Annotated in this window: 108 protein-coding genes, 4 tRNA genes, 1 pseudogene and 1 riboswitch (2 of these 114 cut by a window edge); of the genes and pseudogenes, 47 read left to right on the top strand and 66 right to left on the bottom strand. The window is 46.4% G+C overall.

From position 1 onward, the window contains the following. A protein-coding gene (locus tag OXI21_RS02270; RefSeq protein ID WP_279617936.1) for a hypothetical protein crosses the window boundary here: on the bottom strand, positions 1 to 1,029 show its 5' portion. 642 nt of this gene lie to the left of the window's left edge; 1,029 of the gene's 1,671 nt are visible here — the first part of the coding sequence; the start codon lies at positions 1,027 to 1,029; its stop codon lies beyond the left edge, outside the window. 272 nt (positions 1,030 to 1,301) lie between these two features. On the opposite strand from OXI21_RS02270, the gene OXI21_RS02265 reads away from it, so the two are divergent. After that, a complete protein-coding gene (locus tag OXI21_RS02265) occupies positions 1,302 to 1,919 on the top strand; it encodes a hypothetical protein (RefSeq protein ID WP_279617935.1) in 618 nt (205 codons plus the stop codon). Positions 1,920 to 2,143: 224 nt separating this feature from the next. Here OXI21_RS02265 and OXI21_RS02260 read toward each other — a convergent pair whose 3' ends face one another. The 6 genes from OXI21_RS02260 to OXI21_RS02235 all read right to left on the bottom strand — a co-directional run bounded on the left by OXI21_RS02260 (position 2,144) and on the right by OXI21_RS02235 (position 7,630). Next, positions 2,144 to 2,503: a glutaredoxin gene (locus OXI21_RS02260; protein WP_279617933.1), complete on the bottom strand. Its 360-nt coding sequence runs from the start codon at positions 2,501 to 2,503 to the stop codon at positions 2,144 to 2,146. Between the two features lie 37 nt (positions 2,504 to 2,540). Then, entirely contained in the window at positions 2,541 to 4,061 is a 1,521-nt protein-coding gene (locus OXI21_RS02255; RefSeq protein WP_279617932.1) for a tripartite tricarboxylate transporter permease, read from the bottom strand. Between the two features lie 24 nt (positions 4,062 to 4,085). Further along, positions 4,086 to 4,661, bottom strand: coding sequence for a tripartite tricarboxylate transporter TctB family protein (locus OXI21_RS02250; protein WP_279617931.1), 576 nt, complete (start codon positions 4,659 to 4,661; stop codon positions 4,086 to 4,088). 24 nt (positions 4,662 to 4,685) lie between these two features. Then, entirely contained in the window at positions 4,686 to 5,654 is a 969-nt protein-coding gene (locus OXI21_RS02245) for a tripartite tricarboxylate transporter substrate binding protein (RefSeq protein WP_279617930.1), read from the bottom strand. An 18-nt stretch (positions 5,655 to 5,672) separates the two neighbouring features. After that, positions 5,673 to 6,542, bottom strand: coding sequence for a carboxylating nicotinate-nucleotide diphosphorylase (gene nadC / locus OXI21_RS02240; protein ID WP_279617929.1), 870 nt, complete (start codon positions 6,540 to 6,542; stop codon positions 5,673 to 5,675). Positions 6,543 to 6,709: 167 nt separating this feature from the next. Then, positions 6,710 to 7,630, bottom strand: a complete 921-nt coding sequence (locus tag OXI21_RS02235; RefSeq protein WP_279617928.1) for a hypothetical protein — start codon at positions 7,628 to 7,630, stop codon at positions 6,710 to 6,712. A 170-nt stretch (positions 7,631 to 7,800) separates the two neighbouring features. Continuing rightward, a riboswitch (SAM riboswitch) is annotated at positions 7,801 to 7,915 on the top strand. Between the two features lie 105 nt (positions 7,916 to 8,020). Between OXI21_RS02235 and OXI21_RS02230 the strand changes: the two genes are divergently transcribed. Both OXI21_RS02230 and metH read left to right on the top strand, forming a co-directional pair. Then, positions 8,021 to 8,227 carry a hypothetical protein gene (locus OXI21_RS02230; RefSeq protein WP_279617927.1) on the top strand — a complete coding sequence of 69 codons (207 nt, stop codon included), beginning with the start codon at positions 8,021 to 8,023 and terminating at the stop codon, positions 8,225 to 8,227. Continuing rightward, positions 8,224 to 11,892 (top strand): methionine synthase, encoded by a 3,669-nt coding sequence (gene metH / locus OXI21_RS02225; RefSeq protein ID WP_279617926.1) that lies wholly within the window; start codon positions 8,224 to 8,226, stop codon positions 11,890 to 11,892. The genes OXI21_RS02230 and metH overlap by 4 nt, the downstream gene beginning before the upstream one ends. Positions 11,893 to 11,965: 73 nt before the next feature. On the opposite strand, the gene OXI21_RS02220 is transcribed toward metH, so the two are convergent. The 3 genes from OXI21_RS02220 to OXI21_RS02210 form a co-directional block, all read right to left on the bottom strand. Next, positions 11,966 to 12,421 carry a YaiI/YqxD family protein gene (locus tag OXI21_RS02220; RefSeq protein ID WP_279617925.1) on the bottom strand — a complete coding sequence of 152 codons (456 nt, stop codon included), beginning with the start codon at positions 12,419 to 12,421 and terminating at the stop codon, positions 11,966 to 11,968. Positions 12,422 to 12,481: 60 nt separating this feature from the next. Continuing rightward, on the bottom strand, positions 12,482 to 12,865 hold the full coding sequence (locus tag OXI21_RS02215; protein ID WP_279617923.1) for a DUF4186 domain-containing protein: 384 nt from the start codon (positions 12,863 to 12,865) through the stop codon (positions 12,482 to 12,484). Between the two features lie 162 nt (positions 12,866 to 13,027). Next, positions 13,028 to 13,462 (bottom strand): universal stress protein, encoded by a 435-nt coding sequence (locus OXI21_RS02210; protein WP_279617922.1) that lies wholly within the window; start codon positions 13,460 to 13,462, stop codon positions 13,028 to 13,030. Between the two features lie 1,038 nt (positions 13,463 to 14,500). Here OXI21_RS02210 and OXI21_RS02205 point away from each other — a divergent pair. The 3 genes from OXI21_RS02205 to OXI21_RS02195 all read left to right on the top strand — a co-directional run bounded on the left by OXI21_RS02205 (position 14,501) and on the right by OXI21_RS02195 (position 17,477). Next, positions 14,501 to 15,445, top strand: coding sequence for a LysR family transcriptional regulator (locus OXI21_RS02205; protein ID WP_279617921.1), 945 nt, complete (start codon positions 14,501 to 14,503; stop codon positions 15,443 to 15,445). 208 nt (positions 15,446 to 15,653) lie between these two features. Continuing rightward, on the top strand, positions 15,654 to 16,997 hold the full coding sequence (locus OXI21_RS02200) for a dicarboxylate/amino acid:cation symporter (RefSeq protein WP_279617920.1): 1,344 nt from the start codon (positions 15,654 to 15,656) through the stop codon (positions 16,995 to 16,997). A gap of 186 nt (positions 16,998 to 17,183) precedes the next feature. After that, entirely contained in the window at positions 17,184 to 17,477 is a 294-nt protein-coding gene (locus OXI21_RS02195; protein WP_279617919.1) for a hypothetical protein, read from the top strand. A gap of 5 nt (positions 17,478 to 17,482) precedes the next feature. Here OXI21_RS02195 and OXI21_RS02190 read toward each other — a convergent pair whose 3' ends face one another. Beyond that, positions 17,483 to 18,241: a helix-turn-helix transcriptional regulator gene (locus OXI21_RS02190; protein ID WP_279617918.1), complete on the bottom strand. Its 759-nt coding sequence runs from the start codon at positions 18,239 to 18,241 to the stop codon at positions 17,483 to 17,485. 100 nt (positions 18,242 to 18,341) lie between these two features. Between OXI21_RS02190 and OXI21_RS02185 the strand changes: the two genes are divergently transcribed. Then, positions 18,342 to 19,487 (top strand): MFS transporter, encoded by a 1,146-nt coding sequence (locus OXI21_RS02185; RefSeq protein ID WP_279617917.1) that lies wholly within the window; start codon positions 18,342 to 18,344, stop codon positions 19,485 to 19,487. 59 nt (positions 19,488 to 19,546) lie between these two features. Here OXI21_RS02185 and OXI21_RS02180 read toward each other — a convergent pair whose 3' ends face one another. From OXI21_RS02180 to OXI21_RS02165, 4 genes are read right to left on the bottom strand one after another with little or no spacing between them, the layout of a single operon-like run. Further along, entirely contained in the window at positions 19,547 to 20,419 is an 873-nt protein-coding gene (locus OXI21_RS02180) for a cysteine ABC transporter substrate-binding protein (RefSeq protein WP_279617916.1), read from the bottom strand. Positions 20,420 to 20,440: 21 nt separating this feature from the next. Beyond that, the gene (locus OXI21_RS02175; protein WP_279617914.1) at positions 20,441 to 21,214 is read right to left on the bottom strand and encodes an amino acid ABC transporter ATP-binding protein; all 774 of its coding nucleotides are present in this window, start codon (positions 21,212 to 21,214) and stop codon (positions 20,441 to 20,443) included. A 3-nt stretch (positions 21,215 to 21,217) separates the two neighbouring features. Then, positions 21,218 to 21,892, bottom strand: a complete 675-nt coding sequence (locus OXI21_RS02170) for an amino acid ABC transporter permease (RefSeq protein WP_279617913.1) — start codon at positions 21,890 to 21,892, stop codon at positions 21,218 to 21,220. Continuing rightward, positions 21,873 to 22,538, bottom strand: coding sequence for an amino acid ABC transporter permease (locus tag OXI21_RS02165; protein ID WP_279617912.1), 666 nt, complete (start codon positions 22,536 to 22,538; stop codon positions 21,873 to 21,875). Before OXI21_RS02165 ends, OXI21_RS02170 begins: the two co-directional genes overlap by 20 nt. Positions 22,539 to 22,774: 236 nt before the next feature. Between OXI21_RS02165 and OXI21_RS02160 the strand changes: the two genes are divergently transcribed. Next, positions 22,775 to 23,293, top strand: coding sequence for a methylated-DNA--[protein]-cysteine S-methyltransferase (locus OXI21_RS02160; protein ID WP_279617911.1), 519 nt, complete (start codon positions 22,775 to 22,777; stop codon positions 23,291 to 23,293). A 314-nt stretch (positions 23,294 to 23,607) separates the two neighbouring features. Continuing rightward, the gene (locus OXI21_RS02155) at positions 23,608 to 25,905 is read left to right on the top strand and encodes a TonB-dependent hemoglobin/transferrin/lactoferrin family receptor (RefSeq protein ID WP_279617910.1); all 2,298 of its coding nucleotides are present in this window, start codon (positions 23,608 to 23,610) and stop codon (positions 25,903 to 25,905) included. A gap of 130 nt (positions 25,906 to 26,035) precedes the next feature. Here OXI21_RS02155 and OXI21_RS02150 read toward each other — a convergent pair whose 3' ends face one another. From OXI21_RS02150 to OXI21_RS02135, 4 genes are all read right to left on the bottom strand, one after another. Further along, positions 26,036 to 27,523, bottom strand: a complete 1,488-nt coding sequence (locus OXI21_RS02150) for an aldehyde dehydrogenase family protein (protein ID WP_279617909.1) — start codon at positions 27,521 to 27,523, stop codon at positions 26,036 to 26,038. A gap of 320 nt (positions 27,524 to 27,843) precedes the next feature. Next, a complete protein-coding gene (locus OXI21_RS02145; RefSeq protein WP_279617907.1) occupies positions 27,844 to 29,937 on the bottom strand; it encodes a M48 family metalloprotease in 2,094 nt (697 codons plus the stop codon). 137 nt (positions 29,938 to 30,074) lie between these two features. Beyond that, positions 30,075 to 31,406, bottom strand: coding sequence for an MATE family efflux transporter (locus OXI21_RS02140; RefSeq protein ID WP_279617906.1), 1,332 nt, complete (start codon positions 31,404 to 31,406; stop codon positions 30,075 to 30,077). Beyond that, positions 31,403 to 31,531, bottom strand: a complete 129-nt coding sequence (locus OXI21_RS02135; RefSeq protein WP_279617905.1) for a hypothetical protein — start codon at positions 31,529 to 31,531, stop codon at positions 31,403 to 31,405. The genes OXI21_RS02140 and OXI21_RS02135 overlap by 4 nt, the downstream gene beginning before the upstream one ends. Positions 31,532 to 31,637: 106 nt before the next feature. Between OXI21_RS02135 and OXI21_RS02130 the strand changes: the two genes are divergently transcribed. The 3 genes from OXI21_RS02130 (at position 31,638) to OXI21_RS02120 (ending at position 33,775) form a co-directional block, all read left to right on the top strand. Next, positions 31,638 to 32,153, top strand: coding sequence for a ferritin (locus tag OXI21_RS02130; RefSeq protein WP_279617904.1), 516 nt, complete (start codon positions 31,638 to 31,640; stop codon positions 32,151 to 32,153). A gap of 29 nt (positions 32,154 to 32,182) precedes the next feature. Continuing rightward, positions 32,183 to 32,737, top strand: coding sequence for a hypothetical protein (locus OXI21_RS02125; protein WP_279617903.1), 555 nt, complete (start codon positions 32,183 to 32,185; stop codon positions 32,735 to 32,737). Positions 32,738 to 32,836: 99 nt separating this feature from the next. Next, entirely contained in the window at positions 32,837 to 33,775 is a 939-nt protein-coding gene (locus OXI21_RS02120; RefSeq protein ID WP_279617902.1) for an HAD hydrolase-like protein, read from the top strand. 72 nt (positions 33,776 to 33,847) lie between these two features. Here OXI21_RS02120 and OXI21_RS02115 read toward each other — a convergent pair whose 3' ends face one another. The 3 genes from OXI21_RS02115 to OXI21_RS02105 all read right to left on the bottom strand — a co-directional run bounded on the left by OXI21_RS02115 (position 33,848) and on the right by OXI21_RS02105 (position 37,205). Continuing rightward, on the bottom strand, positions 33,848 to 35,317 hold the full coding sequence (locus OXI21_RS02115) for a Ppx/GppA phosphatase family protein (RefSeq protein ID WP_279617901.1): 1,470 nt from the start codon (positions 35,315 to 35,317) through the stop codon (positions 33,848 to 33,850). A 57-nt stretch (positions 35,318 to 35,374) separates the two neighbouring features. Continuing rightward, the gene (gene rsmA / locus OXI21_RS02110; RefSeq protein WP_279617900.1) at positions 35,375 to 36,142 is read right to left on the bottom strand and encodes a 16S rRNA (adenine(1518)-N(6)/adenine(1519)-N(6))-dimethyltransferase RsmA; all 768 of its coding nucleotides are present in this window, start codon (positions 36,140 to 36,142) and stop codon (positions 35,375 to 35,377) included. A 100-nt stretch (positions 36,143 to 36,242) separates the two neighbouring features. Next, a complete protein-coding gene (locus OXI21_RS02105) occupies positions 36,243 to 37,205 on the bottom strand; it encodes a peptidylprolyl isomerase (protein WP_279617898.1) in 963 nt (320 codons plus the stop codon). A 168-nt stretch (positions 37,206 to 37,373) separates the two neighbouring features. Here OXI21_RS02105 and OXI21_RS02100 point away from each other — a divergent pair, with 168 nt between their 5' ends. From OXI21_RS02100 to OXI21_RS02075, 6 genes are all read left to right on the top strand, one after another. Continuing rightward, entirely contained in the window at positions 37,374 to 37,970 is a 597-nt protein-coding gene (locus tag OXI21_RS02100) for a ProQ/FinO family protein (protein ID WP_279617897.1), read from the top strand. 3 nt (positions 37,971 to 37,973) lie between these two features. Further along, positions 37,974 to 39,686 (top strand): arginine--tRNA ligase, encoded by a 1,713-nt coding sequence (gene argS, locus OXI21_RS02095; RefSeq protein ID WP_279617896.1) that lies wholly within the window; start codon positions 37,974 to 37,976, stop codon positions 39,684 to 39,686. 30 nt (positions 39,687 to 39,716) lie between these two features. After that, the gene (locus tag OXI21_RS02090) at positions 39,717 to 40,379 is read left to right on the top strand and encodes an SPOR domain-containing protein (protein WP_279617895.1); all 663 of its coding nucleotides are present in this window, start codon (positions 39,717 to 39,719) and stop codon (positions 40,377 to 40,379) included. 97 nt (positions 40,380 to 40,476) lie between these two features. Further along, the gene (gene ssb / locus OXI21_RS02085; RefSeq protein ID WP_347815481.1) at positions 40,477 to 41,049 is read left to right on the top strand and encodes a single-stranded DNA-binding protein; all 573 of its coding nucleotides are present in this window, start codon (positions 40,477 to 40,479) and stop codon (positions 41,047 to 41,049) included. 128 nt (positions 41,050 to 41,177) lie between these two features. Further along, positions 41,178 to 42,461 carry an arsenic transporter gene (locus OXI21_RS02080; RefSeq protein WP_279619388.1) on the top strand — a complete coding sequence of 428 codons (1,284 nt, stop codon included), beginning with the start codon at positions 41,178 to 41,180 and terminating at the stop codon, positions 42,459 to 42,461. A 105-nt stretch (positions 42,462 to 42,566) separates the two neighbouring features. Beyond that, positions 42,567 to 42,920, top strand: a complete 354-nt coding sequence (locus tag OXI21_RS02075; RefSeq protein ID WP_279617894.1) for a hypothetical protein — start codon at positions 42,567 to 42,569, stop codon at positions 42,918 to 42,920. 469 nt (positions 42,921 to 43,389) lie between these two features. Here OXI21_RS02075 and gyrA read toward each other — a convergent pair whose 3' ends face one another. Together gyrA and OXI21_RS02065 are read right to left on the bottom strand one after the other, a co-directional pair. Continuing rightward, a complete protein-coding gene (gene gyrA / locus OXI21_RS02070) occupies positions 43,390 to 46,059 on the bottom strand; it encodes a DNA gyrase subunit A (RefSeq protein WP_279617893.1) in 2,670 nt (889 codons plus the stop codon). A gap of 158 nt (positions 46,060 to 46,217) precedes the next feature. Further along, positions 46,218 to 46,718 carry a hypothetical protein gene (locus OXI21_RS02065; RefSeq protein WP_279617892.1) on the bottom strand — a complete coding sequence of 167 codons (501 nt, stop codon included), beginning with the start codon at positions 46,716 to 46,718 and terminating at the stop codon, positions 46,218 to 46,220. A 227-nt stretch (positions 46,719 to 46,945) separates the two neighbouring features. On the opposite strand from OXI21_RS02065, the gene OXI21_RS02060 reads away from it, so the two are divergent. The 5 genes from OXI21_RS02060 (at position 46,946) to OXI21_RS02040 (ending at position 51,667) form a co-directional block, all read left to right on the top strand. Then, positions 46,946 to 47,059 (top strand): lipoprotein, encoded by a 114-nt coding sequence (locus OXI21_RS02060; RefSeq protein WP_279617891.1) that lies wholly within the window; start codon positions 46,946 to 46,948, stop codon positions 47,057 to 47,059. After that, positions 47,056 to 48,276, top strand: a complete 1,221-nt coding sequence (gene lysA, locus OXI21_RS02055; protein WP_279617890.1) for a diaminopimelate decarboxylase — start codon at positions 47,056 to 47,058, stop codon at positions 48,274 to 48,276. The genes OXI21_RS02060 and lysA overlap by 4 nt, the downstream gene beginning before the upstream one ends. Positions 48,277 to 48,401: 125 nt before the next feature. Next, complete coding sequence (gene queA / locus OXI21_RS02050; RefSeq protein WP_279617889.1) at positions 48,402 to 49,427, top strand: tRNA preQ1(34) S-adenosylmethionine ribosyltransferase-isomerase QueA; 1,026 nt, start codon at positions 48,402 to 48,404, stop codon at positions 49,425 to 49,427. A gap of 77 nt (positions 49,428 to 49,504) precedes the next feature. Further along, positions 49,505 to 50,776: an MFS transporter gene (locus OXI21_RS02045; protein ID WP_279617888.1), complete on the top strand. Its 1,272-nt coding sequence runs from the start codon at positions 49,505 to 49,507 to the stop codon at positions 50,774 to 50,776. Positions 50,777 to 51,034: 258 nt separating this feature from the next. Then, positions 51,035 to 51,667, top strand: coding sequence for an RNA pyrophosphohydrolase (locus OXI21_RS02040; RefSeq protein ID WP_347815500.1), 633 nt, complete (start codon positions 51,035 to 51,037; stop codon positions 51,665 to 51,667). Between the two features lie 112 nt (positions 51,668 to 51,779). Here the strand turns inward: OXI21_RS02040 and OXI21_RS02035 are convergent, their stop codons facing one another. Then, positions 51,780 to 53,177 (bottom strand): MATE family efflux transporter, encoded by a 1,398-nt coding sequence (locus OXI21_RS02035; RefSeq protein WP_279617886.1) that lies wholly within the window; start codon positions 53,175 to 53,177, stop codon positions 51,780 to 51,782. Between the two features lie 293 nt (positions 53,178 to 53,470). Here OXI21_RS02035 and groES point away from each other — a divergent pair, with 293 nt between their 5' ends. Beyond that, positions 53,471 to 53,761, top strand: coding sequence for a co-chaperone GroES (groES, locus tag OXI21_RS02030; protein WP_279617885.1), 291 nt, complete (start codon positions 53,471 to 53,473; stop codon positions 53,759 to 53,761). Between the two features lie 75 nt (positions 53,762 to 53,836). Then, entirely contained in the window at positions 53,837 to 55,480 is a 1,644-nt protein-coding gene (gene groL, locus OXI21_RS02025; protein ID WP_279619387.1) for a chaperonin GroEL, read from the top strand. Positions 55,481 to 55,559: 79 nt separating this feature from the next. Here the strand turns inward: groL and OXI21_RS02020 are convergent, their stop codons facing one another. Then, entirely contained in the window at positions 55,560 to 55,739 is a 180-nt protein-coding gene (locus OXI21_RS02020; RefSeq protein ID WP_279617884.1) for a hypothetical protein, read from the bottom strand. A 160-nt stretch (positions 55,740 to 55,899) separates the two neighbouring features. Here OXI21_RS02020 and OXI21_RS02015 point away from each other — a divergent pair, with 160 nt between their 5' ends. Further along, positions 55,900 to 56,157, top strand: coding sequence for a hypothetical protein (locus OXI21_RS02015; RefSeq protein WP_279617883.1), 258 nt, complete (start codon positions 55,900 to 55,902; stop codon positions 56,155 to 56,157). Between the two features lie 78 nt (positions 56,158 to 56,235). On the opposite strand, the gene OXI21_RS02010 is transcribed toward OXI21_RS02015, so the two are convergent. The 5 genes from OXI21_RS02010 to OXI21_RS01990 form a co-directional block, all read right to left on the bottom strand. Next, entirely contained in the window at positions 56,236 to 56,994 is a 759-nt protein-coding gene (locus OXI21_RS02010) for a hypothetical protein (protein WP_279617882.1), read from the bottom strand. Between the two features lie 14 nt (positions 56,995 to 57,008). Next, entirely contained in the window at positions 57,009 to 57,455 is a 447-nt protein-coding gene (locus OXI21_RS02005; RefSeq protein WP_279617880.1) for a DUF4189 domain-containing protein, read from the bottom strand. Positions 57,456 to 57,589: 134 nt separating this feature from the next. Beyond that, entirely contained in the window at positions 57,590 to 59,755 is a 2,166-nt protein-coding gene (gene yccS / locus OXI21_RS02000; protein ID WP_279617878.1) for a YccS family putative transporter, read from the bottom strand. A 142-nt stretch (positions 59,756 to 59,897) separates the two neighbouring features. Next, complete coding sequence (locus tag OXI21_RS01995) at positions 59,898 to 60,329, bottom strand: hypothetical protein (protein WP_279617877.1); 432 nt, start codon at positions 60,327 to 60,329, stop codon at positions 59,898 to 59,900. Between the two features lie 103 nt (positions 60,330 to 60,432). Continuing rightward, complete coding sequence (locus OXI21_RS01990; RefSeq protein WP_279617876.1) at positions 60,433 to 61,017, bottom strand: 5-formyltetrahydrofolate cyclo-ligase; 585 nt, start codon at positions 61,015 to 61,017, stop codon at positions 60,433 to 60,435. 188 nt (positions 61,018 to 61,205) lie between these two features. Between OXI21_RS01990 and OXI21_RS01985 the strand changes: the two genes are divergently transcribed. After that, positions 61,206 to 61,523: an SMR family transporter gene (locus tag OXI21_RS01985; protein WP_279617875.1), complete on the top strand. Its 318-nt coding sequence runs from the start codon at positions 61,206 to 61,208 to the stop codon at positions 61,521 to 61,523. Positions 61,524 to 61,650: 127 nt separating this feature from the next. Beyond that, positions 61,651 to 62,595, top strand: a complete 945-nt coding sequence (locus OXI21_RS01980; RefSeq protein ID WP_279617874.1) for a hypothetical protein — start codon at positions 61,651 to 61,653, stop codon at positions 62,593 to 62,595. Between the two features lie 179 nt (positions 62,596 to 62,774). Here the strand turns inward: OXI21_RS01980 and OXI21_RS01975 are convergent, their stop codons facing one another. The 16 genes from OXI21_RS01975 to OXI21_RS01900 all read right to left on the bottom strand — a co-directional run bounded on the left by OXI21_RS01975 (position 62,775) and on the right by OXI21_RS01900 (position 80,780). Next, the gene (locus OXI21_RS01975; protein ID WP_279617872.1) at positions 62,775 to 63,989 is read right to left on the bottom strand and encodes a cysteine desulfurase; all 1,215 of its coding nucleotides are present in this window, start codon (positions 63,987 to 63,989) and stop codon (positions 62,775 to 62,777) included. A 29-nt stretch (positions 63,990 to 64,018) separates the two neighbouring features. Then, positions 64,019 to 65,098 carry a SufD family Fe-S cluster assembly protein gene (locus tag OXI21_RS01970; RefSeq protein ID WP_279617871.1) on the bottom strand — a complete coding sequence of 360 codons (1,080 nt, stop codon included), beginning with the start codon at positions 65,096 to 65,098 and terminating at the stop codon, positions 64,019 to 64,021. A 9-nt stretch (positions 65,099 to 65,107) separates the two neighbouring features. Further along, on the bottom strand, positions 65,108 to 65,878 hold the full coding sequence (gene sufC / locus OXI21_RS01965) for a Fe-S cluster assembly ATPase SufC (protein ID WP_279617870.1): 771 nt from the start codon (positions 65,876 to 65,878) through the stop codon (positions 65,108 to 65,110). Between the two features lie 115 nt (positions 65,879 to 65,993). Beyond that, the gene (gene sufB / locus OXI21_RS01960) at positions 65,994 to 67,442 is read right to left on the bottom strand and encodes a Fe-S cluster assembly protein SufB (protein WP_279617869.1); all 1,449 of its coding nucleotides are present in this window, start codon (positions 67,440 to 67,442) and stop codon (positions 65,994 to 65,996) included. A 31-nt stretch (positions 67,443 to 67,473) separates the two neighbouring features. Then, positions 67,474 to 67,917, bottom strand: coding sequence for an SUF system Fe-S cluster assembly regulator (locus OXI21_RS01955; protein ID WP_279617868.1), 444 nt, complete (start codon positions 67,915 to 67,917; stop codon positions 67,474 to 67,476). Positions 67,918 to 68,263: 346 nt separating this feature from the next. Beyond that, a complete protein-coding gene (gene eno / locus OXI21_RS01950) occupies positions 68,264 to 69,550 on the bottom strand; it encodes a phosphopyruvate hydratase (RefSeq protein ID WP_279617867.1) in 1,287 nt (428 codons plus the stop codon). Between the two features lie 85 nt (positions 69,551 to 69,635). After that, positions 69,636 to 70,910 (bottom strand): citrate synthase, encoded by a 1,275-nt coding sequence (locus OXI21_RS01945; protein ID WP_279617866.1) that lies wholly within the window; start codon positions 70,908 to 70,910, stop codon positions 69,636 to 69,638. Positions 70,911 to 71,094: 184 nt separating this feature from the next. Next, positions 71,095 to 72,117, bottom strand: a complete 1,023-nt coding sequence (locus OXI21_RS01940; protein WP_279617865.1) for a quinone-dependent dihydroorotate dehydrogenase — start codon at positions 72,115 to 72,117, stop codon at positions 71,095 to 71,097. Between the two features lie 159 nt (positions 72,118 to 72,276). Then, positions 72,277 to 72,516, bottom strand: a complete 240-nt coding sequence (locus OXI21_RS01935) for a type B 50S ribosomal protein L31 (protein WP_279617864.1) — start codon at positions 72,514 to 72,516, stop codon at positions 72,277 to 72,279. A gap of 132 nt (positions 72,517 to 72,648) precedes the next feature. Further along, a complete protein-coding gene (gene rho, locus OXI21_RS01930; RefSeq protein ID WP_279617863.1) occupies positions 72,649 to 73,905 on the bottom strand; it encodes a transcription termination factor Rho in 1,257 nt (418 codons plus the stop codon). A gap of 156 nt (positions 73,906 to 74,061) precedes the next feature. Next, a complete protein-coding gene (locus OXI21_RS01925; protein ID WP_279617862.1) occupies positions 74,062 to 74,745 on the bottom strand; it encodes a DedA family protein in 684 nt (227 codons plus the stop codon). Between the two features lie 36 nt (positions 74,746 to 74,781). Next, positions 74,782 to 75,468: a lipoprotein-releasing ABC transporter ATP-binding protein LolD gene (gene lolD, locus OXI21_RS01920; RefSeq protein ID WP_279617861.1), complete on the bottom strand. Its 687-nt coding sequence runs from the start codon at positions 75,466 to 75,468 to the stop codon at positions 74,782 to 74,784. Further along, positions 75,461 to 76,741: a lipoprotein-releasing ABC transporter permease subunit gene (locus OXI21_RS01915; protein WP_279617860.1), complete on the bottom strand. Its 1,281-nt coding sequence runs from the start codon at positions 76,739 to 76,741 to the stop codon at positions 75,461 to 75,463. Before OXI21_RS01915 ends, lolD begins: the two co-directional genes overlap by 8 nt. 71 nt (positions 76,742 to 76,812) lie before the next feature. After that, positions 76,813 to 77,433, bottom strand: a complete 621-nt coding sequence (scpB, locus tag OXI21_RS01910) for an SMC-Scp complex subunit ScpB (RefSeq protein ID WP_279617859.1) — start codon at positions 77,431 to 77,433, stop codon at positions 76,813 to 76,815. Positions 77,434 to 77,463: 30 nt separating this feature from the next. Beyond that, positions 77,464 to 78,498, bottom strand: coding sequence for a DNA polymerase III subunit delta (holA, locus tag OXI21_RS01905; protein ID WP_279617858.1), 1,035 nt, complete (start codon positions 78,496 to 78,498; stop codon positions 77,464 to 77,466). Between the two features lie 242 nt (positions 78,499 to 78,740). After that, positions 78,741 to 80,780: a TonB-dependent receptor gene (locus OXI21_RS01900; RefSeq protein WP_279617857.1), complete on the bottom strand. Its 2,040-nt coding sequence runs from the start codon at positions 80,778 to 80,780 to the stop codon at positions 78,741 to 78,743. A 442-nt stretch (positions 80,781 to 81,222) separates the two neighbouring features. Here OXI21_RS01900 and OXI21_RS01895 point away from each other — a divergent pair, with 442 nt between their 5' ends. Genes OXI21_RS01895 through OXI21_RS01885 form a run of 3 tightly spaced genes read left to right on the top strand, consistent with a single transcriptional unit; the run spans position 81,223 to position 84,650 of the window. Continuing rightward, complete coding sequence (locus OXI21_RS01895) at positions 81,223 to 82,173, top strand: TAXI family TRAP transporter solute-binding subunit (protein WP_279617856.1); 951 nt, start codon at positions 81,223 to 81,225, stop codon at positions 82,171 to 82,173. After that, on the top strand, positions 82,157 to 82,669 hold the full coding sequence (locus OXI21_RS01890; RefSeq protein WP_279617855.1) for a DUF1850 domain-containing protein: 513 nt from the start codon (positions 82,157 to 82,159) through the stop codon (positions 82,667 to 82,669). Before OXI21_RS01895 ends, OXI21_RS01890 begins: the two co-directional genes overlap by 17 nt. Continuing rightward, complete coding sequence (locus tag OXI21_RS01885; RefSeq protein ID WP_279617854.1) at positions 82,638 to 84,650, top strand: TRAP transporter permease; 2,013 nt, start codon at positions 82,638 to 82,640, stop codon at positions 84,648 to 84,650. Before OXI21_RS01890 ends, OXI21_RS01885 begins: the two co-directional genes overlap by 32 nt. 164 nt (positions 84,651 to 84,814) lie before the next feature. On the opposite strand, the gene secB is transcribed toward OXI21_RS01885, so the two are convergent. The 11 genes from secB to prmA form a co-directional block, all read right to left on the bottom strand. Then, positions 84,815 to 85,282, bottom strand: a complete 468-nt coding sequence (gene secB / locus OXI21_RS01880; RefSeq protein ID WP_279617853.1) for a protein-export chaperone SecB — start codon at positions 85,280 to 85,282, stop codon at positions 84,815 to 84,817. Positions 85,283 to 85,313: 31 nt separating this feature from the next. Then, positions 85,314 to 85,568, bottom strand: a complete 255-nt coding sequence (gene grxC, locus OXI21_RS01875) for a glutaredoxin 3 (RefSeq protein WP_279617852.1) — start codon at positions 85,566 to 85,568, stop codon at positions 85,314 to 85,316. A 29-nt stretch (positions 85,569 to 85,597) separates the two neighbouring features. Further along, positions 85,598 to 86,026 (bottom strand): rhodanese-like domain-containing protein, encoded by a 429-nt coding sequence (locus tag OXI21_RS01870; RefSeq protein WP_279617851.1) that lies wholly within the window; start codon positions 86,024 to 86,026, stop codon positions 85,598 to 85,600. A gap of 129 nt (positions 86,027 to 86,155) precedes the next feature. Next, positions 86,156 to 86,950: a UDP-2,3-diacylglucosamine diphosphatase gene (locus OXI21_RS01865; protein WP_279617850.1), complete on the bottom strand. Its 795-nt coding sequence runs from the start codon at positions 86,948 to 86,950 to the stop codon at positions 86,156 to 86,158. Between the two features lie 6 nt (positions 86,951 to 86,956). Further along, the gene (locus tag OXI21_RS01860) at positions 86,957 to 87,460 is read right to left on the bottom strand and encodes a peptidylprolyl isomerase (RefSeq protein ID WP_279617849.1); all 504 of its coding nucleotides are present in this window, start codon (positions 87,458 to 87,460) and stop codon (positions 86,957 to 86,959) included. Between the two features lie 116 nt (positions 87,461 to 87,576). Beyond that, the gene (locus OXI21_RS01855; protein ID WP_347815480.1) at positions 87,577 to 88,224 is read right to left on the bottom strand and encodes a peptidylprolyl isomerase; all 648 of its coding nucleotides are present in this window, start codon (positions 88,222 to 88,224) and stop codon (positions 87,577 to 87,579) included. Positions 88,225 to 88,273: 49 nt separating this feature from the next. Continuing rightward, positions 88,274 to 89,341, bottom strand: a complete 1,068-nt coding sequence (locus OXI21_RS01850; protein WP_279617848.1) for an ornithine carbamoyltransferase subunit F — start codon at positions 89,339 to 89,341, stop codon at positions 88,274 to 88,276. Positions 89,342 to 89,448: 107 nt separating this feature from the next. Continuing rightward, positions 89,449 to 90,012 carry an elongation factor P-like protein YeiP gene (yeiP, locus tag OXI21_RS01845; protein WP_279617847.1) on the bottom strand — a complete coding sequence of 188 codons (564 nt, stop codon included), beginning with the start codon at positions 90,010 to 90,012 and terminating at the stop codon, positions 89,449 to 89,451. A gap of 47 nt (positions 90,013 to 90,059) precedes the next feature. Beyond that, positions 90,060 to 90,332, bottom strand: a complete 273-nt coding sequence (locus OXI21_RS01840; protein WP_279617846.1) for a helix-turn-helix domain-containing protein — start codon at positions 90,330 to 90,332, stop codon at positions 90,060 to 90,062. A gap of 28 nt (positions 90,333 to 90,360) precedes the next feature. Beyond that, positions 90,361 to 91,320, bottom strand: coding sequence for a tRNA dihydrouridine synthase DusB (gene dusB / locus OXI21_RS01835; RefSeq protein WP_347815499.1), 960 nt, complete (start codon positions 91,318 to 91,320; stop codon positions 90,361 to 90,363). Beyond that, the gene (gene prmA, locus OXI21_RS01830; RefSeq protein WP_279617844.1) at positions 91,317 to 92,204 is read right to left on the bottom strand and encodes a 50S ribosomal protein L11 methyltransferase; all 888 of its coding nucleotides are present in this window, start codon (positions 92,202 to 92,204) and stop codon (positions 91,317 to 91,319) included. Before prmA ends, dusB begins: the two co-directional genes overlap by 4 nt. A gap of 396 nt (positions 92,205 to 92,600) precedes the next feature. Here prmA and OXI21_RS01825 point away from each other — a divergent pair, with 396 nt between their 5' ends. Next, positions 92,601 to 92,858 carry a succinate dehydrogenase assembly factor 2 gene (locus OXI21_RS01825; RefSeq protein ID WP_279617843.1) on the top strand — a complete coding sequence of 86 codons (258 nt, stop codon included), beginning with the start codon at positions 92,601 to 92,603 and terminating at the stop codon, positions 92,856 to 92,858. 204 nt (positions 92,859 to 93,062) lie between these two features. On the opposite strand, the gene OXI21_RS01820 is transcribed toward OXI21_RS01825, so the two are convergent. From OXI21_RS01820 to OXI21_RS01805, 4 genes are all read right to left on the bottom strand, one after another. Continuing rightward, a tRNA-Thr gene (locus tag OXI21_RS01820) sits at positions 93,063 to 93,138 on the bottom strand. A gap of 70 nt (positions 93,139 to 93,208) precedes the next feature. Next, positions 93,209 to 95,233, bottom strand: coding sequence for a GNAT family N-acetyltransferase (locus OXI21_RS01815; RefSeq protein ID WP_279617842.1), 2,025 nt, complete (start codon positions 95,231 to 95,233; stop codon positions 93,209 to 93,211). A gap of 99 nt (positions 95,234 to 95,332) precedes the next feature. Beyond that, positions 95,333 to 95,407: transfer RNA gene (locus OXI21_RS01810), tRNA-Lys, on the bottom strand. 104 nt (positions 95,408 to 95,511) lie between these two features. Continuing rightward, positions 95,512 to 95,586: transfer RNA gene (locus tag OXI21_RS01805), tRNA-Lys, on the bottom strand. A 194-nt stretch (positions 95,587 to 95,780) separates the two neighbouring features. On the opposite strand from OXI21_RS01805, the gene OXI21_RS01800 reads away from it, so the two are divergent. Next, a complete protein-coding gene (locus tag OXI21_RS01800) occupies positions 95,781 to 97,001 on the top strand; it encodes an aromatic amino acid transport family protein (protein ID WP_279617841.1) in 1,221 nt (406 codons plus the stop codon). Between the two features lie 301 nt (positions 97,002 to 97,302). Here the strand turns inward: OXI21_RS01800 and fnr are convergent, their stop codons facing one another. The 3 genes from fnr to OXI21_RS01785 all read right to left on the bottom strand — a co-directional run bounded on the left by fnr (position 97,303) and on the right by OXI21_RS01785 (position 98,827). Then, the gene (fnr, locus tag OXI21_RS01795) at positions 97,303 to 98,016 is read right to left on the bottom strand and encodes a fumarate/nitrate reduction transcriptional regulator Fnr (RefSeq protein ID WP_279617840.1); all 714 of its coding nucleotides are present in this window, start codon (positions 98,014 to 98,016) and stop codon (positions 97,303 to 97,305) included. Between the two features lie 125 nt (positions 98,017 to 98,141). Then, complete coding sequence (locus tag OXI21_RS01790; RefSeq protein WP_279617839.1) at positions 98,142 to 98,498, bottom strand: SMR family transporter; 357 nt, start codon at positions 98,496 to 98,498, stop codon at positions 98,142 to 98,144. Next, positions 98,498 to 98,827, bottom strand: coding sequence for a multidrug efflux SMR transporter (locus OXI21_RS01785; RefSeq protein WP_279617838.1), 330 nt, complete (start codon positions 98,825 to 98,827; stop codon positions 98,498 to 98,500). Before OXI21_RS01785 ends, OXI21_RS01790 begins: the two co-directional genes overlap by 1 nt. A 116-nt stretch (positions 98,828 to 98,943) precedes the next feature. Between OXI21_RS01785 and OXI21_RS01780 the strand changes: the two genes are divergently transcribed. The 8 genes from OXI21_RS01780 to icd all read left to right on the top strand — a co-directional run bounded on the left by OXI21_RS01780 (position 98,944) and on the right by icd (position 107,834). Beyond that, the gene (locus OXI21_RS01780) at positions 98,944 to 100,311 is read left to right on the top strand and encodes an extracellular solute-binding protein (RefSeq protein WP_279617837.1); all 1,368 of its coding nucleotides are present in this window, start codon (positions 98,944 to 98,946) and stop codon (positions 100,309 to 100,311) included. Between the two features lie 75 nt (positions 100,312 to 100,386). After that, a tRNA-Met gene (locus OXI21_RS01775) sits at positions 100,387 to 100,463 on the top strand. A 97-nt stretch (positions 100,464 to 100,560) separates the two neighbouring features. Next, complete coding sequence (gene rimP, locus OXI21_RS01770) at positions 100,561 to 101,037, top strand: ribosome maturation factor RimP (protein WP_279617836.1); 477 nt, start codon at positions 100,561 to 100,563, stop codon at positions 101,035 to 101,037. A 21-nt stretch (positions 101,038 to 101,058) separates the two neighbouring features. Beyond that, complete coding sequence (nusA, locus tag OXI21_RS01765) at positions 101,059 to 102,555, top strand: transcription termination factor NusA (RefSeq protein WP_279617835.1); 1,497 nt, start codon at positions 101,059 to 101,061, stop codon at positions 102,553 to 102,555. Between the two features lie 40 nt (positions 102,556 to 102,595). Further along, on the top strand, positions 102,596 to 105,229 hold the full coding sequence (gene infB, locus OXI21_RS01760) for a translation initiation factor IF-2 (protein WP_279617834.1): 2,634 nt from the start codon (positions 102,596 to 102,598) through the stop codon (positions 105,227 to 105,229). 2 nt (positions 105,230 to 105,231) lie between these two features. Continuing rightward, on the top strand, positions 105,232 to 105,633 hold the full coding sequence (gene rbfA / locus OXI21_RS01755; RefSeq protein ID WP_279617833.1) for a 30S ribosome-binding factor RbfA: 402 nt from the start codon (positions 105,232 to 105,234) through the stop codon (positions 105,631 to 105,633). Beyond that, positions 105,608 to 106,534: a tRNA pseudouridine(55) synthase TruB gene (gene truB, locus OXI21_RS01750; RefSeq protein ID WP_347815498.1), complete on the top strand. Its 927-nt coding sequence runs from the start codon at positions 105,608 to 105,610 to the stop codon at positions 106,532 to 106,534. The genes rbfA and truB overlap by 26 nt, the downstream gene beginning before the upstream one ends. Before the next feature lie 46 nt (positions 106,535 to 106,580). Then, a complete protein-coding gene (gene icd / locus OXI21_RS01745) occupies positions 106,581 to 107,834 on the top strand; it encodes an NADP-dependent isocitrate dehydrogenase (RefSeq protein WP_279617831.1) in 1,254 nt (417 codons plus the stop codon). Between the two features lie 273 nt (positions 107,835 to 108,107). Here icd and OXI21_RS01740 read toward each other — a convergent pair whose 3' ends face one another. Further along, a complete protein-coding gene (locus tag OXI21_RS01740; protein WP_279617830.1) occupies positions 108,108 to 108,311 on the bottom strand; it encodes a cold-shock protein in 204 nt (67 codons plus the stop codon). Between the two features lie 162 nt (positions 108,312 to 108,473). Here OXI21_RS01740 and folK point away from each other — a divergent pair. From folK to OXI21_RS01715, 6 genes and pseudogenes are all read left to right on the top strand, one after another. Next, a pseudogene (folK, locus tag OXI21_RS09780) lies at positions 108,474 to 108,872 on the top strand (2-amino-4-hydroxy-6-hydroxymethyldihydropteridine diphosphokinase); the annotation flags it as partial. Positions 108,873 to 108,977: 105 nt separating this feature from the next. Continuing rightward, positions 108,978 to 109,577, top strand: coding sequence for an XTP/dITP diphosphatase (locus OXI21_RS09775; RefSeq protein WP_347815497.1), 600 nt, complete (start codon positions 108,978 to 108,980; stop codon positions 109,575 to 109,577). A gap of 887 nt (positions 109,578 to 110,464) precedes the next feature. Continuing rightward, positions 110,465 to 111,799 carry a branched-chain amino acid transport system II carrier protein gene (gene brnQ, locus OXI21_RS01730; protein ID WP_279617828.1) on the top strand — a complete coding sequence of 445 codons (1,335 nt, stop codon included), beginning with the start codon at positions 110,465 to 110,467 and terminating at the stop codon, positions 111,797 to 111,799. Positions 111,800 to 112,178: 379 nt separating this feature from the next. Beyond that, a complete protein-coding gene (locus tag OXI21_RS01725) occupies positions 112,179 to 112,943 on the top strand; it encodes a transporter substrate-binding domain-containing protein (RefSeq protein WP_279617827.1) in 765 nt (254 codons plus the stop codon). A gap of 221 nt (positions 112,944 to 113,164) precedes the next feature. Then, positions 113,165 to 115,282, top strand: a complete 2,118-nt coding sequence (locus tag OXI21_RS01720; RefSeq protein ID WP_279617826.1) for an adenosylcobalamin-dependent ribonucleoside-diphosphate reductase — start codon at positions 113,165 to 113,167, stop codon at positions 115,280 to 115,282. Between the two features lie 12 nt (positions 115,283 to 115,294). Next, positions 115,295 to 115,343, top strand: partial view of a hypothetical protein gene (locus tag OXI21_RS01715; protein WP_279617825.1) — the beginning only. Its footprint extends 641 nt past the window's final position; 49 of the gene's 690 nt are visible here — the first part of the coding sequence; the start codon lies at positions 115,295 to 115,297; the stop codon falls past the right edge of the window.

Raw genomic sequence — 115,343 nt, 5'->3', positions numbered from 1 at the left:
TTCCCGTACTTGCCCGAGATTGAGAAAGAGGCGCAGTTTACGAATATACGCCGGAATGGTGTTGCGAAAGGTCACAAGGAGCGTAAAGAGAATCAGCACCGCAAAGCCAAACAGCACCATATCGCCCGAAGAGTGGAGAATCATCAAAAACGATACCAACGACACGAGAAATGTCACCAGTTGCGTCACCAGCAAAAATAGACGAAACGAGAAGCTCGTGGTGCGCCATTTTTTGCGCTCATAGCGGCGAATCATCGCGCCAAAGGTGTAAGAAACAAAATAGTACAGCCCCACCGAAACGCCGATCGCCGTCATAATGGTAAGGCCACGCCCCTTCATAAAGTCCCACGAATTTTGCGAGACTTTCACCATAAAATTGCGATCATCCACATATTCAGAGAGATGATGCTGCACGATATTGAGCTCGTGCTCTAAATTTTTCTTCTTATCTTTCCACTCTCGGTCAAACTCTTTAATCGACGCAAGCGCCTCTTTCGAGAGAAGTTCGGGGTTTAACGCCTCAAGATACTCAATCCCCGCGTCCAAAATCACCAGGCGCTCTTTAAGCTCTTTCTCTTCCTCTTTTAAAGTATCTTTGTGCCAAGTTTGCTCGGTAATACGGCGCAGTTCGGCAAAGACCGGTTGCAAGATTTTAAGCACCTCATTTTGCCAATTGTAGGTTTCAGTCAGCGGCGCTTCAGAGGTTTTTGGTTGATTAAATCGCGCGGTGTCGATATTGCCAAGGGACAATTGTTCAAAGAGTTTTTGATATTCACGTTTATTTTGCCGCGCCTGATTAAACGCCTGCTCAAGCTCCTCTTTGTCCTCATCAGAACTTTTCGCGAGCTCTTTTTTAAGTGCCTCTTGCTTGCCGATCATCTCATTGAGATCCGCTCGCACGCGATTCAATCGCTCATAATCGGCTTCCGTTGGCGGGGCGATCTCATAGGCATCGAGCGCTTCTTCCCCCCACGCCGGCATTAATCCTGCACTTAACACCATGATCGAGATGATAAAAAATAGGCGCATGATGCCCAATCTTTGCCCAGTTAAATCCCTCGTTTTTCTCATTTTTTCCTCACCCTGCCGCGCTGACGATTGTTAAAACACAATTAAATCAAAATTATTCGGCATTATTAGATAATCGTGCCACTTTCTTAAAAATTCGATAATTTAATTCATTAATTTAATATCACTTTGATTTAAATTGAACTAAAATAAACAATTCCACATGTTCTACTATAATAGTAAAAATATTTCTTTAATTCGTCTATTTATCAAAACTAAGAGAGAGAATCATTATGAAAAAATTAAACCAAGCATTACTTATCGCGGGAATCTCAGCATTAGGATTAACCGCATGCTCAGACGACGCAGCCACCGACGTAGCGCCTAAAAAAGAAGAGCAAACCTTAGGCGATAAAGCGAAAGAAGTCACTGATAAAGTGGTCGATGAATCAAAAGAGCTGAAAGACAAAGTCGTCGACGAAGCGAAAGAACTCAAAGATAAAGTATCGGAAGAAGCCAAAGAGCTTAAAGAGAAAGCAGCGGATAAAACCGATGAGTTAAAAGAAAAAGCCGCACAAGAGTATGACGAAGCGAAACAAAAAGTTGCTGAAAAAACTGAAGAGCTCAAAGAGGCAACCAATGAAAAAGTCAACGAACTGAAAGAGAAATTCTCAGGCGATGATGCTAAAGAAAAAGCAACTGAAACCGTTGATGCCGTAAAAGATGATGCAAAAGCGCTTGAAGAGAAAGCGAAAGCGGAGGCTGCTGAAAAGGTGGCTGAACCAAAAACAAAACTTGAAGAAGTTACTGACACCATCAAAGATGATGCAAACCGTGTAAAAGACGACACCAACGCGCTTATCGACAAAACGAAAGAAACCGTTAAAGACGGTCTTGATAAATTAAAATAATCCACACGGATTAAAACGACTCATCCTCGTTAAACGCCATTCAAACCTATTTCAAACTTGAACGGCACAACCCTCCATCGTAAGTCGGTCACTTTAAGATCGCTTGCATGCGAGGGTTTCTTTTTGCCCATCATATTTATATTCACAAGCAACAAAAAAGCTGACTCGATCAGTATCGACATCAGCTTTAATCTAAAACTCTTTCGCGCACATTATGCGGGAAGTTATAACGCCTCTAAGTAGGCTTTAATCGCATCCGATTCGTAGAGCCAGGTGACCTTGCCCTTTTCTTCAATGCGAAGGCACGGCACTTGACGTTTACCGCCATCTTCCACAAGTTCTTTGGCAAAGGTCTCATTCCCGAGCGCGTCGCGAATCTCAATCTTTAAATTTTGCCGACGAATCACACGACGAATCTTCACACAAAAAGGGCACATCTTAAATTGATAGAGCGCCATATTTTCGGTCTTCTCATCGAGTACTGCTTGCGCTTCGGCCGAGCGTTTTAGGCGGCGTGGCGGAAAGATCGCATCAAAAAAAAGAATTAGATTTCCAAGCACAGTACGCACAATTTTAAAAAACATATCCACTCCTTTTTACGGTTTGAAGCGATATCTTAGCCTATCTTGACGCGCCGCTCACCTTTTTTGCCGCTCGAAATGCTTGTACCCCCATCAGAATAATTAAAACAAGGATCATCAGCAGAAGCCCAAGCGAGATCGGGCGCTCAATAAAAATGGAAAATGAACCGCTCGACAAAAGGAGCGCTCGGCGCAGATGCTCTTCAAGGAGCGGGCCTAAAATAAACCCTAAAATAAAGGGCGCGGTACTGCAACCAAAGCGGCGCATGAAAAAGCCAAAGAGCCCAAAGAATAGGAGTAACACAATGTCGCTACTCGATCCATTTAGAAGGTAAATCCCCAGCGTTGATGCCACTAAAATCACCGGTAGTAAAATCGGTTTTGAGAGTTGCAATAACTTCACCCAAATGCCAATTAAAGGGAGATTGAGAACGAGTAAAATGAGATTGCCGATCCACATCGAAACAATCACCCCAAAAAAGAGCTCCGGGTGTTGCGTCACAAGGCTGGGCCCCGGCTGAATGTTATGAACGGTCATGGTGCCGATCATAAGGGCAACCACGGCGCTTCCGGGAATGCCAAGCGTTAAGAGCGGAATCAACGAGGTTTGCGCCGCAGCATTATTGGCGGATTCCGGGGCAGCAAGGCCTGCTGGATGACCGTGCCCCATCTGGTCGCGCTCACGATTGACCCGTTTTTCCACACTGTAGGCAGAAAATGAGGCGATCGTCGCACCAATGCCAGGGAAAACTCCTAAAATAATCCCTAAAATCGTCCCGCGAAAGGCTGGGAAAATCGACTGTTTAACCTCTTTTCTTGATGGATAGAGTGATTTAAACGGGATCGGCGTTACTTTAGGGGCTTTTCGTCCATCACGACGCATCTCATATTGTTCCACAAGCTGCTCGATAATCTCCGCAATCCCAAAAACGCCCATCGCCACCACCGCAATGGGAAAGCCATCGCTCAGCGCCATAATGCCATATTCAAAGCGTGGCGTACCGGTATAAAGATCGATCCCCACCGTGCTTAAAAAGAGCCCAATGCCGATCATGCCAAGCGTTTTAAGATAAGCCCCACTCGCAAAGCTCATACTTCCAAGAAGCCCAAGCACCATAAGAAGCGCATATTCAGAGGAGCCAAAAGAGAGAGCAATATCACCAAGTAACGGCGCGGAGAGAAACATCAATAGCGTTGCAATCGTGCCGGCAAAAAAGGAGCTTAACGCCGAGATCGCAAGGGCTGCGCCTGCCCGCCCTTTTTTTGCCATCGGATAGCCATCATAGACCGAAACCGCAGCGGAGCTCTCCCCGGGAATCCCGAGTAAAATAGCCGACGTATTCCCGCCATATTGCGCGCCATAATAGATGCCGGCAAGCATAATCAGCCCTGAAACTGGCGAGACCACATAGGTTAGCGGCAGCAACATCGCAATCACCGACATCGTCCCAATTCCGGGAATCACACCCACAACGGTGCCGAGCAGTGCGCCGATAAACGCATAAAAAAGATTTTGCGGCTCAAGAGCAATCCCAAGGCCGAGCATCAGAGTATCAAGCATAGCGCGCGGTGATCAAAGTTTTGGTTAAATCGAAATAAACGGGGGCCACATCGCAATGCCCGAAGGCGCGACAACCGCCACTAAAAGATAGGTAAATCCGCAACAGATACTCGCGGTCAGAGCCGTAATTTTCCATGAAGATTCCGGATAAAAAATTCGTGTACTCACCACAAGGAGCACTATGCCGAGCATTAAGCCCAGATAATAGATCGCCACCGCATAACCGAGTAAAATGAGCGAAAGCGAACTTAACACCACCAATCCCGCTTGATCGAGGCGACTTTTAATATTAATTTCGGGGAGCATCGCAAGACTTTTCGTCAATAGCGCACGCTCTTTCACAAGCATTAAAACGCCCACGAATGCTACAAGTGCCGAGCCCAACAGCGGGAAAAATCCCGGACCCATATGGGATAAGGTGCCGATCTCATAATGCATCACGCTTTGATAAGTGCCCAAAATACCCACAAGCGCATAGCAGAGCGCCACAATCAGATTACGCTCATCGCCACCACTCTTACGGATCGCTCGGTCGTTATGGTCATTGCGTTCATTCCGGTTAGTCAGGGATGACGCAGGATTTTGTTCAAATGTCATCATGGTGAGTTCTCCAACTTTTTAGGGTTATTTGGAATTATGTTTGGCAGATTCGATAAACGCGGCTTGCTCAGCCTTAAGTGCACCATCAAAATCGGTGCCATTATGTAAATAAGGCGTGAGCGATAAGGGCGCGAGTTCTGCTTCAAATTGCGGCGTATTAAAGACGTTCATTAAGGTATCGCTGATGGTTTCTTTAATGGCTTCCGGCGCCTTTTCATGAATAAAAACCGCATACCACTGGTCAAGATTTGGGCCATCATTCAGCCAAATATCGCTTGGCACAATCGCAGGATCACGACTTTCGGCGCTAGTAATCGCAAGCGCGCGCACTTTACCACTTTCGATCATCGGCGTAGCAGACGCTTTGGTCACAATGCCGGCGGAGAGCTCTCCGCGCACCACATCTAACAACGCATCGGAGCAACCCCCGTAGGGCACGTGGGTTGTCGCCTCATGTCGCTTTAACCGTTTAACCGCCCAATGTTGCGGCGTTCCAAGCCCACAAGTTCCAACAAATAGATCGTTACTATCCGTTAAAAGCGCCTCAATGGAGGTAAACGTTGAATCCGCGGGGACAATCAACAGAGAAGCCGATTTGGCAAGAGAACCAAGGGCAGTAAATCCGTCCACTTTTGGGGTATCCGGCGTTAAAATCGGCGGAACGGTGGCAAAACTGCTGTTATTTAAATAGAGCGTATAGCCATCGGCCGGACGGGTCATCACGTAGTTTTCCGCAACGCGACCACTTGCGCCAGTTACGTTTTTCACAATCACCGGCACACTCCACACATCGCTTAAATTTTTCGCCATATGACGGGCTAAAATATCGGTCCCGCCTCCGGCTGAAAAGGGCACCACTAAGGTCACCGTTTCCGTTGGGTATGACGTTTTTTGCGCAGTATTTTGCGTCTCACTAGCCGTTTCATCAGCGCCGCAGCCTACTAAAAAGAGGCCACAAAACGCCATTACAGCCCACGACAGTCCCTTTTGCATCTTACTCTCCTATTGCGATTACGCCGTTGGCATCTCTAAAAAGTCAAAGCCGATATCGAGCGATGGTGCCGTATGCGTGAGCCAGCCCATTGCGATAAAATCAACGCCGGTTTCCGCAACGCCGCGCACCGTATCAGGATTGATCCCGCCCGAGGCTTCCGTCCGCACCTTTCCTTGACAAAGGGCTACTGCTTCGCGCATCTCATCTAGGGTCATATTGTCTAATAAAACCAGATCAACGCCCACTTCAAGCGCCTCATTTAACTGCTCGAGCGTATCAACTTCCACCTCAAGGGGAATCAGATGCCCCGCCACCTCTTTTGCTTGCGTTAAGGCATTTTTAATCCCGCCCGCAATGGCAACGTGGTTATCTTTAATTAAGATCGCATCATCAAGCCCTAAACGGTGATTGCGCCCGCCACCAGCTCTGACCGCGTATTTTTGGAGTGAACGCATGCCAGGAATGGTTTTTCGGGTACAGGTAATGGTCGCATTCGTACCGGAAACAAGCTCAACCATCTCGCCAGTTTGGCTCGCAATTCCGCTTAAATGGGTTAAAAAGTTAAGCGCGGTGCGTTCAGCGGTTAGGAGTGCTTGGGCATTGCCCGAAACGTCCGCTAATACCGTGCCCGGAGTCACTTTATCGCCATCATTAACGCGAGCGGTGAATTTGATATTGGGGTCGAGCGCATCAAAGGTTAATCGCGCGAGCGCTAAGCCTGCAATGATCCCCGCTTTACGCGCCACAATTTGGAGTGAAGCGGTGGCGCTTGGGTCAATCGTTGCATAGCTCGTCACGTCGCCGCGGCGACCTAAATCTTCAAAAAGAGCAAACTCCACATAAGGGCGGAGCAGTAAATCAGGTAGAGGGATTAAATTCTTTTTCATAATGGAGTCTCGTGCTATTTATTTATACTCAAACTGAACATAAATATTATGCTCAACCTGAGCATATGCCGATTAATCCCATTAGTCAAGATTATTTAGCTTAATGCAAAGAGACTTACCCTTAAGATAAGTCTCTTATGATCTGTGGAGAAAGAAGGGAATCCGCCCTATTGCACTGGCAACTTACTGCCTGAGAGTGAGCGCTCGAGCAAAATATCGGGTTTAAAGCGATAGAGTTTAGCCGGACGACCCGGGCCTTTGGTATCGAGCTCGCCAGTCTCTTCGATGAGATCTTGATTGATAATCATGCGGCGGAAATTTTGCTTATGGAGAATAATCCCCGCTAACGCCTCGATGCTCTGCTGTAATTGGAGCAGGGTGAATTCGGGGGGCATCAATTCAAAGATTACCGGACGATATTTAATCTTCGCCCGCAGACGCGCAATTCCTGAAGCAACAACGCGGCGATGATCGTGTTTCATCATCGCGCCGACATAATGAGGAGGAGCGAGTTTATCATTAAACGTGGGCGATTCAGGCACAAATCCCACCTCGTAGAGAAGCTCGTAACGCTGGAGCACATACTCCTCATTCCACTCAAATCCATCGAGTCCCCAACACATATTAATGCGCTGATGACGACGGCGTTTTTCTTGCGCATTCGGTGCTCGTTCTGCCCACGCTAAAAGGGGCGGAATAAAGTGCGTATCGATCCAATCAGGGCGGCCTTGCCGATGATCTTCCCATGGAAAATAGAGATACCAGCTCTTCCATTTTGCTTGAAAATCGATCAATTCTACCTCTTCTCGCACCAGCCCTAAATAGCCGATATAGATGAGAAAATGCCCTTTTGAAGTGGTTCGATGGGTATCGACAAAAGTGTAGAGTTGCTCGACGTAGCCTAACGGTTGATGGGTCTGTTTTTCCACCCATTCGCGCACGCCCGCCTGCAATGAACTGTGAATCGGCGTCAAAGGACCACTCGGTAAAAAAGTCCCCTTCTCCACCGTCAATACCTTCGCCTCATTGTCCGAAACTGCCACGAGTACCGCTGCAAGTTCCGTCGTTCCCTCTTCTCTCTCAACCAATGTCGCTGTGCTCCCAATCTAACTAAACATGCTTTGATTATATATAAAAATGCGATCGGTGGCAGAAAATGCGTGATGATCCATACCGAAGTGGTGATTTTCCTCAACATTAGTGTGCTCAAAATAAGGGTTGCAATCGCAATAATCAGTGATATAGTGAAAAAGCTCGAATCTTATTGAGAGAGATGGAGGGAATTGGCCCTGCGAAGTCTCAGCAACAGGCGCTTTGCGTACTGTGCTAAATCCAACAGATCGCCCGCAATTGCACGGTCTGAGAGATAAGAAGACCTTTAGTTTGTTAAAGCTCTTCTTGGATCAGGAAGAGCTTTTTTACGTCTTAAGACTCACAAATTCAATCACTTAAGCCATTTTACAAACGACGAGGTTTTTATGAAATCACACGACACATTATTGCAAGAACTCAATCATTGGTATCGCCATCAGCCAACCTCTGAATGCGCTGCCATTTTGCGCGCCTTAGCGCTTGCCGATCTCAAAGAAGAGCTCGCACACGGTCACATCGAGCAAACCATCGCCCCACAGAGCGATCACAATAACAATAACGAACAATCGAAAGGAAAAAGGACTGGAGCATGAGCGTATTAGAGCAATTAGAAGCGATTGCCGCGAAACGGATTTTAATTTTAGATGGCGCTATGGGCACCATGATTCAAAAAGAAAGGCTCGAGGAGGCGGATTTTCGGGGCGAGCGCTTTGCCGATTGGCATAAAGATTTAAAGGGCAATAATGACCTCTTAAACCTCACCCAGCCACATATTATCAAGGCCATTCACGAAGCTTATTTGGAAGCGGGCGCGGATCTAATTGAGACCAATACCTTTAACGCCACCTCGATGTCGATGGCCGATTACGGCATGGAAGAGTTTGTCTACGAGATCAATCTTGAAGGAGCAAAGCTCGCCCGTTTGGCTGCGCAAAAATTTAGTACCGCTGCCCATCCCCGCTTTGTCGTTGGAACGCTGGGTCCCACCTCAAAAACCGCGTCGATCTCCCCTGATGTCAATGACCCGGGCTTTCGTAACACCACTTTTGATGCGCTGGTTACCGGTTACACAGAGGCGATTAATGGGCTGATAGATGGCGGCTCTGATCTCTTAATGGTGGAGACCATCTTCGATACGCTCAACGCAAAAGCGGCGATTTTTGCCATTGAATCGGTATTTGAAGCGCGAAATATCACCCTTCCCGTGATGATCTCTGGCACTATTACCGATGCCTCAGGACGCACCCTTTCAGGCCAAACCACCGAAGCGTTTTACAATTCGCTTCGCCATATTCAACCCTTTTCTATCGGGCTTAACTGCGCCTTAGGGCCGGATATGCTCCGTGGTTACATTGCCGAGCTTGATCGCATTTCAGAATTTCGTCTTTCCGCGCACGCAAACGCAGGTCTCCCAAATGCTTTTGGCGATTATGATCTGGGCGCCAACGAGATGGCGAGCGAGATGAAAGAGTGGGCCGAATCGGGCTTTTTAAACATTGTCGGCGGCTGTTGTGGCACAACGCCTGAGCATATCGCCAAAATTCGCGAACTTGTAGCAGGATTTGCCCCAAGAGCGCCCAAAACGATTCCAAAATCGCTCCGATTATCGGGGCTTGAAGCATGCAATTTAACCGCGGGCGAATCGCTATTTGCAAATGTCGGCGAACGTACTAATATCACCGGTTCCGCTCGATTTAAACGTCTTATTAAAGAGAAAAACTATCACGAAGCCCTCGAAGTTGCCCGCGATCAAGTGGAAAATGGCGCGCAAATTATCGACATCAACATGGACGAGGGCATGCTCGATTCAAAAGAGGAGATGGTCACCTTTTTAAATCTGATCGCCTCCGAGCCCGATATCTGCAAAGTCCCCATTATGATCGACTCCTCAAAGTGGGAGATTTTAGAGGCGGGCTTAAAATGCATTCAAGGCAAAGGGATCGTCAATTCCATCTCAATGAAAGAGGGCGTGGTAGAATTTAAAGCGCATGCACGGTTAGTGAAAAAGTATGGCGCTGCCGCGGTGGTGATGGCGTTTGATGAATCCGGACAGGCCGATAATTTCGCGCGCCGGAGGGAGATTTGCGAACGCGCCTACCGCATTTTAGTCGATGAGGTGGGCTTTCCGCCGGAAGATATTATTTTCGACCCAAACGTCTTTGCCGTTGCTACCGGTATCCCCGAGCACGATCGCTACGGGCTCGACTTTTTGGACGCGGTGGAATGGATTCGCAAACACCTGCCCTATGTGCATATCTCAGGCGGGATCTCCAATGTGTCGTTCTCATTTCGCGGGAATAATCTCGTTCGTGAGGCGATTCACGCCGTCTTTCTCTATCACGCCATTAAACGCGGACTGTCGATGGGGATTGTTAACGCAGGCCAGCTCGCGATCTATCAAGACATTCCCGAAGAACTTAAAACTGGCATTGAAGATGTGCTCTTTAATCGCGACCCGGATGCCGGCGAGCGTCTCCTTGAGATTGCGCAAAAATATCATGGTGAAGGCGGAAAACGCAAAGAAGAGGATCTTGCATGGCGCGAGCTTCCCATTAGCGAACGCCTCACCTACGCCCTTGTGAACGGCATTGATGGGTTTATTGAGGGCGATACGGAACTCGCTCGGCAAAGTTTTAGTCGCCCCATTGAAGTGATCGAAGGGCCATTAATGGAGGGCATGAATGTCGTTGGCGATCTCTTTGGCGATGGAAAAATGTTCCTCCCGCAAGTGGTGAAATCCGCGCGGGTGATGAAACGTGCCGTCGCCTATCTCGTGCCGTTTATTGAAGAGGAAAAAGCACGCTCCGGCGATACCAGTCAATCGAATGGCAAAATCCTGATCGCTACCGTTAAGGGCGATGTGCACGACATTGGGAAGAACATTGTCGGCGTTGTCCTGCAGTGTAACAACTTTGAGGTGATCGACATGGGCGTGATGGTGCCAACGCCGGATATTATCGAACGCGCTCTTGCGGAAAAGGTGGATGTGATTGGGCTTTCCGGCCTTATTACCCCCTCGCTTGAAGAGATGGTCGGTTTTGCTAAAGAGATGCAACGTCGCGGGCTCGATATCCCGGTGATGATCGGTGGCGCGACCACTTCGCTTGCCCACACCGCCGTTCGCATTGCACCCCATTACGATCATACCGTTATCTATGTGCGCGACGCGTCTCGCTCTGTGGGGGTGGCGCAATCGCTCATTAGTCCAGAGCTTCGAGATGATTTTAAGGCAGAAATTAAAGCCGACTACGAAAAACGGCGCGAGGCCTATCTTACCCGTCAGCGTGATATTAAATTGATCCCGTTTAAAACGGCGGTTGATAATCGATTAACCCTCGATTTTGATGCAGTGAAAACGCCGAATCGGCTGGGCATTTTTGAGATTGAAGTGCCGTTAGATACGCTCCTTCCCACCATCGATTGGACACCCTTTTTCGCCTCATGGCAGTTAAAAGGGAAATTCCCCAAACTACTCGATGATCCCATTATTGGGAAAGAGGCGCGGAAAGTACATCAAGACGCACAAGCGATGCTCAAGCGCATTTTGACGGAAAAATGGCTTACCGCGAAAGCTGTTATCGGGTTTTTCCCCGCTAAAAATGCCGGCGAAAGCACCATTTTATATACCGATGATTCCCGAAAAACTGAGCTCACCCGCCTCCATCATCTTCGCCAACAGACCGAGCGCCCCAACGGCATGCCCAATCGTTCGCTCGCGGATTTTATTGGCGATCACGATTATATCGGTGCCTTTGCCTGTACGTCCGGCATCGGAATCGAGCCCTATATTGAGGCCTTTGAAGCGGATAATGATGACTATAGCGCCATTATGCTTAAAGCGCTCGCCGACCGATTTGCCGAGAGTTTTGCGGAATATCTCCATCTTCAGGTGAGGAAAAATTATTGGGGCTACGCGAGCGATGAAACCCTCGATAATGAGGCGCTTATTCGTGAAGAATACAGAGGCATTCGCCCCGCACCCGGCTACCCCGCCTGCCCCGAACATACGGAAAAAGCCACGCTTTGGGAACTGTTAGAGCCGGATAAACGCATCGGCATGACGCTCACCGATAGCTTCGCCATGAATCCGCAATCATCGGTCTCCGGCTGGTATTTCGCCCATCCCGATGCACACTATTTCGGTGTCGGCAAGATTGGTCGCGACCAAGTCAAAGATTACGCCAAACGCAAAGGCTGGGATCTCAAAACCGCCGAAACCTGGCTCGCCCCGAACTTAGGATATGAGCCAGAGGAGTAACAGCAAAAAAGGATATTAATCATTGTGTTAATATCCTTTTTTATATCTGTTTACTATAGGAATTAATTAAAAATCAAGAAGGCTTCACCTGCCTCAACCATCGATCAAGCGCATTGCTAAAATCTTGGCGATCTTTTTGGCTTAAGGGATCGGGGCCTTTGGTTTGGATACCGCTTGAGCGTAGGGTTTCATTGAAATCACGCATGGTGAGTTTTGCCGCAATCGTGCCTTTATCGTAAAAATATCCGCGGGGATTGAGCGCTACGCCGCCCTTTTCGAGTACGTCGCTCGCAAGGGGAATATCGGCGGTGATAACAAGATCGCCTGCGTTCACGCACTCCACAATTTTATTATCCGCCACATCAAATCCTTGGAGCACCTGCATCGATTTAAGATAACGCGATGGCGGTACTTTGATCCATTGATTGGCAATCAGCGTGGTGAGCACTTTTTCACGATTGGCGGCGCGAAAAAGAATCTCTTTAATCACGTTTGGAATGGCGTCCGCATCGACCCAGATCTGCTTCATAATCGTTATATTTCCTCTAAAATAGACCCTCCATTATAGATGGTTTTTTAATATTAAACCTTAAAATAGACTCGGCTGAATCGGATCAAACGGGACATTTTGCCGCTCAAGCCAATTGCGTAATACGCTAAGAAGATAGTCAATCTCTGCCGGCGATAATGCCTCCCCGGGCGCAATTCCATGCCATTTTGCTAAGCATCCCCGGCAACAACTTCCCGTTGCGTGTTGCGCGATAAATATAGGATGCCCCTTCATCGGCGTTTGAGACCCATCATTTTTCGGTGATTTAGGCGCAAGACGCGTCTCTAAAAACCGCCGTCCCTCTAATAAAATAAGCTCAATACCCTTGTTTTTAAGCTGTTCGCGCTCGGCCTCATGAAGATGAAAACGGCTTCGAAACGTAGAGCGCTCTAACGCGGTAAAAAGGGCTGGGAGATTTCGCATGGGATATTTAAATCACTCAAAAGGGATAATAAGGAAGACCATCAGTTTAACGCAATGGCAGCGTTCATCCTAAATTTACAGCACAAAAAACCCCAACCATTTATGTATGATTGAGGTTTGAAACTGACTAAATCGCTCAATAGATGAGCATTTCTCGGATCATTAGCGAACGATGAGTACGTCACAACGTGCGTGGCGAACGGTACTTTCAGACACTGAACCGATGATAAAACGTTCGACCATGCCTAAACCGGTTGCGCCGACGATAATGAGATCAACTTTCTCTTTCGGTGCGATGGTTTTAGCAATCAGTGCACGAGGTGAGCCGTATTCGATCACTTTCTCCACCTTGTTAACGCCCATATCTTCCGCTTTATCTTCATATTTTTCTAACAGCTCTTCAGCACTTTCGCGCGCGTGTTTTTCAACGGTGCGACCATAGGCAGCTGCAATGGGATACGCTTTGATATCGACAACGTGGACTAAAATTAACGTAGAGTCACTCTCTTTTGCGACTTCGACGGCTTTTTTGAATGCTTTTTCTGCCGCTTCTGACCCGTCAATTGCGATTAAGATACGTTCATATTTTAAACTCATTAGTCTCTCCTCCTAAGGGCTGTAAAGAATTGTTTACACCCCCACTATAGCGCATTTTCGGCAGAATAAAAATCAATCCTCTAATAAAAAAAAGAAAGTTGAATTTTATCAATACAAATATTTTGTAAAGGCTAAAAAAGGGCTAACCTTGGCGCTTTTCCCACACAATAAAACCATTTTTTACAAATCAATACCGATCTAAAACCATCTTAAACGCAATTTTTTGCCAACGCTCTATAATCAATATGGCACTCAATGCTATTTCTCAAAAGCACCGTCCATCTTTATTACTTTTGAGAAAATCCCCTTGTAAAAGGAGAGCGCAATTCGCTGAAAAGCGTTGTGCATGGAAGAGGTAACATGCCAAATGCCTCCTCCACCTTGTCTATCACTTTAAAAAAAGCTAAAGCACTCACGCCCAATCTGGTGAGTGCTTTTTTATTGCCTGATAATAATAAATGCGGGATGAAAATATAATATAAGACGGAAAACAAAAATCGTGCCAACTTATGGCGAACCGATCGCTAATTTCAGGAAAATTTAAGATGATTGCGTTAAAGCAACTTTCCCGCAACTTCCAATGCATGACTATTGAATTTTATATAATATATTGAGGTTCATTGTTCGGTTAGCCGTGATTAAGGCGATTAAGCCAATCCCACCGCACTTGTCGCCCGTGATCGATCACTCCATTAATTGATCAAAAAAGAAAAGCCCTCTACCTAAGTAGCTTACTCTTTAAAATACCGAAATTTTCAGTCTTGCGACACAGATGCGGGGTATGACTCCCCCGATTGAACGAGGTATGTTTCTATTCCACTCCATCAAAATAGAAACGCTGAAATCAATCTGTGCCATAACGATGCTAAAATCCATTTTCGCTACTTGTCCATAAGTAGGGAGCTTACTTGCTCTGACATCTCCAAGGATCATCCTGATCGCTGGGTTATGGCGTAACATGATTGATCTAAAACGTGAGTAGATCACTTTTCAGCTAGAAGATCTTACCAATCCTGCCATAATATGTATAATGCATATATGGACTTAATTAATATAAAAAACGCATTAGACGTGCCGCTTCATCTGCTTAGGTATTTCTATTATGTGGCGAAATATCAGCATTTTACTAAAGCAGCCGATGCGTTAAATATGACTCAGCCACCGCTCTCAAGACGGATTCAACAGCTCGAAGAATCCTTAGGCGTGACGCTCTTTCATCGCACCAATCGAGAAGTGACCCTCACCAAAGCCGGCGAATATCTCCTTGAGGCGAGCACGCGCATGTTCCAAATTTTAGATAAAGATATCGATACGGTGATCCGCATTCATGAGGGGAAATCGGGGATTATCACCTTAGCGTTTACTGGCAGCACGATGCCCAGTCTGCTCCCGCTTATTTTAAAAAAATCCCGCGAATGCTATCCCGATCTTTTAGTCCACGTGCGCCAGCTCACCACGACGCAACAGATTAAAGCGCTCAATAATGGCAGCATTGATTTGGGATTACTCGTGCCCCCGGTGTTTGACCCTTCCATCGAAACGACGCTTATTCGTAAAGAGCCCTATATTATCTGCATTCCGCTCATGCATCCACTCGCGCAAGAGACCCATATCACCATTAGCGATCTTAAAAACGAGCCCTTTGTGATGGCGCCTGAATCGGCCGGAAAGGGGTATTATGATGCAGTGATGACGCTTTGCGAGATGGCCAATTTCCGCCCGAAAGTGATGCAAACGGCGCAAGAGCAAACGACGATTGTCTCTCTTGTGGCCGCCAATTTTGGCATCGCGATTGTTCCCGAAGCGACCCAATATTTCCATCATCCCGGCGTTGTCTATCGTTATTTGACGGAAACCGTTTACAACAAAACCGCCATTGCGTGGAATCGCCAACACCAACTCTCCGACAGCCGTCTCCTTGCCGATCTTATCGTCAAGGAATTTACCCAGCTCAATCCCGGCAATCCCGCCATTACAGACTAATCCAACTAATTTCCCATCAAAAGAATCGATCAAGATCAGCCCTTTATAAATTTCGCTTATAAAGCAATCTTTTCGATGGCTCGAAATAGTGCCGATTAAACAGGAAACAGGCCTTATATCCCCGCGCTGATACATTTAAAACTTTAATTGAAAGCCCCGTCCGAATGGAGTCTAATAGATGTTTTTACAAATTTAAGGACTCCTTTACATGTTTAAGTTTAAATTAACCACATGGATCGTGATCGCGCTGGTATTAGGGGCGTTCGTGGGATATTTAAATGATCAATTCTTCCTTCCGGAGCTCAATCCTGCGCTCGACCCGATGGAGGATCCCGCTCATTTAAAACGCCTAGCGCTTGCCGATAATATCTCCATTTTAAGTGAGATGTTTCTACGCTTTATTAAGATGATTATCGCCCCGCTCATCTTCTCAACCTTAGTGGTGGGCATCGCGCGCATGGGGAATATGCAGGTGGTCGGCCGCGTTGGGCTTAAAACGCTCTTATGGTTTGTCGGCGCTTCCTTTGTCTCGATTTTAGTCGGGCTCTTCTTTATCAATCTCTTCAATCCCGGGCAATATTTTGATCCGCACATTTTAGATACCCTCGCCGATCGTGAAACCGGGATCTCCAATGAAGGATTTTCGCTACGTTCCTTTATGCATGAGATTGTCCCGCAGAGCGTTGTGGAAGCGATGGCGACAAACTCCGTGCTTCAAATCGTCGTGTTTTCCGTCTTTTTTGGCATTGCTTGCGCCGCCGTTGGGGAGAAAGCGCGCCGCCTCATTGATGTTATCGAAGAGCTCTCCTTTGTCATTATTAAAGTGACCAGCTATGTGATGAATCTCGCGCCCGTTGCGGTCTTTGCCGCGATCGCCGCCTTAGTGACAAAAGAGGGATTAGTGCCACTCTTAAAGCTCGGGATTTTCATCGGTGAATTTTACTTCTCGCTTGCCATGCTCTGGCTCTTAATGGGCTTTATCGCCTTTTTAATGGTGGGCAAACGCGTCTTCCGCCTGGTGCATTATCTCCGCGAACCGTTTTTACTCGCCTTTGGGACGGCAAGCAGTGAAGCCGCCTACCCGAAAACCTTAGAAGGGATGAATAAATTTGGCGTAAGTAAAAAAATCTCCAGCTTTGTACTTCCCGTCGGCTACTCCTTTAATCTCGATGGTTCGATGATGTATTGCGCCTTTGCGGTGATCTTTATCGCCCAAATCGCCGGCATTGATCTAAGCTTCGGGACGCAAGTGACGATGTTGCTTCTCCTGATGGTCACCTCAAAAGGGATCGCCGGAGTACCACGCGCAGCGCTCGTTGTGATTGCGGCTACATTAAGCACCTTCAACCTGCCTGAAGGCGGCGTTGCGCTCCTTCTCGCGGTGGATCAATTCTTAGATATGGGCCGTTCTGCCACCAATGTCGTCGGAAATGGTCTCGCCTCAGTTGCCATTGCAAAATGGGAAGGGGAACTCGGTGAGGAAAATCCAGATCTACTGCCCGATGCCGCTGTGAGTGAGCCCAATATCGTCAGAGAACAATCGGTCGCATAATCCTCGCTGTTCACAGATTGTCAATCATTCAACAATCATCAAACAAATAATCAACAACCACCTTCGGGTGGTTTTTTAATGATTAAAATTAATGACTAAGATCTATCGCTGAAACCTTCTCCCACACCGATATAATGGTGATAACAAAAACAAACCAAGCGACAACCCCAATAAGGAGGCGCACCCATGAGCGATCCCGCAAAAAAGAACGATCTCAAAACCCTCGGCGGCACCAAAATGCTCCTAAGTGGCCTTGGCCATATGACGCTTCTCGTCGTCGCCTTTATCATTCATCCGTTATTAGGCGGACTCTACATCATCTACTGGGCCTTTATTCTGCCCTTTTTGACCATTCGCAAGATGCAAAAAGAGGCGGAGGAAAATCGTCGCAATCGCAATCCCGATCCCGATCCCGATCCCGATCCCGATACCGATACCGATACCGATCACAATAATGATGATTCAAACCCTCAAAACTGACCATTCTATTTACAATATTGCTTAGGCGTTTGCCCCGTCATTTTCTTAAAAAATTGGGCGAAAACAGTATCGCTCGCAAAGCCCAATTGATCGGCAATCTCCATTAACGGAAGCCCTTCACTTAAGAGCGACACCGCCTTCAAAACCCTCCATTGCTGCCGCCAGGCTTGATAGCCTAATCCCGTCTCTTTTTGGAAAATTCGGGTAATGGTTTTATCGCTGGCCCCAATCGTTTGCGTAAGCTCGTGAAGCGGTGGAGGAAGCGCATTAAAATCGATCCGTTGTAAACGATAATCCGTCGGCAGTGGCAGATACATATTCTCTACACGGCCATAATCGAGCTCATCCCACAACACTGAAAGCCAGTTTTTTGCAGGGGCGCACGTCCAATCGGTCTCCCAAGGCGATGCAGCGATCACCTCTAAAATCTCCCTCAACAGGGGCGAAACATTCCAGATAAGATGCGTGTTTGGCAATGCCGGACAAGCCTCATGATCCACATAGATCGAGCGATAATTCACCACTTCCGTCAATTGCACCCGGTGCGGTAAATGAGGCGGAATCCACGCCAACCGTTGCGGCGGAAGAACGGAGAGTAAACCCCCAAGCATAATGGTCATCGCGCCCTTTTCAGAGAAAAGCAGTTGCCCTTTTGCATGGCAATGCACTCCCGAATCGTGTCGCAACAATTTCGAGGCGATCCCAACAATCAGGCTCTCAATTCGATCCGCATTGAATTCAACATCTGCCTCAATCCACGCCATTTTAATATCTGTCCGATTTTACATATATATTGTCTAAATATAGATATTACGCAATCTATAATCTTATTACAATAAGGCCTTTCCGATTTTAGGAGGCATTATGATCCCTTACATCACCCTCAAATCCATCAGCCGCGGAACACTTTCACCGGTTCTTCTCATTGCGCTCGTGATGTTTCCACAGATTGTTGAAACCATCTATAGCCCCGCATTGCCGCTCATTGCTGAACGTTTTAACGTCTCACAAATCGTCGCAACGCAAACGCTCTCATGCTATTTTCTCGCCTTTGCCCTAGGGGTGATGGTGTGGGGAATTTTATGCGATCTCATCGGCCGCCGTCTCTCGGTATTGCTCGCTCTGTTACTCTATACACTCGCAACGCTAATCGCACTGTTGGCGCCTTCGTTTTCCATGCTACTTCTTGCAAGAATTGCGATGGCGTTTTCTGCCGCAATTGGCTCGATCGGCACACAGACGATGATTCGCGATCAATTGAGTGGCGATGCCCTGCGAAAGCTCTTTTCAGTCATTGGCATTGCGCTTGCCTTAAGCCCGATGATCGGCCTAATTCTAGGGGCTTTCATGAGCTCACTCGGTGGTGTAGAAGCGATCTTTTCCCTCCTCAATCTGATCGGCGTTATCCTGCTTTGCTGGTGCATGTTTTCTCTCCCTGAAACAAAGGTGCAACCGCCTTCCATGCCGAAAATCATGCCCCTTTTGGGTTCAATGATTCGATCACGGCACATTTGGAAATGTACGCTTTTAATTGCTAGCTTTAATATTATGCTCTTTAGCTATTATCAACTCGCGCCCTTTATGTTTGACCGTTTAAATCTTCCTCGCTCGCTCTATGGTTTTAGCGGGATTTTCCTCGGAATCGGCACCTTTATCGGAGCATATAGCAATCGCTATTTGATCAAACGCTCCATCGATGGCGACCGCTTAATATTGCTCGCCATTGGGCTAAGTCTGCTGAGCAGTCTCTTACTAAAAAGCTTGGAATCCAAGCCGATTTTTGTCCTGCCGATGATGGGCATTATGATTGCCTACAGCATTGCGATCCCCAATCTCCTCACCATTGCGCTCAAGGATTATCAACATGCGCTCGGATCTGCGGGAGCTATTTTAGGGCTGTTTTATTATGCATTGATTGGTCTTGGGCTCATCCTTGCCGGCACGACAGGCTCCCTTGGCCTCGTATTAATTCCGCTCTCACTCATGGCACTCTTGATTTTCAAACTATAAAAAAGCCCAAAGACCATATCTCTTCGGGCTTACTTTAAATGTAAGATTTTAACGCTTAATTAACGATTACTCGCATCGATCACGATATTATCCGGATCCACGCCTTCACCATAAAATGGGCTCACCGCTTTATCATAAGCTTGATGAAAAAACTCCTCATTTTGGAGCGTTTCAATCTCTTGATTAATCCACTCTAAAAGCTCGGCATTGCCCTTTTTCACTGCCGGCGCGATGTAATCAACATCACCCACTTGATTGAGCGCCACTTCAAACTCAGGATTTTCCTTCGTCCAGGCGTATAAGAGTGTATTGTCATGGGCAAGCCCCGCACCGCGACCATCTTTCAGCGCTGCAAACGCTTCGGTATTATGGTCATATTTAAGTTGCGGAATGCTCGCATGATTTTTGGCAAAATAGCTCTCGGAAGTGGTACCTTTATTGACAATCAGCTGCTTTCCGTCAAGATCAGATACCGTCACAATCGGAGCCGCTTTCGGGGAAACAACGCCGATCGCCGTTTTCATATAGGGCGCTGCAAAATCCACTTGCGAGGCGCGCTCAGGCGTTACGGTAAAGTTTGCGAGCGTAATATCCACTTTATTGGAACGTAAAACATCGACGCGGTGCTGCGCTTCGGTGGGAACAAATTCAACCTTGCTCTCATCGCCTAAAAGATCTTTTGCCATGCGTTTTGCGAGCTCAATATCATACCCTTGAGGCGTGCCTGCGCGATCGATATAGCCAAACGGTGGTTTGTCACTAAAGACCGCAACCCGCAATGTTCCGCGCTCTTTAATCACTTCAATCGCGGTTTTTTCGTTACTCGGTGTACTGCTCGTTTTCGTCTCTGCCGCATCATCGCCACAGCTTGCAAGAATCGCTGCCAATGGGATTAATAGGGCAAAAGAGAGGCGCTTAAATAACTGTGCCATAGATAACTCCTTAAAAATAGTTTAATAGTCAAAGACAGAGAGAAATTGTTGGGCCCGCTCTGTCGTTGGCCCTTTGAAAAATTGTTGTGGCGAACTCTCTTCAACAATTTTTCCCCCATCCATAAAAATAATTCGATCGGCGACCCGCTCCGCAAAACTCATCTCATGGGTCACCAAAATCATGGTCATGCCCTCGCGCGCAAGCTCCTGAATCACATCGAGTACTTCCCGCACCATCTCAGGGTCAAGCGACGCGGTCACCTCATCAAATAGCATAATTTCAGGCTTCATGGTGAGCGCGCGCACAATGGCAATTCGCTGTTTTTGCCCGCCAGAAAGCTCTCGCGGATAGGCATGTTTTCGATCAAAAAGCCCCACCCGCTTTAACAGCGCATCGGCTTCCGCTTCCACTTCCGCGCGCGCTCTCTTTTGTACTTTTAACGGGCCGAGCAAAATATTTTCAATCACGCTCATATTGGGAAAAAGATCGTAACTTTGAAAGACCATCCCGATCGACTCGCGCACCGCTTCCCACTTTACGTTTTTCGCGATGAGCTCATTTTCTTTAAAGATAATACTGCCACTTTCGATCGTCTCTAGACCATTTAGACAGCGTAAAAGCGTCGACTTTCCACAGCCTGACGGGCCCAAAATCACCACCACTTCACCGCGACATACGGTTAAATCGATGCCTTTTAATACCTCACGCTCCCCAAAATATTTATGGAGATTCCTCACGGTTAAGAGCGCTTCTGGTGAGGCGTTTGCAGGGCTTTTTGTAACGTCGTCCGTCATCTTTTATCCTTTACGATGGCTTAAATAGTGTGAAATTTTGGCGAGCGGATAGCAGAGCGCAAAAAACAGAATCATAATCGCACCATAGATCCAAAACGGGGCGGCAGGATCGGTAAAAGCGGTCACTTCGATGATCTCTTTGCCCACTTTAATCACCTCGCGAACGCCAATTAACACTAACAGCGAAGAGGTCATAATAATGCGCGCCGCCAGATTTAAACTCGGCGGCATAATTTGTTTAAAGGCCTGCGGTAACAGCACATAACGATAGAGCTGAAACCGATTGAGCCCGATGGCAAGCGCCGATTCAGTTTGATGTTTCGGGAGCGAAATAATCGCACTTCGCACAATATCGCTCATCTCTGCCGCACCCCAAAACACAAAGGCCATCCCCCCAACCCATTCTCCTTTGATATTGATATCAAGGAGCCTCGGCAGGGTAAAATAGAGCACAAATAAGAGAACAAGCGTCGGCAAAATTCGTACGATTTCAAGATAGAGTCTAAAAACGGCGCGAATCACTACATTATTACTTAACCGAATCACCCCAAATAGTGTTCCCAAAATTCCGCTTAACAAAATGGAGATGAGCGAGACTTTTAAGGTGAAATAAAATCCGCCGAGTAGTCGTTTTAAAATGAGCGGATCGATCAATAATTCAATTCCCGAATTCAGCATAACGCACCCGCTTTTCTAAAAAATTTAGTAGGAAAATAAATGGCAAAATCACGATAAGATAGGCCATTACCAACATAAAGAGCATCTCGTAGGTTTTATAATCCATATTAATATATCCGATCGCTACCGTAGTAATATCTGTGCCGGCAATAGCGGTAAAAATCGAGGTCTCTTTAAAGAGAAAAATCGCATTGGCACCGAGCGTTGGCACCGAATAGGAGAGCGCCTGCGGGAAAATCACATAGCGCATCTGTTGCCATTTCGATAAACCGATCGCTTTTGCCGCATCAATTTGCGAGGGACGCACCGCGCTCAAACCGCTTTTAAAACTCTCCGTCATAAACGCGCCACCAAGTAGGGATAAACCGATCAGCGCAGTGGTCTCAAAACTGAGTAAAATCGGCGATATCCGTGGCAATCCATAATAGAGAAAAAAGAGATGAAGCAGGAGCGGCGTATTTCTAAAAAAGGCCACATACCCGCTCACCAGTGCCGATAAAACCGGCACGCGCCGATAGAGAATCATGCTACAGATAGCGCCAAGAAACAGCGCAATCACAATCCCGATCGCAGATATTTTAAGCGTCAAAAAAAATGCACTGGTCAGCGTTGGCAGCACACCTTCGATGTATGTCCAATCAAGCACGGTTAACCTTTAGATATACTATGTTATTGGTAAGTAAAACCCTCTGTTTTCCCGAATTTGAGGGCTGTCTTTTTTATTATTAGCCTGAATTATCGAGCCCGTCAATCTTTCCCCCGAAAAGATCGTTAAATTGTTGGTGATTCGCTCCGATTGATTCCACTTTAGCCATATCTTTATCCCTTATTTTCTGTCATTATGGAGCTCAATTGACTTATAATTGATCAAAAGGATCGTTTATGGCAACGCGCATTTCTCATTCTCCCTTCGGCATCATGACCATTACCGCCACATCTGCAGGTATTTCAGCCATTGAATTTGAGCTCGATTCTCCGGATCAATTAATAGCGCCGATCGGTACCTCTGAAATCCCCCAAACAGCGGAAAAAATTGAGCTCCTTGATCGTGCTGAAATGGAACTTTCTGAATATTTTAATGGCATTCGAAAAACCTTTACCCTTCCATTAGATCTCTCCCGTGGAACGCCCTTTATGCAAGCCGTTTGGCGTTATTTAGCCGACATTCCGTACGGCACCCTTGTCACCTATAAAACGATTGCCGAAGCGATTGGTCATCCAAAAGCCTATCGCGCGGTGGGGCTTGCCAATCATACTAATCCGCTTCCGATTCTCTGCGCCTGCCATCGCGTGATTGGCTCAGATGGGACGCTCACCGGCTACGCTTACGGGCTTCCGATGAAGCGAAAACTGCTCGAACTTGAAGGGCTGACTCTCGGCGAACAAACCTCACTCTTTTAGTTATCCCCGACTTTCCCCAAAAGCTGTGGATAACGTTTGGGATAGCGCTTGGGTATTGTTCTCCTCCCGCTAACTATCTGCTCTTTGAGCATTGATCAATAATCGATCAATTGTATCAAATCATTCATCTCCTCCTCTTTTCTTCCTCCATCACGACTCTTCCCATCATCATTCTTACGCCCTCCCTCTTTCCCGATCTTCATGAAGGGGCTCGGATCAATCCGTAAAGAAACATTTAATTTTATTGTGAACTGTAAGTTGTTCTGATATATTCCCAAATGCGAACAATTTACATTTACATATGAGATAAATTCATGAATAAGTCCTATACGATTAAAAAGATGATGGCCCTTTCGACGCTATCGACCTTAATGATTCCTACGTTATCCATGGCAGAACCCAGTAAGAATGAGGCTGAAGAACCGATTGAGCTCCGGCCGGTCGTAGTGATCGCGACCGAAGATGCCCCGCCTCTTTTTGAGGTAAAGCAGAGCGCGACGGATCTTCGTAAAAATCTTGTGCAAGATGAGCGCGATCTATTTCGCAACGAGGTCGGCATCGGCATTAGCGAAAGTGGACGCTCAGGCAGTAATGGTTTTGCGATCCGTGGGGTCGATAAAGATCGAGTGGCCGTGATCGTAGATGGTCTCCCGCAAGCCGAAACGTTTATGCCCTCAATCTACAAGGGATATGGCTACTTTAATGGCAGCATTAATAACACCGAGTATGAAAATATTAGCCAAGTGGGCGTTAATAAGGGGGCCAATTCTGTCAGCGATGGGAGCGGCGCAATTGGTGGTTCGGTGCATTTTAAGACGAAAAATATTGAGGATTTTGTTCGTCCGGGGGAGCGTTTTGGGCTCTATTTAAAATCCGGCTACGCCTCTAAAAATGATGAGTGGCGACAAGTGATCGGCTCGGGATTTGAGGTAAATGGCCTCTTTGGATTCGCCCAGATGACCAAACGCCGTGGCCATGAAATGATGAATAATGGCAAAGGGGAGGATATTTATGGCTCCGCGCGCGGAAAGCCCGATCCTGTCTCAAATCGATCCACCGCTTGGCTCTCCAAATTCGGATATAATTTCGGAGAAAACCATCGCATAACCGCGTTTTATGAAGATCGAAAACAGACCCAAGAGACCGAGGAGAAAAGCTTTGATAGTTGGGGCACTCACCGCTTTGCTGCCGATACTGCACCCTATAAACGCTATGGTTTGGAGTATGATTACTTTGGCAATGATTCAACGCTGATCGATACCTTTAATGCTGTACTTGCCAAGCAAACCATCAAGATGCAATCGGATACCTATAATGTAAAAAAAGATGATCATAGCATTATGGATCAGCACTATTTCCGTGAATTTGAGCAACAACAGACGATGTTTCAAGCCCAGCTCTTTGCTAAACCGATCACGTTATTTGATACAGAACATCACCTGCAAGGAAAAATTGAACACAGGCGCGCAAAACTCTCAAACTATAATCACGACATTCTCTATCTGAGCGGCACCGCACACCCATCGACCTATAGCATCATGACTCCGGTTACCTCCGATATTAGCACGATTTCGCTGCAAGATCGTTTCAATTTATCCGATCAGCTAACTGCGACACTCGGGCTTCGCTACGATCATTATCAATATACGCCTAAGATGGATGGGAGCAATAAATTTCCGGTGAGTTTTGATGGCAGTAAAAAACGCTTTTCCAATCTCTCCTGGCAAGCGGGACTTGCCTATCATTTCACCCCCGAACATCAACTCAGTTACACCCTTAGCACTGGTTTTAGAGCGCCCCGCGTTGAAGAGATGTTTTTTGAATTTGGGAAAGGCGGCGCCAATCACTTTATGCCCAACACGCACCTCAAACCAGAAACCGCGCTGAATCATGAAATTGCCTATCAATTCCAAAATGAATCTAGCCAATTTGGCATCGGCATCTTTCACAGTCGCTATCGTAACTTTATTGATGAACGCGTCACCGAGGGGCGGGCGAAAAACCCTTGGTATGATCCCAATAATCCATGGTGGGGTGGTGGCGAATATCTCTTTGTAAACCAGATCCAATTTGTTAACGTCGCCAAAGCAAGCATTTCCGGTGTGGAAATTGGCGGATCAATCAATGGCTCAGTCCTTGGATTGTCCGACGATTGGACCTTTGGCCTTAAAGCGCAATATAGCCGCGGGAAAAATCAAGATGGCGATCCGTTAAAATCGATTCAGCCTTGGAGTGCGCTGATGAATATTGAATATCAAGCGCCCTCAGATCGTTGGAATATAAGGCTCACCGGACGCTATAGTGCCGCAAAAAAAGGGAAAGATACCAAAGAAACGCTCTATTCTTGGCACGGGCAAGAGGAACAAGAGTGGCCCTATTTAAGTGGCTCTTACTTTGTGGTCGATCTCACTAGTCAGATTCAACTTGATAAAGATATTACCCTCAATATCGGCATTTTTAATCTATTTAATAAAGATTACAGCACTTGGGATAGTCTCCGCGATTTGCCCACCTACGGCACCACCAATCGCATCGACCGAGAAGGCCGTGGACTCAATCGTTTTTCAGCGCCGAAACGCAATTTCTCCATCTCACTGGAAGCGCGTTTTTAACGATCAGTTTTCACCATCAATGTTAACCATTAATTGATGCCACAAAAAAAGAGCCACCCACTTGGATGGCTCTTCGTTTTTTATTGTAAAAAGTCGGTTCTTATTTTGACTTTACAAGGTAACCGCATTCTTAGTAGAAGCCGGTTAATTCCTCGTTCATGCTGATATAGATGTTTTTCTTTTGAGTGTATGCATCTAAAATCATTTTGTGCGTTTCACGGCCGATTCCCGATTTTTTGTACCCACCAAATGGTGCGTGCGCTGGGAGTTCGTTATAGGTGTTCACCCACATGCGTCCGGTGCGAACGCCACGTGCTACGCGTAGTGCGCGGTTAATGTCGCGTGTCCATACCGCTCCTCCTAAACCATATTCAGAGTTGTTTGCGTATTTGACCACTTCTTCTTCTGTCTCAAATACCACTACCGCTACAACAGGGCCAAACACCTCTTCTTGCTCGATGCGCATGCCGGGTTTAACGTCAACAATTAGCGTGGGTTTCACAAATGCACCGTTCTCACCGTAACGCTCACCGCCCGCTAAAACGCGTGCGCCTTCGTCGGTAGCAACTTTCACATAGTCGAGAATTTGGTTCATCTGTTTAACGCTCACTTGCGTACCCATTTGCGTGGTCGGATCAAGCGGATCGCCCACTTTTACGCCATCGAACTTCTCTTTTAATTTCGTGATGAATTGATCGTAAATGCCTTTTTGAACAAAGAGACGTGAGCCCGCACAGCAGACCTGCCCTTGGTTAAAGAGGATTCCCATCAGCGCGCCATCGATCGCTTTATCGAGTTGCGCATCATCAAAGACGATATTCGCTGATTTACCGCCAAGCTCTAAGGTTGCCGGGATCAATTTATCCGCCGCAGCACGAGCTACGGTGTAACCGACTTCCGTTGAACCGGTGAAGGCTAATTTACTAAATCCTTCATGTTTTAAGATGTAATCCCCGGTAGTCGATCCGCGACCGGTTAAGACGCTCACCACGCCTTTTGGTAAGACTTCATTTAAGATACGGCCCATCTCTAAAAGAGAGATTGAGGTATCGCTTGAGGGTTTAATAACAATACAGTTACCCGCCGCAAGTGCCGGAGCAATTTTCCACGCGCCCATTAAGAAGGGGAAGTTCCATGGAATAATCTGCCCAACCACACCGATCGGCTCGCTTAATACGATGCTTAAGCTGTTTTTATCAATTAAATTGGCTTCGTCGCTATGGCCACGAATCACACCTGCAAAATAGCGGAAATGATCGATCGCTAAAGGAATATCAATATTGCTCGTTTCACGAATCGGCTTACCATTTTCAAGGGTTTCTAACGTCGCAAAACGCTCCGCTTCTGCTTCAATACGATCGGCCACTTCAAGCAGTAATGCTGAACGCTCTTGAGGCGATACTTGACTCCACGCATCAAATGCATCCCAAGCCGCGGTAACCGCTGCATCCACATCTTCCTTATCGGCTACCGCGATGGTTGCTAAGGTTTCGTTTGTTGCTGGGTTCGTTGCTTCATACGTCTGTTTCGATGCCCCGTCACGCCACTCGCCATTAATGAGGAGTTGATAGTTTGACGCAGGACGGAGGTTTTCGTTTAAGTCAGCTAATTTTTTCATATTGGTTTCCTTTTCTCTTTTGAGATGTATGGAACAAAATCAAAGGCTACAAGTACGCTACAATTATACGCATCCTGTTAAAACCCTTCCTTAATTCTACCCGTTAATCCACCAAAACATGATTTAAATCGTCTATCAACTACATTCGTACTACCGATGTTTTTGATAGCATTTTTTACTCCCTGTTTTTGGCGTTCTTATCTTATTTCACATCAAAACGAGAACAAAAAAGGGTACGCCTTCGAATGAATTTACTCTAGCACTCATCATTATATATTTCTATATAGTGATTAAACTTTAATCATTCTAAACCCCTCTCCCTATTCACCGGATTGCCATTTTCCATTAAACCAATCGTGGAATGAGAGCGGTAATAACTCCCCTAAATGGAGCGCAACAAGGCGCATCGCTTGATACTCTTTTAAGGTGAGATAATCATCCATCCCCACCGCCGTTAACAGCGCCTCAAGCACTCGATTGGCCTCCGCTTCTGGAAGCCGATTTAACACGGTAAACGCATAGGGCAAATTATCCTCCCAAAAGGCTTTATTGATCACCGGAAAATAGCGCGACTCGCCGGGCGCAATCGCTTGCAATATCGCATTAAAGGCTATTCCTTTTTCATCATCGTCATACTCCCCCGCTTCGGTCAAAAAGGCGGCAATTAAGAGGTAAGCATCGCGCTTTTCAAGCTCGGTAACCCGCTCTTTTTTACGAGTTCGAACGGGGCGCGCGAGCGTCTCTTCTTCATATTCCAATAACCGATCAAGATAGCCATCGATCGCATAAAACATGCCCCATTGCTGAAAGGTTAGCGCAGAAAGATCACGAGTCAGTGACGACAAATAGCGTTGCAACGTTTCAGAAGTGGCGTCATCCATATCGCGGAGTGTCGGGTAGAGCATCTCAAGGAGCAAATAGCCATATTCGATCTCACGCTTGGCATAAATTTTATAAAGATAATCGAGATACTTAACCTCCGCTTCCCGCAATCGGCTGTACTGCTTTTCACGCACGTCTGGATCATCACTTACCAGTAAAAGGGCAAACAAAATACCGCGCGTTTTATGAGAGGTCACTTTTGAAAATTCCGGCGGAATTAGCTTCATTAATTGATCAATGGTGGGCTGATTGAGCGCCGTATCACGCCACGTTCTAGTATTTGGCTTAAGTGGCGATTCCCCCTTATTGACCGATTCTTTGACTGACTCTTGAATCGCATCGTGAATGATTGCCGTGCCGACCACTTTTCCTAAAAATTCGGTACCACTTGGCGGAGTTTGATGGCCGGTTTTCGCCGGCTCTGCGGTAGCTTTTTCATGATTAATGTCATTGGTAGTTTCATTAGTAGACTCATTGGTGCTATCCCTGAGATTTTTCTGCGACTTCCTAGAGCGTTCTGCCAAAATTTCCGCCTCCGTCACATAACTATTGACGCGCTTAATGCGCTCCTCAAGCGGGGGATGGGTCGGGAAAGAGAATGCTTTTACCGTAAGTGGATTGGAGAAGAAAAAGTGAGCGTACTCCGCATCTGCACCATCAATGGCTGAATCCAGAGGATCTTCTTTATTGAGCCGTCTTAAGAGGGAGACCATCGGAATCGCTTGGCGCATCGCAATCACCGCGTTGAGATCCGCGTGATATTCCCGCCGAATTGAGATGCGCGATTGAAGCAATTTACCAATCCAATAGTGAAACGCGCCGAGAATAATGAGCCCGACCCCGATCGCAATGCCGGCAATCAGCGCTTGCCCTTGGTTTTTATTACCTGAGCGTGGGCGAGCACGAAGCACCCCGTCAATCACATGAAACCCGATACTGGTAATCGCCATAAAGCCCGCTAAAATCGCCGCCATATGGAGGTTGAATCGCATATCAAGACTCTTAATATGTTCCACTTCATGGGCAATGAGCGCACTCAGTTCATCACGAGGCAGTTCAAGCGCTTTGGTCGTCACGGTCACCGCGGAATTATGATAATTTGTCCCCGTCGCAAAGGCATTGAGCGCCCCGCTCGGCAATACATAGAGTTTCGGAACGGGAAGCGCGGTGGCAATCGCCATCTCATCGACCACTTGATTGAGCTTGCGGTAAGCGGCCTCATCATAATTGCCTGACACATCCACCGCCTGCATTGAAAGCGGCAGGAGCGAGCCATCACCATTTGAAAAATAGGCGCGCCCATAATTAAACATAATCACCACGAGCGTTAACGCTGCCGCCCACAATCCCACCTCGGAATAGAAGCGATACGAGCCATCACTGTAGAGCGTCGGCACCTCAAAATAGCGCGCCTCCACCCAGTACGCCGCCCCAAATGCAATGCTCATCGAAAACAGAATATTGAGGCTAAAGACCACATAGAGCCAAAATGTTTCGCGATTGAGTTTCCGCTTTGCTTCAAAATAATTCACACGCTTCCTCTTTATAATCAATGAGATTCAACTTCCCTATCCTATCACTTTTAAGGTGGAATTTAATTGATTATTCTGCCCGGAAACACGGGGAGCCGTGTACTAAAAATTGAGCCTTGATAGATTTTATATCATCGTTAACCAATTTTTTGATAACGTCGCCACGCCCAGTAAGTGACGGGGATCGCGAGCACGATGGAGGCGATCGGCATGGTGAGCCACACCCCATCTAAATCTAAAAAGCGCGGTAAAATAAAGAGAAAGGGTACTTGGATAAAGAGATTCCCGATTGAGATGACGAGCGCTTTTGCTCCCTCGCCGATCGCTTGGAAAAAGACGGTCACAAGCACAAAGACCCCTTCTAAAAAGAGCACAAAGAGATTAAAGCGAATGGCGTGAACGGCCACCTCCGTCAACGCTGGGTCGCTAGTAAACCAGAGCGTGAAAAACCCAGGGAACAGCTGCAACACTAAGGTGAGTGTGATGCCGTACAGCATGCCCACAAAGACCATCATGCGGATAATCGCCCGCGCGGAACGATGTTTTTCACCGCCGTAGAGCTTACTAATCACCGGCTGAATCCCATTGGCAACGCCTTCGATCCCAAAATAGTAGACCGTAATAATGTAGCCGGTAATCGTATAGGCCGACACCGCGAGCGTTCCGCCATATTTCACCAGCATCTTATGATGAAGCGCCATAATAAAGCCGACGTAGATATACATGAAAAAGGCCGACCCGCCGTTTAATAAGATCTCACCAATCAGTTTTAAATCGGGCTTAACATGACGCCATTGTATCGGCTCGCCACTTTTAAAGAACACAAAGCGAAAGCCCAAGAGCATCGCGCAGGTTTCTCCAATGACGCTTGCAAGTGCCGCCCCAAAGACCGACCATTCGAGTACCACAATTAAGAGATACGAGGAGATAATATTGAGCGACACGCCGATCGCCATGTAGAGCGTTGCCCGATAGGGGCTGCCCACATTGCGCACTAAAAAGGGAAGCGCAAGACTGCCGATCACAAAAGGAGCGCTCACCGCAAAGACGCGCACAAAATCGATCGCTAGCCGCGAGGCTTCTAAAAATTCAGCAGAAGCTGCGTGTGATGGGTCGCCCAAAATGGAGACCAAAAAGGGGGCCGATTGATATAAAAAGAGCCCCAATAAAATACCCGGGATGACGATTAATACGAGCGTCTGTCCTAAGATTCGAAGCGCCCGCTCATGCTCTTCGGCCCCTTTGGCGATCGAGTAGAGACTGCCCGTTCCAACGCCGACCAAAAGCCCAAAACCCAAAAGTAGCGTGATGTACGACCAGCCGATATTTGCGCCCGCAAGCCCCGCCGCGCCGATAAAATTCCCGATAAAAAATCCGTCGATCAATTGATACGCGCCACTAATTAGCATGGCACCCACCGTCGGAATCACATAACTTGCAAACAACAGCTGTAAACGTCGATGCTTCACACACACCTCAAATCAAGATAATAGCGCATAGTATAGTCTAGAATGCTGAAAAACACCTCTTCCCAAACGGAAAAAAGATGGCGCGATTTTCCGCCTGAATCCGCATCATTTGGCAATTCAATCATCGCTTTCGCTACGCCTTCGAAGTGGCAGTGCTATAATTAATCCTTGGAAACGATTTTAAATTCAATCATCCCCGCCGCACGCCGGCACCAACCATGAGGATATTTTATGATTACTGAATCAATGGCCAAACTTTTAAACGAACAGATCAACCATGAGCTCTGCTCTGCACATGTCTATCAGCAGATGTCCGCGTGGGCAAATTTCAACGGATTTCACGGGGCGGCGAGCTTTTTAATGGCGCAAGCAAACGAAGAGCGTGATCACATGCAAAAAATCTTCGATTACGTATTATTAACCGGCCATATGCCGATTTTAGGCGATATGCCCACCATCAATCCAAACTTTGATGACCTCGAAGCAATCTTCAAACAAGCGTACGCGCAAGAGCTTAACATCACCGAAAAAATCAATAAAATTACTCACGAAGCGATCACCACGCACGACTATTCAACCTTTGAATTTATGCAGTGGTATATCGTTGAACAGCGCGAAGAGGAAGATCTTTTCCGCACGATTTTAGATAAATTTGAGATGCTCCGCGGCGAAGCGAATGCAAACTACTTTATCGATAAAGAGCTCGCAGCGATTCGTACCGGCGCCGTTGCTGATGTAGCGGAATAACCGTTTCAACGCGTCACTTTTTAGGAGGCATGATGATCCGCACGATGCCAAAACAGCTCATTCTCTCCCTGTTAATCGGTCTTATCATCAGTAGCTGTGCGCAGCTACCGCCCCCGAAAAGTGGCTCACTTCCCGAAGACGAGCGCCAATCCATTGAAGAGAATCAAGCAGCGCGCGAGCGCTCAAATCAAGCGATGAGTCACCCTCAACTCTCAATCGCCTCTCCTCAATTAATCGAATCGCTACAGCCCTATCTAAATGCTTCCGAAAGCACGATTCGTAGCGCCTTTGGTTCGCCTTCCTCACATTATCCCACCGCTTACAGCGACCGTTATGTCTACCGTGATGAAACCATCCGCGAAATCCATATTCCCGCCCGTTACAGCTATTACGGCGGTTTTTATGATGACAATTTTTACTACGGCGGACGTTATTATGGCAATCCCACAATGGTCTCCCCTCCCCGGATTAAGCGCGAAGTGGTGAGCTTTTGCGAGATTCAATTTGATTTTGTGAAGGGAAAAGTCAGTACCATCACCCAAACCGGAACCTTTAAAAATTGCGAGGCGTTATTGTCGCGTTGAGGGCACAATTAGAAATACCGGTTAAAATCTTCTATACTTCCTCTATCAATCACATTCAGCGGGTACGCCCGGCATCATCTCAACCTGTAGGAATTTATCGTGTTACAGTTTAAAGACGTTTGGAATCTCTATCATACTTATTATCATCCGCATCGCCTCTACCCCGGCGAGACGATCCCGCAAAAAACGCCTAAAATTACCGACTCGCTCCTCAGCATTCAAGATGAGTACGATATTTTATTGCTCGATGGATTTGGGGTGTTAAATGTCGGTGCGATGGCGGTGCCTCATATGCCGGAAACCATTGCGACACTTCAAGCGCTTGGGAAAGAGGCGTTTGTGCTTACCAATGGCGCTTCTCATCCTTCTTATATTCGCGCGGAAGGCTATCCGAAATTGGGCTATGATCTTGCGGCGAGCCACATTATCTCATCGCGCGATGCGGTGGAAGCGACGATCACCGAACACGAGGTCACTAAAAAGGGCGGAACGTGGGGCGTGATTTCGGTACTCAATGCAAAAATTGAGACCATTCCGGCCAATTGCGTCTATTTGACCGATGACAATATCGATACGGTGGATGGATTTCTCTTTTTAGGAGCGATGACGTGGGATCTGGATCAGCAATTAAAACTGCATGATGCGATGGCGAAAAAATTGCGCCCGCTAATGATTGGAAACCCCGATATTAGCGCGCCGATGGAAAATTCGTTCTCGGTAGAACCTGGGTTTTATGCGATCGATCTTTTAAAAACCTTCCCGGATCTCTCCATCACCTATTGTGGAAAACCCTTTAAAAATGCTTATGAGGTGAGCCTTAAAAAAATGGCGAAAACCCTTGGAAAAACCATCGATCCAAGCCGTGTGCTAATGGTAGGCGACACGCTCCATACCGATATTTTAGGCGGAAATATGGCAGGAATGAAAACGGCGCTCAAAGCCGATTGGGGATTCCTACGGGATCATGACCCAAGGCCCCGCATTGAAGAATCGCTCATTACGCCGGATTTTATTATCTCGCAAACGCTTGAAGCATAAATTCAATTTTATAAAAGACCGATAGAGAAGCGGTGTGCGATGTTGCGATTTAATCGTCAGATCATCAGACGATTATAGATTCCACGCCAATTTGATATCGGCTTTTTTGAGTTGCTTCTCTTCATATTTAAGATCTTCCAGCACCAATGGATGGGCTTTCAGCCAGCCTTCTTGGAAATAGAGTTTCACATTGCGTTTCCCGATCCGCATATTAAAATCGGGCACGTTACGGGTATAACGCCCGCGATTAAAGAGCACGGCCATGCGTAAAATCATGGTGACAATCGGCGCAAATTGGGGGAGCGATTCAAAATCCTCAAACTCAAATTTACGCTGATGATTATAGATAATGGTGGCGAGAATTTTCTGGTCTTGATGGCTAAATCCATCGAGATCGGCATGCTCAATGAGATACGCTGAATGTTTAAAATGGCGATGGTGCGATACCGCAAGCCCAATCTCGTGACAGAGCGATGCCCACCCTAAAAAACGGAGCGCCGTTTCATCCATAAGCGGCGAATCGATCACCTTGGCGATCATCATACTGGTATCTCGCACCCGAATCGCTTGCGCTTCATCGGCGCCAAATCGCGCCACTAAACTTGCGATGGTTTTATCACGGCGATCCTGCTTTTGTACCCGGCCAAGGAGATCAAAGAGCATCCCTTCACGGAGCGCCGCACTTGTGATCGCCATCTTTTTAATCGACAGCACATTAAAGAGCGTATAGAGAATTAAAAGCCCCGCACCCATCACCGATGCACGCTCAGGCGAAAGATCAAAAAAGCGCGCAATTTTATCTTCATGCTTTAAGGTAAGGAGCTTTTGCGTTAAGCGCTCGATCGCTTCAAGCGTGATAAATTCTTCTTGAAAGCCTAAATATTCACTCAATTCCAAGATGGTTTTAATCGTCCCCGAGGCGCCGACAAAGTAGGCATCTTGGTAACGCATGAGGTAAGTTAAATCATGGAGTTCCCGCTCGATATGAAGGAGCGCTCGATCCATCTGCTTTTGGGTAAACGTTCCCTTTTTAAAGAAGAGTTTTGCGATATTCACGCAGCCCACTTCCTTACTAAAAGCGCGCTTAATGCCGGCGGATTCCCCTAAAATAAGCTCGGTACTGCCGCCGCCGATATCGATTACAAAGAGCTCTTTTTCAGCCACATGCACATATTGCGACACCCCAAGATAGATAAGCCGCGCCTCTTCTCGCCCCGAGATAATCTCGATGGGAACGCCGAGCGCTCCTTCCGCCTCTTTTAAAAAGGTGGGATCCTTCATTTTTCGGAGCGTTAAGGTCCCGACCGCGCGGATATTATCGCGATCAATATTGGCAAGGCGTTCGTTAAATTTGCGTAGACAATTAAGGGCTTTTTCACGAGTTTGCGGTAAGAGCGTGCCATCTTTTTCAAGACCGTATCCGAGCTGAACCATGTCGCGAACGCGATCGACCACCAAGATTCGGCCGTTATCTTCTTCCATAACCGCCATGTGAAAACTGTTCGATCCAAGATCGATCACTGCATAGAGTTGATTGCTCATCGCCCCTCCTTTGCTCGTTACGCCCGCTTTTCGGCTGACCCTCTATCCTAATGCTTTCTATACTAACGCATTACTGAGCGTGACAAAATCATCAATGGTGAGATTTTCTGCTCGCGCCGTTGGATCAATGCCGGCCGCCTCAATTTCCGCTTCACTCATCAGCGGTTTGAGGTTATTGCGAATCATCTTACGCTTCATCGAAAAGGCAAGTTTTACCACCTCAAAGAACCGATTATCATCGGCGATCGCATATTTTGGCTCCGTGTGGGGCACTAATCGCACAAATTGACTCATCACTTTCGGCGCAGGATCAAAGGCTGTTGGCGGAATTTCAAAGAGCGGCACAACATCACAATAACGCTGTACCATCACCGAAAGCCGGCCATATTGGCGTGAATTGGGTTCAGCCGCTAAGCGATCAATCACCTCTTTTTGAAGCATAAAATGCATGTCGAGAATATCGTGATGATCTTCAAGCAGGTGAAAAATGATCGGCGTTGAGATGTTATAAGGAAGATTCCCAATAATGCGCAGTTTTTGATCCGGATAGAGCGCGGGAAGATCGACATTAAGGACATCTTCGTTAATAACCCGTAACCCCTCCATCTTTTCTAAATTCTCAATCAGATCACGGTCAAGCTCGATGACCGTCATCTCTTTTGCCCGCGCTAAGACCGGTTTTGTCATCGCCGCAAGCCCTGGCCCAATTTCGATTAATGGGTCGCCCGCTTGTGGATTGATCGCCTCGACGATCTGAAAAATAATGCCGGCATCAATTAAAAAGTTCTGCCCAAAACGCTTCTTTGCTCTGTGTGATTGACTCATGCGGAGTGTATCTCTTCTTTTGTGTTGCTAATTTTAATCGTGATAACACGATAATGAATAAGGCCTCCGAAGAGGCCCCATTAAATGTAAATTGTGTCTGCTAGATGCGGCGCTCGATATAGACGTCGGCTACGCGCTCTTCAACCCATAAGGTGAAGGTCTGCATCGCTTTTTTCTTAAAGTAATATTCACGTGCGATATTGCGCATCATCTCTTCGTCAACGACCCCATTTTTCTGATCTTCAAGCAAGATTAGATGGTAGCCGAACACCGTTTTCACCGGCTGACTTAATTCCCCTTTGTTAAGACGAACCATGGTCCGCTCAAATTCAGGCGCAAGCTGTCCGCGCGTCACCCAACCAAGTTCCCCTTTACGAGCCGCTGAAATCGGGTCATGCGATTGTGCACTAGCAAGATCATCAAAGCTCTCACCGCCGGCAATTCGCTCGCGGAGACGATTAATCTGAATGCGCGCCTGCTCATCGGATAAGCTGGGCGAAATCTTAATCAGAATATGTTTGACTTTATATTGCGCCGTATTGTCTTTTAAAAGTTCGCGCTGAATGTCTTTAAACTCTTTCGAATTCATATAGACATCAAGCTCTGCCTCGTTAATTTTCACATCACGCACCACTTCATTGCGAAGCATCGCGCTCAACATTTGGCGACGAATATCTTCACGATAGGCATTAAAATTCATGCCCATGTACGCCATATAGGCTTTTAGATCGGCAACGGTTGCACCATTACGATCGGCAATGTCTTTAATCGCCGCGTCCACTTGCGCATCGCTCACGCTCATGCCCACTTCTTTGGCATATTTATGTTGCAATTTTTCCGCCGCAAGCATGAGGAACACCTCCTCTTTTAAACGCTCGTCGGTCGGACGAATGCTCGAAGGCATGGTACCAACTTCCGCGCGCGCTTGGCGCATGGCACTTTGCCACTCTTTTTGCGTGATCACTTCAGTATCCACAATAATGGCAATCTGGTCGAGTTGTTGTTGAGCATAGCTGAACCCAGAAAAGGCGGTCAGCGCAATAAAAAGTAGACGTTTCATCATAAATTTAATCTCAATAATGCCAATCCAATAAAATTTAATGGTAATATGTGTTGATCTATATCTGATCACAATAATAGTAAGAATTTTACCACCTTAATGCAATTGCTGCTCAGATATAATAAAATTGTTAATTTCTGTTTATTTATACTCTAGGTTTTTATTTTTATTATGACAACTGAACAACAAAACACCGCTCCCCTTGAGCACGAAGCAAAACAGGCGGAAGAGGCGAAAGAAGCCCGTGCAAAGCGCGTTGAGGACTCACGTGCACTGCTCGCTAAGCTCGCTGAAGCGTACCCAAAAATCTTTCCTCATCCGAAAGATGGTCGCCCGGTTGCCCTTGCGATTGGCCTCCATAAAGAGCTTCAACCGATCGTAAAAGAGTGGGGCTTTTCTCCTGCAACGCTTCGATCAGCGCTTGCATGGTATACCAAACAATTACGCTATCAAAACGCCGTTTTACACGCAACGCATCGCACCAATTTAGATGGGTCAGATGCTGAAGAGATCTTAGAAGAGCACAAAACGCTCGCGAAAGAGAACATCGCTAAGATTGAAGCGTGGTTGAGCGAAAATCGTCCTGATGCGCTTAAACGTGCAGAGCCGAAAAAACGCACTCAAAAACCGCGTCGTCAAGGCCAGGCGAAACGTCGTCCCAATAATAATGCAGGACGTAACGACAAAGCTGCCGGCAAATCAGCGCCAGCAAACACCCAAACTCTTGACGAAAAAATGCAGTCGCTTTTAGACAAATTTAATCAGTAATTTATGAAACAAATAGTCACAACCTTACTTCACGGAGCGCTCACGACGTTAACACGCGAGAGCGATATCACCCTCGATCCGGCACAAATTGAAAAGAGTGTCGAGCGAACCCGAGACCTTAGCCACGGCGACTTTGCAAGTAACATTGCAATGATGCTTGCGCGCCCGTTTAAAACCAATCCTCGTGAGCTTGCAAACCGTATCATCGATGCGATTGAACAGCCTCATAAAGACCTAGAGAAAATTGAGATTGCAGGCCCAGGATTTTTAAACTTTACCTTGAAAAAACATTGTTATCACAATGAACTCGGTAAAATGGTGGAAAATGGTCAAACCTACGGACATAACCGTGACGGTAATGGCGAAAAAGTTCAGGTGGAATTTGTCTCGGCAAACCCAACCGGGCCCCTTCACGTCGGTCATGGTCGCGGCGCAGCTGTGGGCGATTCACTCGCTCGTATTTTAGAAGCCAATGGCTTTGATGTAACCCGTGAGTTTTACTATAACGACGCCGGTGCTCAGATCGATAATTTAGCTGCTTCTGTCAAAGCGCGTATCGATGGGCTTGCCCCCGGAGATGAAGCGTGGCCTCAAGATGGCTATGCCGGTGAATACATTAAAGAGATCGCAAAAAGCTATCTCAATGGGGACACGGTCAATTCAGATGATCGCGAAATTACCGCTTCAGGTGATGCAAATAACATTGACGATATTAAAGCCTTTGCGGTGGCGTTTTTACGTCGCGAACAGGATCTTGATCTCAAAGCATTTGATATCAACTTTGATGTCTATTTCTTAGAGTCATCGCTCTATGCTGACGGCCTTGTTGATCGTGTGGTGAGTCGTTTAACTGAAAACGGTAAAACCTATGAAGAGGACGGCGCGCTCTGGCTTAGAACCACCGATTACGGCGATGATAAAGATCGCGTTATGCGCAAAAAAGAGGGGGGTTATACCTACTTTGTGCCCGACGTTGCCTATCATCAACGTAAATGGGAACGTGGATTTAAATATGTGATTAACGAACAAGGCGCGGACCATCACGGGACGATTGCTCGCGTTCGTGCAGGGCTTCAAGCGCTCGATATCGGCATCCCTGAAGGCTGGCCAAGCTATGTCCTTCACCAAATGGTGATGGTGATGCGCGATGGCGTTGAGGTTAAACTCTCAAAACGTGCCGGCTCTTATGTGACCCTTCGTGATCTGATCGATGAGGTGGGTAAAGATGCCACGCGTTACTTCTTAGCGGCGCGAAATCCCGATTCTCAGCTTCAATTTGATATCGATCTCGCTCGTTCGCAAACCTCCGATAATCCGGTCTACTACATTCAGTACGCTCACGCACGGATCTGCTCAATTTTAGCGGAACGTGATAAGCAAGAGACCCCATTTGACGCGGCATTTGCCATCAAGCACCTCGATAAACTCGATCGTGACCATGAATATCAGCTCATGCGTACACTCTCAAGTTTTGGCGAGCTTGTTCGCGCAGCGTGTCGTAATAATGCGCCCCACTTGGTGGCCAATTATTTACAAGCGCTCGCCGGTGATATTCACAGTTACTACAATGCAAAAGATGAAGAAGGCCAAGCGATTCGCATTTTAGGCGATGATAAAGCCCTTCAAGATGCTCGCCTCTATCTATTAATGGCGGCGCGCGAAGTGGTGGCCAATGGTCTTCATCTCTTAGGGCTTTCTGCGCCAACCCGCATGTAATCGGGCGCACAATTCTCGGTGAGTTCCGCGATGAGTCGTAGACCAAGACAACAGGTAAAATCAAAAGAACGAGGCGCGACCATAAAGCGCCTCTATGCCATTATCAAGCAATTTGCGCTCCGCAATGCGACCCGTGCAACCTTGCTTGCAATGGTATTTTTTGTCTTGATCTCCTACCCCATCTCAAAAAGTTTAACTCAAAACAAAGAGATTGAAGAGGAACAACTGATCGAGGAACAGCACGATCTAGAAGCGAAAACACAGCCCGATGTCTTTGTCTTTGAAGAGATCGAAAACCCCTATTCGTTTTATGATCTGCTTGAATCGCGCACTTTTTTAGTGGAGGGCGAAGAGAAAAAGGGTGGCGTTGAATATATCAGCGATGATTTTGAACCGACTCCTGAAATCAAGCCCGTCGAAGCACCGCCTAAGCGCGTGGTCAATGTGCAAAAGCCGGATGTGCCGCTCTCAAAACGGCTTCAAGTGGGCAGTTTTTCCTCCTCTCATGAAGCGAGCATTCACCGTAAACAGCTCGAATCTTATGGCTATAATCCACAAGTGGTCGAAGGTAAAATCCCGAGCGGAAAATCGGTCTATCGCGTTATTATTGGGCCCTTTTCCCCCAAAGAGATGACTGAAATTAAAGCACAATTACGCACACATAACATAGATCACTTCGAGGTGAACTATTAAGCTTTTCACTGAATAAAAACGCAAAATAGCGTATAGTGATTCGAGAAAATTCATCTTTTATTCACAATTAATCAACAGCAAATTTAGGTATTTAATTATGGCTCGTGGTGTAAACAAAGTTATTTTATTAGGCCGTTTAGGGCAAGATCCAACTGTGCGCTATACCGCTGGCGGCGCAGCTGTCACAAGTTTTTCCATCGCAACCTCAGAAGGCTGGCGCGATAAAAACAGTGGCGAAATGCAAGAACGTACCGAATGGCACAACATCGTTATTTTTAGCCGTCTTGCAGAAGTTGCGGGACAATATCTCAAAAAAGGCTCACAAGTCTATATCGAAGGCCGTTTACAAACCCGTAAATGGACCGATAAAAATGGGATGGATCGCTACACAACCGAAATTATCGCTAACGAAATGCAAATGCTCGGTGGCGGTGGATCGGGCGGCGGTGGCGGCATGGGTCAACAGCAAGGTGGCTACGACAACTTCAATCAAGATCAAGGCTACGGCGGACAATCGCAACAACAAGCGCCCCAACAAAATTGGAATCAAGGGGGCCAATCGCAGCAACAGCAGCAGCGTCCTCAACAAAATCAAGGCGGGTTCAATCAGCCTCAAGAGCAAAACAACATGCCCGATTTTGATTCATTTGATGATGATATCCCCTTCTAAGGATAATCCTCCATTAATGTATAAAGATCGATTGATAAAAAGCTCCTCCTCATGGAGCTTTTTTTGTGCCGTAAACCCGATTTCCACCGCTTTTAGCTATTATTGACCGTTATTAATAATGAGGGCTCATAATGATTGCGTTACTGATTTTTCTCTTCACCTTAATTCTTGTTATTTGGCAACCGCGGGGGTTAGGCATTGGTTGGAGTGCAAGTTTTGGCGCGCTCCTTGCGCTCCTTTTTGGCGTTGTCACTTTAGCGGACCTTATCACCGTTTGGGGCATTGTCTGGAATGCGACGATTGCCTTTATCGCCATTATTCTTATCAGCCTGCTCCTTGACGCGTCTGGATTTTTCAAATGGGCGGCGCTACATATTACTGCAAAAGGGCGTGGTAGCGGCCATCTTCTCTATGTCTATCTCATTTTGCTCGGCGCACTTGTCTCCGCTTTTTTTGCCAACGATGGTGCAGCGCTCATTCTAACGCCGATCGTGATTGCGATTTTACACGCACTCAATTTCAGTAAACGCAGCATGCTCGCCTTTGTGATGGGAGCAGGATTTATCGCCGATACCGCAAGCCTTCCGCTTGTAGTTTCAAATCTTGTGAATATCGTCACCGCGGACTATTTTGCCATTCCCTTTGAGCGTTACGCCTCCGTGATGCTCCCCGTCAATGGTGTTTCGATTCTCACAACCCTCACGGTGCTCTACCTCTTCTATCGGCGCGATATTCCAAGGGTATATGCTGACAAAAGCATTGAGCCCCCGAAATCCGCACTCATCGATCCTCTCACCTTTAAGATGGGCTGGGGGATTTTAGCATTATTGATGGTGGGCTTTTTTATCGCCGAATCTTTCAAGATTCCCATCAGTTTTATTGCCATCGGCGGCGCACTATTACTAATACTCGTTGCTCGCCGAAGTGGAATCATCGATCTTAATCGCGTCATTCGTCAAGCCCCTTGGTCGATTGTGATCTTCTCTCTTGGCATGTATTTAGTGGTGTATGGGCTAAAAAATGAGGGGCTCACCGATTATCTCAGCAACATTCTCAGCTATTTAAGTGAGCAAGGATTAGTGATCGCAACGCTCGGAACGGGCTTTTTAATCGCGATTTTATCATCGATTATGAACAATCTTCCTTCCGTTTTAATTGGGGCGCTCTCGATCGATCAAAGCAGTGCAACGGGACTGATTCAAGAAGCGATGATCTATGCCAATGTGATCGGCAGTGATCTTGGCCCAAAAATCACTCCGATTGGTAGTTTAGCGACGCTTCTTTGGCTTCACGTGCTCGCCCGATATGAGATTAAAATCAGTTGGGGCTACTATTTTAAGGTGGGAATTGTGCTCACTACGCCGATTTTACTTATGACATTGCTCGCGCTCACCCTTCGGCTCTCGATTTAGCTCAATCTCATTATCGCTTTCGGCGCTTTTTTTGTTATCATAAGAGCTTGATCGAGTTTTTAAAAACTTCAATATTTTCGACCACTTATTCCGCGAGGTCTACAGATGATTTGGTATTTTAGCTTTCAGCTGATTGGGCTGATTTTACTGCTCACCGGTGTTTACAGTTATGCCCGTTATAAACAAACGCCCTTTATTTTGATGCTTGATCGCAACATCAAGCGCCTCCTAATTGCGTGGGTGGCGATCTTTATCATCATTACCATTGCTTGCGCAAAACCGCTCTACAACACGGCGCGCTGTAAAGTCCGCGGGATGAGCATGAAAGCGGAAACCAAATATTCGTGGATTTTAAGCGAGTGTCAGGTGAAAACGAAAGATGGCCCCTATGTGCCGATTGACCGTTCACGTGCCCTTCCTGGTGGCAAAGATACTGATTTTGGCGTTGAAGATCTTTAAGATTCTCTAAAATTTCTAACAATAATAAAAAAGGAGAGCCTTTCATGAAGACTCTCCTTTTTGCATTTTGGCCCTTTTAGAACAGATCCATCGATCTAAAAGGAAAATTGAGCTATAAACATATGACGTCTGAAATCAATCCTTGATTCTCAGCCCATCCGTGGGTGACGTCAATATGTTATAGAGGTCTCATTTTAAGCCCTACCCCTAATATATGAAGTATATTATTTAAATTGGCACGATTAACAAAATCAATCGACCGATTCATAGATTGTTAATTGCCGTTTAATCCATTTAAATAAACCTCAACTAAAATTCAGCTCTGTTTTCATTGACTTACATGCAACAACTTATTTAAAACATAAAAAACGCCAGTACCCGTTTGCAGGCCTGGCATTTGATCACTCTATCAATTGGTAAAGTGGCGCTCGATCCATATCGATAAACGCCCCATTACGGAGTATCTTATTTATTCATCGATCTCTTCATCTGATTCTTCAGAAGATTTCGCGTCAGTTTCACTCGCATTATCACCATCATTAGCCGCTTCTAGAGTCTCATCTGTTTGATCTTCATCAAATAGTTCATCCTCTAAACCGCCGGTTTGTGATTCATCAATGCGACTTAATCCCACAAGTGTATCCCCTTCATCTAAACGAATGAGGCGAACACCTTGGGTATTACGGCTTAAAATGGAAATCTCATCGACGCGCGTACGCACTAAAACGCCGCTACACGAGATCAGCATCACTTCATCGCCATCGGCAACGATCGACGCGCCAATGATGTTCCCGTTCCGCTCTGAGGTTTGAATACCGATCACCCCTTTACCGCCACGATTGTGTTTGCTGAACTCTTCAATGCGAGTTCGTTTTCCATAACCGTGCTCGGTGGCAATTAAGACCACATCATCGGGTTTTGGAATCATCATCGAAATCACCGTTTGGCCTTCCACTAAGCGAATGCCCACGACCCCGCGAGTATTACGGCCGGTTGCGCGAACGTCATTTTCATCAAAACGGTTCACAAGACCGGTATTGGTAAAGAGCATCACATCGCTCTCGCCATCGGTAATGTGCGTACCAATGAGTTCATCACCTTCATCGAGATTCACCGCAATGAGACCATTTGAACGCTCACTTGCAAAAGCGGAGAGAACTGTTTTCTTCACGATGCCGTTTTTCGTTCCCATGATGATATATTGATCATCGCTATATTCCTCGACTTGGAGGATTGAGGTAATGCGTTCACCCTCTTCAAGCGGCAACATATTCACAATGGGGCGACCGCTCGAACCGCGACCCGCTTCAGGCAGCTCAAATACGCGGAGCCAGTAGACCTTACCGCGCGATGAGAAGCACATCAATTGCGCATGCGTGCTCACCACTAATAGATGCTCAACGTCATCTTCATCCACAACACGCGCAGCCGATTTACCTCGACCACCACGGCGCTGAGCTCGATATTCATCGAGTTTTTGATATTTTGCATAACCGCGACGAGAGAGTGTTACCACCACATCTTCTTCCGCAATTAAATCGGCAAGGCTAATATCTTCAGCAGCAGCGCACACTTCCGTACGACGCTCATCACCAAATTGTTCTTTAATTGCATCAAGCTCTTCCACGATCACCTCTTTAAGGCGCTCAGGATTGACTAAAATCTCGATCAATTCAGCGATGGTATCGAGCAGTGCTTGATATTCATCGAAAATCTTATCTTGTTCTAACCCGGTTAAGCGTTGGAGGCGCATATCGAGAATCGCTTGGGCTTGTTGCTCAGAGAGACAATATTCACCATTAATTAAACCAAAGCCTTCCGGAAGATCATCGGGGCTTGTTTGCAGTTCCATCGCACGGTCAAGCATTGCAGAGACTTGGCCTGGCATCCAGGTACGCTCAAGCATACGCTCTTTTGCGATCTGACCTGTAGCCGATGAACGGATCAATTCGATCATTTCATCGATATTAGCGAGCGCCACCGTTAACCCTTCTAATAGATGAGCACGATCGCGCGCTTTACGCAGTTCGAAAATGGTACGGCGGGTAATCACCTCACGACGATGGACTAAGAAGGCGTTTAACACCTCTTTTAAGTTAAGAAGCTTCGGCTGGCCACGATCGATCGCAACCATATTAATGCCGAAACTACTCTGTAATTGGGTATGTTTGTAGAGCTGATTGAGGATCACTTCACCCATTTCACCACGGCGAAGTTCGATCACAATGCGCATTCCGTCTTTATCCGACTCATCGCGAAGCCCATCAGGCGCAATGCCTTCAATCACTTTATCCCGATAGAGCTCAACGATGCGCTCAATGAGGCGTGCTTTATTGACCTGATAAGGAAGCTCGGTAATGATGATGGTGTCGCGATTGCGCTTTTCATCATGCTCAACGGTCGCACGTGCGCGAATGACAACGCGTCCACGGCCAGTATGATAGGCTTCACGAATGCCTTTGGTGCCATTAATAATCGCTGCGGTCGGGAAATCCGGTGCAGGAATATATTCCATCAATTCATCGATGGTAATGTCGTGATTATGGAGAAGCGCAAGCGCTGCGTTGATGGTTTCCGTTAAGTTATGGGGCGGAATGTTCGTTGCCATTCCCACCGCAATCCCGGACGATCCATTGACAAGGAGCGCTGGAATTCGAGTAGGAAGCACCGAAGGCTCTTGCTCTGAGTTATCGTAGTTTGGCGTAAAATCGACGGTCTCTTTGTCAATATCAGCCAATAACGAATGGGCGATACGGCTCATTCTCACTTCGGTATAACGCATTGCTGCCGGTGAGTCCCCGTCCACCGAACCGAAGTTCCCTTGACCGTCCGCTAACATATAGCGCATTGAGAATGGCTGGGCCATTCGAACGAGGGTGTCATAGATCGCGCTGTCACCGTGAGGGTGATATTTACCCATCACATCCCCCACAATCCGCGCGGATTTTTTGTAAGGCTTGTTCCAGTCCGTTCCCGTTTGATTCATCGAGTGTAAAATTCGGCGGTGCACAGGTTTTAACCCATCGCGCACATCGGGGAGCGCTCGGCCGACAATGACACTCATCGCGTAATCTAAGTAAGAACTACGCATCTCATCAACTAAATTTACGGGAACAACTTCTTTAGCAAATTCACTCATGAACTCATCCTTGCCCTTGTTCTATTATTTATAATGCAAACCCATATTATACCACAAAGAGAGCGCTTATTCCCTATTCTAATCAATCAATTTGTCGGGTTTTCGTCACTTTTTTTAAGGGAATGAATGGATTTGTAAATCGCGCCTTTTCTGAGCGATTAATCGCCGGTAATCTCATCGATCATTTGATCGCGGAAAAAGAGAACTTTTATCCCATTTTCAAAGGCATTGGAGAAATCGATCTGATCGACATCCATCTCAGGTGCCATCTTTTTTAGCGCCCCGCGCATTAGACGATTGGTGATCGTATCATCCTCTGGAGAAGACGCATTCTGCCCTGACGTTCCCGCCGAATACGATTTGGATGATTTAGTGGGTTTTTGCGGTTTTGTGCCGTAGGTGAGATTGACCTCCGCTTGCCAATCAGAGCCATCGGCTTCATAGCCTTCCGGGCAGACAACATCGGTATAGATCGGCGCCGATCCTTTTTTGAGGCATTTATTAATCCCGCCGCCTTTCGGCTTCTCTTTCAACACAGACGCATCTAAAAGCGGGATCTCTTTAGAGGGGTTTGCAACGCTCGGATTCATCGTTGTAATAAAGGCCGCGCCAACCATCAGCGATACTGCTCTTAAACGCCTCTTAAACACTTTTTTCATCTCGCCCCCTTGTCTCCACTCAATCCGCCCATTTATCCTAAATAAACGGACATAAAAACGCGCATTGCTCTCACTATACTATAAATTTAAAATCAGGCCGCTCCCAAAAATTTCCCTCTCATCGGCGCTTGCTATACAATAATCAATCGGTGCCGGCAAATCCCCGCGATTTGCACGAATATCCCACTAAATTCCCATTATTATTCACTTAGAAAAACGATCACGCTATGACCTTAAAACGACTTTTATTGCTCTCGCTAGTGGCGATGTCGCTGCTCAGTTGCGGCCAAAAAGGCCCGCTCTATCTTCCCGATCATTCGCAAGAAGAGGTGCGCCAATGAAGCTCGATCGATCACTCTGCCTTGCGGTCGCCCGCGAATTTGGCTCGCCCACCTATCTCTATTTTGCTGAGCAGATTATCCAAAATTTTAAGGCCTATGAAGCGGGATTTAAAAACTATCCCCACCAGATCTGCTACGCCGTTAAAGCCAATAGCAATCTCTCCATTTTAAAGCTGCTGGCCGAGCAAGGCTCAGGCTTTGACATTGTTTCCGTTGGGGAGTTAAAACGCGTCTTAGCCGCAGGAGGCGATCCGAAAAAGATCGTCTATTCGGGCGTTGGCAAATCAAAAGATGATCTTGAATTTGCACTCAATGCGGGCATTGGCTGCTTTAATATTGAATCCCTTGCGGAAGTAACGATGCTCCATGATGTAGCAAAAAAACTCGGCGTGATTGCGCCGGTGTCGCTTCGCATTAATCCCAATGTTGACGCAAAAACCCATCCCTACATCTCAACGGGACTCAAAGAGAATAAATTTGGGATTCAGATGGATGATGCGGAGGCGATGTACGAAACCATGGCAGCGATGCCTCATCTTGCCATTCACGGCATCGATTTCCATATCGGCTCCCAACTAACGGAAATTGCCCCTTATGAAGAGGCGCTCGATCTCACCCTTGCGATGATTGACCGATTAAGCGCGAAAGGCATCACTTTAAAACACCTTGATATCGGTGGTGGACTTGGGATTCGTTATGAAGATGAAACCCTCATTGACCCCGCGGTTTGGCTACAGATGGCGATCGCTAAAATTGGTGAGCGCAACTTAACGCTCTACATTGAACCGGGCCGCTCAATTGTGGGCGATGCGGGCATTTTATTAACCGAAGTGATCCTCACAAAAGAGAATGAGGGCAAACACTTTGCGGTAGTGAATGCTGCGATGAACGATCTGATTCGCCCGGCGCTCTACGATGCGTGGATGAATATCGTCAATCTCTCCGAGCACGACGACGCGCCAACCGAAAATTACGATATTGTCGGCCCGATCTGTGAAACCGGCGACTTTTTAGGGAAAAACCGCGCGCTAGCCCTTAAAGCGGGCGATATTTTAGCGGTCACTCACGCCGGTGCCTACGGCTTTACTATGGCGTCAAACTACAACTCCCGTGGACGCGCCGCTGAGGTGATGATCGAAAATGGGAGAGCACGCCTCATTCGCGAACGTGAAACCATCGAGTCACTTTACGCCAATGAGATTCATCTTTTAGACTAAACTACTTTACGCTCCTCGAACCTAGCGCACAATTTTCACCCTCATCGTAGTGCGCCGAGGGGCTCTTTTTTTGTGTGGGCGAGATGGACTTCGCCCCTTTAATTCATCAAAACAGAGCAACAACGATGACAAAATTATCTGATTATAATTACGATCTTCCTGACGAATTAATCGCCCAATTTCCCCCTGAAGTCCGCGGAACCTCGCGCCTTTTAGTCGCAGTGGCCGATGAGATATTTGACCACACCTTCACCGATCTCATTGATTATTTAAACCCCGGTGATCTGATCGTTGTGAACAATACCCGCGTCATTCCCGCGCGCATCTATGGGGAAAAAGTGACCGGCGGGAAGGTTGAAATCATGATTGAACGCATCATTAGCGCCACCGTATGTATGGCGCAAATTAAGGCGAGTAAAGCGCTCAAAGAGGGACAGGAAGTCCTGATTAATGGCGAACCTGCGTTTGTGATGGCAGGCCGTGACGATGCGTTTTTTGAGCTCCACACCGTTGGCGATAAGACCCTTGCCGATATTATGGAAACCTCCGGCCATATGCCGCTTCCCCCGTATATCACCCGTCAAGATAAAGAGACCGATAAGGAGCGCTATCAGACCGTTTTTAGTAAAGAAAAAGGCGCGGTTGCAGCGCCGACGGCAGGCCTTCATTTTACCGATGAGCTCTTGCAAGCGATTCACGATAAAGGAATTCATCGCGCGGAAGTGACCCTTCATGTTGGCGCGGGGACATTCCAACCGATCCGGACCGATGAGATCGACAATCACACCATGCATAAAGAGTGGATTCACGTATCAGAGGAGACGGTTCAAAAAATTAACGCAACAAAAGCGGCGGGAAATCGCGTCATTGCTATTGGAACAACGGTGGTTCGCGCCCTTGAATCGGCGGCACTTGAGGGCGAAATTAAACCCTTCCACGGCGATACCCATATCTTTATTAAGCCGGGCTTCACCTTCCGCGTCATTGACGGGCTTGTGACCAATTTCCATCTGCCAAAATCAACTCTTCTCGTACTTGTTTCGACCTTTATGGGTAAATCAAGAATTGAGAATATCTATCAACATGCTATAACTGAGAAATACCGTTTCTATAGTTATGGTGATGCGATGTTATTGTTGCCAAAGCAATAATCTAGGCAATCATCTAAACAATCATGCTCATTTAAGCCTATAACGGTGGATTGATAACAATAAAAAAAGGATTCGACATGGCCAATCGGTTAACGCGTCAAGATGGCAAAACCCTGACGCTTGCTTCATTAGGTGGGGCGCTTGAGTTTTACGATTTTATCGTTTTTCTAACCTTTGCCCCTTTTCTGCAAACGCTCTTTTTCCCTAGCGATTCCCCGCTCCTTTCGAGCGTGATGACCTATCTCACCTACGCCGTGGCCTACTTTGTGCGCCCGTTAAGTGGGGTGATTATGGCGCACTTTGGCGATCTTATTGGGCGGAAAAAGATGTTTATGCTTTCGCTCTTTTTAATGGCGATTCCGACCCTATTAATCGGGCTGTTACCCACCTATGCCGAGATCGGTTATCTAGCGCCCGTCCTTCTCCTTTTGATGCGTCTTCTTCAAGGGATTGCCCTTGGGGGTGAAGTACCGAGTGCCCACGTTTTTGTTACCGAACACGTCCCGCAAAATCGCGTCGGCATTGCCAATAGTATGATCGCGAGCGGCCTCACCTTTGGTGTTGTGATCGGGCATTTTGTTGCCTACTTAATGCATGCCAATTTCAATCACGCGGAGATTTTAAGTTTTGCGTGGCGAATTCCCTTTATTTTAGGGGGCGTTTTAGGACTCGTTGCGGTCTATCTGCGCCGCTATCTCCGTGAAACGCCAGTATTCCTTGAGATGAAAGAGCGCAAAGAGCTCGTTGATCTGCCCATTAAAGAGGTATTAAAAAACCATCGCGAAGCAACGCTGATCTCCATTTTAAGTACTTGGCTTCTTATTACCGGTGTGGTGCTTGTGGTGCTGGCGCCAAATCTCATGAAATCCGATATTTTTAAAATTGATGCCGCTTTTGTGAGTAAAATTGCGATTTTGGCCACCATTATGAATGTGATCGGCAGTATTTTAGCGGGGCTCATTTCAGACCGGATTGGCATTCGTAAAACCATCGCGCTCTACTCTATTTTACTTGCCGGAACGAGCTTTGCCTTTTTTAAATCTTTAAGCGGCGGCGATCATTTCAGTATTGGACTACTCTACACCTTTGCCTCGCTCTTTTTGGGGCTTGTTGCCTGTGTGCCGATCATTATTATTAAGCTCTTCCCCGCGAACATTCGCTTAAGTGGCATTGGCTTTTCCTATAATATCGGCAACGCGCTCTTTGCCGGGCTCACCACCTTTACCGTCCCCGTGATTGCCGAGCATGTTAACCCGATGTTTATCGCCTATTACATCCTGTTTCTCTGCGGACTTGGGCTCTTTATTAGTCTCTATCTCGGACGGAAATCACTGCCGTTTCATGTGTAAAGGCTCCATCTAATAAATGCCACGCACCCATTAAAAGCACTCCGGTTTTCTTTTTAAAAACGCGAGTGCTTTTTTATTTTTGTTTGATTCTTAAAAAGCGCCCCTTAAAACGGATCAAGCCTAAAATCAAACGTTTACTTCCCCACATCAATCCCGAAATACGCGCCCATTTTCCCTTAAATCGATGAAAAATAAATTTGGTTTTAACGCGTTAATATGGAACAATGGAAAACGGACTATTTAATATATTAAGGGATTATCACAATGATTGACAATGAAGGCTTTAGAGCGAACGTTGGCATCATCTTGTGTAATCGGGATCAAAAATTATTTTGGGGACATCGCATCGGCCATCTTGATTCATGGCAGTTTCCGCAAGGTGGAATCGACGCGAATGAGACGCCTCAAGAAGCAATGTATCGAGAGCTTAACGAAGAGGTTGGGCTCTTACCAAATCATGTCAATATTTTAGGACAGACGGAGCGTTGGTTACGTTATCGATTGCCGCATCATTTGATTCGTCGCAATCATACCAATGAACGCACCTGCATCGGGCAAAAGCAGATCTGGTTTATGCTGGAATTTGTCGGTACCGAAGCGGATCTTCAGCTAGATGCCTCGGAAGTTCCTGAATTTGACGGTTGGAAATGGGTTCATTACTGGCACCCGATCGATAAGGTGATCCATTTTAAAAAAGAGGTGTACGACCGGGCATTAACGGAGCTCGCGCCACTTGTGTTTGGGGAATCGATTCCTCCACGTAGAGCGTATCATAAGCCAAAATCGCGCAGACGTTCCCGTCCGCCGTTTAAGGTGAAGCAGAACCGATTTGCAAAAGGGAAATCTTCCCGACAAACCGTTCGTAAAACCGCTCAACGGAGCGCTCCATAAATATTAAATACAGCGTTAATCGCACATAAACGCCCTGCGAAAAAATGACCTTACCGTCAACTTCACAGGGCGTTTTCTTTTCAGGTTTTATCTCCGATTTTCAAGCCTTCAATTAGCCTGCAATCCACTCATCACGCTGATCAATGCGATAAGCAATCCAGCCAAGTAAACCGCCACGCAGCGCCATAAAACTTAAAAAAGCGATCCAAAGCCCGTGATTGCCAAAGGGGTATAAGATCGCCCCGAGCATGAGCGCAAAAGCAAACGCTACAAACATCGAATCGCGCATCTCTTTCGCCCGCGTTGCCCCAATAAAGAGCCCGTCAAAGAGATAGCTCCAAACGCCAATCAGCGGCAACATCGTCAAATATGGAATGAGCGGATAGGCCGCCTCACGCACGCTCTCAATATGCGTTAAAAGATTAATAAATCCTTTCCCTAAAAAGACAAATCCCACGGCAAAAATAAGGCTGACAATGAGCCCCCAACCACCGGCGACAATGAGGGTATCGCGGAGTTTCGTCCGGCTTTTCGCCCCGATTGCATGCCCGCAAAGCGACTCAATCGCATGGGCAAATCCATCGAGTAAATAAGAAATAATAAGGAGCCCATTTAAGATAATCATATTGGCCGCCACCGTCTCTTCCCCTAAGCGCCCGCCTCGAATCGATACCAATAAAAACGCGATCTGCAAAATTAGGCTACGGAAAAAGATATCACGATTCACAAAAAGGAGCGGCTTCCATTCACTCAATCGTTTCAAGCCGGAAAAATCCCACGAGCCCACCATTTTTCTAAGGGGGAATTTAAGCGCCCAGAGCCCGACGATCGCTCCGCTCCACTCCGCAATAATCGCCGCTTGCGCCGCCCCAATAACGCCTTTATGAAGATAGAGTACAAAAAGCACCGACAGCGCCATATTCACCACATTCGTTACCAGCATAATCAAAAGCGAAATCCGCGCATTTTGCAATCCTAAAAACCAGCCCACAAGCGTATAATTTAAGAGCGCCGCCGGAAGCCCCCACAGTCGCCAACTAAAAAAGGTCCGAGCGCCCTCCACAAATGCCTCATTTGATTGCGCTGCCTCACTTATCGCGCCACCACTTGCGACGCTCTCTTTGGTTTGCAATAAATTGAGCGCCCATTCTGAAAAGGGGAGTGCAATGATTGCTACCACGATCGCAAGCCCAAAACTTAAAAGGATCGCTTGAAGCAAAATTTGACGCACCTTCGCGCCGTTCTCTTCCCCTTTCGCTTGAGAGGCAAAGCCCGTTGTCCCCATGCGCAAGAAATTTAAACAGCCCACTAAAAAGAGATAGAGCGCACTGCCCAATCCCACCGCCGCCATATTATGCGCCTCGGGAAGCCGCCCCATCACCATGGTATCGACCGTTCCAACGAGCGGCACCGAGATATTCGACAACACCATCGGGATCGTCAACGCAAACACCTGTTGATGAATTTTGAGATTCCGCCACGCCGTCATGATGCCCATCGTTTTACTCATCCTTTTGCTAAACTCATGCTAAATTAATGTTAAATAATCGAGATTGAATCGTTCTAGTTTAATGGAAATCGCGCAAAATCCCCAACTTCTCATCATCGATCATTTTTTATGCAAATTTTTGTAAAAATTTTCCCTTTTACCCCTTGAAATATAAAAACCTATCACCATTATTTGCCATGTAGGAGCGAAATTGCGTGGCGAAATCCGCATATTTGCAGGAAAACGCCCCAATCCTCCAATTTAATAACGAAGAAAAAACCATATCAATCATTTTTTTATGAGGAAATAGCATTATGAAATTACGTCCTTTACATGACCGCGTAATCATCAAACGTGAAGCTGAAGAGCAAAAAACAGCGGGCGGTATCGTTTTACCCGGTACAGCAACTGAAAAACCTGCACGCGGCGAAGTGGTTGCAGTGGGTACAGGCAAAGTACTCGATAATGGCGACGTAAAAGCGCTTGATGTGAAGGTTGGCGATAAAGTGCTTTTCGGCAAATTTGCGGGCACAGAAGTCAAAGTGGGCGACGATGAACTCATCGTAATGCGCGAAGATGAAATCATGGCGGTGATCGAAGGTTAATTGGTTTTAAACCCCCTTTGAATCCATATCATCGAAAAACGATTGAATTAAATTTAACTCATATAAGGAAGTAACATTATGGCTAAAGATGTACGTTTTGGAGAAGATGCTCGCTCACGTATGGTGAACGGGATTAACACACTTGCAAACGCAGTAAAAGTAACCTTAGGTCCTAAAGGTCGCAACGTTGTTTTAGAAAAAAGCTTCGGCGCGCCAACCGTAACAAAAGACGGTGTATCGGTTGCAAAAGAGATCGAACTTGAAGATAAATTCGAAAACATGGGCGCACAGCTCGTTAAAGAAGTGTCTGCAAGAACCTCAGATACCGCAGGTGACGGTACAACGACAGCAACCGTACTGGCTCAAGCGATCGTTCGCGAAGGCATGAAAGTCGTTTCATCAGGCATGAACCCAATGGACGTAAAACGCGGTATCGATTTAGCGGTTGCGGCGGCAGTTACAGAACTTCGCAACATCTCTAAACCCTGTGAAGATCACAAATCGATTGCACAAGTTGGTACCATCTCTGCAAACTCAGATGAAGAGATCGGTAACATCATCGCGAAAGCAATGGAAACTGTTGGTAAAGAAGGCGTTATCACGGTTGAAGAGGGTTCAGGTCTTGAAAATGATCTTGAAACCGTTGAAGGAATGCAGTTTGACCGCGGTTACTTATCGCCCTACTTCATCAACAATCAACAATCAATGGCCGCTGAATTAGACGATCCAGCGATCCTTCTTTGCGACAAAAAAATCTCTAACATCCGCGAAATGCTCGGAGTATTAGAGGAAGTGGCAAAATCAGGTCGTCCGCTTTTAATCATCGCGGAAGACGTGGAAGGTGAAGCGCTTGCAACACTTGTGATCAACAACATGCGCGGCATCGTTAAAGTGGCTGCGGTTAAAGCACCTGGTTTTGGTGATCGCCGTAAAGCAATGCTTGAAGATATCGCAATCTTAACGGGCGCAACTGTGATCTCTGAAGAGCTTGGCATGAGCTTAGAGAAAGCAACGATGGCTGACCTTGGTACCGCAAAACGCGTTGTCGTTGATAAAGACAACACCGTGATCGTTGATGGGGCTGGCGAAACGGCAAACATCGAAGCGCGCGTAAAACAAATTCAAGCGCAAATCGAAGAAGCTACTTCTGATTACGACCGTGAAAAACTTCAAGAACGCGTTGCAAAACTTGCAGGCGGTGTTGCGGTTATCCGTGTAGGTGCGGCAACTGAAGTTGAAATGAAAGAGAAAAAAGCACGCGTTGAAGACGCACTTCACGCAACTCGCGCAGCGGTTGAAGAAGGCATCGTCCCTGGGGGCGGGGTTGCACTCGTTCGCGTACTTAACAAAATCGCAGACCTTAAAGGCGAAAATGGCGAACAAGATGCGGGTATCCGTGTTGCCCTTCGCGCAATGGAAGAGCCTTTACGTCAAATCGTAACGAACGCAGGCGAGCCTGCGGACGTGGTATTAAATGCAGTTAAAGAAGGTAACGAAACCTACGGTTATAATGCAGCCACTGGCGAATACGGTGACATGATCGACATGGGTATCTTAGACCCAACGAAAGTAACCCGTTCAGCGATCCAGAACGCAGCGTCTGTAGCATCACTTATCATCACCACTGAGTGCATGGTAGCGGATCTTCCAAAAGAAGACGGCGGTATGCCAGACATGGGCGCAATGGGCGGCATGGGTGGAATGGGCGGCATGATGTAATCATCCCTCATTTAGCGTAAACGCTTAAATTAAAAGCCTCGTATCGAGATTCGGTACGGGGTTTTTTATTGTCCGGAGCCTACTCATCAACATCCTCTTTAGGCGAAAATAGCCACCCTAAGAAAAGGGAGATGCCTAAAATGGGGATTAACGTATATTGAATCCACACGCCCACATAACTAAAGCCAAATATTGCGATCATCAATAAGGTAAAACTCAGTAAAGCAATTCCGCTAAAAAAATCTGATATTTTTCTCATATCATTCTTCTCTATCTGCCGACCTCGATCTAATGTAAATAAGACACTTTACCTTATTCTCCCAAGATTTTACATTGAGCAAGCTCACGCAATCAGCACATCCATTCAATATCCCCTTTTGACATCAAATCTTTACATTTCAATCCTTTTGTAAATCTGTTTGAACAGAAATTATCTTACTGCCACGGTGTCTGTTCCCTTACTGAAAGGTCATGGCACTGAACCCGCTGATCTTATTGGTGTCAGTTACCGCGATTGGATTCGACAGATGGAAGAGGCGCTTGAGCAACTACAGAAAAAATGCAGCCGTGTTTTTGTAGTTGGACTCTCGATGGGCGCGACCAAATGCACGCAACACAAAAAAAGCCGCCCTATCTCTAGAGCGGCCGAATATCACGAGCCTCTAATGCTCCGTTAGACTGACATCTTCCTGACGGAGCGCACCTTGCCTATCTGCAGTTTCCCAACTGATCTTTCACAGATAGGCAAGTTTTTATTATTTCACCAGTTTTAACACAAGCTCCGGCGCCATTTTCGCACGAACCGTTTCAAGCGATGGCATTACCTTTTCAGGGGATTCTTTATACGCTTTCATCATCGCCGGCGTATAGAGCATCTCGAGCACATCTTCCACAATAAGATTATTAATCTCATTGGCAATCTCATCTAAACCGCCATTACTTTTATTTTGCACTACCACTTTCACCACATCGCGTTTTGAGCCGCCATAGGTGTGACTAGTGGTTCGCATGCTCGAATATTCACGCTTTAGATACTCATCATAAAGGCGTGTCTCTTCGCCATAAACGGTGCGATAGACAAAATCAACGCGCTTAAAGTGTTCTACCGATTGATCATCTAGGATCGATTGATAGACCGCGAAATTATTGCGACACGCTTCGGTAAATACGGTGTGATTGCTCGCCGTCGCGGAATCCATGCCGATACCAATTAAGAGCTGATAGAGATCTTGCTCAGCGTAGGTACTATCCATCGGCGTTAAATCCCAATAGATATCATCTCGGCTCTTTCCGCGTTTGCTCATTTTGTACGATTTTGACACCACATCGCCAAGCGTTTTACAGGAAAACGATTTGCCTAAATGATGGTATTGCGACACGCTTGAGCTGGTTACCGCTGCGGGGAATTTTTTAGTTTTAGCAAAGCCTAAGCTCGTGCCACCCACCGAGATACAACCGACTAAAAATCCCGCACTTGCGAGCACAATGAGGCCTTGTTTAAATTGTTTTTTCATAATGATCCTAATGATTAATAGACGCGATAGGTGCAAGCACTGACCACAACTTCGCAGGTGCCGCTCTCGTTGGTTCGTACTCTTGAACGGCGTTTATCGCCACTTGTTTTGTTAAGGCCGGTGGCGCGAATTTCTGAATAACAGGCGTTGACCGCTTGGATCTCTAAATCCCGTAATTGCCCGCCGTAATAGGAGACCACAAAGTCGTGAGAAGGGGAATAGACCAATACGCCGCAACCATTATTAAAGGTGAGGCCTTTACTATTTTCACAGCCCGGACATTTTTTAACTACCGCGCGCCACGCTTCATTCGCGCTCGTATAATCCACATAGGCCGCCCCATTGCCGGTTTTTGGATCAAATCCAATCGCGCCATAGCAGTTCGGCGCCCAACAGGTGGCGTGGCTAAACGATAATAATGACCCCATTAATAGGCCGGCAGTAAGCAATTTTTTTATCATGGATACGTTCCCAATAATCGTAATATTTGAGGCGATTGGGTAAACATTCGTTATAATCAATTGCTTCAAAAGAGGAAAATTATACTATGAAAATTGAGCTATTAATAGCGCTTATAATCAGCTAAATGGCCTATTTATTTAGGCGTTTGAATCGCTTCCACATAATCGGGTAATAATCGCAATAAAAGCTGCACTTGATGGAGTGAAATCTCCTCTAACCGCTGCTCATCGACCGATAATTTTTCACGCTCCTCTTCAATGCGCACTAAAAAACGCTGATGTTCATTGAGATCAAGGGGCTCATCCCTGGTGAGATAATACTCAATCCGCGACACCGCCTCATCTAAAATCTCTAGCACCACCGCATCACCAAGCGCTGCCCGATGCGCCCCGAGCGCTGAGATATAACTTAAAAAGGTATTATTCAGTGCCAGCACTTTAAAGAGATAATCGAGCGTTTCTCGCGTCGTTTTCGGCTCAACGGTGAGCGTCGAAAAGAGCGATACCAGTTCGCCCGCGCGCCCACCGGCATCATCGCGAACCTTGATATAGAGCGGGCTTTCAACGCGCCCATGATGATATTGCTGTGCAATCTCGTGAAGATAGGCCACATTCGCCATTTTCACCGCATCGATCTTCACCGATAATTGACGATAACGCCACTCCGGATAGATATAAGTGACCGCCGCCCAAGCAAGGAGCGAGCCCACAAAGGTATCTAAAAGGCGCTCTGGGGCAACAAATCCCGCATCAATTAAGTTAAAACAAAACAGCACCATCATGGTAATGAGCGCCGTGGCATAGGCATAACGCGCCTGACGCATCACAAAAAAGAGCGTGCCAGAAATCACCACAAAGAGCGCTTGCCCCTCGCGCGAGAGCCCCAATTTTAGAAGAAACATCGTCACCACAACGCCGAGCACCGTGCCCGAAAGACGCTTAATGGTACGAGTTTTGGTGGCGCTATAGTTGGGCTGGCAGACAAATACCGAGGTGAGCATAATCCAATAAGGCGTCGTTAAACGCACCGTTTCGCCTTCCATCACCGAATAGATAAGATTCATCCCCTCCGCCAAGATAAACCCGATCCCCATCAAAAGACTGACGCGCATTGCGTGGCGGAAAATCGGCGATTCCGGCGTGAAATGACGGCTCACTTTACGCCAACTCTCTAACATCGGCGAGCTGTCAGTTTTGGGTTCTGCTAAGAGAACGGCGCTCTCTTTGGCGGTTAATAACAACTCTTTTTCCCGGTCTAAGGAGAGCAGAATTTCATCAATCCCGCTTAAGTTTTTCAACAGGCTCCCCGTTGAATAGAGCAGGCGCTGCTGGGATTCTTGCTGATATTCCTGCGTTAAATAGCCCAAACTCTCTTTAAGGCGGGTAAACATCATTTTAAAATGGCCATCGTGATGGTAGCGCTCTTTATAAAGGAGCTCGCTTGCAATCTTTTGACAGGCAAAGCCTTGCGCCGACATCAATCTCTGGAAGCGAAAAAGAAGATCAGAATGGGGGAACTCTTTTTTAAGCTCTTGGTAATCAACGTGGCTCGATCCTGCTCGCTCAAAGATCTCTTGTGCTGCGAGATAGTAATTTAAAATTGCCCGTGCGCTACGACGACCCCGCTCATGTTTTAATCGGCGCATAATGGAGATTCGCGTCGTCTCTAGCGTCGAGCCAAGCGTTTGACTGATCTGCGTTAAGCGTAATTTACACTCGGTCAAATCGGAATCATCATCGGGATCGAAAAAGAGCGATTTTGCCTCCAAAAATTGCGCGAGTTCTTGATAACACTTACCGAGCGCCTCCTGCATCGGCCGAGAGGGGAGCGCAATATTAAATAAAAAAGCCACGACGCTATACCAAAAGGCGCCAGAGACCAGAAGTGAAGGGAGCAAAAACCACGGCCGTTCCGCTTTATAAGTGAGCATCGCGTAGACCACAATGACGAGCGTCCCGAAGGTGATGGTGGCAAACCGGCTCCCTAAACTGCCCAAAAAGATCAGGAAGGCGGACGAGGCCATAATCGCAATTAAAAATAAAATGGGATATGGGAGGAGCGCATCCACGCCAAGTGCCGCGATAAAAAAGAGCACTAGGATAATGACTGTATTGGTCAATCGCCCTTTTAAACTATCGTCAATATCGGTTAATCCCGCTGCCACCGCGCCCAAAATAACGGGGATACTGAGCTTCCCATCACCAAGCCAGATCGGAAAAATCACCGCGCCCGTCAGCGCAATTGCAATCTTTAAAAAATAGAGAAATACCGTGCTGTAATAATCGCGCCGCTTTAGCATATGCCCTCAATCGATCCTCAGAAGGTTAAAGGTGATGGTCAGTTCTGGAAAAATGCGTCACACGCCCACAAAAAAAGGGGAGCGTTGTCACTCCCCTTATAGTAGCATTCTTATGATAAATTTCGTCGAGATGCGCCGATTATTAAAGCGTCGTTAAGTATTGCAGTGCCCGATGATAGCGTTCAATCCGCTGAATATCCGCTTGATCGAGCTTGCGTAGACGCGCAAGATTGAGATTATCCCGCAGATCGGTGAGTTTCACCTCTCGGGCGAGCTCATTTTGTGAAACCCGCACGATATAATCCTCATAATTTTCCTCCGGCTCACGAGTGATCGCCACCACCGCGTCTAAAATCTCTTCCGGAAAGCCCTTTTCCCGCAATTTGGTCACTGTATACTCACTCTCTTCGAGCACATCGTGAAGGAGCGCCACAATTTTAAGTGGCATGGTTCGTGCCTCGTGCATCATGCGCAGTGGGTGCAAAATATAGGGATATCCCCCTTTATCAAGTTGCCCCTCATGCGCCTCAATGGCAACTGCAAGCGCCCGCGTGAGCCATTCATTCATCTTCATCAAGATAGACCTCCCAGCCTCTTAAGATGCATTCGTTATATCAATAAAATCAGTATAAAATGAATTCAAAGTCGGCGGGAAAACCTTGCGGCGCTTTCTGATTTTAATCAATGAGGTAGAGCAAGTTTGGCGTAATCAGTGCGTGTAACGGCGCATCCCACGGATCGACATCGGCAATCACTTCAATCGGTGGAAAGAGTGACACGCCCACTCGGAGCGCTTTGGGAATGTGTGTTAAAAAGCGATCGTAATACCCTTTGCCGTAGCCAACGCGATTTCCTTTTTGATCGGCCACGAGAAGCGGAATAATCACTAAATCGATCGTTTTAAGCTCTGTATCTGTGAGCGGGATTTCATTGACAGGCTCCACAATCCGCCAGCGATTTCGCTTAAGTTCAGTCTCTTTTTGAAAGGGAAAATGAATCAAATCATCCCCTACCACTTTCGAGACGGAGGTTTTAATCCCGCGGCGCCACAATTCCATAATAATCAGGTAGGTATTTACCTCGCGCTCCCGACTCATCGGCAAAAATAGATGAACATGCTGAACGCCGGTTAAATCCTGCTCAAAAAAGTGGGTTTTAATGCGATAAGAACGACGAAAGACCTCAATTTGCGATAACGCTTTACGCCGCGCTCGATACCGCGTGCGTAGCGTTTTTTTACTCCAAATATCTGTCTCATTCATGCCTAATTCCTCATCTGATTGCCCTTTAGCATAGCGCGCTTTTTCTCAAAAACAAACCCTTGCCCATGCCTCCTTGAGTTGCTATAATTTTTACTGCAGATGGACGGCCGTTTGCCAGCTAGCATAGCAATTATGCGCTGATGTGATCGTTTGGGACGACCCATACTCACTGATTGGATTATTAAATTATGTATGCATGGATTGTTCTTTTAATCGCCGGACTCTTTGAAGTCGTTTGGGCGTATACGATGAAACTCTCACACGGGTTTACCATTCTCAGCTACTCACTTATCACCGTTGTCGCTATGGCGATCAGCGTTTTTTTATTGAGCTATTCAATGAAATTATTGCCCCTCGGAACGGCGTATATGGTCTGGACGGGAATTGGCGCAGTGGGTGCATTTATCGTGGGCGTAATCATTTTAGGTGAGCCCTTTACCTTTTTACGCGCCCTCGCAGCTATCCTCATTTTAAGCGGGATTGTGCTGATGAAACTCGCGTCGTAACTGAGGGACTCTCCAAACAGATCTTATTGATATAAAGCAATAAAGCCATGATTGACAGACCCGCTCGCGGAACCCTTTGTCATAATGGTTTTATTTCCTTTATTTTCAATCTGTTATGGAGAGTCTTATGCTTCATCGCTACCCCCTTATTGCGCTCTTAATCGTGCCATTTCTCTCAGGAACCATGGCCTACGCTGCACCCGGCAATCCTAAAGTAGCCACTCAAGCGCCCCGTCATCTTCCCGATCTGTGTGAGATGTTTGGTAACTATACCTCGGGCGATCATACCCTTCATCTGACGGCAACCGATGCAAATACCCTCACCCTTTCAGGAAATTTAACGCCCACAGTATTTGTTAAACCCACACTATTACTTGAAGCCCATGCACCAACGGAAACGGCTGATGAGCCCACAGATAACGACGAAACATCGCTTGAAACCGATGCTCCGCTTAAAACTGTTGATATGCTTGTGATCGAGCCAGAAGATGCGCCGGTAACCGCTCCCCTTGATGATGCGGATGAAGTCGATTCAACACTCACCATTAATGAAACACTGCCCCTTGCAGCATTTACTGGAGCGCCTAAACCATCGGGCCAAAATGGGGAAATCCCATCCGGATATCGCCACGATCTTGCCGATCATGCTTCGCTCACGCTCTTTCGAGATGATCATAGCGCGCATTTTATTGAATGGTATCAGCCAGGATTTCGTCCGATTTTGCTCGAAAAATCTGCTAATAATCGGCAGGCTGTTCGCCCCCTTCAATGCGATCTTGATTCGATATTAGGACTCTATTCCGGCGTGGCAAATTCCAATCATGGACCGGATATGGATCTGATTGAGATTAAAATCTACACCGCGTCTGCTTTTGGTGCAGAACTTGTGATTATGCCGTCAAACACCTTTCCGACACTCCGCCTCCCGCTTAGCGATATTGAGCGAAATGGCAAAAACCAACAGAGCTTTCGGCTTGGGGAAAAAGGGGTTTATCTGCAAAAATCAGGGCGCACCATCACCATTAATACCCGTGACTTTTACTTTATGGGCGAGCTCGAGCAGAGTTTATAATCCCTAACACAGGCAAAAAAAGGGACCGCCTAGTTGGCGATCCCTCTTTAAAATTGTGCTGTTTTCTATTAATTGTTCTACTTAAAATATCATCTCGCGAAGAACTTGAAAAGCGCTGACTGATATTAATTCAGGTTTCACGGGAAACCTTTTGCTTTACGCTCAAATTCCGAATCAGATTAAGCAAAGAGCTCAATCACTTTTTTAAGCCCTGCGACTAAACGATCAATGTCAGCGTGATTATTATAGATCCCGAGCGACATTCGCGCCGTTGCCGGAACATTCATGCGACGCATTAACGGTTGCGCGCAGTGATGCCCCACACGAATTGCAACACCCTCATGATCAAGCAGTGTGCCGATATCGTGCGGATGAATTCCTTCAATCACAAACGAAATCACCCCCGCTTTTTCCGGCGCCGTGCCAATAATGCGAAGGCCGGATAATTTGAGAAGTTCTGAGGTGGCATACTCAAGAAGCTCTGCCTCGTGAGCGACAATCGTCTCAAATCCGATCCCTTCAATCCACTTAATCGCCGCACCTAAACCAATAATACCGGCAATGTTGGGCGTTCCCGCTTCAAATTTATTGGGTAGCGGTGCAAAGGTAGTTTTCTCAAAGCTCACATAATCGATCATATCGCCACCGGTTTGATAGGGAGGCATCACCTCGAGAAGCTCGCGTTTTCCATAAAGAACGCCAGTGCCGGACGGTGCGTAGAGTTTATGGCCTGAAAAGACGTAAAAATCCACATCGAGCGCTTTCACATTAAGCGGATGATGCACCACGCCTTGCGCGCCATCAATTAAGACTTTTGCCCCAACTTTGTGCGCCGCGGTGATAATGCGTTCGATATCATTCACCGTACCAAGCACGTTTGATACTTGTGCTACCGAAACAATTTTTACCGATTCATCGAGCATCGCTTCAAATGTTTCATAGATGAGTTCGCCCTCATCGGTAATCGGAATGACAACGAGTTCAGCACCGGTTTCCTCGCAGATCATCTGCCACGGAACAATATTGGCGTGATGCTCCATCTCAGAGATCATCACTTTTGTGCCCGGTTTTAACACCAAGCGCCCGTAACTGTGAGCGACTAAGTTAATGCTCTCAGTCGCCCCTTGGGTGAAGATGGTTTCACGTGAATCATTACCGCCGATAAACGCCGTGACAATGTCCCGTACCGCTTCATATTCAGCCGTTGATTTCTCACTAAAATGATAAACCCCGCGATGAATATTGGCGTAATACGTTTCATAACAGTTGCGCTCCGCATCGATCACCACTTGTGGCTTTTGCGCCGATGCACCGGTATCTAAAAAGGCAATTTCGTGCCCTTTAACTGTCTGGTTAAAGATCGGAAACTGCGCCCGAATCGAAGATAATGACATAAAACAATCCTTCCCTTTATTGTTAACCGTTATAGAAGCGCTTCGATATCGTTATCGAGGATATGGAAGAGCCACTCTTGGATCGATCCATTTTCAATGCTCGCGACAATTTCAGCGCCGTATGCACGCATTAATAGCATGCGCGCCGCATCGTCACTAAGGCCGCGGGTGCGCAGATAGAACATGTGATCGTGATCCATAAAGCCCACCGTTGCCCCGTGCGTACACTGAACGTCGTCGGCATAGATCTCTAAACGCGGGATCGTCAACGTGCGTGCGCCATCGTTCAGTAGCAGCGTTCGCGTCATCTGATCGGCATTAATTTTTTGTGAATCCACATGTACATGAATCTCACCATCAAAGAGCGTCATCGCTTTATCTTTGACAATATTTTTGATCTGCTGATTGCTCTCGCACTCAGGTTTTGCGTGGCTCATATCCACCACGTGCGCAAGATGCTGTTCCTCTTTTGCGATATTGAGCGCATCAAGTTGTGTGTAGGCTTCTTCGCCATTGACGTCCATACGGATGTTGGAACGAATGATTTTACCGCGACTTTGATAGCTCACCGCGTGGAACTTACTCGATTCCGCTTGGTCACAATTGAGCTCCATCACCGAGAAACTCTCATCGGAGTTAAGCACAACACGCACCCACTCGATATCGGCATGATCTTTAATCTCAAAATCGATCTCAGGTGTCGCTAAATAGTGCCCTTCCCCAGATTCAAGCAGAAGGAAGCTCGCATGCGTATTCTCTTCAGCGTGAATGGAGATTTTGCTCTCAATATGAATCGGCGAAGTAGCCTCTGAAATATGATGAATCACCACCGGACGATCGAGCGTTGCCCCTTTGACTAAACGGATGTCTAAGGTGTTATTCTCAAAACGCACTAAAAGCGAATCGGGAAGCTGTTTCTCATTGATCCAGCGCTCACTCACCACGCCGTTATAGATGGTTAAAATCACCGCATCTTCTGGAAGCACCGCATTGATCGGGCCTAAGCTATCAACGGCAGTGGGTTTTTCCCACTCAACGGCTAAAATATCGCGAAAAGGAGTATCTTTCCAACGCTCAACACGTTGATTTTCTTTAAATTTAGTTAACATATCCACTCCTTACTGATCTTTTCTTGAACCGCCGACATTGTCTCCTCGATACGCTACATACCCTTCCTGCTCAAGCTCAAGCGCGAGTTCTTTGCCGCCCGTTTTTACAATTTCACCATCGGTCATCACATGCACCACATCCGGTTGAACGTAGTTTAAAAGACGCTGATAGTGAGTGATCATTAAGAAGCTGCGATTGTTATCGCGAAGTCCGTTGATACCATCAGCAATCACGCGAAGGGCATCAATATCAAGGCCAGAATCCGTTTCATCCAAAATCGCGAGCGTTGGCTCTAATACGAGCATTTGGAGAATTTCGTTACGTTTTTTCTCACCGCCTGAGAAGCCTTCATTCACTGAACGCTTTAAGAATGCGCTGTCCATCTTAACGCGCTTCATTTTCTCTTGGAGCGACTCATAAAACTCAAGAGCATCGAGCTCCTCTTCTCCGCGTGCTTTACGAATGCTGTTTAGCGCGGTGCGAAGGAAGTAATGGTTGTTCACCCCAGGAAGTTCGACCGGATATTGGAAGCTTAAAAAGACGCCTAAATGGGCGCGCTGATCGGGATCGAGCTCTAAAAGGTCGATGCCGTTATAAGTGATCGAGCCTTCTGTGACTTCATAGGTATCATTTCCGGCAATAACGCTCGCAAGCGTACTTTTACCTGAACCGTTTGGTCCCATGATCGCATGCACTTCGCCATCATTAATGGTGAGGTTAAGACCGTTGATGATTTTTTTGCCTTCAACTTCGACATGTAAATTTTTAATTTCTAACATACTGTACTCTTATCTCTATTCTGTGGGTTAGCGGTCTTTTGAGCGAGGATCTGATCCATCACACCCATCGCCCTGCCGCTACCAAAAATTATTGTGCTGACAACACGGCGGCTGATTAGCCCACGCTGCCCTCTAAACGAATCTCAATTAATTTTTGCGCTTCAACCGCAAATTCCATCGGTAACTCTTGGAAGATCTCTTTACAGTAGCCGTTCACAATGAGGCTAATGGCATCTTCTTCGGTAAGACCGCGCTGCTGACAATAAAAGAGCTGATCTTCGGAAATTTTTGAGGTGGACGCTTCATGTTCAACCTTCGAGCTCGCATTGCGAACGTCGATATAGGGGAAGGTATGCGCACCGCATTTATCGCCAATTAAGAGCGAGTCACACTGTGAATAGTTGTGCGATCCCGTTGCGCCTGCGCTCATACGAACAAGACCACGGTAGGAGTTTTGCGCCACACCCGCCGAAATCCCTTTCGAGATAATGGTGGATTTAGTGTTTTTCCCAAGGTGAATCATTTTGGTGCCGGTGTCCGCTTGCTGCGCATCTTTCACAAGGGCAACGGAGTAGAATTCACCCACGGATTCATCGCCTTTTAAGATACAGCTTGGATATTTCCAAGTGATCGACGAGCCGGTTTCCACCTGCGCCCATGAGATTTTCGAACGGCGACCTTGGCAAATACCGCGCTTGGTCACAAAGTTATAGATTCCGCCGCGACCTTCTTTATCGCCGGGATACCAGTTTTGGACCGTAGAGTATTTGATCTCCGCTTCTTCTTTGGCAACGAGTTCAACCACCGCTGCGTGAAGCTGATTTTCAGAACGCTGGGGCGCTGTACATCCTTCTAAATATGAGACATACGAATTATCATCAGCAATGATGAGGGTCCGCTCAAACTGACCGGTATTTTGCGCATTGATACGGAAATAGGTTGAAAGTTCCATCGGGCAACGCACGCCTTTTGGAATATAGACAAACGATCCGTCCGTAAAAACGGCGGCATTGAGCGCTGCGAAATAGTTATCTTTAAAAGAGACCACAGTGCCTAAATATTCACGCACAAGCTCAGGATATTCCTGAACCGCTTCACTAAACGAACAGAAGATAATGCCCTGCTCTAATAGGCGGCCTTTATAGCTTGTCGCAACGGATACCGAGTCAAATACCGCGTCAACGGCAACGCCCGCAAGAATTTTTTGCTCTTCTAGCGGAATCCCTAATTTGTTATAGGTTTCGATCAACTCAGGATCGACCTCGTCCAAACTTTTCGGGCCATCTTCCATCGATTTTGGCGCTGAATAGTAAGAGATCGATTGATAATCCATCGGTTCGATCTTAAGATGCGCCCAATCGGGATCTTCCATCTCAAGCCACGCGCGATACGCCTTTAGACGATATTCCAGTAACCACTCAGGCTCACGCTTGATCGCGGAGATTTTGCGGATCACATCTTCATCCAATCCAGGAGGTAAGGTCTCCTGCTCAATGTCGGTCACAAAGCCGTACGCATACTCTTCTTGCGCGACCTCTTCTAAAAACTCTCTTTCTGTCTTCATAACATTCCATCTACTGATTTAAGAATCGGTTTTACTGATGTACCTCAGTCTCCCCATCTAATTTACGCGCAAGTTTCACCGGCTTGCCAAGGAGCTCAGCTAAGCTCACCGTGGCAAAGTTATCGTATAATTTCTGATTGATGATGCGCCAATGAGGGGCAAGATTACACTCTTCGATCCGATCACAGGGATTCTCGCTATCGACACAGGCATTGACCGCCATCGGCCCTTCAATCGCCACAATAATATCGAGTAGAGAGATCGCTTTGGGATCTTGGTTGAGGCTATAACCGCCGTAAACGCCCCGCGTGGAGGTGAGAATTTCCGCGCGCGCAAGCAATTTTAATACCTTGCTCGCAAGCGAGAGATTCAGCTCGCACGCTTCAGCAATTACAGAGGCGCTCATCGCACTCTCCTCTTCTGCTAAGAACGTGGCGATAATAATCGCATAATCTGTCTCTCGGGTAATTCTCAACGGTGTATTCCTCTTAAAATAAATATAGGACTAATATAGTACCATTTCAGTCCTCTTTCAAATTTAATTTTCTTATGAGCCCATTCTGATGGGCTTTACGGCGATTTCATGCAAGAATGATTTCTAATTGAGAATTGATCTCAATTAAGTTTGGTAAGAATGATCGCTCATCCTTCACCTATTTATGATATGGCGTTTTAATGTGAAAAATTGTCTACTATTTTCCACCCCTCATCAACCCCACCGATAAAACGCGCTCACAAAAAAAGCCCATCATTGCTGACGGGCTCTTCATTTTTTAATCTAAACCAATTCTAACCAAATGATTAAATTTGATTAGGATCCATTAGAATTTTACTGATTTAAACGCATCTTTCCCTGCATACACTGCTTTATCGCCGAGTTCTGCTTCGATGCAGATCAGACGGTTATATTTCGCGACACGGTCTGAACGGCAGAGTGATCCGGTTTTAATTTGCGAGCTGGCCGTTGCTGCCGCTAAATCCGCAATGGTGGTATCCGCTGTTTCGCCTGAACGGTGTGACATCACTGAGGTAAAGCCCCCTTCGTCTGCCATATTCACCGCGTTGATGGTTTCCGTTAAGGTACCGATTTGGTTTGGTTTGATTAAAATTGAGTTCGCAATTTTCTCATCAATTCCGCGTTTTAAGATGGCAGTGTTGGTTACAAAAAGATCATCGCCAACGAGTTGAACACGGTCGCCGACTAGACGCGTTAAGATTTCCCAACCTTCCCAATCTTCTTCATCCATACCATCTTCAATGGAGATAATTGGATAGCGGTTCACCCAATCTTCGAGGAATTTTGCAAACTCTTCTGAGGTGTACGCTTTGCCTTCTGATTCGAGCTGATATTTGCCCTCTTTATAGAATTCTGATGAGGCGATATCAAGTGCTAGGAATACATCTTTCCCTGCTTCATAACCCGCCGCTTTAATCGCGGTCATGATCACTTCAAGCGCTTCTTCGTTTGAGCCTAAGTTTGGCGCAAATCCACCTTCATCGCCCACACCGGTCGCTAACCCTTTTTCGGTTAATACGTTGCGAAGTTCGTGGAAGATCTCTGCCCCACAGCGAACCGCTTCCGCAAAGGTCGGTACGCCCACCGGCATAATCATAAATTCTTGGATATCAACAGAGTTATCTGCGTGCGCACCACCGTTTAAGATGTTCATCATCGGTACTGGTAATACGTAGCGATCTTGGTCCGCAACCGAACGATAGAGGGGTAAGCCTTTTTCAGCCGCTGCTGCGTGTGCGATCGCAAGCGATGCTCCGAGCGTTGCGTTTGCGCCTAATTTTGCTTTGTTATGTGTGCCATCAAGATCGATTAAGATCTGGTCGATTGCCGCTTGGTCTAACGCATCTTTTCCGTTTAATGCATTAAAGATTTCGTTGTTCACGTGTGAACATGCGGTTAATACCCCTTTACCGCCGTAACGTGATTTGTCGCCGTCCCGTAGTTCGACCGCTTCTTTTGCACCGGTTGATGCGCCACTTGGAACTGCAGCTTCACCCACTGCACCTGATTCTAACGTTGCTTTTACCCATAAAGTTGGGTTGCCGCGCGAGTCTAAAATCTCACGTGCGATTAACGATTTGATAACTGACATAAATTTCCTCTATCGATATAAAAAGAAAGGGCGTAGACCTTATATCTACGCCCTCTATTATTTACTGTTACCCATCAAAATTCAACTATTCGATGTCACGTCTTGTAGGACCGATGTAGCGCTGACGTGGACGACCGATTTTGAGTTTTGGATCTGAGATCATCTCAGCCCAGTGGCTGATCCATCCGCTTGTACGCGCAATGGCGAACATTGGGGTGAACATCTCAACAGGAATGCCTAACGCTTTGTAGATGATACCTGAGTAGAAGTCAACGTTCGGATAGAGTTTACGCTCGATGAAGTACTCATCTTTAAGCGCGATCTCTTCAAGTCTTACCGCGATCTCCATTAATGGATCGTTACCGTATTTCGCCAATACTTGGTCCGCGATGCCTTTAATGATTTTCGCACGTGGGTCAAAGTTTTTATAAACACGATGACCAAAGCCCATAAGACGGAACGGATCGTTACGGTCTTTCGCTTTGTCAATATATTTTGGAATGTTATCCACAGAACCGATCTCTTCAAGCATACGAAGAACCGCTTCGTTCGCGCCACCATGCGCCGCACCCCAAAGGCTTGCAATCCCCGATGCAATCGCTGCAAATGGGTTCGCGCCTGATGAACCGGCTAAACGAACCGTTGATGTCGATGCGTTTTGCTCATGGTCTGCGTGAAGGATAAAGAGGGTATCAATCGCTTTTTCAGCAATTGGGTCAATCTCGTAATCCGCACATGGGGTTGAGAACATCATTTGTAAGAAGTTCCCTGCATATGATAGATCATTACGTGGATAACGATAAGGTTGGCCACGGCCATGTTTGAAACATGCCGCTGCAATCGTTGGAATTTTTGAGATTAAACGGTGTGCAATGACTTCGCGGTGGTAAGGGTCATAGATGTCGAGTTTATCGTGATAGAACCCAGCCATTGATGCCACGGAACCTGAAAGCATTGCCATTGGATGTGAATCGTAGCGGAAGCCTTGGAGGAAATCTTTCATGTTTTCATGCATTAATGAATGCGTCATGATGATCTCTTTGAATTTTGTCGCTTGCTCTGGGGTGGGCAGCTCGCCGTACCAAAGTAAGTAAACCACTTCAAGATAGCTCTTTTTCGCTGCTAATTGCTCAATTGGGTAACCGCGATAGAACAGCTCCCCTTTTTCCCCGTCAAGATAGGTGATCGCACTCTCACAGCTCGCTGTTGATACGTAACCTGGGTCATAACTGAACATATGCATATCACGGTTTAATGCCGCGATATCAATTACATCATTTCCGTAAACCGATTCTAAAATCGGTAACTCAACACTTTTATTATCTCTATTATCAGTAATAGTTACAGTATTTTTAGTCATAGCTTTCCTCCTAACTGAAGCTTTTTCGCATCGTTTCCGTTTGCATTCGATCTGTGTAGTCGATTTGGAACAAATGCCTAAAACACTAAATTGATTATCTGTATCTTATGTTGATAATACACCTCTATTAAAAAATAAGATACTCGAATGTATAAATTCTATTAAAAGATACCTATAAAATTTATTAATCACACTCTTTCAAAATGGCCTCGTTTATGGCTTTAATGAGCGCAGGTCCTTCATAGATAAAGCCCGAATAGAGTTGAATCAGCATCGCCCCCGCATTGAGCTTCTCTAACGCGTCCTCGGCACTGTGAATCCCGCCCACCCCAATGATGGGAAATGCGCCGTCACTCTTCTCATGTAAAAACCGAATCACCGCCGTTGATTTGTCGGTAAGCGGTTTGCCACTTAACCCGCCCGCTTCCTTCTTGTCGGCACTCTGTAGTCCAGTGCGATCGAGAGTGGTATTAGTCGCAATCACGCCGCCAATTTGCGTCTCTGCCACAATCTCTATTATATCAAGGAGTTGTGATTCCGTTAAATCTGGCGCAATTTTTAAGAAAATCGGTTTTGGGATCTCTTTGGCAAGATTGACCGTTTGAAGTGCATTGAGAAGTGCCGTGAGTGGCTCTTTATCCTGAAGATCACGCAGATTCGGGGTATTTGGGGAACTGACATTCACCACAAAATAATCCACCACCTCAAAAAGCTCATTAAAGGAATCGAGATAATCGTTCACCGCTTCGGCATTGGGCGTGACTTTATTTTTACCAATATTTCCGCCAACGATCACGCCTTGATTTTTCATCAAGCGTAATTTCGCCGCATGAACCCCATCATTATTAAAGCCCATACGATTGATGATTGCTTCATCCTCAACCAGTCGAAAGAGGCGTTTTTTCGGATTTCCCGTTTGCGCTTTCGGCGTCACCGTTCCGATCTCGACAAAAGAAAACCCAAGCATCGAGAGCTCATTGAAGACTTTGGCATCTTTATCAAATCCCGCCGCCATCCCCACCGGATGGGCAAACTGAATGCCGAGCACCGTTCGCTCAAGTCGCGGATCTGTGACCTCATAATGCCGGCGAATTCTCTTTGCTAAAAAAGGCACTCGCCCCAACATTTTTAAGCCCCACAACGAGAGATGATGAGCTCTTTCAGGATCAAGGCGAAATAAAATTGAACGAATCAAAGCGCGCAACATAACAGAATCTCTTTTTTAAATTTTAAATAGGTAAATGGATTAAGACCGATGTGCCAAGATAGATCTCTATCCGCAGCTTTATTTTAGACAAAAAAAAGCATCTTTCCGAAGAAAAGATGCTCTTGTTCCATCACTATCAGTCTTAGATAATCAAAATGATTAACGACCGAAGCGTTTACGGAAGCGATCCACACGACCTTCTGAGTCAAGGATGTTTTGCTTACCAGTGAAGAATGGGTGTGACGCTGAAGAAACTTCAACTTTGTAAAGAGGGTATTCGTTACCATCTTCCCATTTAATTGTTTCAGAGGTTTTAACGGTTGAACGCGTTAAAATTGCAAAATCGCTTGATACGTCTTGGAATACCACTTCGCGGTAGTTTGTTTCTTTGTTTGACATAGTTCTTAAATCCATTATTAAAATTAAACCGGTTCTATTTTAATGGCGAGATAAGCTCGTCAACTTATCGGTGTTTACCATAAAAATAATTCAAGACGGTAATTTTACTGACTCTTTAGACAAAATGCAAGTCTAACCCTTCATTGAGTTAAAAAACTCTTCATTTGTGTCGGTTTCTTTCATGCGATCAAGGACAAACTCAATCGATTGAATCTCATCCATCGGATGAACGAGCTTACGCAGAATCCAGATTTTTTGGAGATCATCGGGTTCGATAAGAAGCTCTTCACGGCGAGTGCCGGAACGATTAATGTTGATTGCTGGGAAGATGCGTTTTTCCGCAATGCGGCGATCAAGTTGAATCTCTGAGTTACCGGTTCCTTTGAACTCTTCGAAAATCACCTCATCCATCTTCGAGCCGGTATCGACCATCGCGGTAGCAATAATGGTTAAGCTGCCGCCATTTTCAATGTTACGTGCTGCACCAAAGAAGCGTTTCGGGCGATGAAGAGCATTGGCGTCCACCCCACCGGATAAGACTTTCCCCGAAGAAGGCACCACGGTATTATACGCGCGTGCAAGACGGGTCATCGAGTCGAGCAGAATCACCACATCGCGGCCATGTTCCACTAAACGGCGAGCTTTTTCGATCACCATTTCCGCCACTTGTACATGGCGAAGCGCCGGCTCATCAAAGGTTGACGCAATCACATCGCCTTTGACTAAACGCTGCATCTCGGTCACCTCTTCCGGGCGCTCATCAATTAAGAGCACCATCAGATAGGCTTCCGGATGATTGATCGCGATCGATTGGGCGATATTTTGCATCATGATGGTTTTACCCGCTTTTGGCGGCGCAACGATCATACTCCGCTGACCCTTACCAATCGGGGCAACCATATCGATTAAACGGGCGGTGATGTCTTCGCTTGATCCATTTCCAAGCTCCATTTTTAAGGGCTCGTTTGGATGAATTGGCGTTAAGTTTTCAAACGCGATTTTACGTTTGCTCGCTTCGAGTGGCTCGTAGTTAATCTCTTGGACTTTAACCAGCGCGAAATATTTTTCATTATCTTTAGGCGGACGAATTTTCCCAGAGACGGTATCACCGGTACGGAGATTAAAACGGCGAATCTGCGAGGGGCTGATATAGACATCATCGGGCCCTGCTAAGAACGAGCTATCAACGCCGCGGAGGAATCCGTAGCCATCATTTAAGACCTCTAAAACACCATCGCCCGTGATGTCGTTGCCCTGCGCTGCGTAGGTATTTAAGATGCTAAATACTAAATCGTGCTTTTTCGCACGGCCTGAACCTTCAAGATTCATCTCTTCAGCAATATCAATGAGTTCTTGTGCTGTTTTTCGTTTTAATTCTGTTAAATTCATAGACTTTTTTACATAAAGATTGAGTAATCCGCTGCACTTACGCGGAATAAATTGGGGAAATTGTTAATAACCTAAAGATGAGATTAGATAATAAAAGAGGCGAACGCATCGAACGATAGCGTTTGGGGACTCCCTTTACGGGCAGTTGACGCAATTCTAATCATTATCGGGTAAGGTTGCAACTTTATTTTTTCGTTTCTGAAGATAGGCACGCCCAGCTTCAATGAGGATCGGTAGACAGGAAACAAAGATAATTCCGAGCACAATTGCTGAAAAATTATCTTTAACCCAGGCGATATTTCCAAAGAGGTAGCCCGCCCCGAGCATTAACGTGGTCCAAAGAAAAGCGCCGACCACATTATAGGTGAAAAACTTACGATAGCACATCGTGCTTGCGCCCGCCACAAAAGGGGCAAAAGTTCGAACAATTGGGATAAAGCGTGCCAGAATAATCGTTTTCCCGCCATGCTTTTCATAAAACTCTTCCGTTTTACGCAGATATTTCAATTTAAAAATCCGCGCATCCTCTTTAAAGGGTTTAATCCCTAAAAACTTCCCAATATGATAATTGACCGCATCGCCAATCACCGCCGTCACAAAGAGCGATCCCCAGAGAATGAAGATCTCGAGCATCCCCATCGCCGAGAGTGCGCCGGCCGCAAACAGGAGCGAATCGCCGGGTAAAAAGGGCGTCACCACCAGCCCCGTTTCACAAAAGACGATCACAATTAAAATAAGATAGAGCCACGCGCCATATTGATTGGCGAGCACCTCTAAATGATCATCAATGTTTAAGAAAATATCGATAAATTCATTGATCCAACCGGATAAAAGCTCCATCACGCCTTTTTTGTCCTTTTTATTTATTTGCCAATCTTATAGCTGTTGAGATAATCCAAAATCACGCATCTCCCAGCAACGATCCATCTTCGCCGCGAGGCTGCGATCGTGCGTAACCACCAGTAACGCCGTTCCAAATTCATCATTCATTTCACATAAAAGCTCAAATACCGCCCGCGCATTCTCTTCATCGAGATTCCCCGTCGGTTCATCAGCAAGAACGGCCGCGGGCTTTGTGACAAGTGCCCTTGCAATCGCGACTCGCTGACGCTCACCGCCGGAAAGTGCGGAAGGTTTATGAGTTAATCTGTGCGAAAGACCCACGCGATGGAGTAATCGATCCGCCTCAACCCGCGCTGCTTTAACCGACAATCCCCCAATCACTAGTGGAATTGCCACATTATCGAGCGCAGTAAAATCCGGTAATAGATGGTGAAATTGATAGATAAAGCCTAAATGTTGATTACGGAGCACCCCACGTTTGGCTTCAGATGCCACATTAAAGTGCACCTCTTTAAGATAGACATCGCCGCGCGTTGGGCGATCAAGCCCCGAAAGAATGTGCATCAACGTACTTTTTCCCGATCCTGACGCGCCGACAATGGCGATCTTTTCACCACGGCGCACTTCAAGATTGATATCGCGAAACACCTCCACCTCATGCTTTTGATCAAAGTATGATTTCGAGAGATTGACCGCTCGTAATACGATCTCATTATTCATAACGTAGCGCCTCCGCCGGTTGAGTGCGTGCCGCTTTCCACGCAGGATAGAGCGTCGCTAAGCTCGCTAAGATAAACGCAATACCCGACACTAAAAAGACATCCCCTGCCAAAATGAGCGAGGGGATTTCCGACACCGGATAGACGCTCGGTTCAAAGATCGTTTTACCCAGCAGATTTTCCACAAAATGGACGATCGGCTGTACATTTGAAGCGATTAACACCCCAAGCACAATCCCGATCAACGCCCCAAAAAAGCCAATAAAGGTGCCTTGCACCATAAAGATAAACATAATGCTGCGCGGGCGCATGCCGAGCGTGCGTAAAATCGCAATTTCCGAGCGTTTTTCCGTCACCACCATCACCAGCATCGACACCACATTAAACACCGCCACCGCCACAATGAGGCTCATAATAATAAACATGGTGATCTTTTCGATCTCGATCATCTTATAGATCGCAGAGAATTGATCGATCCAAGTATAGACCGTAAGATCATTATCAAAGCCAAGATAGCGCTGTACCGCAAGCGCCGTATCGTGGGCTCGCATCGGGTTTTCAAGTTTAAGACGAATCCCGCTGACATCGCCTTTCGGCAGTTTAGCGAGGCGCGCCGCATCCTCTAAATGGACAAAAACATGGCTCTTTTCATAATCATAAAGCCCCGCCTCATAGAGCCCAACCACTTTAAAGCGCTTTAACCGCGGCGAGGCGCCAACGACAGTGACATTAATATCGGAGGTAACAAGCGAGACATAATCACCAATCGTCACGCGGAAATCCGTCGCAAGACTCTTGCCTAAAATAATGCCAAATTCCCCCTCCTGTAACAGGGTAAAATCCGCCGCTTTCCACGCACCCTCTTCAATGGTTTTCACCGCGTCATTAACATTGGAGACCGCCCCTTCATACGCGCCATCGACGCCAAAAATAAGCACCGGCTTCATATCGCCATCGGCATTAACAAGCCCCTGACTCTTCACAAACGGCGCTGCGCCAATCACATTGGGAATCTTTTCCGGCAGATCGAGCAGTCGCTGCCAATCGGACAATTTGCCCGTATCACTCATTACCTGATTATGAAAGGCCATCTCAGTACTCTTTTCAGCCACCTCTTTTTGGAAGCCATTCATCACCGAGAGCACCACAATCATCGTCATCACGCCGAGCGCAATGCCTCCAATCGAGACAAATGAGATAAATGAGATGAAATTGTTTTTCCGTTTTGCAGCCGTGTAACGCAGGCCGATATAGAGGGATAATGGTTTGAACATAGACCCTTTGTTGTGTTTGATATTAAAAGAATCAGTATAGAAGAATCGAGCCGGTTAAGCAGATTTTATTTTTACGCCGAGGCGGGCCGTGTTTGCGTCTCATTAAATTCCACTTCACGCTGTTTCGCTTCATCGAGCAAAATAGAATCTTCAAGAAGTGGCAACTCTTCCAAACTTTTGAGATTAAAATCATCGAGAAATTTTTCAGTTGTGGCATATAAAAGTGGGCGACCGGGCGTTTCTTTACGGCCCACCACCTTAATCCATTCACGCTCTTCAAGAGTGCGAATAATATTGGTACTCACCGCAACGCCGCGCACCGATTCAATCTCCCCGCGGGTAACTGGTTGCTGATAGGCAATAAGCGCAAGCGTTTCAAAAAGGGCTGAACTGTAGCGCTCTTGACGCTCTTCAAAAAGACGCTCCACCCAATGGTTATAGCGCGCCGGCACTTGAAGACGCCAACCACTTGCCACTTCCACCAGCTCAACACCCCGCCCCGACAAAGTCTCTTGGAGCGCTTCGAGCACCTCGGTCATCTCATCATTGCTGATGCCGTTTTCTCTAAAAATATCGCATAAATCATTAATGGTAAGAGGGGCTTTTGCGGCCATTAATACCGCTTCCACCATCGCATCTAACTGCATAAAACTATCCTTGTTGTGCGTTTCATGAAAAAGTGCATCACTCATGGCGTTATCCCTCAATTTTGGTTGATTTAATTAAGGCGTCACCGTGGCACTTAGCGAAAGGAGGCGTTTGCCTGCTAACGCAAAAGAGACGCGCAAAATAGCATTCCAAGGATCTTCTTTCAACTCCCCTTTGATCGCTTCATCGATCTGGACGAGCATCTCCGCTAAATGTTGCCACAATTTGGGCGAAAATCGTCTCAGTGCCCCTTGATAGAGCGGGCGTTTATTTTGCCACACACTTTTCAGTACCTCTTGCATCGGTGCACCATTATCAAGTTCCGCTTTCATCATGCCAAGAGTTGCGATCTCTTTGTGGAGCACCCAGTTGACAAGAGTGGCCGGCTCTCCCTCTTCACGAAGGCCATCAATAATGCGGAAAATTCGCTCAATATCGCCGGCCAATAGCGCATCGCCAAGATCAAAAGTGATAAACCGCGAGCTTTGCGTCAACGCCTCTTTTAGACCCTCTCCGCTTACCGGATCATTGCCATAAAAGAGCGCAAGATAATCGAGCTCTTGCATCACCGAAAAGAGATTCCCCTCATTATGAACCGCTAAAAGATCGATCGCATCATCCGAAAGCCTCAATCCTTTTTGACGGGCACGAGCGACAATCCAGCGGGGATATTCATAAGGTCGCGGCGGATAGATCGGCATCACTGCGCCCTTTTTATCAAAAGCGTCCGCCCATTTGGCTTTCAGCTGTTGATTCGTTAAGCGCGGAACGCTCACTAGTAGGAATATATCGGGGGAGGGGTTTTCGAAATATTCAAGTAGGTGCCGCTGCGCCACGGTATCGGGGCGATTTTGAAAGCGGAGTTCTACAATTTTTCGTTCAGAAAAGAGCGAAAGACTCTGCGTTGATTCACGAAAATCATTCCAATCAAATCCGCTAGCCACCTCAAAGAGATCCCGCTCTAAAAAGCCCGCTTGATCCCGTAAAAAATGCCGTACAAAATCCTGCGCCTCGATGACCAAATAGGGTTCATCGCCCGCGACCAAAAGTCCGCGCCACGCAGAATTTTGGGGAAGTAATTGCGGTAACTGATCGGCTTGAATGCGCATGAATGAGGGGTCTCGTCAATAATATAACGGCCGATTAACGCCGTCATTTAAATAGGATTCTCTATTATAGGGAGAGATTCTCAGGAAGCCAAATCGATAAACATCGATGAAACTTAACGAAAAAGCGGATACTCTCTGTACCCGCTTCACATTGTAGCGTAAACCGATTTAAAAAATATCGTTTAATATCATTTTGTCACCGATTGATGCCAACAAAATTTCATCGTAGTGCCAATGCACGCTTAGAAATCCACATTCACACCCACCCAATAACGGCGGCCATCTTGCGTATAACCATGATCGATCTCACGAATTTTCTTGTTACCGACATTATAGATACCCGCATAAAGCGTCGCATCGTCGCTAAATTTATAGGACGCGCCAAGATCAAACGTAGTGAAACTGTCATTGCGTTTACCGGCCACGCCTTTTTTCATTTGATACTCTTTACCGTTGTAACGCGCTTTCGCCCAGACTTGGGTTTTTTCGTTAATGTCCCAATCCACACCAAGGTTAAATTGATGCTCAGGCACGCCCGTTAATGGATCACCTTTATGCTCACCGGTTTTTTGCTTGGTTTTGGTGTAGGTGTAGCTACCATTCACGCTGACAAACTCATTGATCGGCATGGAGAGTGCTAATTCAAGCCCTTTTAACTCAGCCTTATCGATATTAAAACGTTTTTGAATGAGATCAAATCCTTCACCATTTGGCGCAACACACTGCCCTTGATTACTTTCATCATCGCAGAGCGTCATCAGCTGGATTTTATCTTTAAAATTGGTGTAAAAGCCCGTTACACTTGCGTTTACGCCATAATCATTTGAGTAGTTAAGGCTTAACTCATAGTTGGTGCTCTTTTCTGGCTGAAGATCGGGGTTCCCTAAGATCATACCATCGCGAGTTCCGCCACCGGTGACTTGTCCCCAATCGGCTACCACTTGACGAAGGCCAGGTGCGGTAAATCCGGTTGAGATTCCCCCTTTCATGGTGAACTCATCATTAATATTCCACACCCCGTAGATTCGCGGATTTAAGTTACCACCGTAGTTTTCATCTTTATCGTAGCGAAGTCCCGCCGTTAATGAGAAGGAATCAGTAATCCACCACTCATCTTCAATAAATCCGGCATAGCTATAGCGATCAATCTTCACAAGATCGGGATTAAATTGATTGCCCTGATCTTCCAATTTCTCTTTACGGTATTGCCCGCCAACGGTCACCGTGTGGCTACCAAGTGGAATGATCACATTACCATCGACAACGTAGTTATCCACAATCATTTTGCGCACATAGTTATCGGTTTTTTCGTGGCTGAACGCGATATCACTGGTCACGCCATTGTCCCACTCACCTAAATAACGAAGCGATCCATGGGTACGTTTTGATTTATGCTCACTGCCGCGCGCACTGGTTTGGTTTTTAGTAGCAAAGCGTTTTTGAAGCCCAACGCCCGCCGTCAATTCAAGGGTATGCCCATCGACCGGAACAAAGGTGAGTTTCCCGTTTAAATTTTCAATGCGCTGTTCGGGGAAGCCCGTCATATACTTATCTTCTGAACGATCAGAATATTTACCATAGAGCTGAAGCCCCAAACGCTCCTTCATGATCGGACCATTGAGATAAAAATCCACCGTATTCATATTGCCCGCATCGGAATCTTCTTGAAGCGTCGATTCCAAGCGAAGGCTGCCGCCCCACTCATCGGCGACTTTTTTCGTGATCACGTTAATCACCCCACCCATCGCATCGGAACCATAGCGCGATGACATCGGTCCACGTACCACTTCAATGCGCTCAATCGCCGCAAGCGGGGGAATCCAGCCCTGCTCAATCCCACTGCCATCACTGTTAGGGCGAGTGGCACGAGAACTCATTCGGCGACCATCAATCAGCATTAAGGTATATTGCGGCGCCATCCCACGAATGCTGATATCCGTACTTCCGCCACCGCCGGTCACGCTAACGCCGGGAATATCTTTTAACGCATCGGTCACATCGCGAAACGGTTTTGTCTCAAGCTCTTTATTGGACACAAGCGAAATCGATGCCGGTGCCTCTTTCACCTCTTGGGCAAATCCGCCCGCAGTCACCACCACGCGCGATAGATCAATATCCGCTTTCGGTGTGCTGACGCTGTTGCTTTGTGTGCTTTTCTCTTCAATCTGATCATCAAGCTGCTCATCAATTGGCTCATCGGCCTGGGCGGCGCCTGTTAAAAGAGCCCCGAGCACCATCATGCTCAAAAGGGTGCGTTTCATCGGTGTCGCTGCGTTACTCATGCTAAGTCCTTATCCATTTATCAATACATTTAACGTGAAATTTTTAATGCTTATATATAAATTTACTTAATGCTAAGCTCACCCACTGTTTATGGCCTATCGCCTCGATACCCCAATCGTTCTATAAACAATGTAAGTGATACATAGCATTTAATCTTAAATCGTATTGATAATTATTATCATTCTTATTCAAATGTCAATGCAACTTAGGAATTATTTTCAATAACCCCATTAATATGTTGATTTAAAATGTTTTTAATTTTCTTTTTTTACAAAAACTCACACAAAATAGGGGTAACCAGTTGATTTTCCATATTAAATATTTTTATTTTTGATCTTTCGCAATTAATCCGTTATATAAGAGAGATACGCTTCAAAAAAATTAATAAACCAATTCAGGGGGGAAACAATGGCTTTTAACTTTGTTAAGAAAAGTATATTAATGGTGAGTGCAGTAGCGCTTTTAGCAGCTTGTTCAAACGATGACGCGGCGCCAAGTGCTGACGCGGACGCAAGCAAAGTCAACTCACGCTTTGTCACCATCGCAACGGGCGGTGCATCAGGGCCGTATAACATTATCGCCACCACGCTGAGCGAAATTTACGCCGATAAACATAAAACCAACTCTAAAACGCAAACCACTGGCGCATCAGTTGAGAACATCAACTTGATCCACCAAGGAAAAGCGGAGATGGCATTCTTAATGAGCGACGTATTAAGCCAAGCGGTAAACGGCGAAGGCCCTTTCCCCAATAAAATTGAGAACGTCAATCAGATGGCAGTGCTCTATCCGAACTTTGTGCAGGTCGTCACCTCAAAACGCTCTGGCATCGAAACCCTCGATGATCTTAAAGGCAAACGCGTCGCCGTTGGTGACCAAAACTCCGGCGTTGAAGTGAATGCTCGCACCCTTTTAAACGGGCACGGCATCACCTATAACGATCTTCGCGTCGATTATCTAGGTTATGCAGAAGCGGCGGATGCGCTTAAAGCGGGCCGAATTGATGCGGCGTTCTTAACCAGCGGATTACCAAATGCGTCGCTCATGGAGCTTGAACAAGGATTTGACCTAAAACTTGTGACCATTCGTCCTGAAATGGTGGAAAAGATTGCCCAAGATAAACCCTATTTCACCGCGATGGAGATTCCTGCGAACACCTATGGTAACGCCGAACCCATTGCAACGGCTGCGATCATGAACGCCTTAGCGGTACGCGCCGATTTAAGTGAAGACGATGTGTATAAACTCACAAAAACCTTTTTCGATAGCTTAGGCCAGCTGAGAAACTCTCACCAAGCGGTGAAAGATATCTCACTCGAAGCGGCTCAAAACGGGATGGTTGCACCGATCCACCCGGGCGCGAAAAAATACTACGATGAGCAAAACAAATAGTAAGCGCACTCGTTTACTGAAGGGGGCGCTGATCGCAGCGTTCCCTCTTTTTTTGTCAAATTATCCCGTCACCATTGCCAAGGTGACCTCAGGCGATTTTCGCTGCTATTTTACCGATTCGACCTTTGATCTTGCGTGGATTCACTCTGTGGAGCGCGAACGCTGGATTGAGTCCTATCGTGTGGAAAAAGCGGGATTTCGGCTAGTGCGTTCGAAGTTTAAAACCTTTGGCGCAGGGACACCGAGCAGTGGCACGCTCGTTTCAAATTATGAGGGATTTGTGGAGTATGAAACGGATCTTAAAATCCCTCAGATCCATTGGATTGTCTCGCGTAATGTGGCGTCAACGATTTATCTAGGGAACGCGCCTTTTACGCTTTACGAGCAATTTGATGATTATTCAGAAATGGAGTTTTCTGTTCAAAAATCTCCGCTATGGACATTGTTATTAAAGGATTCTTGTCATGACACATTCAACCCCGAAGGTGGCCGATGAGCAAACGATTTTAGAAAAGTTCGACCGTGAATCGGTGACCCGTGCACCGCAGAACAAAACCGTGGCGCTCTTTATTGCCGCGCTCGCGCTTTTCTACTCCGTTTTTCATCTCTACACCACCTATTATCCCATGCCGCAACTTTTATACCGTGCGACACACGTCTCGGTCGGGCTTGCGCTGATCTTTCTTATCTACCCAACCTATCAATCTCAAAACCGTGCGAAAGTGCCTTGGTATGATTGGATTTTAATGCTGCTTGCGTTTGCCTCACTTGGCTATCTGGTGATGGAATATGACGCGATTATGAATACCCGTGGTGGGATCCCCAATACCTTAGATGTGGTCTTTGGAATCATTACGGTGGCGATTGTGGTCGATGCGGCGCGCCGGGTGATGGGCTGGATTTTACCCATTCTCGCGCTCACATTCTTGCTCTATCCCTTCATCAGTCACTTTGAGTTTATGCCCAATCGTCTCCTAACCCGTCCGTACGATTTAGGCGATATTTTCGGGCAGATGTACCTTAAAACCGAAGGACTCTACTCCACCGCGATCGGGGCATCAGTCTCCTTTATCTTCCTCTTTATCCTCTTTGGTGCCTTCCTTGCCAAATCCGGCATGGGACAGCTATTTAACGATTTAGCGCTCGCGCTTGCCGGCCATAAACAGGGCGGTCCTGCGAAAGTAGCGGTGATTTCAAGCGGCTTTATGGGAAGCATTAATGGATCGGCCGTTGGAAACGTGGTGGGAACCGGGGTATTTACCATTCCGATGATGAAACGCGTGGGCTATAGCGCGAACTTTGCGGGCGCGGTGGAGGCGAGTGCCTCCGTTGGTGGGCAGATTCTTCCGCCGATCATGGGTGCAAGTGCCTTTATTATGGCGGAAACCACCGGCGTTAAATATAGCACCATCGCGATGGCAGCCTTTTTCCCCGCACTTTTATACTATCTTGGCGTGATTGCGCAGGTCCATTTCCGCGCTGGAAAAGATAATCTTAAAGGAATTCCCAAAGCAGATCTTCCCCGCGTAAAAGAGGTACTTCTTGAACGTGGTCATCTTCTGATTCCAATATTTGCGCTGGTCTTTTTCCTCTCTAAATCGGTACCGATCAGCTTTGCTGCATTCTATACCATTGTGATCAGCGTGATTGTGAGCCAATTTAGAAAATCAACGCGCATGAGTTTTAAAGATATTGTCGATGCGCTCATTTCTGGGGCGCGCCAATCCCTTCCAGTGATGGCCGCCTGTGCGGTGGTGGGCATTATTATCGGCACCGTGAGTCTCACCGGATTTGCCAACGTAATGATCTCCATGATCACCAGCATCGGGAAAGATTCTCTCCTCTTAACGCTATTATTAACGATGATCGCGTCGATGATTTTAGGCATGGGCCTTCCATCCATTCCGGCCTATATTATTACCGCAACCATGGCCGCACCTGCCATCGCAGCGCTGGGCGTTCCGGTGATTGTCGCCCATCTCTTTGTCTTCTATTTCGGGCTATTTGCTAATATCACCCCGCCCGTTGCCCTTGCCTCATTTGCAGGTGCAGGCATTGCCGGCGGTGACCCGATGAAGACCGGTTGGCAATCGCTTAAACTGGCACTTGCGGGCTTTATCGTCCCCTTCATGTTTGTCTATAATCCAGCGATGCTCTTTATCGATGTATCGAGCTTAACGAGCATGAACGTGACGGAATTCCCCTTCCCACCCATTAGCTCAATGGTGATGATTACGATCACCTCGATCATGGGCATTATCGCGCTCAGTGCGTCGGTGGAAGGCTACTTTAAAGCAAGCATGAATATTCTCGAACGCCTCATCTTAGCGGCTGGTGCACTGATGCTTATCGTTCCAGAAACCTATTCTGATGTGGCAGGGCTAATTGTCGTAGGTGGATCGATCGCCTTTAATATTATTAAAGCGCAACGCGAAAATCCGCCCTCAAGACCGCAAGCGGTTCTCATCGAGAAGTAACAGTAATCAAGCAATAGGTTTTTTACAACGCTTTTAAACGCCTCCCATCAAACGGGAGGCAACAAAAAAACCCGCAGTGCCGTTTCCACTTGCGGGTTTTTTATCGCTTTTTTATAACTTTTTATATCGTACGTATCGATTTAATGCACGATTAAAGGCATTACTTACGCATCGGTTTCCGCGCTATTTGCTGCTTCTTCTGCCAGTTGCGCTTGACGATGTGCAAAGATTGCATCAAAGTTAATCGGCGCTAAGATTACAGGCGGGAAGCCCGCACGAACGACGAGATTATCGAGCGTTTCGCGCACATAGGGGAATAAGATATTGGGGCAATAGGCACCTTTCATGTGCTCAAGCTGCTCGTCGGTAAATCCGCCAAGCTCAAAGATCCCCGCTTGTTCCACTTCCGCTAAGAACATAGTTTTTTTCTCGCCATATTCTGCCGTTAACGTCACGCGTAGACGCACTTCAAAGATATCCCCTTCAAGGTTTTCTGAGTCATTGCTCAGTTGAACCGAGATATCGGGGTTTTGCATATTTTTAAACACATCCGGTGAGTTTGGTGACTCAAGTGAAATATTTTTCGTGTAGATGCGTTGAATATCGAAACGTTGTTCCGGTTGATTGCTCATGATGAATCCTTTTGACTGCTTGAAAAATTAATTATTCGCCTTTTAAATGTGCGTCTAATTCGCCTTTACGATCAAGCGCCATTAAATCATCGCAACCGCCGACATGGAAATCGCCGATGAAGATTTGTGGAACGGTACCACGTCCTGAACGTTTTTTGCTCTCATCCCATACTTTAGGATCAGAATTTACATCGTGAAGCGTTACATTCACGCCTTTTTTCTCTAAAAGTGCGAGCGCACGTTTGCAGTAAGGGCACGATGCCATGTAATACATTTCAACTTTCATAGGGTTCTCCTTGTTGGATTAGTCTAAAATTATCGTTTCGTCACGGGAAGCTTTTGGTCAATCCACGCATCAATTCCACCGTTGATTGAGTAGAAAAGATTATCTTCTTTATGGGATTTACGCAGGTTAATGCACGCCTGGCTTGAACGCGCCCCTGAATCACAATAAAAAATCACTTTCTTACCACGGTATGAATCGAGTTGGGTGAATTTATTCTCAAGATCTTTCATCTCAAGATGTTTCGCCGTCGGAATGTGGCCTTCGCTAAATTGCTTTTTCGCACGGAGGTCAAAAATAATCGCCTCTTCATTGTTCGATGCTTTGAGCGTATCAAGCACCGAAATTAAAAAGCGTTTGCTGCGTGAGATATTGATCTCGTTGCCCACAATTAAAACGGCAAGGACAATAAGCGCCCCAAAATAGAAGATGTTTTGCTGAAAAAAGGTTAAAAAATCCATATAAATGATCTATTCATAAATTTAAATAATAAGTCTTAAGTCTACCTTATCTTGCGCGAAAATGATATTTTCCCCACGATTGTTTTCCACAATTTCCCTGATAATGATCAGCGATCTATCAACCCTTCATCAAGAGCCGATAATCGGCACCCCAATTCGGGAAATTTCACCCGTATCCGTGCGCACAAGGTAATCGCCAGTTTTGTCCCAATCACTCAACACATAGCGCGTTCCGAAAGTTTCTCTGTGAGTGTTTGGCCGGTGCGTATGCCCATGAATCATCTCGGTTAAACCATAGCGTTTAAAGACGCGGTTGACGGTCTCCTGTGAGACATCAATAATCGCTTTATCGGCGCGATTTTTGCTCGTCTCCCGAATTTTATTGGCTAACTTTAAGCGATACGAACGCGGCGTGCGGCGCAAAATAAAGAGGGTGATGGGATTGCGAATCCAGCGTTTATAGCGCTGATATTCCACGTCATCAGTACAGAGCTCATCGCCATGTAGCAGCATCAGACCGGGCGCTTCAGATAACCGGTAAAAGGGCGGAATAATCGTCATCTGACACGACTTTGCAAATTGTTTCCCGATGGCAAAATCGCGATTTCCCGGTTGAAAATAGAGCTCAACGCCACGATCAGCAAGCGCACGCGCATGCTCCCTAAACTCCGCAGCAATGGGAGATTCAATATCATCGCCCGCCCAAAAGTTAAAGAGATCGCCCAAGATATAGAGTTTTTTTACTCCAGAGGAGATGTCAATTGCTCCCGATTGTGCCAATTCCCCCGGGATTTCTTTAGAGATAGAGGCGGAATCAGCAGCAGCCCCATACGAGGCATTAATTTGGTCCAAAAATGCAAAAAAAGCCGACGAGATGACTCGGCGGCTTTCACATAGATGAATATCGCTCACAAAGAGGATCATTCGCGATTACTCTTCGATGATCTCAACGCGATCAATGACGATATCGTCAACGGGAACGTCGCGGTGACCACGGCGTGAGGTGGTTTCAACCGCTGCCATTTTGTTGATCACATCCATTCCGTCAACCACTTTACCAAACACGCAGTAACCCCAACCTTGCATGGTCGGTGATTTGAAGTTAAGAAAATCGTTATCCACTAAGTTGATGAAAAATTGGCTCGTTGCAGAGTGTGGCTCCATGGTGCGTGCCATCGCAAGCGTGCCCACATCATTTTTAAGACCGTTGTCCGCTTCGTTTTCGATCGGCGCTAATTGGCCTTCATGCTTATCGATCATGCCTTCGACTAAGCCGCCGCCTTGAACCATAAAGCCCGGAATAATGCGGTGGAAAAGGGTATCAACATAGTATCCTGAACGGCAATACTCTAAGAAATTCGCCGCTGTTTTTGGCGCATTTTCGTGGTCTAATTCAATGGTAAATGTACCCATTGAGGTATGAAATTTAATCATAACGTCCTTCTATCTCCTTTAAATATGATCTTGAGGAGGCGCGCCCCTCAAACCTAAGAGTAATTATAGTCAATCGGCCCGCTAAAGTCAGACCGATTTCGCATCCTTTTATGGCATTAATCCACAAGCGGGGTTTCAATCAGATAGATCTCATTGATTTTGATCGTTTCACGTGGAACATCACTGTGACCCCTTGAGTTTCCAGTTTTAACTTTCGCGATCGCGTCAACCACATCCATTCCTGAAATCACTCGCCCAAAAACCGCATAGCCATCGCTTTTACGCGAATAATCTAAAAAGTCATTATCTTTTAAATTGATGAAAAACTGGCTCGTTGCGGAATGGGGGTAGTTTGTCCGCGCCATAGCAAACGTTCCACGAGCATTGCTCACCCCGTTTTTTGCTTCATTTTGAATCGCAGGATAGAGCGCTTTTTTCTGACTCATCGTCTCATCAAATCCGCCGCCTTGGATCATAAAGCCGTCAATCACGCGGTGGAAAATTAACCCATCAAAAAAACCGGCATTGATGTAATCCACAAAGTTTTGTACGGTGATCGGCGCATTTTGGAAATCGAGTTTCGCGATAATTACCCCTTTTGAGGTGATCATCTTAATGTGCACATCTTCAGTAACCTTTTCAATCGTAATGCGATCATCAGCGATCTGCGGTTGTGAGGCCGCTTCCTCGGCAAAACCGGTGGAAAATTGGCTCAAGCCCATAAGCGCTAACAGGCAAAGACTCTTTTTAAATCCGACTCTCATGGTGTTCTTCCTCAATAATAAATCTGATGGCTCATTATACCCTGATTGTTTAGGAAAATGCTTCCTCAAAGAGCGTCGCATAGAGCAGCGCTTCAATGGCGTGCATTCGGTTTTCCGCTTCATTCATCACAATTGAGCGATCAGAGCGAAACACCGCGTCGGTCACCTCCATTCCCTCTTTAAGCGCAGGGAAAGCCTCAATTAATTCCGATGCCACCCGCGTTTTTCCATCGTGAAAAGCGGGCAAACAGTGCATCAATTTCGCCTTAGGAAAGCGTTCCATCACCGCCTCATTGACCTGATAGGGAAAGAGCGCCTCAATCCGCGGACGCCAATTTTCAAGGGAATAATCGTACGAGAGCCAGACATCGGTATAGATAAAATCGATGTTGCCGGGATCTGGAATCTCGCCGAAAGATTCCACCTCCACCACGCGCCCATGCCCCTCGCCAGATTCAATGAGCGCACGCGTCAATTCATCGCAGACTCGGCAACGCGCCTCACTCATCTGATACTGTAACGGCGAAACCAAATAGAGGGTAAAGCCCATTTTAAGCGCGAGTCCCGCAAGGGAAAAAGCGATGTTGTTACTCGCATCGCCCGTAAACACGAGGCGAATTGATTCAAGCGGCGTAGCGGTCTCTTCGAGCATCGTCATCAGATCGGCGAGCATTTGGGTGGGGTGATTGCAATCGGTCATCGCGTTAATCACCGGGACACGCGCCCCGTGATGAAGCTCTTTAAGCATCTTATGATCATCTGTACGCATCACTAACAGATCATACATGCGACTTAACACCGCGCCCGTATCCTCAATGCTCTCTTTTTCGCCCATCTGCGAGCGCCCCATATCGTAATAGGTGGTCATCGCGCCCAAATTAAAGCTCGCCACTTCAAAAGCGGAGCGGGTGCGGGTTGAAGTTTGATTAAACAGAAGCGCTATCTTTTTATGGCGAAGCGTTGGGTTAAAGCCTGCTTTGATCGCGCGAGCAAGCGTCATTAATTGTAAGATCGCCTCTTTTGAAAAGGGCGCAAGCGAGAGACAATCGGCTTGAAAAAAGGGATTGGGTGAGGCATTTGAATCTGTTGAAATAGTTGGGGCAGTTAAATCAATCATCGATGGGAAATTAGTTGGTTTATTAAATTTATTAAAAATATTAAATGGGGCAAAATAAAAAACGCCCTTTAATTGCTTAAAGAGCGTTTCGCTGAATCGTCATCCGCTTAGGCGCGGCTCACATATTCACGGGTTTCGGTGTTGACCACAATGTGGGTGCCATTTTCAATATATTCGGGCACTTGCACACTGATTCCTGTGGAGAGTTTTGCAGGTTTCGTCCGGCGGGTCGCGCTCGCACCTTTTAGTTCAGGCGCGGTATCGACCACTTCTAAAATCACTTGTTGGGGTAATTGAAGCGCAACCGGTACGCCCTCAATTAAGGAGACGTAATAGCCTTCAACGCCCTCAAGTACAAATGCCGCATCTTCACCTAATTGACGCTCAGAGAGATAATATTGGGTGAAATCTTCGTTATCCATAAAGACGAAATTATCCTCATCTTTAAAGGAGAACATCGCTTCACGGCGGGATAAAATCGCCTCTTCGAGCTCATCATCTTGGCGCAATGAAAGATCGAGTTTATTACCATCGGGGATTGAGAACATCTGCACGCGATAGGTGGTATTACCCCCTCGTGCGGTGGGCGCGGATCGTTCAACATCACGCACCGTATAGTACGTTCCGTTATGCAAAATTACCTGGCCTTTTCTCACATCATTTACTTTCATGGTTCACCTCTTTTCTTTAGCGCGCAACAATGCGCAACGAATCGATCTTACGCTTTATGGTCGCGCGGATCGATATCAAAATAATCTAAACGCTTTTTCAGCGTTGAACGGGTAATCCCCAAAATCTCTGAGGCTTTCGACTGATTACCATCCGTGTAATCTAACACCTTCTCAAAGAGCGGACGCTCAACTTCATTGATCACTAAGCGATAAAGGTTAGGCGGATATTTTCCATCTAACATGCTTGAAATCTCATCAATAGCCTCTTTAACCGCTTCACGCAACGGCATATGATCTTTGATACGTTCACGAGAAATCATTCTTACAAAACTCCTTAATTAAACAATACTAGGCGGCTTCTTTTGAGCGAAAAACAATTGTTTCAATCCATTTCAATTGTTCACACTCGCTCGTTGCTGCGAGCATTTGAGCACGCCACCGGGGGGGAATATCTCTATCTTTTAAATACCAGAGCAGATGCTTACGCGAGATGCGCAGCGCCTTTGCTTCACCATAAAAGGCATGCAACGCGCGCAAATGTCTGGTGATTACCGAAACTCGTTCTTCATCATTAGGGATATAAGTCGTGCCCGTTGTGAGCGACCTGAAAATCCATGGGTTGCCCATTGCCGCGCGTCCAATCATCACGCCATCGGCTTTCGTGTATTCACGCACCCTGTTTGCCTTCTCAATGGAATCGATATCGCCATTAGCAATAACCGGAATCGACACTGCGGCTTTCACCTGCCGAATCGTTTCATATTCCGCCTCACCCATAAAGCGATCTTCACGGGTACGGCCATGCACGGTGAGCGCTTGAATCCCGAGGGATTCCGCCATCTGTGCAATGGTCACGGCATTTTTATGGGACCGATCCCAACCGGTGCGAATTTTGAGCGTCACGGGAACATCCACCGCGCCCACAATCGCCGTCAAAATCGCTTCCACCAACGCTTCATCTTGCATCAATGCCGATCCTGCGGCTTTCTTACACACCTTTTTGGCCGGACAGCCCATATTGATATCGATAATGTCGGCACCTTGCGCAACATTTAATTGAGCGAGCGACGCCATCTCACCGGGTTCCACGCCTAATAGCTGGGAACTGATGGGATAGGTTTCGCCCTCGTAATTCATCTTAAGCAGCGTCTCTTCATTCGCTCTTAAATCAGGATTGGCATTGACCATCTCGGACACAGCAAGCCCAGCGCCCATCTCGCGACATAAGATGCGAAAGGGGCGATCGGTCACACCGGCCATGGGGGCTAATAAAAATGGAGACGCTAACGCAATCTCACCAATTTTCATGCCTTTCTCACCCCATGGAGACGAGTCCATTCCTCAACGGTTTTATCCTCTTTAAAATCAAATTCATTGGCATAGGCCGCTTTGACGCGTTCGGCATCGTGATCTAAAAGACCCGCTAGCACTAAATGCCCTCCCGGCTCAACGTATTTCGTTAAGGTGGGCGCTAATTCGATTAAAGGTCCTGAGAGAATATTGGCCAGCACCACTTTCACCTTCGGCGGATTAAAATCCTCGGGGAGTTTTGGCTCAATATCCACATGATTACGAAACGCATTCTGTTTCGTCGCTAACAGCGCTTGCGGATCGATATCCGTGCTGTAGCACACTTTGGCATTGAGTAACTTCGCAGCTATTCCTAAGATGCCCGAACCGCACCCATAATCGATCACCGCTTGGCCTTTAAAGACTTCGATATTATTCGAGAGCCATTCAAGACACATAGCAGTCGTAGGATGAGTGCCGGTTCCAAACGCGAGGCCTGGATCGAGCATCACTGTGGCAATTTCTGGCTCAGGGGGATCTAAATGCGTTGGGCAGATCCATAAATTTTCACCAAATTTGATGGGCTTATAATGATCTTTCCACGCGCCGACCCAATCCTGATCTTCCAGTTCTTTGGTGGCAACAATGGGTAAAAATGGTTGTTTAAGATGGGCAGTAAGCGCTTCTTTAATCGCATCAACATCGCAAGGATATTCAAACATTCCTGTGACTAAGGTTTCGCTCCAGAGTGGCACTTCACCGGGAAGTGGCTCATAGATCGGTTCATCACCGGCATCCTTCATAGTGACTGCGATCGCGCCCGCTTCAAACAGAGCTTCATCAAGCTCCTCAGGCGTTACCATCCCGCTCGCCTTTAAGGTGAGCTCAAACCATTTTTTCATATCATACCTATGTCACTAATAAATCCGAAGGGCATGAATATTAGCCAATTTAGCTCCCTCTCGTCAAGCGAAATAGCGTAACTTCTTTGGAAATGAATCCGTTAAGTCAAGGGAAAAACTGATCAACTTATATCCAATTTGAAAGTAGATCATAACAAAAATCAATCAATTTTGACTAAATTTTTGCTAATTAAAACGCGCATAATCCGGGAAAAATCGGGGAGAAATTTCCGCGAATGCGCCTTTGATCGACCGGTTATGATACCACAGAGATCAATTGTCGACGAAGGAATCACGCCGGCGCATGCAAAGGGACGAAAAGTTTAGTATGCTATTTCTTTTAGCTTTCCACTGCCCGCCATCGGGCGTTCACCCTATCAAAAGAGGATACGCGGAATGAGTCAGGATAAATACGATTTACGAAAAATCAAATGGCGCTCACGCCGAGGGATGCGCGAATTAGATCAGCTGTGTGACAACTATCTTGAAAATTATTTTGAGAAAGCGCCCGATGAGGAGAAAGATCTCTACCTCTCGCTCCTCGATATGCAAGACCCTGAACTCTATGCGCTCTTAATGCATAAAGCGCCCTATCCCAATGAAGCGATTAAAGCGCTGGTATTAAAAATGAATCCCCACCTGCTTGAGGATTAATGTTTGAGAATTAATATCCATTAGGAAACATTAAAAATACTAGAAAGCATTAACAAAGACAGATATTTAAAACCCACCTCGTGTGGGTTTTTCTCATAGATTTTAATGCATTACAGATACTTTTCGAGAGATTCTGGGCAATAAAAAACGCCTTAAGCGTAATCACTTAAGGCGTTTAAAATCTGGATTGGAAGACTAAGTAAATGGTGCCGGCACCACGAATCGAACGCGGGACCTACTGATTACAAGTCAGTTGCTCTACCTGCTGAGCTATACCGGCTTCGTCTCCAATTGAGATAACGATTCTATACAACAAAATTGAGCCTGTCAACTGCTGCGCAAAAATTATTCTACTTATTTTTATCCGCCTTGTTAAGCGCCCGTTTCTGCCTAGAAAATGCGCCAAAAAGGGCGGGCGTTGGCTTCTTAAATTGCGTCGTCGCATCAATTGCAGCACAGTCTACCTCATCCCATTTCCCCTGCCGTCCACGTGCCGCTAACAGAGGTTTAATCTCATCGCGAATAAAGGGTGCATATTGCCATTCATAGGCATCGTGCTGCCATTTTTCCACTCGATTGTTAAGCCAATCTTCACCCCTTTTTGAAAGCGCTCGCATCACAACGCCGGCATGGAGCGCGGTCGTTTTATCTTGATGAGTGCCAAGATGAATCCAAGTAAATCCGGCTGCTTCCCAAAATTTAAGCAGCGATTCGGTGAGCCCAAAACTTGCGCTCAGAAAATCGATCTGTTTCATATGCGTTTCAAGTGCCCGAATCATCGTTGAGGCGAGCCCTTCCCGGCGCTTATCCGCCACCACTGAAATCCGCGAAATCCGCACTGAGCGCATCAACATCGGTTCCCAATCATAGCCGTGCGTACCAAGCATTTGCGGGACGAGATTCCCTTTTGGGCGGCGCAGACCACGGTAGATCGCAATCGCTAACGCCTCATCAATCTCACCCTCTAAAAGCCCCCAAATTGCCCCTTGAACGCGCCCATTTTCCACATAAATCACCACCAAACTTTCTGGATCATCAAAAAGACGGCGAATGTCTTGAATATTGGTTTGATAATGAGTTTCATTGAGAAGATGGTAGACCGCGCCAAAGAGCGCTCGGTTTTGCCGAAAATCCGCCATCGTACAAATCTGATTATCCCCCTTTTCCTCATCGGCATGCCAATCATCCGGAAGAAAAAGCGTAATGCCCTCGTAAACCGAATCACTTTTGAGTGGCTCACTTGGATAGAAATCCCCTTCAAAGCGCAGATAATCACACAGCTGTGAAACTGCATCACCTACTACAAAACGGAAGAGCTCGGTCAGGGTAAAGTGCTTTTTCACCGGCACGAGCTCATAGAATTTCTCTCGCAGACCTTGGTTTGTCCCCTCATAATTTTCCACCGAAGAGATCAGTAAGGTTTTATGGCACAGCGCACAGAGCCGCTCAAGTTTTGCTAAAGGAATCTTTGCCGCTTCATCGATAATCAGCGTTTTGGCGGGATCAATCTCAACCGCTCCAGAGAGGAGCATATCCGGCGCATAAAAGAGCGTCTCACCAGCATTCAGTGCGCCTCTAAAATCATGATAACGACTGATCGCACTCTGATTCGGTGCGGTGAGCAGATATTGATGGGGCTTTTGCTCAATAAGTGCATTCCCGACCACCGATTTCCCAACGCCTCGCGGCGCAAAAAGGGTCGCAATGCCCTCTTCCATGGTTGTAAATTCGTGGAGGATGGCTTTTTGTTCGGGACTTAATGAGAGTGCGTCTGAAGGCTTTTCAGAAGAGGGCTCGGAGTGGTCTGATTCACCGGTGTCACATCGCGCAAACTCCTCAAGGTATTCCGGTAATGAATCGGGCGTTAAAGTCATGGTAGCAAACTCTCTTAATCCATCATAAAAAAACTGATCAAAATAGGGCGTTGCGATCGCTTCACGATGAAAGCGGGTACTCGCTTGTTGATAGATTTCAGACTGCGTGTTTTTCGGGACAATCAGCCACACCGATCCGCCGCGTTTCACTGCATAGAGACTTGAAAGCAGGTAATCGAGCGATACTCCCTCACGCGTATCAAAAATGAGATGATTAATGGTACTCCCAAGGAGCGCTTTTCCATGGCGGAGCGGATGATACGGTTGAGCCTCCTCACTCAGAACCTCATCACTCAATATCAAATCACTCAGCACCACGACATTGTCATCTTGTAACGTATGACAGATCGTCTCGATCATACTCTTAACGACCGCGCCATCGTGATGATCCTCATCGACCATTAATAGCTGTAAACGGCGCGCATTTGGAGGCGCTTGAAGTGAACAATCAGAGGGATTGATAAGCGCAGAATTTTGAGAAAAAGGGATTTGAGGCGACATAACAACTCACGCAAAAGAGACTATGCAGATGAATGTACAGGATTTTTAGGGAGATAACAAAAAAGACCTTAAACAATCGCTTAAGGTCTTTTGAATGTTTGGTGGGCTGCGAAGGATTTGAACCTTCGACCAATTGGTTAAAAGCCAACTGCTCTACCCCTGAGCTAGCAGCCCAAACAGTGAAAGTCATTATAAACTTTTTTTGTGGTGCGTCAACCTCAATGCTGTATAAAAGTTGATCGCTTAAGATGAATATCACACCCATCTTAAAAAGTATTTGGTGGGCTGCGAAGGATTTGAACCTTCGACCAATTGGTTAAAAGCCAACTGCTCTACCCCTGAGCTAGCAGCCCAAATACGATTCAATAACGATGAATCAATCGAGGTAAATAATCATACACGATTTTTTTTAAATTACAAATCTTTTTTCATTCTTTTTTTTCGACTTTATTTCAAAAGTCATTTACTATCAATAATTGAGGTTTAAAGATTAATTTCTGCCCCAGAAATAATAAAAATATTAGAAAAATTTCAAAAGGATATCAATGTGAAAAATAAAGTTTTAGGGAGTACCCTGATTATTGCGGGTACCGCCGTCGGAGCGGGGATGCTGGCAATGCCACTAACGTCAGCACAAATGGGGTTTGGACTAACATTTGTCCTCTTGTTTCTACTCTGGATTTTACTCACCTACACCGCGCTTTTATATGCGGAAGTACATCAACATGATAAAAATGATGCGGGAATTGCGTCGCTCACGGAAAAATATTTTGGTAAAAATGGGCGTCTCTTTGTCAATTTCATTCTGCTCTTTTTTATGTATGCGGTGCTCACGGCGTATGTAACCGGAAGTGGCGACCTTCTCTTTGGTCTTCTGCCAGAATCGATGACGGGAAATGGCGATCTTGCGCGGAAAATCTCCTCACTGATGTTCTCCATTGGCTTTGGTCTGATCGTCACGCTCGGGATTTCAGTCGCCGATGTGACTAACCGTATCTCGTTCTCCCTGAAAGTACTCGTCTTTATTGCGATCCTCTTTTTGCTCTTTAATAAAGTGTCGCTGCCGAATCTTCAAGCCTCACCAACGAATAATCTCCTCTTCTTCTCGGCGATGCCGGTCTTCTTTATGACTTTTGGTTTCCACATCTGTACACCGACCATCAATGAGTATCTCGAGGGCGATAACAAAAAAGTGAAACTTGCGTGTTTCTTAGGGTCTACCGGCATTTTCATCATCTATATCGTGTGGCAATTTGCAACTCACGGGGTCCTTGAGCAATCAACCTTAATTGAAATTTTAAACAAAGATCCGAGCTTAAACGGTCTCATTGAAGCGTTTAAAGTCACCACCGGCAGCAATCATTTAGGTGAAATTATTCGCGTATTCTCAATCTTAGCGCTCATCACGTCTTATATTGGTGTTGCTCTTGGCTTATCAAGTGCCGTCAAAGACCTATTGATGCATTTCAATCTCCGTCACGACCGCATCACCATTGGTCTAATCACCTTCTTACCGCCGATCATTGTTGGATTTACCTATCCGAAAATCTTCTTAAGTGCGTTCGCATTTGCGGGCATTATTTTCGCCTTTATCGGGGTGATTCTTCCGGTACTTCTTACCTATAAAGCGCGTATCGCCCACCCAGAAGGAACGCAAACTCGCGGCGGAACCCCTGCACTTGTGATTGCAACACTCTTTGCGGTAGTGATTATGATCGCCTATCTCTTATCGATCTTTACCGATGTGTTACCGACCGTAACGGGTTAGATTGAACCGGATTTAAAAGTAAAGCAAAAAGCCGATCCTCTATTGAGTGATCGGCTTTTTTATGACCTTTTTGATAGTGGGGTTTTGTGCGAGCCAAACATAAGAAAACGCCAAACAAATCATTACATGCAATAGTTATATTATATCTAAAATGATTTTGTGTTTATTGCGTACGAATTTTTAATAATCAGAGAGCGGGCGTAAAAAAACGCGCTAATAATCAATTCAGGAGAACTCCCATTATTAACGCGTTTATCAAGCATCGCCTCGATCGAGCAGGATCGTGGCGACGAGCAAAAAATTATTCGAAATCGAGTTTAACCATTTCGCGCAGTCGATCAATGTCGAGCAGTTTAATCTGGCGATGGTCCACCTCAATTAAGTTTTGATCTTGCAGCTTTTTAAGCAGGCGACTCACGGTTTCAACAGCTAAGCCTAAATAACTTCCAATATCCGCGCGCGACATACTTAAAGTAAATTCAGTTGCGGAATAACCCCGTCGATAAAGACGAGTTGAAAGGCTTAGAAACAGCGCAATTAAGCGTGATTTCGCCGGTTGTGAGCCCACCATCATTAACAACTTTTCATCCGAATGGAGCTCTTGGCTCATAATGCGGAGCAGTTGTTTGGCGATATTGGGAACGCGTTCTGCTAAATCTTCAAGATGATCATAGGGTAATTCACAGAGACTGCTGGTTTCGAGCGTTTTCGCACCGCAAGGATGAACGCCCGTACAGAGCGCATCAAGACCGATAATCTCGCCGGGAAGGTAAAATCCCGTCACATATTCAGTACCATCTGAGGCAACGCTATATGTTTTGACCGTTCCTGAACGCACCGCGTAGAGTGAGGTAAAAGGATCTCCCGGGAAGTAAATATGTTTACCTCGGGCCAGGGGCTTCCCCCGCGCAATCACTTTTTCGAGTTTGATAAACTCGCTTTCATCCAATCCAACAGGCAGACATAAACGCTGCAAACTGCAATCTCCACAAGCAACTTTTAGTCTTTTACGCACCTAGTAACTCCTTTTATCTCTCGATTTTGCCTTGAAACAAACAAAATCTTACAAATTTTATTAAGCTCATCGTACCCTTACGTTATACCATTTATTTTGGAAATAATCGACATTCTTTTACAATATTAAAAAGAGTCTACAAGGCTTAAAATCACGACTCCGACAATTATACAGATCAGGCTACCCACCTTTCTAAGCCCCAATTTCTCTTTAAAAAAGAAAACGCCTGAGAGCGTCATCAGGAGCGTTGATAATCCGGACCACACCGCATAGCCCACCCCCATATCGATCCACTTCAAAACGAGCGTAATCGAAATAAGAAAACAGGCATAACCGCCAATCACACCAATTAAGTAGCGGTACTGTCCCGTTTTTGCTAAAAACTTTAAACAGGTGGTACCGATGGCGCTGCAAAAAATAGCGGCGACCAATATAATCCATGCGTTGTGATCACTCAATGGGAGCGCTGTAAAAAATTCCACTAAGACTCCTCGACACTCTCAAGCGTTAAGCCCACAACCCCCGCTGTTATGAAGAGGAGCGCAATCACTTTTGGGTAGGTTACCGCCTCTTCAAAAAAGATAAAGCTCACAAGAGAGATGGCTAACATTCCGAGCGCCGTCCAGAGCGCATAGGCAATTGAGATCTCAATTCGCCGTATGCAATAGACAAACGACACAAACGATGCCCCGTAAAAAAGAAGCATCAATCCCGCTGCCCACATCACCTCAAATCCTTCTGAAAGTCGCATGCATACAGTGCCGAGCACCTCAAATGCAATGGCGATTAAAAGTATTAAGAGTGATGACATAATGCAATCCTAGTTAATTCATTCGTGATATTGTAATATACGACACGCGTATTTAATATGATAATTCGTATAAATATCTTCTCAACCCATTCTGACTCACTGAGGTCGCGTCTACCATGATGAAAAAAACGCACGACTCATTGTTTCACATGAAACATTGGCTGTTGGTTTCCCTCTTTTCTCTCTCAAGTTTCCATGCCGTTGCCAATGAGCAAGCGAGCATTGCGATTAATGAGCATGAAGTGACCGCGTTTCGCAGTACACTCTTTGCGCCCTTTATGGAGCGTGGGAAAATTGCCATCAGTGAGAGCCAAATTAGCGCGAGTAACCCCCCTAAACACTTTCCCGATCATTGGAATGCGGTAACGCTCACGAAAGACCAATTACGCAAAGGGTGTGATAATCAATCGCTCCTGCCGCTCGATTGGAATCTGCTTCCGCATCATGATCTGTTAAATCCTACCGCCATGGAAAAATGTGGCGTTGGCTATCGAGTCACGGGAACGGTGCTTGCCTACTCACCCATTCATCTGTATGGAACGGCACCCAGTTATTGGGAAGATTTCTTCAATGTCACGCGATATCCCGGACTTCGTGCGCTCCCGAATGATGCGCGCCACCTCTTTGAGATCGCGCTCCTTGCCGATGGTGTACCAAAACATAAAGTTTATGAGCTTCTTGCCACCAATAAAGGGCGTGAGCGGGCGCTTAATAAATATAGTGAGATTACAGATCATATCTTATGGTGGAATCATATTACCGAGGTGCAAGCGTGGCTGCGCGATGGGAAAGTGGTGATGGCGATTGCGCCGGATGGCCCGCTTTTAACAGGCAGTCAGCGAGAGCGTGACTCAATCGGCATTAATCGCAATGAGATGCTCTATCGTCTCGATTATCTCGCAATCCCCATGAAAAGTAGTGCGCCCCATTTAGGCTACGCCTTTATCTCGTTTGCCACACAAACCGAACAGCAACTGCGCTTTTCACGGGTAACGCCCTCGGGCACAACGCTTAAATCCGGCTGGACGCTTGCTACAGAGCGCGATGAACCCTATCTCACTAATACCCCCGACAATCTCATTCACGGGATTCCAGAAAATGCCGATTTCTATTATGAATATGGCGATCTGTTAACCGATGCCTTTAATAAATGGCGCAGTGAAAACAGCTTAATTATAAAAACCATCGATACAAACGTCGACGAAAGTGATTATTTTGAGGAGGAAAAACTCGAGCTCCCCGTTGAAATTCTCACTAACAATCAAGGAGATTCTGCTGACTCACCACAGATTGAGATCAACGTCACCGAACCGCAATCGATAAATTTACTTGATTCGGACGGCGATACTCTATATACTCATTCCTCGTCGTTAGAGACGACCTCAGAAAACGGATCAGACGAGACTGAGGCGGATGAGATGGATAAGCTCTTTGAGAACAACCCATCGATTGAAATCCAAACCATTGATGTTGCACCGAATTGATCGGGTTAAAAAAGAAACTTTAGAAATAAGAGTTGCAATTATCAAAAAAATAGATATAATAGTTTACCTAGTTAGCGCGGGGTGGAGCAGTCTGGTAGCTCGTCGGGCTCATAACCCGAAGGTCGTTGGTTCAAATCCGGCCCCCGCAACCAAATTAAGCATAAGAAGCCCGTCGTTTAGATCGGGCTTTTTGTTTACGCATAATTTTTTAATTCTTTAACAATATTAGATTGGCAGTAGAACACGACTATGAAGAAAGATCCCTATGGACTATCTGAAATTCTAAGGCCCTCGATTGAATCCATGGGATTTGAGCTATGGGGAATCGAATTTCATCCAAATACTAAAAATGCAATTTTGCGCATCTACATCGATAAAGAAGGTGGGATTACAATCGATGATTGCGAGCTTGTAAGTCGTCAAATTACCGGGCTCTTAGATGTACACGATCCCATCAATATGCCCTATACGTTAGAGGTTTCTTCTCCCGGGCTTGACCGCATCTTCTTTGATGTAGAACAGTTCAAAGCCTATCCCGATCACCTTGTTGCATTTCAATTGAAATCGGTCATTAACAATCGCCGTAAATTTAATGCTGTGGTTGAGGGAGTAAATGAAGAAGAGATCGTCGTAACGATTGTTGACGATAAAAACGAAGCAACGGATGAGGTGTTAACCATTCCGGTTTCAAACATTGATCGAGCACGCCTTGTGGTCGTATTTTAATCCATTTGAGAGAGTTCAACTATGAATAATAAAGAGATATTATTAGTTGCTGAAACAGTATCTAATGAAAAAGGGATTTCACGTGACGAGATCTTCGCTGCGTTAGAATCGGCGTTAGCGGTGGCTGCACGTCGTACCTTCTCCATCGATGTCGATCTCCGTATTGAAATCGACAGAACGACTGGAAATTTCAGAACTTTCCGCCGTTGGACGGTGGTGGACGATAATCTTCCGCAAGAAGAGCAAGCCCCTACCCGCCAAATCACCCTTTCAGCGGCACGCATTGACGACCCTGAAATTGAGGTGGGCGCGATCATTGAAGAAGAGATCGAAAATATCGTTTTTGCCCGTACCGATGCCCAATCGGCGAAACAAGTGATCACACAGAAAATTCGTGTGGCTGAGCGTCATCATATTGCCCGTCAATATGAAGATCGCATTGGCGAGCTGATTCGTGGAACAGTAAAACGCATCGACCGCGGCAATCTCTTTATTGACCTTGGCGATAACTCAGAAGCATTGCTTCCTAAAGAAAATACCATTCCTCGTGAGATGTTCCGTGTCGGCGATACGCTTCGTGCGGTCTTAACGGAGATTCGTGATGACCAGCAACGCGGTCCACAAATCATTCTCTCACGTCGGGCAAACGAGCTTATTAAAGTCCTTTTTGAACTGGAAGTTCCAGAAATTCATCAAGGCTCCATTGAGCTCGTTGCGGCAAGCCGTGATCCCGGTAGCCGTGCAAAAATCGCCGTAAAATCTCATGACAAACGAATCGACCCCGTTGGTGCCTGCGTCGGAATGCGCGGTTCACGCGTACAAAACATTACGCGCGAGCTCTTTGGCGAGCGGGTTGATATTGTCTTATGGGATGCAAACCCTGTACAATATGTGATAAATGCAATGTCACCGGCGGAGGTGGTATCTGTGATTGTTGATGAAGACAAACACATGATGGATATCGCTGTCAGCCAAGATAAACTTTCTCAAGCCATTGGCCGTGGTGGACAGAACGTTCGTTTAGCCTCAGAGCTTACCGGATGGACGTTAAACGTCATGGGTAGCGAGGATGCGGAGAGTAAACAGCACAAAGAAATCACTCGCATTGCCGATCTCTTTACTGAAGAGCTCAATGTGGATGAAGAAGTGGCTGAAATTTTAATCCGCGAAGGCTTCTCTACGATCGAAGAAGTCGCCTATGTGCCTGTCAATGAGATGCTTGAAATTGAAGAGTTTGATGAAGATGTCATCGAAGCTCTCCGTGAAGCCGCCCGTGAAGCCCTTGAGCGTCAAGAAGATATGATCAAAGCGCTTGGAGATCAGGCGCCGACAGACGACCTTATTCGTCTTCTTGATGGCAATGAGCTTCTCGCGATTCAGCTTGCGAAGAAAGATATCAGCACTCTTGACGATTTAGCAGAACTCTCTACAGATGAACTCTGTGAAATGGCTGCAATCGACGAAGAGCAGGCAAGCAGATATATCATGGCAGCCAGAGAGAGCTGGTTCGAAGAATAATCAACAAGACACAATTTTTGTCTACTTGGAAAGATATAAGATGAGTGATAAAGATAACAACACCAAAAGTCCACGTAAAATTACATTAAAGCGCAAGACCCATACTGAGTTGCAAGTGGAAACAACCCCTGGGCAAGCACGCACCGTAGCTGTTGAAGTGCGTAAAAAGCGTACCTATGTAAAACGTAATGCTGAGGAAGCAGCGGCTGACAACATTAATAAGACTGTTGCAGATGCCCCTGTGATCGATAGCACTCACGCGAATACTACCCCAGCTGACAAAGTTGAAACGCACGAGAACGCTCCAAAGGCTGAATCTAACGATTCATCAACAGCGCCTGCCGAGTCATCTTCACGCTCAACCGATGCAGTTGCGACCAAAGAAGCGCCCGTTGATGCAGAAAAAACCGCTCAAGACGCTAAATTAGCGGCGAAACGGGATGCAGAAGACGCAAAACGTGACGAAGAAGCGAAAGCACAACAAGCGCGCATGGAAGCAGCGAAACGCCGTGCTGAAGAAGAAGCGAAAAAACGCGATGACGAAGAGCGTCGCCGTAAAGAACTTGAAGAGAAAAAACGTCAAGAAGAGATTCAACGCTTGACCGAAGCTGCTCGTTCTGCCAGCGAAAGTACCGTTTCAAAAATTAATATCCAATTTCAAAATGATCCTGTAGAGGATACAAACGACACAGAGGACGAAGCGGAGATGGAAGCTGCGCACAAACCTAAAAAAGCTCGAGCGAAAAAAGAGGAGCCAGCGGTTGAACGTAAGCAACGCGCCCCTCGCAAACGCCGTCGTAAAGATGATGAGTTTGAGAAAGAAGAGATCTCTCTCAAACCCGGACGCCGTAAACGTGGCCGTGACAGTCAACGTCGCCGCCCAGAACACGGCTTCCAAATGCCAACGGAAGCGAAGAAAATCGAAGTGGAAATTGGTGAAACCATTACCGTATCAGAACTTGCTCACAAAATGTCGATCAAAGCGGCTGAGGTGATTAAAGCGCTGATGAATATGGGTTCAATGGTCACTATTAACCAAGTCCTTGACCAAGAAACGGCCGCGATTGTGGTTGAAGAGATGGGTCATGACTATAAATTCGTGAGCGAAAATGCCCTTGAAGATGAGTTACTCGCATCGATTGAATCAGGCGATGATTCACTCTTAATGGCACGCCCACCTGTGGTAACCATCATGGGTCACGTTGACCATGGTAAAACCTCGCTCCTTGACTACATTCGTAAAGAACACGTAGCGAGCGATGAAGCCGGTGGCATCACTCAGCACATCGGTGCCTATCATGTGAAAACAGAAAAAGGCGTCGTTACCTTCTTAGACACTCCAGGACACAGTGCGTTCGCCGCAATGCGTGCCCGTGGTGCGAAAGTGACGGATATCGTTGTGCTTGTGGTGGCATCCGATGATGGCATCATGCCACAAACCGTTGAAGGGATTCAGCATGCGAAAGCATCTAACATTCCGGTTATCGTAGCCATTACTAAGATGGACAAACCGACCGCGGATAAAGATCGCATCATGTCTGAGCTCACCCAATACGGCATCGTATCGGAAGAGTGGGGCGGTGAAAACCTCTTTGCCTTTGTGTCATCGAAAACCGGTGAAGGCATCGATCATCTTCTTGACCAAATTCTCGTTCAAGCAGAAGTGCTTGAGCTCAAAGCGATCAACCAAGGCCCTGCTCGCGGAGCGGTGATTGAATCACGCTTAGATCGTGGCCGTGGTGCGGTCGCATCCGTCCTCGTTCAATCGGGTCTACTCAAAAAAGGCGACATTGTACTCGCCGGCTATGAGTATGGACGCGTGCGTGCTTTAATTGATGAAAACGGCAACAACGTTGAGAGTGCATCACCCTCAATTCCCGTTGAAATTCTCGGTCTTTCAGGCGTTCCAAACGCAGGTGACGAAGTAACGGTGGTTCCTGATGAGCGTAAAGCCCGTGAAATTGCCAACTTCCGTCAAGGTAAGTTCCGCGAAATCAAACTGGCACGTCAGCATAAATCGAAACTTGAAAACCTCTTTAATAATATGGGTGAAGGTAGTGAAAACGTGCTTAACATCGTCCTTAAAGCAGACGTTCAAGGATCGGTGGAAGCGTTAGTCAGTTCACTTACTGAGCTTTCAAATGACGAAGTGACCGTGAAAGTGGTTGCAAGCGGTGTAGGCGGAATCAACGAATCCGATGCGCACTTAGCGGTATCGTCTGATGCGATCGTAATTGGATTTAACGTTCGTGCCGACAACGCAGCTCGTAAGATTATCGAAGAGGAAGGTCTTGCCCTTCACTACTACAGCGTCATCTATGATGTGATCGACGAAGTGAAACAAGCCCTCATTGGTAAACTCGCGCCTGAATTTAAAGAAGAGATCATCGGGATTGCTGAAGTTCGCGACGTCTTCAAATCACCTAAAATCGGTGCAATCGCCGGTTGTATGGTAACTGAAGGGGTGGTGAAACGAAATAACCGCATCCGCGTACTTCGTGATAATATTGTGATCTATGAAGGCGAACTTGAGTCACTGCGCCGCTTTAAAGACGACGTAAACGAAGTTCGTTCAGGCTTTGAGTGCGGTATCGGCGTGAAGAACTACAACGACGTTCAAGCCGGTGACCAAATTGAAGTCTATGAAAAAGTTCAAGTTGAGCGTAAACTATAATTATGAGTAATTCACGATTAAAACGGGTGGATGAGCAGTTAAAGCAAGAGCTTTCGCTCCTCATTCGCCAAGAAATATTTGATCCGCGTGCGAGCATGATTTCGGTCACGCTCGTGGACACTGTGCGCGATTATTCTCAAGCGAAAGTCTATGTGACCTATTTAGGCCCGAAAGAAGAGCGCGATGAGATCATCGAAATGCTAGAGAGTTACGGCGGTGAGTTTCGTAGACAGCTTGGGAAAACATTGCGGTTACGCACCATTCCTAAGTTCTTCTTTATCTATGATGACCTCTTAGAAAAAAGTAACGAGCTCTCTTTATTAATCTCTGAAGCAATTCGTGATGATGAGCGCAAAGCCGATCTCAATACGGGTGATTATGCGAGAGAAACAGACAAAGAATAAAATTGTACGCCGTCCTTTAGACGGCATTTTATTATTAGACAAACCGATGGACGTGACCAGCAATCGAATATTGCAGCACGTCCGCCGTCTTTTTCAAGCTGAAAAAGCGGGCCACTCCGGGACGCTCGATCCCATGGCCACCGGGTTATTGCCCATTGCCTTTGGCGAAGCGACTAAATTTAGCAGCCAGCTACTCGATAGCCACAAATCCTACGAATTTATCTGTGCTTTGGGAGAAAAAACCTCAACGGGCGATAAAGAGGGAGAGGTGATCGAGACCCAAGCCATTCCCCCTTTAAGCGAATCCCTTTTAACGGATGCATTAGAAGCGCTCACCGGTGATATTTTACAAACGCCGCCCATGGTCTCAGCCCTCCATCACAATGGAAAGCGGCTCTATGAGCTCGCCCGTGAAGGAATTGAAGTGCCAAGAGCGGCACGCCCGGTCACCATTTTAAGCCTTGAGCTGATCGGATTTAATGACCATTCATTTCATGCAAAAGTAACCTGTTCAAAGGGGACGTATGTGCGGGTATTAGCAGAAGACATTGCTGCAAAATTGGGAACGCTTGGACATTTAACGATGCTACGCCGCACCGCGATCTATCCCTTTATGACGCCCACTATGGTCACGCTTGAGACGCTTGAAGCCGCGGATTCGTTAGAAACGCTCGATCGTTTATTATTACCGGTTGATTCAGCGCTCATTGATCTGCCGAAGTGGGAATTTACTGAAGACGAGAGTGCCCGCGTCCTTCATGGACAGCGCATTCGCGTAGAGACCGAGCTCACCGAGCCTTTATACCGACTCTATGATCATAACCAACAATTTTTAGGGGTGGGCGCTCCAAACACCCCATTTTCTATCGGAGCAAAACGGATAATTCAGCGACGCGAATAGACTGAATTATACACCTTAGTTCATGGTTAATTGAGAGGAGAACCATATGACTTATCAACACATTACTGTACCCAAAGGCGACAAAATCACCGTCAACGCTGATTTTTCATTAAACGTCACCAACACCCCCATCATTCCATTTATCGAAGGGGACGGCGTTGGGGCTGAAATCACTCCGGTGATGCAAAAAGTTGTGGATGCTGCGGTTAATAAAGCGTACAACAACGAACGCGCCATTGCCTGGATGGAAGTCTATGCTGGTGAAAAATCCACTAAAGTATACGGCGAAAACGAATGGCTTCCAGCGGAAACAATCGAAGCATTAAAAGAGTACGTTGTATCGATCAAAGGCCCATTAACGACGCCGGTCGGTGGCGGGATTCGCTCACTTAACGTAGCAATGCGTCAACAGCTCGACCTCTATGTTTGTCAGCGCCCCGTTCAATACTTTGAAGGCGTTCCATCACCCGTAAAAGAGCCCCAAAAAACTGACATGGTAATTTTCCGTGAAAACTCAGAAGATATCTATGCGGGCATTGAGTGGGAATCGGGCTCAGATGATGCGAAAAAAGTGATCGAATTCTTACAAAACGAGATGGGCGTTACCAAAATTCGCTTCCCAGAAACCTCAGGTATTGGCGTTAAACCGGTATCAAAAGAGGGAACTGAGCGTCTTGTACGTAAAGCGATTCAATACGCAATCGACAATGATAAACCGAACGTAACGCTCGTTCACAAAGGTAATATCATGAAGTTCACCGAAGGGGGCTTCCGCGATTGGGGTTATGCACTCGCGCAAAATGAATTTGGCGCAAAACTGATCGGTGATGGTCCTTGGTGTTCATTTAAAAACCCAAAAACCGGCAACGAAATTGTTATTAAAGACAGTATCGCCGACGCATTCTTACAACGCATCCTCTTAGAGCCTGAAAAATACTCTGTGGTCGCAACGCTTAACTTAAACGGTGACTACGTGTCAGACGCGCTTGCCGCGCAAGTAGGCGGAATCGGAATTGCACCGGGCGCGAATATCTCAGATAAAGTGGCAATCTTTGAAGCAACTCACGGTACAGCTCCTGATATCGCAGGAAAAGGCCTTGTAAACCCAGGTTCGCTAATTTTATCGGCAGAGATGATGTTACGTCATCTTGGCTGGACGGAAGCGGCGGATTTAGTAGTGAGCGCGCTCAATAAAGCGATCGCATCACGTAAAGTCACCAGCGACTTTGCCCGCCAAATGGAAAACGCAACGCAAGTATCAACGGACGCGTTTGGCGATCTTATGATTGAATTAATGTAAGATCAGATCAATCATTCGTTTGTTTGTTGGTTTATACAAACGGCGAATGACGAAATGATACGAATAGAAAAAGCCCCTTCCTTGGTTTAATGCAAACCGGAGGGGGCTTTTTAATGCCTTGATCGTTTGATTCAACAATTAATGCTCCGCGAGTAATCTATCGTCCTAAACTCAAGACAAAAAGAAAGGCCTGTAGCGTTTGCTACAAGCCCTATTAATTCAATGTGTAAAATGTTTCCTACGAATGCTTAACGCACCGCCGGGAAAATCATCTTATGCAGGCTTACAAACAACTGTTTGTAGACCGCGTTCGCTTTCTTTAGCTTCGAACTCTACTTTTTGCCCTTCAGCTAAAGTACGGAAGCCATCACCTGAAATGGTTGAAAAGTGGACGAATACATCGGCACCTCCATCTTCTGGAGTAATAAAACCGAATCCTTTAGATTCATTGAACCATTTCACAGTTCCAATACGCATAAAAAACCTCAACAAAATAAAACATGGTATAACTAACGCGTTATACTTTTAAAATTAAACATCTCTCAAGACACTTCATTAAGCGGAGAGACAATTGAAACATTACGCTGTAATCGGCATAAAAGCAAGAGTTATATCATCTTTTTTTTAAAATATTTTTTTATGGAATCCTCAATGAGCCATTTTGTCGCCCTCTCTCTCGGGGCAAATCTAAACAATCCCCTATATCAATTAATCAGCGCAATAGGAGAGATCAAGGCGCATCCCGAGATTTCGTCGGTGTCGGTCTCCTCCTTTTATCGCACCAAACCGATCGGGCCGGCTCAACCGGATTTTTTAAATATCGCCATTACGCTGCAAACCTCCTTAAGCCCTCTCGATCTATTAACGGCGATGCAAGCGATCGAAGAGAGTCATCTGCGCACTCGTACGCTTCGCTGGGGGCCTCGTACGCTCGATATTGACCTACTCCTCTATGATGATGTTACGATCGACACAAAGCGTTTAACGCTGCCACACCCGCGTATGCAGGAGCGTGCTTTTGTGATTGTGCCACTCCTTGAAATCGCGCCGACGCTCACGCTGCCCGATAGTACACCGTTACAATCGCTTCTAAGCCCTCTATCCGATCAATTAACCGATATTCATCTCTGGGAGATCCCGTCTATGCACCAACTTGTTATCGCTAGCCACAACGCCGGTAAAGTCGCTGAATTTAAAACGCTGCTCGCGCCCCTCGGGATTGAGGTGTTATCGCTCTCTGATCTTAATATTGAGAGCGAGGCGGAGGAAACCGGACTCACCTTTGTAGAAAATGCCCTCCTTAAAGCGCGCCACATTGCCGAGATTACTCATCTTCCCACTCTTGCCGATGATTCTGGGTTAGTGGTTGACGCACTCGGCGGGGCTCCGGGCATCTATTCTGCACGTTATAGCGCTGAAAAGACCGATGCTGCCAATAACGCTCTTTTACTTAAAAACCTCTCCGAAACAGGAGATACCGAGCGACGCGCTCACTTTAAATGCGTTCTTGTCCTGCTACAGCACGCGAACGACCCCGTACCCATTATTAGCGAGGGCGAGGTCTACGGCACGATTTTAGACGCGCCGTCCGGAGAAAATGGCTTTGGCTATGACCCGCTCTTCTTCTTCCCGCCGTTAAATAAGAGTTTTGCCGAAGTGACGCCTGATGAGAAAAATCGCAATTCACACCGCGGAAAAGCCCTGATGGATTTAATTGCCAAATTAAACCAACGGTTTGGTTGAACCACGATTTATCAACGAAGAGAGCGCCGGATAATCCTTTAAAAAGAAAGCGTTCTTTCCGATCGAGATTAAAAAGCTCGCGCATCGCGCGAGCTTTTTCGTTTTCATTTTTTATCTCAACTGTCTATTTTTTAATCATCTTGATTCTGTTAACGAACGCGCGCAGCGCGTTTTTTATTTTTTATTGATTTTTCCACACACTTCATCAAAAAAATTTTCCACAACTTATCCACATCTTTTCCACGTTTTTTAAGCATTTTCTGTGGATAACTTTGCCATTGGGACCCGCTTAACCCAAATTTTCGCCCCAGTTTTCACATTTTCGGGGCTTTTTTAGGGAATTTTTTAATTTAACATTCAATCGATTAACCGTTATGCACAACTTTGGGGATAAAAACGGCTTAAAACTGTGGATAACTTGTGGAGAAATCAGGGCTCGACTTATCAATATTTTGTAATATCGTTTTTCAGCAATCTTATTCACAGCAAAAAACGTCGAAAAGGAGCATTTTTATGGGATTCTGTGCACAACCTGTGGATAACTCACAAAACTCATCATCATCAAATTAATATAAAGAGATAAAGATATATACAAGAAAAATTTCAATATATTCCGTTTTAACCTAGTTTTATTTTAAAAATTTGCCTAGAATGAAATTTATTGATAATTATAAACGTGCCCCAAAAGGGCTTTATTATCGATTATGTATCTGAGTGATAAATCCCAAAGGCAAAACCTTCACGATTTTTAAATAAACAGACCCCACGTTTAATACACTCACCCTCAATAAGCTCACCGCTTATTTGACATAAAGCGCCGCATTTTTCATAACAACAAAAGTGCGCTTTTCGTAAGTCAATTTTTTTGGATTTCAAAGAGAATTAGTATGTATAAACGGACATTATTTATTGGATTTATGTTGTTTGCTCTCTTCTTCGGAGCAGGGAACTTAATTTTCCCCCCATCGGTTGGGCAATTAAGTGGATCAAATTTCGTACTCGCGATTCTAGGCTTCGTTGTGACGGGAGTTGGTCTACCTCTTGTAGGTGTTATTGGGGGATCATTCTCAGAGGAAGGCTATCGTGCTGAAGCAAAACGCGTGCACCCGATCTTCTCTCTATTATTTATGATTACGATCTATCTAACGATCGGACCATTCTTTGCGATTCCAAGAACCGCGACCGTATCCTATGAGATGGGAATTTTGCCATTCTTAGCTGGTGGCGAGCAGACAACCGCTTCGATTACTCTCTTTGCCGGTGTCTACTTCTTAATTGTATTTTTCCTAGCCCTCAATCCCCATAAACTCGTGGATCGCGTTGGCCAAATCTTGACGCCGCTTTTATTAGTGACGATTATTCTTTTGATTGTGCGTTCCTTTATGCTCCTTGATACGCCAATTACCGAAGCGAGTGATTCCGCGTATGCCACAACCCCATTTTTTAAAGGGTTCTTTGAAGGCTATCAAACCATGGATACCATTGCGGCGGTGGCCTTTGCGATCATTGTCTTAAATGCAGTGAAAGCAACCGGCATTACCAATCAAAAACAGATCTTCAAACAAGCGTCGATTGCGGCTGTCATTGCCGGCGTTGGACTTGGCGCGGTTTATTTATCGTTAGGCTGGATTGGAAACAACTATCTGTTAAGCGAAGCGGAAGCCGCGGGCGGCAACATGGGCGCGTCGATCTTAACGGCGGTAGCGCGTTTAACCTATGGGGAAGCGGGACGCATGCTCTTGAGTGGAATCGTGACCCTTGCTTGTTTAACCACCGCGATCGGTCTGATTGTAGCGATCAGTAGCTACTTCAATGAGATCTTACCGATCTTAAGCTATCGTATCTACGCGGTGATCTTCACCTTAATCAGCTTTGTGATTGCAAGCCAAGGCTTAAACAGCATCATTTCAGGCGCAGTACCGGTATTGATGATCATCTACCCGATCACCATTGTGTTAATTGCGCTGGTCTTTATCGATAAAGCCCTCAAAGGGATGCCGAACCTTGCGCTTCAATTACCGATCTACAGCACCGTGATTATCAGCGTATTGTCCGTTGTAAAATCACAGCTCGGGGAAAAGTCGCCCCTTGGAGGCAACTTAGAGGCGATCCTTAGCTATCTTCCGTTCCACGGCGCTGACATGGAGTGGATGGTACCGGCGGTGGTAATGTTTGCCTTAGGTTTAAGTTTAGGCTACCTGTTTAAAACAAAACGCGGCTAACCTGTTCTAACCGTTTGCGTCACTTAAGTAACGCATCATCAACAAAAGAGAGCCAAAGTGAAATTCATTTCATTTTGGCTTTTTTATCGCTAAAACTAACCTATTGATTTGATTGAAATATTAAAAACTCAGCGGAGAGGCCTCTTCATAACCTGTGGATAACGTGTGGAGAAAAATACCCTGTTTTTTATCAACGGATGCTTGGCAGAGTTATGGAAAATGTTATCCACATCAAAAAAAGCTCGAAAGGGGCGTTATTCACAGTTTTTGGCCTAAACCTGTGGATAACTTCAGCCGCTCATCATCATTTATTATTTATAAAGACATGATAATATAAAAAAGGTCAGCTTAAACAAATACTCATAGAGGAGTTATAAAAATGATTAAAAAAACCTTAACTGCAGCAACGCTTCTCTTATCAGCAGCCTTTGCTCAAGAGACAATTAAAATTGGAATTGAAGGATCCTATCCTCCCTTTAGCTATATCTCTCCAGAACGGACAATTGAAGGCTTTGAGCCCGATCTAGCGCGTCTCTTTTGTGAAAAGATGGAACGTAAATGTGAAATCGTTCAAGTGGACTTTGATGCGCTGATTCCATCGCTTAACACCAAACGCATCGATGCAATCTTAGCGTCAATGTCCATTACCGATGATCGTAAAAAAGCGATCGACTTTACTAAAAAGTATTATCAAACCCCCGCTCGTTTTGTGGCTCCTAAAGGGAAAAACTATGACATCACCAAAGAAGGCTTAAAGAAAAAACGCATTGGGGTTCAAAGCGGTACCATTCATGAAATCTATCTCAATGATGAATTCCGTAAAATTGCTAAAATCCGTAGCTATCGTAACTTAGACGAAGCGATGATCGACCTTGAAACCGGCCGTATTGATCTTGTATTTGCGGACGTGGTTCCTCTTGATACCGGTTATTTACAAAAAGGCTATGGTGAGCGCATTGAGTTTGTGGGCCCTGATTTTATGGATGAAAAATGGTTTGGTGAAGGGGTCGGCGTTGGAATCCGTAAAGGGGAAAACGAGCTGCGTGAATCCTTTGAAAAAGCCATTAAAGCAAGCCGTGACGATGGATCGTACAAAGAAGTTGAGACAAAATATTTCAGCTATGATGTGTACGGTAAAGAATAGGCAAATTAGGGCCTAATAACGTACTATACTGAATGGAAGCTCTGTCCGGTGACAGGGCTTTTTTATTCCGTTTTATGGAATTCAAAGCGGAAAAATGCACTCAGCTTCGATCCTTAATTTGCACAGCGAAACTTAACCAAAGTAGGCCTTATTCTCATTAAAATCTGTATAATGAGTGCGGTAATCGATTTCTATCTCATTGGAAAAGGACGGATTTCTTCATGACGACTCACACGATTCCTCTACAAGACGCATCATTTGATATTTGGAAGCAAAAATATCGCCTTATCAGCAAAGAGGGCATCCCGATTGATCAAACGATTGACGATACCTTCAAGCGCGTTGCGCGCGCCATTGCCGAGGTTGAGACGAGTAATGAGCTCAAAGAGATCTGGTATGAGCGTTTTCTTAAAGCGCTGCAACATGGAGCGATTCCCGCGGGACGTATTATTTCCAATGCGGGCGCAGAATCCCATAAACCGGCCACATCCACCATTAACTGTACCGTTTCGGGCACCATTGAAGATTCAATGGATGATATTTTAGGCAAAGTCCATGAAGCGGGGCTGACGCTCAAAGCCGGATGCGGGATCGGTTATGATTTCTCGACGCTTCGCCCAAAAGGGGCGTATGTATCGGGAGCGGGAGCTTATACCTCAGGGCCGCTCTCCTTTATGGATATTTTCGATAAAATGTGTTTTACCGTTAGTTCCGCCGGAGGACGCCGTGGTGCGCAGATGGCAACATTTAGTGTCGAGCACCCGGATGTTGTCGAATTTATCCATGCTAAGCGCGAGGATGGCCGTCTGCGTCAATTTAACCTCTCGCTTCTTATCACATCGGATTTTATGGAAGCAGTGGAAAAGGATCTCGATTGGGAGCTGATTTTCCCCATTCAAGCCAAAGAGATTGACGATCCGGAAACTCTCAAAGGCGAGGATATCCTTTGGAAAGAGTGGCCTACCACGGAAAACTTAATCGTTAATGAAGCGGGCGAGGTAGCGTGTCGCATCTATAAAACCATCAAAGCGCGCCGGTTATGGGACGTGGTGATGAGCTCGACCTATGATTACGCGGAACCGGGCTTTATTTTGATCGACAAGGTCAATGAGCAGAACAATAATTGGTGGTGTGAGCATATCCGCGCGACCAATCCCTGTGGCGAACAGCCGCTTCCTCCGTATGGATCGTGCCTTCTCGGTTCGATCAATTTAACGCGCTTTGTGAGGGATCCCTTTACCGAAAATGCCGCGTTTGATTGGGAGAGTTTTGATGAGATTGTGGGGATCTTTACCCGTATGCTCGATAATGTGGTGGAGATTAATGGCTTGCCGCTTAAAAAACAGCAACATGAAATCTTTCATAAACGCCGTCACGGCATGGGCTATTTAGGTCTTGGATCCGCGCTCACCATGATGGGCATTGCCTATGGCTCTGAAGAAGCGGTGGCCTTTACCGAAGCGGTAACCAAACGCATGGCAATCCGCGGTTGGGAGATCGCCCTTGAGCTTGCCAAAGAGAAGGGGCCGGCGCCGTTATTAGCGGAAGAATTTACCGTTACCCAAGCGATGCTTAACAAGCGTCCTGAAATGGTGAACGATGGCTATCACGTTGGCGACACCATTAAAGGCTCAGTGCTTCACGCGAAATATTCACGCTATATGCAAAAAATTGGTGCGGAACGCCCCGAACTGATCGCTGAACTTGCCGAGATTGGCGCACGTTTTACCCATCACAGTTCCATTGCGCCAACGGGGACGATTTCACTCTCGCTCGCGAACAATGTCTCTAACGGCATTGAACCCAGTTTTGCCCACCATTACACTCGCAATATCATTAAAGAGGGGCGTAAAACCAAAGAGAGCGTTGATGTCTTTTCTTATGAGTTACTGCTCTATCGTCAACTTATTAATGAAAACGCGATGCCTCACGCGAAAGAGCCTGAAAATGCGCTGCCTGAGTACTTTATTAGTGCCGATAGCGTCTCGCCAAAAGAGCATGTTGATATGCAAGCCGCCGCGCAAATTTGGGTGGATTCCTCCATCTCAAAAACCGCTAATATTCCGACCGAATATCCCTATGAAAAATTCAAAGATATCTATCTGTACGCTTATAAAAAGGGCTTAAAAGGGTGCACAACTTTCCGCTTTAATCCTGAGGTATTCCAAGGGGTGTTGGTGAAAGAGAAAGATCTTGAAAATACGCTCTACACCTTCAATCTTGACGATGGTTCGGAGGTGACGCTTAAGGGAAATGAGCGCATTGAGTACGATGGGGAGATTCATACGGCGGCCAATCTCTTTGAGGCGTTAAAAGAGGGTTATTACGGAAAATTCTAGGAGAGAATCAGGATGAGTATTACCAAAATTAATCAAAAAATTATCGGCTATCAGGTCAAAC

Source organism: Ignatzschineria sp. RMDPL8A (assembly GCF_029815055.1).
Taxonomy (GTDB): Bacteria; Pseudomonadota; Gammaproteobacteria; order Cardiobacteriales; family Wohlfahrtiimonadaceae; genus CALZBJ01.
Note: the sequence above shows the minus strand (reverse complement) of the source record. Positions and strands in the feature narration are given on the sequence as shown.

Excerpts from the sequence above, each read along its gene's own strand:
- OXI21_RS02135 (WP_279617905.1), bottom strand. The coding sequence starts at position 31,531 with ATGATTGAATTGCCAAATGATGCGGATTCAGGCGGAAAATCGCGCCAT.
- OXI21_RS02155 (WP_279617910.1), top strand. The coding sequence starts at position 23,608 with ATGAATAAGTCCTATACGATTAAAAAGATGATGGCCCTTTCGACGCTA.
- OXI21_RS01850 (WP_279617848.1), bottom strand. The coding sequence starts at position 89,341 with ATGATTGATTTAACTGCCCCAACTATTTCAACAGATTCAAATGCCTCA.
- rho (WP_279617863.1), bottom strand. The coding sequence starts at position 73,905 with ATGAATTTAACAGAATTAAAACGAAAAACAGCACAAGAACTCATTGAT.
- OXI21_RS01815 (WP_279617842.1), bottom strand. The coding sequence starts at position 95,233 with ATGTCGCCTCAAATCCCTTTTTCTCAAAATTCTGCGCTTATCAATCCC.
- brnQ (WP_279617828.1), top strand. The coding sequence starts at position 110,465 with ATGTATAAACGGACATTATTTATTGGATTTATGTTGTTTGCTCTCTTC.
- OXI21_RS02125 (WP_279617903.1), top strand. The coding sequence starts at position 32,183 with ATGATGATCCGCACGATGCCAAAACAGCTCATTCTCTCCCTGTTAATC.
- gyrA (WP_279617893.1), bottom strand. The coding sequence starts at position 46,059 with ATGAGTGAATTTGCTAAAGAAGTTGTTCCCGTAAATTTAGTTGATGAG.
- OXI21_RS02230 (WP_279617927.1), top strand. The coding sequence starts at position 8,021 with ATGAAATCACACGACACATTATTGCAAGAACTCAATCATTGGTATCGC.
- OXI21_RS02065 (WP_279617892.1), bottom strand. The coding sequence starts at position 46,718 with ATGAAAAAAGTGTTTAAGAGGCGTTTAAGAGCAGTATCGCTGATGGTT.
- yeiP (WP_279617847.1), bottom strand. The coding sequence starts at position 90,012 with ATGAAAGTAAATGATGTGAGAAAAGGCCAGGTAATTTTGCATAACGGA.
- nusA (WP_279617835.1), top strand. The coding sequence starts at position 101,059 with ATGAATAATAAAGAGATATTATTAGTTGCTGAAACAGTATCTAATGAA.
- OXI21_RS01900 (WP_279617857.1), bottom strand. The coding sequence starts at position 80,780 with ATGAGTAACGCAGCGACACCGATGAAACGCACCCTTTTGAGCATGATG.
- OXI21_RS02215 (WP_279617923.1), bottom strand. The coding sequence starts at position 12,865 with ATGCGAAATCTCCCAGCCCTTTTTACCGCGTTAGAGCGCTCTACGTTT.
- OXI21_RS02260 (WP_279617933.1), bottom strand. The coding sequence starts at position 2,503 with ATGTTTTTTAAAATTGTGCGTACTGTGCTTGGAAATCTAATTCTTTTT.
- OXI21_RS01785 (WP_279617838.1), bottom strand. The coding sequence starts at position 98,827 with ATGTCATCACTCTTAATACTTTTAATCGCCATTGCATTTGAGGTGCTC.
- OXI21_RS02005 (WP_279617880.1), bottom strand. The coding sequence starts at position 57,455 with ATGATAAAAAAATTGCTTACTGCCGGCCTATTAATGGGGTCATTATTA.
- eno (WP_279617867.1), bottom strand. The coding sequence starts at position 69,550 with ATGTCAGTTATCAAATCGTTAATCGCACGTGAGATTTTAGACTCGCGC.
- scpB (WP_279617859.1), bottom strand. The coding sequence starts at position 77,433 with ATGAGTGATGCACTTTTTCATGAAACGCACAACAAGGATAGTTTTATG.
- OXI21_RS01980 (WP_279617874.1), top strand. The coding sequence starts at position 61,651 with ATGCTTCATCGCTACCCCCTTATTGCGCTCTTAATCGTGCCATTTCTC.
- OXI21_RS01860 (WP_279617849.1), bottom strand. The coding sequence starts at position 87,460 with ATGATTAAATTTCATACCTCAATGGGTACATTTACCATTGAATTAGAC.
- OXI21_RS01720 (WP_279617826.1), top strand. The coding sequence starts at position 113,165 with ATGACGACTCACACGATTCCTCTACAAGACGCATCATTTGATATTTGG.
- sufB (WP_279617869.1), bottom strand. The coding sequence starts at position 67,442 with ATGAAGACAGAAAGAGAGTTTTTAGAAGAGGTCGCGCAAGAAGAGTAT.
- sufC (WP_279617870.1), bottom strand. The coding sequence starts at position 65,878 with ATGTTAGAAATTAAAAATTTACATGTCGAAGTTGAAGGCAAAAAAATC.
- OXI21_RS02090 (WP_279617895.1), top strand. The coding sequence starts at position 39,717 with ATGAGTCGTAGACCAAGACAACAGGTAAAATCAAAAGAACGAGGCGCG.
- OXI21_RS02020 (WP_279617884.1), bottom strand. The coding sequence starts at position 55,739 with ATGAGAAAAATATCAGATTTTTTTAGCGGAATTGCTTTACTGAGTTTT.
- OXI21_RS02075 (WP_279617894.1), top strand. The coding sequence starts at position 42,567 with ATGATTTGGTATTTTAGCTTTCAGCTGATTGGGCTGATTTTACTGCTC.
- infB (WP_279617834.1), top strand. The coding sequence starts at position 102,596 with ATGAGTGATAAAGATAACAACACCAAAAGTCCACGTAAAATTACATTA.
- OXI21_RS02170 (WP_279617913.1), bottom strand. The coding sequence starts at position 21,892 with ATGCTGAATTCGGGAATTGAATTATTGATCGATCCGCTCATTTTAAAA.
- OXI21_RS02255 (WP_279617932.1), bottom strand. The coding sequence starts at position 4,061 with ATGCTTGATACTCTGATGCTCGGCCTTGGGATTGCTCTTGAGCCGCAA.
- yccS (WP_279617878.1), bottom strand. The coding sequence starts at position 59,755 with ATGCTAAAGCGGCGCGATTATTACAGCACGGTATTTCTCTATTTTTTA.
- OXI21_RS01975 (WP_279617872.1), bottom strand. The coding sequence starts at position 63,989 with ATGTCATTATCTTCGATTCGGGCGCAGTTTCCGATCTTTAACCAGACA.
- icd (WP_279617831.1), top strand. The coding sequence starts at position 106,581 with ATGACTTATCAACACATTACTGTACCCAAAGGCGACAAAATCACCGTC.
- OXI21_RS02205 (WP_279617921.1), top strand. The coding sequence starts at position 14,501 with ATGGACTTAATTAATATAAAAAACGCATTAGACGTGCCGCTTCATCTG.
- grxC (WP_279617852.1), bottom strand. The coding sequence starts at position 85,568 with ATGAAAGTTGAAATGTATTACATGGCATCGTGCCCTTACTGCAAACGT.
- OXI21_RS02250 (WP_279617931.1), bottom strand. The coding sequence starts at position 4,661 with ATGATGACATTTGAACAAAATCCTGCGTCATCCCTGACTAACCGGAAT.
- OXI21_RS02190 (WP_279617918.1), bottom strand. The coding sequence starts at position 18,241 with ATGGCGTGGATTGAGGCAGATGTTGAATTCAATGCGGATCGAATTGAG.
- OXI21_RS01870 (WP_279617851.1), bottom strand. The coding sequence starts at position 86,026 with ATGGATTTTTTAACCTTTTTTCAGCAAAACATCTTCTATTTTGGGGCG.
- OXI21_RS01825 (WP_279617843.1), top strand. The coding sequence starts at position 92,601 with ATGAGTCAGGATAAATACGATTTACGAAAAATCAAATGGCGCTCACGC.
- OXI21_RS01865 (WP_279617850.1), bottom strand. The coding sequence starts at position 86,950 with ATGATCCTCTTTGTGAGCGATATTCATCTATGTGAAAGCCGCCGAGTC.
- lolD (WP_279617861.1), bottom strand. The coding sequence starts at position 75,468 with ATGAATAATGAGATCGTATTACGAGCGGTCAATCTCTCGAAATCATAC.
- dusB (WP_347815499.1), bottom strand. The coding sequence starts at position 91,320 with ATGAAAATTGGTGAGATTGCGTTAGCGTCTCCATTTTTATTAGCCCCC.
- OXI21_RS01970 (WP_279617871.1), bottom strand. The coding sequence starts at position 65,098 with ATGTTAACTAAATTTAAAGAAAATCAACGTGTTGAGCGTTGGAAAGAT.
- OXI21_RS02210 (WP_279617922.1), bottom strand. The coding sequence starts at position 13,462 with ATGAGTTTAAAATATGAACGTATCTTAATCGCAATTGACGGGTCAGAA.
- lysA (WP_279617890.1), top strand. The coding sequence starts at position 47,056 with ATGAAGCTCGATCGATCACTCTGCCTTGCGGTCGCCCGCGAATTTGGC.
- OXI21_RS01940 (WP_279617865.1), bottom strand. The coding sequence starts at position 72,117 with ATGTTGCGCGCTTTGATTCGTTCAATTTTATTTCGCCTTGATCCTGAA.
- OXI21_RS01945 (WP_279617866.1), bottom strand. The coding sequence starts at position 70,910 with ATGACTAAAAATACTGTAACTATTACTGATAATAGAGATAATAAAAGT.
- OXI21_RS02150 (WP_279617909.1), bottom strand. The coding sequence starts at position 27,523 with ATGAAAAAATTAGCTGACTTAAACGAAAACCTCCGTCCTGCGTCAAAC.
- OXI21_RS02060 (WP_279617891.1), top strand. The coding sequence starts at position 46,946 with ATGACCTTAAAACGACTTTTATTGCTCTCGCTAGTGGCGATGTCGCTG.
- OXI21_RS02200 (WP_279617920.1), top strand. The coding sequence starts at position 15,654 with ATGTTTAAGTTTAAATTAACCACATGGATCGTGATCGCGCTGGTATTA.
- OXI21_RS02045 (WP_279617888.1), top strand. The coding sequence starts at position 49,505 with ATGGCCAATCGGTTAACGCGTCAAGATGGCAAAACCCTGACGCTTGCT.
- OXI21_RS02185 (WP_279617917.1), top strand. The coding sequence starts at position 18,342 with ATGATCCCTTACATCACCCTCAAATCCATCAGCCGCGGAACACTTTCA.
- nadC (WP_279617929.1), bottom strand. The coding sequence starts at position 6,542 with ATGAAAAAGAATTTAATCCCTCTACCTGATTTACTGCTCCGCCCTTAT.
- OXI21_RS02220 (WP_279617925.1), bottom strand. The coding sequence starts at position 12,421 with ATGAAGCAGATCTGGGTCGATGCGGACGCCATTCCAAACGTGATTAAA.
- rimP (WP_279617836.1), top strand. The coding sequence starts at position 100,561 with ATGAAGAAAGATCCCTATGGACTATCTGAAATTCTAAGGCCCTCGATT.
- rsmA (WP_279617900.1), bottom strand. The coding sequence starts at position 36,142 with ATGAGTCAATCACACAGAGCAAAGAAGCGTTTTGGGCAGAACTTTTTA.
- ssb (WP_347815481.1), top strand. The coding sequence starts at position 40,477 with ATGGCTCGTGGTGTAAACAAAGTTATTTTATTAGGCCGTTTAGGGCAA.
- OXI21_RS02130 (WP_279617904.1), top strand. The coding sequence starts at position 31,638 with ATGATTACTGAATCAATGGCCAAACTTTTAAACGAACAGATCAACCAT.
- secB (WP_279617853.1), bottom strand. The coding sequence starts at position 85,282 with ATGAGCAATCAACCGGAACAACGTTTCGATATTCAACGCATCTACACG.
- OXI21_RS01925 (WP_279617862.1), bottom strand. The coding sequence starts at position 74,745 with ATGGAGCTTTTATCCGGTTGGATCAATGAATTTATCGATATTTTCTTA.
- OXI21_RS02195 (WP_279617919.1), top strand. The coding sequence starts at position 17,184 with ATGAGCGATCCCGCAAAAAAGAACGATCTCAAAACCCTCGGCGGCACC.
- OXI21_RS02180 (WP_279617916.1), bottom strand. The coding sequence starts at position 20,419 with ATGGCACAGTTATTTAAGCGCCTCTCTTTTGCCCTATTAATCCCATTG.
- OXI21_RS01885 (WP_279617854.1), top strand. The coding sequence starts at position 82,638 with ATGACACATTCAACCCCGAAGGTGGCCGATGAGCAAACGATTTTAGAA.
- OXI21_RS01890 (WP_279617855.1), top strand. The coding sequence starts at position 82,157 with ATGAGCAAAACAAATAGTAAGCGCACTCGTTTACTGAAGGGGGCGCTG.
- OXI21_RS01915 (WP_279617860.1), bottom strand. The coding sequence starts at position 76,741 with ATGTTCAAACCATTATCCCTCTATATCGGCCTGCGTTACACGGCTGCA.
- OXI21_RS01840 (WP_279617846.1), bottom strand. The coding sequence starts at position 90,332 with ATGATTTCTCGTGAACGTATCAAAGATCATATGCCGTTGCGTGAAGCG.
- truB (WP_347815498.1), top strand. The coding sequence starts at position 105,608 with ATGCGAGAGAAACAGACAAAGAATAAAATTGTACGCCGTCCTTTAGAC.
- OXI21_RS02115 (WP_279617901.1), bottom strand. The coding sequence starts at position 35,317 with ATGAGCAATCAACTCTATGCAGTGATCGATCTTGGATCGAACAGTTTT.
- OXI21_RS01780 (WP_279617837.1), top strand. The coding sequence starts at position 98,944 with ATGATGAAAAAAACGCACGACTCATTGTTTCACATGAAACATTGGCTG.
- queA (WP_279617889.1), top strand. The coding sequence starts at position 48,402 with ATGACAAAATTATCTGATTATAATTACGATCTTCCTGACGAATTAATC.
- OXI21_RS02175 (WP_279617914.1), bottom strand. The coding sequence starts at position 21,214 with ATGACGGACGACGTTACAAAAAGCCCTGCAAACGCCTCACCAGAAGCG.
- OXI21_RS02035 (WP_279617886.1), bottom strand. The coding sequence starts at position 53,177 with ATGAGTAAAACGATGGGCATCATGACGGCGTGGCGGAATCTCAAAATT.
- OXI21_RS02160 (WP_279617911.1), top strand. The coding sequence starts at position 22,775 with ATGGCAACGCGCATTTCTCATTCTCCCTTCGGCATCATGACCATTACC.
- OXI21_RS01740 (WP_279617830.1), bottom strand. The coding sequence starts at position 108,311 with ATGCGTATTGGAACTGTGAAATGGTTCAATGAATCTAAAGGATTCGGT.
- groES (WP_279617885.1), top strand. The coding sequence starts at position 53,471 with ATGAAATTACGTCCTTTACATGACCGCGTAATCATCAAACGTGAAGCT.
- argS (WP_279617896.1), top strand. The coding sequence starts at position 37,974 with ATGAAACAAATAGTCACAACCTTACTTCACGGAGCGCTCACGACGTTA.
- OXI21_RS02245 (WP_279617930.1), bottom strand. The coding sequence starts at position 5,654 with ATGCAAAAGGGACTGTCGTGGGCTGTAATGGCGTTTTGTGGCCTCTTT.
- OXI21_RS01855 (WP_347815480.1), bottom strand. The coding sequence starts at position 88,224 with ATGAGAGTCGGATTTAAAAAGAGTCTTTGCCTGTTAGCGCTTATGGGC.
- OXI21_RS09775 (WP_347815497.1), top strand. The coding sequence starts at position 108,978 with ATGCACCAACTTGTTATCGCTAGCCACAACGCCGGTAAAGTCGCTGAA.
- prmA (WP_279617844.1), bottom strand. The coding sequence starts at position 92,204 with ATGAAAAAATGGTTTGAGCTCACCTTAAAGGCGAGCGGGATGGTAACG.
- OXI21_RS01725 (WP_279617827.1), top strand. The coding sequence starts at position 112,179 with ATGATTAAAAAAACCTTAACTGCAGCAACGCTTCTCTTATCAGCAGCC.
- OXI21_RS02100 (WP_279617897.1), top strand. The coding sequence starts at position 37,374 with ATGACAACTGAACAACAAAACACCGCTCCCCTTGAGCACGAAGCAAAA.
- rbfA (WP_279617833.1), top strand. The coding sequence starts at position 105,232 with ATGAGTAATTCACGATTAAAACGGGTGGATGAGCAGTTAAAGCAAGAG.
- metH (WP_279617926.1), top strand. The coding sequence starts at position 8,224 with ATGAGCGTATTAGAGCAATTAGAAGCGATTGCCGCGAAACGGATTTTA.
- OXI21_RS02105 (WP_279617898.1), bottom strand. The coding sequence starts at position 37,205 with ATGATGAAACGTCTACTTTTTATTGCGCTGACCGCCTTTTCTGGGTTC.
- OXI21_RS01895 (WP_279617856.1), top strand. The coding sequence starts at position 81,223 with ATGGTGAGTGCAGTAGCGCTTTTAGCAGCTTGTTCAAACGATGACGCG.
- OXI21_RS01935 (WP_279617864.1), bottom strand. The coding sequence starts at position 72,516 with ATGTCAAACAAAGAAACAAACTACCGCGAAGTGGTATTCCAAGACGTA.
- OXI21_RS02265 (WP_279617935.1), top strand. The coding sequence starts at position 1,302 with ATGAAAAAATTAAACCAAGCATTACTTATCGCGGGAATCTCAGCATTA.
- OXI21_RS02010 (WP_279617882.1), bottom strand. The coding sequence starts at position 56,994 with ATGAAAAAACAATTTAAACAAGGCCTCATTGTGCTCGCAAGTGCGGGA.
- OXI21_RS01985 (WP_279617875.1), top strand. The coding sequence starts at position 61,206 with ATGTATGCATGGATTGTTCTTTTAATCGCCGGACTCTTTGAAGTCGTT.
- holA (WP_279617858.1), bottom strand. The coding sequence starts at position 78,498 with ATGCGCATTCAAGCCGATCAGTTACCGCAATTACTTCCCCAAAATTCT.
- OXI21_RS01990 (WP_279617876.1), bottom strand. The coding sequence starts at position 61,017 with ATGAATGAGACAGATATTTGGAGTAAAAAAACGCTACGCACGCGGTAT.
- OXI21_RS01995 (WP_279617877.1), bottom strand. The coding sequence starts at position 60,329 with ATGAAGATGAATGAATGGCTCACGCGGGCGCTTGCAGTTGCCATTGAG.